The sequence below is a fragment of the Alcaligenes endophyticus genome, from assembly GCF_026344035.1.
Classification (GTDB): Bacteria; Pseudomonadota; Gammaproteobacteria; order Burkholderiales; family Burkholderiaceae_B; genus Alcaligenes; species Alcaligenes endophyticus.
Genome location: NZ_JAPKND010000003.1, coordinates 284616 through 399958, shown reverse-complemented (window position 1 = coordinate 399958; position 115343 = coordinate 284616). Strand labels below are relative to the sequence as shown.

Here is a 115343-nt window from a genome sequence, read left to right as displayed (position 1 = left end):
GGGCGGCGACAATCAGTAAAATACAGTCTGCCCCCAGCGCCCGCGCTTGAATGATTTGGTAGGGATCAATAATGAAATCTTTGCGTAGTACGGGCAAGGAACATGCAGCACGAGCTTGACGCAAGTGGTCGGATGAGCCCTGAAAGTATTGTACGTCGGTAAGTACCGATAAACAGGCTGCACCGTGCGCCGCGTAGCTACTGGCTATGCTGGCAGGCTCAAAGCTGGGGCGTATGATGCCTTTAGACGGTGATGCCTTTTTCACTTCGGCAATAATGGCGGGTTTGCCTTGAGCAATTTTCTCTTCAATGGCTTGGCTGAAACCGCGTAGGTCTTGGCGGTTTTTGGCCTCTCGTAGCAGGTCGGACTGGCTACGAAGTTGGCGAGCAGCATTGACTTCGGATTTTTTTGTCTCCAAGATTTGCGCGAGTATATCGTTCATGCTTTTAACTTCCGGGTATAAGCGCTGAATTGCTCCAGCTTGTCACGAGCGGCGCCGTTAGCCAGTGTTTCGAATGCAAGGGTTAGCCCTTCTTCGATGGTGGCCGTACGGTTGGCGGCATAGATGGCTAGGCCCGCGTTAAGACCAACGATATCGCGAGCGGTGCCGGGCTGATTGTTCAAGGCTGCCAGTATCATGTCAGCCGACTCTTGGCTGCTGTTGACACGGATGCAGCGATTCGATGCCATATTCAGACCGTAGTCTTCAGGGTGAATCAGGTATTCTTTGACGTGTCCGTCTTTGAGCTCGCCCACTAGGGTAGAGGCCCCTAATGAGGCTTCGTCCATGCCGTCTTTGCCGTGCACAATCAGTACATGTTTGGCGCCTAAACGTTGCATCACGCGCACTTGTATGCCGACGAGGTCTTCGTGGAAAACCCCCATGAGCTGGTTGGCCGCATTGGCAGGGTTGGTGAGTGGGCCCAAAATATTAAATAGCGTGCGTACCCCTAGCTCTTTACGTACTGCGGCCACATTGGCCATCGCCCCATGGTGAGCAGGCGCAAACATGAAGCCTATGTCGGTATCTTCGATGCTTTGGGAGACTTCCTCGGGTGTAAGGTCGAGCCGCACCCCTAGGGTTTCTAGGACATCGGCACTGCCTGACGAGGAAGAGGCACTGCGGTTGCCATGTTTGGCGACTTTGGCGCCTGTGGCCGCCACGACAAACATAGCAGCGGTGGAAATGTTGAAGGTGTTGGAGCCGTCACCGCCGGTGCCGCACATATCCAGTAACTGATCAGGGTAGGGCGTGACGACGGGAGTCGCAAACTCACGCATCACTTGTGCTGCCGCAGTGATTTCGCCTACGCTTTCTTTTTTTACTCGTAGGCCCATTAGGAGGGCGCTGGCGATTTGGGGTGACATTTCGCCCCGCATTAGCATGCGCATCAGGTGGAGCATTTCGTCATGAAATATCTCGCGGTGTTCAATACAGCGGACTAATGCTTCCGTGGGGGTGATAGTAGTCATGCGTGTACCGCCAAGGGTAGTTCAAGAAAGTTTTTCAGCAAGGCATGGCCATGCTCGCTAAGGATGGACTCAGGATGAAACTGTACGCCATAAATGGGTAAGGTTTTATGACGAATGCCCATAATCTCTCCATCGGCTGTTTCGGCAGTAATGGTTAAACACTCGGGCAAGCTCGCACGCTCGATAGCTAATGAGTGATAACGGGTTACTTGGAACGGGCTGGGTAAGGCGCTAAATAGATCGGTACCGCTGTGGGTAATAGGGGACACTTTACCGTGCATAATTTGCTGCGCACGGATAATGCGGCCGCCAAATGCCTGTCCGATAGCCTGATGGCCTAGACACACGCCCAGTATAGGTTTTTTACCTGCAAAATGCTGTATCACGTCGAGCGACAAGCCCGCTTCGGAAGGGGACTTAGGCCCAGGAGAGATACAAATATGAGTGGGATTAAGCGCTTCAATCTCAGCAATACTGACTTGGTCATTACGACGAACAATGACTTCAGTGCCCAATTCTCCAAAATACTGAACCAGGTTGTAGGTGAAAGAGTCGTAATTATCGAGCATGAATACTTTATGCATGGCTACCTCGAAAGGGAAAGGCGACGTTTGACGTGAAGGTCGAAGAAACTGTTGTTAGCTAGGCCGGCTGTGATAGGCCGGCTAGGCTACCGGTTAAGCGTTGATTTAAATGGGCTCATCCAAACCCGCTTGTACCTGTTCGGCAGCACGCAGTACGGCGCGTGCTTTGGCTTCGGTTTCTTGCCATTCCATTTCAGGGTCTGAGTCGGCGACAACACCCGCGGCTGCTTGTACATAAAGCATGCCGTCTTTGACCACGCCTGTACGAATGGCGATGGCCAGATCCATTTCACCGCTGTAACTGATGTAGCCGGCCGCCCCTCCGTAAATACCGCGGCGCACCGGCTCAAGCTCATCAATCAATTCCATGGCCCGTACCTTTGGGGCGCCGGTGAGTGTGCCGGCAGGAAAGCTGGCGCGCAGTACGTCCATATTGGTGAGCCCCTCTTGGAGTTCGCCGCATACATTAGAGACAAGGTGCTGAACGTGGGAGTAACGCTCTACGCTCATGGTGTCAGTGACTTGGACTGTGCTTGTTTTGGCGATGCGGCCGATGTCGTTGCGTGCCAAGTCGATGAGCATCAGGTGTTCGGCGCGCTCTTTGGGGTCGGCCTGCAACTCGGCGGCCAACGCTGCGTCTTCCTCGGGTGTGGCACCACGTTTACGTGTACCGGCTAGAGGACGAATCGTGACGATTTGCTGCGGCTCGCCTTCAACGCTTTGCTCTTCTTGGCGGACTAGAATTTCGGGGGATGAGCCTACCACTTTGATATCGTCGAAATTCCAGTAGTACATGTAGGGCGAAGGGTTGAGCGAACGCAGTGCGCGATAGAGCGATAAGGGTGAGTCGCGAAAGGGTTTGCTAATCACTTGGCCCACTTGCACTTGCATCAGATCGCCCGCCGCAATGTACTCTTTGGCTTTGAGCACTGCTTCTAGGTAGTCTTGCTTGTCAAAGTCGCGCTGAATCTCGGTTTGTACGCTGGCGTAAGCGTAAGGGATGACCACCGGAGCGCGTAGCTTTTCGCGCAACTCTTTGAGTCGACGCTTGGCTTGGGTGTAGGCCTCGGGTTTGGTTGGGTCGGCATACACCAACAGGTAGGTGCGACCGGCCAAGTTGTCGACGATGACCAGCTCATCCACATGCAGCAGCATGATGTCGGGCACACCACCTTCTTGGCCGTCGGGATAAGGCTTTGGGGCTGCGCCTAAGCTAGGCTCGATATGACGGACCACGTCGTAGCCGAAGTATCCTGCCAAGCCACCAGCAAAGCGGGGCATGCCGGGGCGCAAGGCTACTTTGTAACGCGCCATGTATGACTCGATAAAGCTTAAGGGGTCGCCTTGGTGGGATTCTATGACTTCGCCTTGATGCACGACTTCAGTGAGCTGATCTTGGCTACGTAGGATGGTTTTGGCGGGTAGGCCAATAAATGAGTAACGTCCGAATTGCTCGCCACCGACCACGGACTCCAGCAAACAAGAGTAACGTCCGCCTTCGGGTCCGTTGTGAGCAAGTTTCAGATAAATGGACAGCGGGGTGTCCAGGTCTGCGTAAGTCTCAGCAATTAAGGGAATGCGGTTGAAGCCTTGCGAACTTAGCGCGTTAAATTCTATTTCGGTCATGAGAGTCTCGGTGAGTCTGAGGGTACGACAAGCCGGGACAATAAAAAAATAGCCCGGCACTTTCGGTTTCCGGGCTACTTCCTGATAAAGACCGCTAGATAGTAAGCGGTAGATACAACGACAGGTTTACACAGTCCCGGAACACGAACGCCACCAGCGCCAATAAGCGCCGTAAGTGGGATAGTGATTAAGGGCAGTAAACATGTTGTGGTGTAAAACTGAATAAGTTAATTTGGCCAATGCGCTTTGTGAACAGAGCGACGTTAAGTATTCTTGAACTATACCACTGCTTTTGTGGCTTTGTATATCCTTAGCGTAGGCAAAGTACCCAAGGTTTACGCAAGATAGTGAAGAGAATGCCTTTCAAATAGGCGAAAAGAGGGGAGAATTAGGGAGTTTATAGGCTATCGAAAAACGCCAATTGCCTATATATTGTAGCAGTGGAGGAATGTTCAGGCCTTGTCTTGTAATACGGCTGCCAGTGTAGCCAGGCAAGATCTAGACGGTTGAGTAGGCAATGCGGCAACTGAGCAGTTTTTTATATGAATTAACGCTTCTTCAGTGCCGCTTGCTGCTTACAGAGTCCACTCTCCCTAGGATGCAGCAGTAGTGTTTATTATGTCTTGCTTAGTAACAGTCAGGCGGTGTAGTGAGCACCTTGAGCATCAGGCTCTGATGCTCCACATAAAAACACCATCATATTGTGCGTGTCCTGAGGCGTACGCGTGATGCATGACATTTTTCATCAAATACTCAAAGAAAAAAAGATTACTTCGGTATTTCAGCCTATTGTTGATTTGCGCAGTGGTGAGTTCGTGGGCTACGAAGGTTTGGTTCGAGTGCCTCACCTATCCAATGACTTCGTGCCGGCCACTTTATTTCAAACCGCGCGTGAACTGGGCCGATTAAAAGAACTAGAAGAACTATGCTGTCGCCTGCATGTGCTGGGTTTTTTGCAACAAGGCTTGCAGGGTAAGCTGTTTTTGAACTCTAGCCCTGATGTCGTGCTGATGCTTTTTAGCGATTTGACTGAAACTCCCAATTTCGGCTTGAATTACTGCACCCATCTAGCAGGTTTAGATCCTCAACGTATTGTGATGGAACTGACCGAAACCGAACGCGCTGATAACTATCATGATTTAAACCGCGCGATTGCGCAGTTGCGTAGCAGCGGGTTGGAGTTTGCGATTGATGACCTAGGCGAGGGGTACTCATGCTTGCGCTTGTGGTCTGAGCTACAGCCCGAATACGTGAAAATAGACAGGCATTTTGTTTCTAGTATTGATACCGATGTGCTCAAGCAGCAGCTCGTGCGGTCTATCTGTGATATTGCTGAGCATGCCAACTCTATTGTGGTGGCAGAGGGCATAGAAACTGCTGCCGAGCTGCAGATGTTGCAGCATATAGGGGTACGCTGTGGGCAGGGTTATTTCTTAGCTCGTCCTGCTTATCAGCCCCACAAAGAGATTGCCGCAGAAATTAAACCTCTGTTTGGGCATTGGCCTAGGGCCAGTCGTTGGCGGCGGCCTTTATTGACCCGAGAGCGTAATTTGACTGCAGCCCAGTTATTGCAAGATGCGCCTGCTGTAGAGCACACCGTTCCCACGAATCAGGTCTATGAGCTTTTTCAGCGTCAGGCATCTTTGCAATCGGTGGTGGTCTTGAAGGCGGGGGTACCCTTAGGCATACTGCGGCGCGCGCAGTTATATGACCAATGGGCACGTCTTTATCACCGCGAGCTTTACGGTAATAAGCCGTGCTCTAAATTTATCCAAGATCAGCCTCTGATTGTCGATATTGCTACCAATTTGTTGGATTTGGGTGAGATCGTTGCCCAAGGCCCGCAACACTATATGTCTGATGGGTTTATTATCACTCAGCAAGGGGTGTATGCGGGGGTGGGATCTAGCGCTGAACTCATGCGAGAAATCACGCGTTTGCAAATGCATACGGCGCGCTATGCCAATCCGTTAACGCAGCTACCCGGTAATGTGCCTATTAACGAGCATCTGGATTTTTTGTTAAGGCAAGGTACGGCGTGTGCGGTTTGCTACGTTGATTTAGACAATTTTAAACCTTATAACGACTTATACGGCTATCGCAAAGGCGATGATGTTTTGCAGGTGGTGGCCACTCTGTTGCAACGTCATGCGTGTGAGGATCAAGATTTTGTTGGTCATGTGGGGGGCGATGATTTTATTATTATTTTCCGCAGTCCAGACTGGCGTCAGCGCTGTCAGCAAATATTAGATGCGGTGCCGCAAGTCTTACGCCATTTGTATCGTGATGAACATGTTTTGGCGGGAGGCTATATAGCCGAAGACAGAAAAGGAATGGCTGTATTCCATACGCTTATCCATGTGTCGTTAGGCATAGTAGTGATTGATCAGCCTGCTTTATATACGGCTTCGTTGGTGGCTGACTTAGCAAGTGCCGCAAAGGCTAAGGCGAAAAAAATGACGGGTAACGCTATGCACATAGAGCAGCGACACCCCTTAGCACTAAGGCAGGCTTTGGAGTAAGCCTGCGGTATGCTTTTAGCGTTGGTTTAGCGGGTTTCTCCTTTGTGAATTTCAGCCCGCATGGCTTGTATCACTTGGGCGTAGTCAGGCTGGTTGAATATCGCCGAGCCTGCTACAAAGGTGTCCGCTCCGGCCGCCCGGATTTCAGCGATGTTGTCTACGTTCACGCCGCCGTCCACTTGAAGCAAAATTTCGTGCCCGCCTTGCTCGTGCCAGCGATCAATTTTTTGACGTGCCAAGCGAATTTTTTCTAGGGTATGAGGAATGAAGGATTGGCCGCCAAAGCCGGGGTTGACTGACATGAGTAGCACCATATCAATTTTATCCATCACATGGTCCATCCAGTCTAGCGGGGTAGCAGGGTTAAAAACTAAACCGCTTTTACAACCTAGGTCGCGGATCATCGCTAGGCTGCGATCGACGTGCCGGGATGCTTCGGGGTGGAAGGTGATGTAGTTGGCTCCGGCCTTAGCAAAAGCGGGGATGATGGCATCGACGGGCTCTACCATGAGGTGCACGTCGATGACAGCGGAGCTTAAGGGACGAATAGCGGCGCAAATCATGGGGCCAAAACTTAAGTTGGGTACAAAGTGATTGTCCATGACATCAAAGTGTATCCAGTCGGCGCCAGCAGCTAAAACACTGTTAACTTCTTCTCCGAGGCGAGTGAAGTCAGCCGCGAGAATGCTGGGGGCGATGCGTGTGGTGGTAGGTGATGACATAAGGCGGTGCAAGGTGTGGCTACATTAAAGTTGGGGTCTATGTCATTATTGTAGTTTTAAGCAGCGCAAAGTACAGTGCTGACATGATAACTGTAGTTTATGGATAAACAATATGAAACCAGAGCACATTGAAGTGCAGGTTATGCCTAGGTATTTGCCCGAGCAGTCGGAGCCAGATCAACAACAATATGTGTTCGCTTATACCGTTAGAATTACTAATCATGGCCCAGAGTTAGCGCAAATTATTAGTCGCCACTGGGTCATCACCGATGCCGATCAGCAAGTACAAGAGGTACGCGGTTTAGGGGTGGTGGGGCAACAGCCTGTGATTCGGCCAGGTGAGTCGTTCGAGTACACCAGTGGCTGCCCGTTACGTACGCCCATGGGTACGATGCGTGGCGTCTACCATTGCGTGGGGGAAAACGGCGTGCCCTTTGAGGTTCCCATCCATGAAGTCTCTTTGCATTTTCCGCGTACTCTGCATTGAGTCCTGTTTTTTTGCTCATTTTCTTTTGCCTGCTACCGCCGTATGAAAGTTATTTATGTAGTCGCTACGCTTAGCTTGTTGCTCAGCGCGTGTTCTAGTGTGGTCCTAGAGCCCTCTACTGGTTCGTCCACAACTACGCCGAGCGCGGGCACAGATCCCGAGCTAGCCTTGCAGCCGTTACGAGTCCCCAGTCTAGATGCACTGCCCGAGACACCGGCCCGAGCCTTAAAAGGCAAATATGTGGCCGTTGAGTGGTCGGTGTTACCCGGTTGGCAGACCGATCAACTGGATCATGTTTGGAAAGGCTTTGTGAACAATTGCAAAGGCTTGATGCGGCCAGTGAGCGGCTCTTTAGTGACGCCGGCGCGAGCCAGCCCACGTGCCTGGCAGCCAGTTTGTGCGGCTGCGAAAAGCTCTGGCTTGGGTGAAAACAGTCAGGATACCCAGGCGATACGTCAGTTTTTACAAACTCATTTGCGTCCTTGGCGTTTGCTCAATGCAAATGGGCAGGCCGCCAGTGGTACGGTGACCGGCTACTATGAGCCCCTACTCAAGGCGTCACGCCAGCGTAGCGGCCAGTATCAGTGGCCCTTATTTGCCGCGCCTGATGATTTGTTGACGATAGACCTAGGGGGGCTGTACCCCGAGCTGGCAGGCAAGCGGGTGCGTGGTAAACAGGTGGGTAATCGTGTCGTGCCTTACGATGCGCGTGCTGATATTGTAGCCAAAGCAGACAGGCAGCCGCCCGTGATTGTGTGGGCAGAAGATCCTATTGAAGGTTTTTTCTTGCAAATTCAAGGTTCAGGGCGTGCTGTGTTACCCGATGGCTCGGCAGTACGGTTAGCGTATGCAGATCATAATGGCCGCCCCTATGCCTCGATAGGGCAATGGCTAGCTAAGCAAGGCGAGTTACCGTTAGCGCAAACTTCCATGCAAAATATTAAAGCTTGGGCCAAGCGCAATCCACATCGAGCCCAAGAATTGATGAACGTTAATACGGCAATGGTGTTTTTCCGCGAGGAGCCTATTGTTGATCCTGAGCTTGGGCCCAAAGGGGCCTATGGTATTCCGCTGATTGCCGAGCGCGCGATTGCGGTGGACCCCACGTTTGTACCGTTAGGAACCCCCGTGTTTCTGTCTACTACTTATCCCGCTAGTCAGCAGCCCTTACAACGCTTGGTGTTTGCACAAGATACCGGCGCTGCCATCACAGGGGCGGCAAGAGCTGACTTTTATTGGGGCACAGGTGATGAGGCTGGCAATAAAGCGGGGCGGATGAAACAAACGGGTGGAATGTGGTTGTTATGGCCGCGACAGGCCGGGGCACCGGGGGCACGATGAAAGCAGAACAGGTAGTGGTATGTGGGGCGGGCATTGTGGGTATGGCGACAGCCCTGAGTTTGAAAAAAGCAGGCTTTACGGTCAGTATCCTGGCGCCGGCTTGGCAGGGGTTTGAACCGGCGGAAGGGTTTTATCATCCGCGCGTCTATGCCTTATCCGCAGCGAGTCAGGCTTACCTAGAAAAATTAGGTGTTTGGCGTCTGATGAATGCAAAACGTCTGACGGCAGTGCAGTCTATGCAAGTGTACGGAGATAGTGGGGCTTGCCTGCATTTGCATGCCTGGCAGGCAGCACAAGAGCACTTAGCTTGGATTGTGGAGTCAGGTGAAATCGAGCGCGCCTTACATCAGGCCTTGTCGGTGTTTGGTGTGGATTGGCATGATGATACGCTGGTGGCCCTAGAAAATAATGTCCTCCATACCGCCAAAGGGCAGCAGCTATCTGCTCAATTGGTGGTGGGAGCCGATGGCGCGCGTTCTCGGCTGCGCGAGCTCGCCGGCATTACGCATCAAGCTAAACCTTATGGTGATGCCGGCATGGTGGCGCACTTACAGGCCGAGCGCCCCCATCAGCACACCGCTTTACAATGGTTTACGGGCGATTCTATCCTGGCCTTATTGCCCATGCCCGACGTACAGGGGCAGGCCCAGGTTTCTATGGTGTGGTCGGTGTCGCAGCAAGTGGCTGATCACTACTTGGCCATGGAACCCGCGCAAAGACAGGCTAAGTTAGCACGGGAAATTTATGCGATTAGCGGCGGGCAACTGGGGCAGTTAACGCTGCGTAGCCAGTTATTCGCGTTTCCTTTGACCCTTGAAAGCAGCGGTATGGTGGCCCCGGGTGTGGCCTTGGTGGGTGATGCTGCCCATCGAGTGCACCCCTTGGCAGGTCAAGGTTTGAATTTAGGCCTCGGTGACGTGGAGGCGCTAGTGACCGTACTAACGCAAAAAGAAGCCATGCGTTCAGTGGGTGATTTACGTGTCTTGCACCGCTATCGCCGCTTACGCGCCGAGCCTATCGCCGCCATGCGCTTGGCCACCGATGGCCTATATCGTTTGTTTGCCGTGCCCGGCTTACCGGTGTCTTGGGCTAGAAACACCGCCATGCGAGTATGTGACCGTATTCCTTTTATTAAGCGCAGCTTAATTGGGCATGCAGCAGGCCAAGGGAACGGAACCGGCTTATAGCCTGTCATAATAAGCTTATGCAAATTTGTAAGAGTGGAGTTCATATGAAGCAGTTATGGGGCAAAGCCTTATTTGGTGTCGCCTTACTGGTGGCCATGGTAGGGCAAGCACAGGGCCAGGCGAGTGAAGAGTCCAAGCAAGAGCAGTCGGTGCGTACGGCGTTTGAGCAGTTTTTTCCGGAAATTGAGTTACAGGCCGTGAAAGCCACGGTGTTTCCCGATCTGTATGAACTACGGGTGGGCAGAGAGCTTCTGTACACCAATGGCAAAGCAGAGTTTGTGCTGCAAGGGGCCTTGCTTGAGAGTAAAACTCGCAAGGACTTGACGGAAGAAAGCCTGCAAGAAATGAATAAAATGGCGATCGATGAGTTCCCGCTTGATAAGGCGATTAAGCTGGTTAAAGGCGATGGAAGTCGTCAAGTGGTAGTGTTCGAGGACCCCAATTGCCCTTTCTGTAAGCGTATGCATAAAACCCTAGACGAAGTGAGCAATGTAACCATCTACAGTATGATGATGCCTATCTTGTCAGCAGACAGTCGTGTCAAGGCAGAGAGCCTGTGGTGCGCGGATGACCCTGCTGCAGCCCTTAATGATTGGATGTTGCGTGATAAGGCGCCCGCGGCAAAAACTTGTGATCACCCTTTGGATGAGCTATTGGCGTTAGGGCAGCAGTTGGGTATACGGGGTACGCCCGCCACTTATTTTGCGAATGGGCAAATGATTAGCGGTTGGTTACCTGCGGATAAATTGAATCCCCTGCTTGATCAGCAATAGCAGGCGAACGAAACTTTATTTGTATTGTTTCAACAAGAAAAATGCAACGCTAGTAAGGCAAATATTACTTTTGATAATATTTGCCTTTTTTATAGTGGCTTCATAGTTAATTGATAAATAACAGAAAAATTTGTAATTTTGACGCTTAACCTAACTTAACTTTTTGCTTTGCGTTTAAAAGGGCACAATTTAAGTCCTAATGTAATGTTTTTCGACGTTATTTGTCATCAACGTCGAAATGTATAGTGAAAAGTTGAGTGATATGAGGCAAGCAAACAATGTATTGCTGGTGATTGAGCGGACAGAAAGCTTACTTCTTTTACAAGAGAAGTTAGAGCAGTATGGCGCAACGATTACCATGCTGCGTGGCGCGGCCGAGTTGCCCCAGGCATGTAATGATGCAGTGGATTTACTGGTGCTGCCGGTAGAGCCAGGCTTTTTGTCTCTTTTAGTTGCGCGTCTGCACAGTGAGCTGCCGTCCTTGGGGATTATTGCGTTGCCAGGCGTGCAAAGTACGGATCAGCGGGTGCAGCTACTTTTGACGGGCGCCGATGCTTGTTTGTTCTCGGATGTAGAAGTCCCAGAAATTTTAGCTTGGAGCCACGCCCTACGACGTCGCGTGAACGTTAGCCAAACTGCTGAGGTTGGGGTCGAGCCTAACATAGGGCAGGTTAAAGGCGCTGAGCTTCCTGCTACGTGGCAGTTACAAGAAAAAGGCTGGACGCTGTTAGCGCCTAACGGCCTAACTTTGGAGCTGACTCACAGTGAGAGACAGTTAATGGATGCCTTTTTAAGCGCACCTGATGCACGCATCAGTCGTGACGACCTGATGCGCGATAAAGGTATGAATGTGGCCGATAGCCGTGCAGTGGACTCGTTAATTAGTCGCCTGCGCCGTAAGGCCAGCCAGCGAGGTATAGCGTTACCCATTAAGTCTGTTCACGGTTGGGGATATACCTTTGCAGGGCCACTACAATCGCTTACCGACCACCGTGAGCGGGGGGCGGCCGTAGAGCCTGATGCACAAGATTTACCGACAGAGGAGGCCCTATCAGAGCAAAAGTTAGCCCTGCTAGTAGCGGAGTTGATGGCCAACCCCGCCGAGTTCAATCGAGCCCAGTCGTTTAGCTACCAGGTGCAAGTTGCTATTAATACCGGCCAAATCAGTGGGGTGGACGCGGAGCCTTATTGGACCTTAGCAAACGGACAGCGCTATGACAGTGAGCAGTTGCTGGCCAGAGTGCCTAGTGCACTGATGCGTAAGCAAACGGAGGATGGGGTCGTTGAGGCTTTGTTAGATGATATTAACTGTTGGTGGCAAGAGTACGGTTTGCGATCGCAGCAGGTGTCTCTGCGAGTCAGTGCTGATTATCTTCGGCAAACATACAAAAGTCTGTGTGAATTATCGTTGCAGCGCAAACTTGGCTTTGAAGTCTTAAGTTTGGATGTGGTGTTTAAGGCTCATCATGAGTTAGACGCAAGCTATATTTCAATATTAAATTATTTACGTTCACACAAGATAAAGGTGTATTTGAGTGTGCAGAGCTTGGCTGCTGAACAAATTAATACCTTAGAGAATTTGCCGATTGTGGGTGTGAAGTTCGAAGCACCGATACTCCAACAAGCCATGGGCGATGCGGTGTTTAAAATGAGCCTAGAACTGGCTTTACATCGGATACATGAACTGGGCTTAGAGGCGGTACTAAAAGGCGTCGATAGCGTTGAGTTGCGCGAATTGGCGCTAGGCATGGAAATATCCCATTATCAAGGTCTATTAACCTCAGACTGGATGTCTAGGGATGCCTTGTTATTGACCTTAGCCTGCACACACGCGAATTAGCGTTATTTACTACTTATTTGTATAAAGGTTCTCGTGGTAAAGCCCATGCAATTTTAGTCTTATACTGTGTGTGTCGTAACCAGCAATTAAGACGGGGGCAGTGATGCGAAGTGTAGCCTGGGTAGTGAAGGTAGTAGTAACAAGCATGTGTTTTTGGTTAGCGGGCGCTCAAGCAGCTAACTTAGGGGCACAAGGGCACCTAGAGGCGAATGAGCAACACGAACGCTTACTGCTGTTAAATCAGGGCGACTATGTAGAGGGTAGCTGGCAGCAAGACGATGCTGTGAGCGTACGCTTGTTTGATGCACAGGGTGTGTTGTGGCGTGATTTAAGCTTACCCTCAGAGCGCGAAGGTGAGTTTGCCTTTGTGGTACCGGCTGATGGCGAATATCGTCTACGACTGACGGGGCAAGGCAACTATATGTGGACGATTTCTCAGGTTGTGCCATTAAGTGCCCAACAGGAGCAGCTCGACGAGCCTTTACAAAGCGATTTAATTCGTCAGTGGCAGCGACGCTTGCAAACAGGGGAAAGCACGGCGGCATTTTGGGCGCATGTGGCTCAGGTGGGTACCCCGTTAATTGAACGCTTAAGTAATACGCATGATAGGGTCACGTTTGTATGGCGCGGTGCTAGACAAAGAGTGCAAATGCGAGGCGGGCCCAGCTTGATGGATGGTGGGCAGATGCAGCAGTTAGGGGACTCCGATATTTGGTATATTACCTACGACCTCCCGCGGGATGCGGTATTTAGTTATCAATTTGCCCCCGATGTGCCTCAAGGGGTTGATAGCCGGATGGCATGGCGTGCTGCCTTGCAGGCTGACCCGCACAATAGCCACCGTTTGTATCCTCAGGTGCGAGATAACTTTCGCAATCGTTCCGTGCTTTCCTTGGATCGTGCTGCTCAACCTTTATTAGGGGATGAGCCATCGGCTATCCTGCCGCAGGGCACGCTGGAGGCGTTCGACTTCAATAGCGTTATCCTAGAGAACCAGCGTAAGGTACGCATCTACACGCCCAAGTTGGCAGATGGCCAGCAGGTTGAGCATGTCATGGTATTGCTCGATGGCGAGGACTACTTAAATATCGTGAATGTCCCAGCTGTGGTCGATCATTTAATTCAAGCCGGAAAAATAGCGCCCGTTAAACTTGTGCTGGTGGGCAATCCTAGTGTGCAAGTCAGAGGTCAGGAGCTGCCCCCTCATAATGGCGACTTTGTCGATTTTATTGACCAAGAGCTTTTACCCTGGATGGCTGAGCATGGTGTAAAAGCCAGCCCCGAGAACACCATTATTGCAGGCTCAAGCTACGGAGGCTTAGCCGCTTTAAATCTTGGCCTGCAATTGCCGCAGCATTTCGGCAAGGTGTTAAGTATGTCGGGCTCATTCTGGTGGGGACGGCCCCACGAGCAAGCGCAGTGGTTAGTGCGGCAGTTTGTCGAACAAGATAAGGTCCCTCTGGATATCTTCATGAGTGCAGGCCTGTACGAGGATAATCGGGGCAGTCAGGGGGTGACGCTGCTGCGTGCGAACCGCCATATGTATGATGTGCTGCGTGCCAAGGACTATTCAGTGAAGTATGTTGAGTCTCCTACCGCACATGGCTATATCAGTTGGGAGCGCCTATTGCCGCAAGCCCTAGAGCACTTTCTAGCACCCAAAAAAACGGCTGATGATCAAGAGGCGCCCGCGGAGATCAGCAGAAACTGATTAGCTTATTGATCTAGGGTTGCGCCACCGTCGACGCGTAAATCATGCAGGGTAATATGGCGCGCCCGCTCAGATAATAAATACAGTATGGCCTGAGCAATATCGTCTGGTTTGGCTATCCGTGCCAGTGGAATGCCGAGGCGAAATTGCTCTGGTGCGCCCGCTATCACCGTCTCTCTGGAGCTGCCTTGTTGCCACATGGCTTGCTGCATGGCCGTATCGGTAGAGCCCGGAGACACAATATTGACGCGTATGCCGTACTGAGCCACTTCTAAGCCTAGGCAGCGGCTCAGTTGGGTTACGGCGGCCTTAGAGGCGGCGTAAGCGCTCATGTTGGCGCGCGGTGTGGTGGCAGCATTCGAGCTAACGTTCACAATAGCGCCGTGCCGGCGTTCAATCATGCCGGGCAGTACTGCTTGGCAAACATGAAAGACACCGTCAGTGTTGACCGCAAACGCGCGCTGCCATTGAGCCGCACTCAGCTCCCAGAGCTGACCCATTTGCAGAACGCCTGCGACACAGGCAACTTTAGCGATAGGGCCCATTTTTTCCTGGCCTTGCTCGACCGCATCACGAACGGCTTGGGCTTGGCTAACATCTACCTGAATGGCGCTAAGTTGTTCGGGATATTGCTGCGTGAGCACGTTGAGTTGGTCGGTGTGCAGATCAAGCGCGATCAACCTTGCTCCTTGTTCCAAGAGCTGTTGGCTAAGTGCCGCACCAATGCCGCTATTTGCACCGCTTACCAGTACACATTGTTGAGAAAATTCGGAAGATTGCATAAGTTTTTATTGGGCGGCGGGCTGAGTTAAGGCGGAGGTAATCTGTTCACAGGTCAGGCTAACACCGCAGCGTTGGGATACGTATTTGATGGCCATAAGGTGCTCTTCTAGGGAGAAGTCTGCCGTAGCGTCAATGGTAAAAAACGCTTGTATATCTTGCATGAAGGCTTCCAACGCTGTGCTCATGCAGCCTATATGAGCATAAATGCCCGTGATAATGAGTTGATCGCGACCCACGGCTTGTAAGCGTGCACGTAAGTCTGAACGTTGAAAGGCGCTGTAGCGCCATTTGCATAACACGGTATCGTCCGGCTCCGGGGCAAGTGCGGCCGTTGTTGCCTGTAAGTGATGCTGGCTTTCGGCGGTCAGCCCAGGGCCCCAAAAGTCATTTAATAGTGCACGGTCGGCAGGGTTTTGTTTTATAGGTTGAGCGGTATAAAAAACTGGGATGCCTAGGCTTTTGCATACCTGACGTAGTTGGGAAATATGCTGAATAAGTTCGGGTACGGGCGAGCGAGTGACGTCATACTTACTGAGAAAGTAATCCTGCATATCGTGGATCAGTAGCGCGCAGCGATTGGCGTTGGGTAGCCAGTTCACTTTGTTTTTGACGGGGGCGTTGGGCAGGATGTAGCTGGGTAAAGCGTGGATGGTCATGGAGGAGGCTCACAAAGTATCAATAGTGGTTGTTAGGCCCAATGCGCTTAGGAGCGTCATGAGTTTATTGCCGGTTTCTAAGCGCTCTAAAGCAGGCTCTGAGCCTGGTACGATGCCTGCCCCTGCAGACAAAGTGAGCGTGCGTTCGCGGTAGTGGGCACAACGTATGGCCACGGCCCATTCGCCGTTGCCGGCTGCGTCGCTCCAGCCTATAGCGCCTGCAAACAGTTGCCGATCGACGGGTTCGAGTTGCTCGATGGCTTGCATGGCGAGGTGAGTGGGTGTGCCGCACACGGCAGGTGTGGGGTGCATGGCCAGGGCAAGCTCTAAGGAGCTCACATGCGGCTGCCGTAAGCGGCCACTAATGTGGGTGGACAAATGCCATAAGTTGCGTGTGTGGGTCAGACTAGGGCCAGTGGGAATCTGCAAATCAGTGCAGTACAACTGGAGAATGCGTACGACTTCGTCGATCACGAAAGCATGTTCGCGCCTATCTTTGTCCGATTGTAGTAGCTGTTGTGCTTGAGCTTGGTCTACGTCGGGCCGGGGGTCGCGGGCGCATGTGCCAGCAAGCGGATTGACCATCACTTGATCTCCTATGCGCTTGATAAGCAGTTCCGGGCTGGCGCCCAAGAAGGTCTCGGGGTCCGGATGGTGCTCGTCGCGCTCTAGGGGCAGGCAATAGGTATAACCGGCCGGATTGCTCTGTAGCATATTGCTCAGTACGGTATGCCGGTCTAGGGCCTGCTCTAAATCTATTTGTAGGCCGCGGGCTAAGACTAACTTGCTAATATGCTGCTCTGCCATGGTGCGTAGGCCCGAACTAACAATCTGTTCGTAATGTGCGCCGCTGGGAATGAGGCGATGCTGCTGCACGGTATTGCTGGATAGTAAGCGGCCGGCCGAGCTTGAGCGATGGAGCGGCCCTGCCAGTTCATAAGAGCGCGGTACACGAAAGAAACCATTTTTATGGGGATTAAATGGTATAGCTCCTAGGATGATGGGCTGTTTTAGGCCGTCTCGCTCAGCTTGGTGGAGTAGTTGGCGTATGCGCGCTAGTAACTGGCCATCGCGGTTATTGGTTCGGCAGGAGAGGGCCGCGCCCTGGGCCAGAATACTCGTAGAAGGTGAAGCAAAAAGGCTGCTACTTGCTTGGTAGGAGGCCAAGTAGTCAGCAACGCTTAACGGTTCAATAGACGTAGTAGAGATAGGCATAAGGTGGCAGTCAACTTAGTGGCTGAACCACCCGGAGGTGGCTCAGCAGACGTTTACTTCTTCAGTTGGATACGGCTAATACGGTCGCCGCCTAGTGAGTCATCTTTGCCCTGTGCTTTAGTGACTGCATAGACGTTGCCCTGACCATCCAGGCTGACATGGTTAGGCATGCTGCCTAAGTTCAAATTAGCTAGAATATTGCCGTCAGGCTGAATCACGGTTAGCGTGCCGGCCCCTCGGCTGACGGCATAGGCGACATCTGTGGTGGGATCGAACACGACGTTTAACGCCCCTGCGCCGATTTCTATATCGTGCAGAACTTTGCCTTGCTTGGTGTCAACAATGAGGATGTTGTCACTGCCTTGGCTCGCCACATAGGCATGCCCACGCTTGGCATCAATGGCCACGCCTGAAGCGCTTAGTGCGCCGGGTAACGCAAAAACGGCAGTTTCGTTTTTATTGAGATCCACCGCAAATAATTCATTGGTATTCATCGATACGGTGTACAGCTTGCCTCCCTCTGCATCCAAGGCCAGACTTAAGGGGCTAGGGCGCTCATAACCAGCAGATAGAAGCTCAATGGCAGGAAGTGCTTTGAGGGTTTTAGTGTCAAATACGGCCACAGTGGGAGCCCCTGGTGTAGAGACATACGCACGTTGCTTGTTGCTGTCTATGACTACGTCGCGGGCGTGTGGTGCGGCACCATTTTCAAATTGTTTGACCAGTGACAGATCAGCCTGCTTGTAGACAGCCACCGTATTGCTGCGTGTGTTGGTGACCCACACTGTGCCGTGCTCATCGTCTACCCCGACGCCGTACACGGCTTGTACCTGGCCGTCGTCACGGTCTTGCTGAGCGGCTGGTTTGGCACTAGCGGTAATTTTTAGGGTGTTAGGATCAACTTTGAGCAGTTGGGATTCGCGCACGGGGGGGCGCCCCACCGCCGAGGTCACAAAAATGGCATTGCTTTTAGGGCTATAGGCACTTTGGTAGACGCCGGGCACGAGCGACTCTGTGGTGATGTCAAACTTGTCTTGGCCGCTTTGCGGGAACTTTGTTGAAACTTTAAGTTTAAACACCGCAGCGGTGGAAGGCTCAGCCGCTTGTACCACAATCGCATGTTGCCCTGACTTAGCGTCAGCGGGTAAGGTGATAGTGGTGCTAAAGTTTCCTTTGTCATCCGCTTTTAGTGCTTTTTCAGTGAGTACGTGGCCATTTTGAAGCAAGATAATTTCTTGGCCTGGGGTGAAGGCGCGGCCATTGATGTTCACTTGATCGCCTGCGTAGTGCACGCCCATAGCATTCACCGTGCCATTGAAGTGGGAGTCGGGCTGATCAAAAGTGGCAGCCGCGTACGCGGCGTTAATGCTAAGGCTGAGAGCTGCCAGCGCTAAGCCGGTTTGTTTCAGCCACGTTGTTTTTTTAGAGTTTCTGCAATTGACATTGATTTGCATCATTGTTCCTTATTTGGGAGGCAGTACAGCGTGATTACTGTACTGCGGGGAAACATGTTTCTTGATTAGGACCCGGGCGTTTGCTCGCTTTGGTCTTGATGGTCAAGTGTGCGTAGGCTGGTATTGGACATTCCAAACAGGCCAGCCATGGTGCTACAGGCTAGGCCGCCAATTAAGAACGCTAAAGCAGGGTTAAAAAGGCGTGCCACGAGACCCATCTGCACATTCCCTAGGGCTTGGCCCATAGAGTATTGAGTCATCCATAAGCTGGAGACCCGTCCCAATAAGTGGTCGGGTGTATGACGCTGTACCAGTGCCATCCGTAAAATTTTTGATACGGTGTCGGCCGCGCCCATGAGGGTTAGGCACGCGAGGGACCAATAAAGGGTTTGATAAGCAGGAAGGGCTGCTACGGAGGCGCCCCATAATAAAACGGCGATCACAATGACTCGTCCTGGCTTGGCTGTGTTACGGCACCAACCGCTTAGTAAGGCTGCTGCCGTGGCGCCTACTGCTGGGGCAGCATACAGAAAGCCAGTTGCTTCGGAGCCTAGTGACAGCACTTGCTCGCCCCATTGAGGCATCAAGGCCATAGGAGTCGCCAAGAATAAAGCCCCCAAATCAATGAGTAATAAAGTGCGCAGCAAAGGATGCTGGCGTACGAAATGCAGGCCATCAAGCAGTGATTGCAAAGGAGCTTGGGCGGGGCGATGTTGATTTTGTGGGGGTAGGGAGGGCAGAGCTCGTAACAAGAAGGGGGTGATTAACACGCCACACAGTACGATGAGATAGCAAAAAATGAGGCCAGGCCCAGAGATCAATATTCCAGCCAGAGCGGGCCCGATAATGCCTCCCACTTGCATGGCTAATCCTGATAAGGCAGCCGCGGCGGCCAGTTTTTCACGGCCTACCAATGCCGGCACAGCGGCCATCATGGCGGGAACGCTAATGCCACCTGCGGCACCCCCTATCGCAGCAGCGACATAAATGGGCCAGACCAGTGGTTGGGGCACGAGTGCGTTGGCGACAAAAATTAAGACGCTAATGACATATACGCTGCGTGACCACAGCATCAGCAAGCGGCGGTCCATGCGATCTGACAGTACCCCTCCCACAATGAGTGCACTGACCATAGGAACGGCCATGGCAACGTTGAGCATGGAAACGGCGAAACTCGATTGTGTGAGATCAAAAATTTGGATGCTAGCCGCTACCATGAGCATACCGGTGACTAATACCGTCGCAGCACGCGCTGCATAGGCGTAACGAAAACCGCGGCTCACTTGCAGTGGCGATATATCAATGAAAAAGCGCTGTAAAGACATCGTTATTCCCCAGTCGTAAGCAGCGTAGCCTCGGCCGCGAGCATATGCGCTTGCATGAGAGGCGCAATGGTTTGCGTGGCAAGAGGGCCAGTAAGGTGGGCATGTAGGGAGTCGATGGGGTGCACGTCTATGGCTTGAATATAGGGACGCCACATGGAGGGGTGTAAGTGGGTGCCCTGATGATCTAGGGCTGCCTGTATATACAGAGCCTTGCCCGCATAGTGGGCATGCTGGTGGCGCCGAACTAAGGCGTTGTTTTGGGCGACGACTTGGAAGATGGCGTTGAGCCTGTCGTCAGCAAGAGCCGCCAAGGGGTGAGATTGGCTGCGCAAAAAGTCAATAACCCCGGTGCGTGTGAGGGCGACATGGGGCAGGGTGTCTGGGTCGTGTCCGGCAATGTGAAGCAGAGCTTTGTAGACGGCATCCTCGGCCGGCTCAGGCTGATCGCGCCAAGCATCGCTGGGGTAGGCATCTAGCATGGCCAATAGGCCTACTGGTTCACCGCGCGCTTGTAATTCTACTGCCATGGCATGAGCAATTATGCCGCCTACCGACCAGCCAGCAAGGTGGTAAGGTCCGTGAGCCTGTAGAGCTTGTATCTGATCCACATAGTCGCTTGCCATAGCGTGCAAACTTTGGTTCAAGTGGCGCGTTTGCCCATCTAGGCTGCGCGCTTGTAAACCATAGATTGCCCGGCCTTGCGGCAGCTCGCGTGCCAGTTGACCATAGCACCAGCCTAGGCCACCCGCGGGGTGTATCGTAAATAAGGCAGGTAAAGAGGGCTCATCTGCAGGGCGCAGGTGCAAAATAGGGCCAAAGCCATCTTCGTGGGCTGTGCCAGTTTGTGTAGAGCGTGTGTGCAGATGCTGTGCTAAGCGACGTACACTGGGGTATTCAAAAATCGTACCAATCGAGACGTCTAGGGCTAAGCGCTGACGTAAGAGAAGTGCGAGCCGCGCGGCCAGCAAAGAGTGCCCGCCCAAGGCAAAAAAATCGTCATCGGCATAGACGGGGCTGCCGTCGCGTGACAGCACCTCGTTAAAGGCGGCAGCAATGGTTTGTTGCAGGGCGCCTTGTAGGGCAGCGCCCCTTTGACGTGCGCGGATAAAGGGTGCTGGTAGCGCTTTGCGATCAAGCTTGCCATTCGGGGTGACAGGTAGTTGCTCGAGCCACATGACGGCGGCAGGCAGCATATAGTCTGGCAGTTTTTGCGCCGCAAAGTCGAGTAAAGTTTGGCTGTCGGTTGCTTGACCAGGGTGAGCGACGACATAAGCCACAATGGCCTGCTGATTGGCTTGATCTTGGCGGGCAATGACCGCTAATTGAGCCACTGCTGGGTGTGTCGCTAATACGGCTTCAATTTCGCCCAGCTCTATACGTTGCCCGCGCAATTTAACTTGATGATCGGAGCGTCCTAAAAAAAGGAGAGCCCCATCAGGACGCCAGCGAGCGATGTCTCCGGTGGCATACATGCGCGTGCCATGAACCGGGTAGGGATCGGGAACAAAACGTTCTTGGGTAAGAGCCTCTTGGCCCCAGTAGCCTTGGGCGAGTTGACGCCCTGCTAAATACAGGTCGCCGTTGACACCGGGAGGCACGGGGCGCAGATATTCATCTAGCACATATAAAGCGGTGTTCCACACTGGGTAGCCGATGGGAATAGGCTGGGAGGTGTCTTGCGCACTAGCTGGCCAGTAGGAAACATCGACGGCGGCCTCGGTGGGGCCATAGAGGTTATGCAGTTCGGCCTGAACGGTGCGATGAAAGCGGTCACGCAAAGCTGCGGGGAGCTCTTCACCGCTGCAAAATACTAAACGTGTTTGCAGGTCTTGGGCGCTAGGCTCGTCTAGGAAAGCGGCCAGCATGGAGGGCACAAAGTGCAAGACGCTGATATGACGCTCGCGTATCAGGTGGGCGATGTGTCTAGGGTCTCGATGCGCATCGGGCGGGGCTACTACTAAGCAGCCACCCGCGATAAAGGCGAGGAAGAACTCCCATACCGATACATCAAATGTCGCGGGGGTTTTTTGCAAAATCCGATCGTGAGTATTGATTTGGTAATGGGTTTGCATCCACAGCAAGCGATTTACAATGGCGCTATGGTTAATCAGCACCCCTTTTGGTGTCCCTGTAGAGCCCGAGGTATAAAGCAGATAAGCGGGGTCTTGCGGGGTGGCGGGGCAGTCGTCGCAGTATCGACGGGGGTAGCGCAGGTCTACTTGTACTGTTGGTAGCGCAAACGATTCCTGACCAGTTTGGATGATGGCACGCGCTTGGGCAGAGGCTAATATAGCGGCTAGGCGATCGTGGGGTTGTTGTATATCTAACGGCAAATAGGCCGCTCCTAAACGGCATATGGCCAGAATACTGACGATTAGTTCAACCGAGCGCGGTAAGGCTACGGCAACAATGTCGCCCTTGATCACACCTTGATCCTGTAACTGAGCGGCTACGCGTTGGCTGCATTCATCGAGCTGCGCATAGGACAATAGTTGTCCTTCAAACTCTAGTGCGGGAGCCTGAGCGCGTGCCTGTAGTTGGGGCGCAATCAGTTGCCATAGTGTGACGTCTGGCACGGGATGCTGCGTTTGGTTAATGGTGTAAATCCAGTGCTGGTGCTCTGCCTGAGTCAACGTGGGAACCTTAACCAAGCTTTCGCTATGTAGGGCTTGGAGCAAGAAATCGTGTAAGCGCACTTGATGCGTATGCAGTGCTTCTTGGGTGTACAGTTTGGGGTTGGCCTCTAGCTCTATGCGCATGCCTGCGCCATCGGCAGCCGCTCTGAAGGTAAAGTTTATATCCTCGACCGGGCCAGCGCACAATACGGTTTGGCTGGCCTGCAAGCCGGCCTGTTCATAAGCGGCATCAAAGGGCAGCATATTGATGATGGGGCCATGCAGACGTTGCAAGCCTCCCAGCAGCCCCAAGTCGCGCCGTAGTTGCTCACTGCGATAACGACCGTGGCGGCGCGCTTGACGTAAAAGTTTGCTCACAGCAATCAGGTAGTCATTCAGCGGCAGTTGTTCATCGACATGAATGACCACAGGCATCACGTTCATGACAGTGGCGACAGCGCGTGCGCTGGCACTGCCTAAGCGCCCCATGTAAGGAACGCCCACGGTGCATGGGTTTTGGCGGGTATGGCGCTTAACATAGGCACTGCATAAAGCGGTGAGAATATCAGGCCAACTGATTTGGGTTTCGTGGACTTTGGCTTGTAATACCTGTACCAACTGCGCACTTGCTGTACGCCGATCAAGTAAAAAGTGATGCGCACTTAAGGCGGTTTGTTCAGTCAGACTGAGGGCTGGCTCGGCTTGCGCCAGATGATCGCGCCAAAACTGACGATCTTGTTGTGCTTGTTCTGACTGCCTATAGTGGGCGTCTTCCGCGAGCACGAGATCAAAACTGGCTAAGGGTGTGCCCAAGTCGCGGTTCTCGAGTAGCGCATGGTAGAGCCTGACTACGCGTGACTCGATGAGCGCCATGCCGTAACCATCAGCCGCCAAATGATGCACTCGCTGATACCACTGTACGTGATCATCGGCCAAGATAAACAGAATCTGTCTGGATAGTGCCTGCGTATCGGTGTGCGTTGGGCGGTGCAAGTCGTCCTGCATGATTTGCTGGGCTTGTGCCAGCGCATCCGCTTGATCGCTTAAGGTCATCACTTCGACTTGTGGGCAGGCGTGAGCCTGCAATTGTTGCTCTGGTCCCTGAGCGCTCTGACGAGTACGTAGGCTTAACGAGTCGGCCTCTTGTAGGGTCAGATTAATAGCACGGATAAACAGAGCTAGATTTAGCGGACTGCGAATGTCGGTGCAGTGCCCGGTATTAAAAATAGGGTTCTGTGGATCTAAGCTTTGGGCGTACCAAAGGCCTTCTTGTGCCTGAGTGAGGGGGCGCCAAGAGGAGCTAGTATGCATAGACGCAGGGGATGGAGCGTGATTCATGGCTGGCTGATTTATGCTTGCTGGCCGTTATTGACAAGCGCCCACCATTGGCCCAGGGTGAGTACGGCCGCCATTTCCGAGAATTCCAACTGCGCACCCGATTCGCGCCAGCGCGTGGCTAAAGTCATGATGCGCATGGAGTCGAGCCCTAGGTCTAGTAGGTTGTCATCATCGTGAATATCGCTAGGGTCTTCGTGCAGCATGGCGGCAATGTCGCCACGCATACTTTCTAACGTGATAGGGAAAGAAGGAGTAGACATGGTGTATTAGTGTTCAGAGTTATTTTGTAGCTGCGCGCGTAATTGGGCCCGTAGTTCTTTGCGGCTAATTTTGAGTGCTGCTGTTTCTACAAACTGGTCAACAAAGACCACTTGGTCAGGCACTTTAAAATCGGCTAAACCACGTTCACGTATCCAGCGCTTAATTTCTACGGGGCGGGGTTTTTCCGCTTTAGGAATAATGAAGGCGCAACTGCGTTCACCTAAAAATTCATCGGGTATGGAGACAACGGCAGCGTCAAACACTTGTGGGTGTGCGAGTAAATGATCTTCAATTTCTTCGGCAGAGATTTTCTCTCCGGCGCGGTTGATATGATCATTAGCCCGTCCTTGCACGACCAGATAGCCTTCGGCGGTGCGCCGTACGATATCTCCAGTGCGATAAAAACCGTCGTTAGTGAATGAGCGTGCATTGGCGCTTGGATTGTTGTGATAAGCGCGAATGGTGTAAGGGCCGCGGGTGAGCAAGTAGCCCGGTTCGCCTTCAGGTACAGCTCGGCCTTGATCATCAACGATAAGGATTTCGTCGTCAGGGCTAATAGGGCGGCCTTGGGTGTGAACGATAAGGTCGTCACTGTCGTCTAGGCGCGTGTAGTTGATTAAGCCTTCGGCCATGCCAAAAACTTGTTGCAAGGTCACACCCAGCACGGGGCGCACGCGTTTGGCTACCTCGGCCGCTAGCTTTGCGCCACCCACCTGTATGACTTTTAAGCTATGGAGCTGAGCCTTGTTATGGCTGGCTGCTTCTAACCACAGCAACAGTAGGGGAGGGACTAGACTGGTGTCCGTCACGCCTTCTCGTTCAATTAAGGTGAAACATTGTTCTGGGCTAGGCACTGTGCTGAGCACCACTTTGCCACCCACGTAGAGCGTGCCTAAAAAGCCCGGAGAGCTCATGGGGAAATTATGAGCTATGGGCAAAGCGCCTAAGTACACGCTGCGTGCGTCTAGGCCGGCAATTTTGGCGCTTTCGCGCAGGGTGTAAATATAGTCATCGTGGGTGCGCGGAATGAGCTTTGACAGACCCGTGCTGCCCCCGGAAATCTGTAGGAAGGCCACATCCGAGGCTTGTGCAGCATTGATAGGGACAGCTTTTCCTTGCCCTTTTGCTTGCACAGAGTGCAAAGCGGTGAATTCTTCTGATTGGCCGACGATATAGATTTTTTCGACGTGTGGACAGCGCTTTTGTAGCTCGCGGGCGAGCGGCAAATAGTTAAAGCCGGCGTGTTGGTCGACACCAATATAGGCAACGGCCTGCGCGTCGTTAGCGAAGTGCTCAGCTTCAGCGATGCGGTGAGCCGGAAGGACATAAACGGGGATCAGACCAATACGGAACAGGGCAAAGATCACGCTGATGAATTCAGGGATATTCGGCAGATGCACAAGTACGCGCTGGCCTTTTTCTAAGCCGTGTTGCAGCAGGCCGGCAGCAAGCTCATTTGCGTACTGGTTCAGTTGGTGGTAGCTCCAGCGTTGCTCACCGCCGACGATGGCTTCGCGGTCGGGATGCTGTTGGGCGCGATCATGTAACCATTGGCCAAAGGTTTCGCCTTGCCAATAGCCTTTTTCACGGTAGCGCTGCGCAAATTCAGCAGGCCATGTTTGTTGAGGGATAATGTTATTGCTCATGATAATGAGAACTATTGCATATATTGGTAAAGTTGTCAGCGATGACGTGACGTTTTATGTGTTTTTGCAGGTCACTCAAGCCGTAGCTGACATATTTTGGCTGGCCCTGCGGGGGCTGACTGCACCACGCCAAGGAATAGCTTTGGTGCCAAAGGCGGCTACCTACGTGTAAGCCGTTGAGAATGGGGTGAGGCGAATGCACTTGAGCTTGTGCGGCACTAGTTGGGACTAGCTCTAACTCAAGCGGGGAGATGGCAAAGCCTGTTCCGGCGGCTTTTAGGGCAGCTTCTTTGGCACACCAGGCGCGATAGAAGTCCTCGGTGCTGTGTATGCTTTGCTGTTCTTGCGGGGTAAAGCAACTGCGAATTAGCTCAACTTCTGGTGCCCCGGCGTGCTGTTCTATGTCTACGCCCACAGCAAAGGGCGCCAGGGCGACCACCACCCATTGGCCACTATGAGAAATATTCATGTGCCATGCGCTGTCTGGGTAAGAAATTACCGGTTTACCTTGAGGCTCTAGTTGAAAGCGAATTGCTAAGGGGGAGCAGTGCAGCTTATCTGCGAGCAATAAACGAGTGGCGGCATGGGCCAAAATGCTGCGTAGTTGATCTGCGTGTTGGCGTCGTCGCTGCCAATGTTGCAGTTGCAAAGCGGGGATGAGCTGGCGCAAATAGCGTTCTTGTTGATAGGCTAGGCTTAAGGGGAATAGGTGCAGTTCTATCACAGGCCTATTCCTAGGTATTGTTGCTGTTGCGCGATATTATCTTGCCAAGCGAGCACGTCACCATCAAATACCAGCCTGCCGTTAAATAGTACCAATGCCCGTTGAGCAACGCTTAGGGCCAGCGCAGCATTTTGTTCAGCCAAAATGAAGGTATAGCCTTTAGCTTGGAGACGTTGCAACTGGGGCTGTAGCACTTCGGTGATGGTCATAGGGGCGAGACCTTCACTGGGTTCATCTAAAACAAGGATACGCGCCTGGGTGAGTAGGGCTCGGGCAAGCGCTAATAGCTGCCGCTCGCCCCCGCTTAAGGCCGAGCAGCTTTGCCGCCTACGTTCATAGAGGCGGGGCATTTCAGCGTAAATTTCTTCTAGGCTAATGAATGAGGGCTGGTCTGCTTTCTTGTGCAGTTGCGCCAGGCCTAAGCTTTCTGCCACGCTTAGTGTGGGGAACACACCGCGCCCTTGGGGAACTAAGGCAATACCTAATCGGGCTACTTGATGGGTAGCAAGGCCTGCGATTGAGCGTTGTTGAATGTTGATGCTACCTTGCCAGCGCGGCCCTATATTGAACAGACAATGTAATAGGCTGGTTTTGCCCGCGCCGTTGCGCCCTAGTAAGGCAATGCTCTGTCCTGCAAGCAACTGCAAATCAATATGATGCAGTACGTGGGCTTGTTGGTAGTAGGCATCGAGTGCTTGAATCTGTATGAGCGGGTTCATGGGCTGACTCCAGGTAAACCGGCAGCCCCTAAATAGGCCTGTTGTGCAAGAGGGTGTCGCTTGATGCGATCAGGGGTGTCGCAGGCAAGTAGATTTCCTTGGCTCAGCACGGCAACACGCTGGCAATGCTGCATGACAATGTCGATATCATGGCTAATCAGGAGAATGCTGCATTGGTGTCTATGGGTGTGCACAAGTGTCATGACGGCACGAGATTCTGCTTGTGACAGCCCCGCGGTGGGCTCGTCGAGTAATAGCAACTGGGGTTGTTGGGCCAGGCAAAGCAGTACGTCCAAGATGCGTTGTTCGCCATACGAGAGGGTGGCAGCCATCTGTTCCTGTTTGGTGGCCAGTGGAGTACCTTGTAGTAGCTCACTGGCTAAGGCTTGGCTGCTTACCAACGATTGCTTAGAGCGCCACCAGCGATACGCACTACCTAGGCGAATTCGTATGGCCATGGCCAGATTGTCGAGCAAGCTGAGTTCGGGAAAGATACGGCTAGTTTGAAAGCTGCGGGCCATCCCTAAGCGTGCGCGCTGGCTAACGGAGAGCGTGGTAATGACTTGTTCAGCCATATATAACTGGCCGCTATCGGCCGCAGTTTGACCACTAATGATATTAAATAAGCTGGTTTTGCCTGCTCCATTGGGGCCAATGAGACCGAGTATTTCAGCAGGCTCTACGCGTAAGTTGATGTCATTGAGTATACGTAGGCCGCCGATTTGGCGGTTGACGTGCTCTAGGCGCAGTAAAGGCGGGTTCATGAGCCTTTCCTACGAATCAAACCGTGCGGCATAAAGAGCACGGTGGCGACAAAAATTAGACCGATAACGAGCTGCCAACGTTCGGTGTATGAGCTGATGTAGGTTTGAATAAACAGGTAAATTAGGGCACCTAGAAAGGCGCCTTGGAGGCTGCGTATGCCGCCAATCACACCCATAATAATCAGCGTGGCCGAGAAGCTCCAGTGCACTTGGGTAGGGCTGATGTATTGATTGATAAACGGATAAAGGCTGCCGGCGGCACCGCACACCACGCCGGTTAATAAGGCCGCGTGCAGGCGTATGCGCCACAACTGATAGCCGAGCGCTTGCATGCGCAAGGGTTGATCTCGAAGTCCAGTTAGCGCCAGCCCAGCAGGGCTATGTAGATAGCTGCGCAGGCAATACCAAGCCCCTATGGCGAGCAGGCTGGCCAGTACAAAAAGGTGTGCAGCGTGATTGATCTCCCAGCCCCCTACGCTTAGTTTAGGAAAGCCTCTTAAACCATCTGCACCGCCACTGACATCTCGCCAGCGAAACACGACTTCCCACACCAACTGTCCGCAGACTAGGGTTAATATCATAAAAAACAAGCCACTTGAGCGTAGGCTTAGCAGGCTAATTAGGGCGGCGAGCAAGGCGCCGCTAAGCATTCCTAGCAAAAGCATGACAAATAGGTTGGCGCCTAGAAACTGACTGCTCCAGGCGGCGACATACGCCGCGCTACCAAACACGGCGCCTTGCGCCAGGGTAACCAGCCCCCCGTGGCCAATTAAGACATTGACGCACATGACGGCACACGCAATCAGCATGGCTTCGGCCAGAAAGCGCCACAGAAAGCCATCGCCCAAAATAAGGACTACCACGATGCTTAAGGTATAGAAGCTGACCAAGCCTAGCGGAGCGGGCAAGCGGCACTTGAGCGTCATACTTGTCTGCCTAGACGAGACTGTAAACCCTGTGGCCAGAGTAAAAGTAAGCCCAGCATGACTGCTAAACTCAGTGCGTTGGCAAAGGAGGGCAGCAGTACGCGACTGAAGGTGGTGACAAAGCCTAGGATTAGCGCACACAATAAGGTGCCCCGTATGTTGTTGAGCCCGCCTATCACTACCACTAGCAAAGCCAAGACAAGAATTTCTTCATCCAGCCCTGGATAGACTGATAGCATCCCAGCGCCTAAGGCTCCGCCTAGACCACTTAGGCCGGCGGCTAGCACCATGCCTAGGGTAAATAAACGTTTAGTATTGATGCCTAGTGTTTCGACGATTTGTGCGTCCAGCACGGCGGCACGGATGGCCGCTCCCCATAGGGTGTGATCCAGACAATACCAACACAGCAAGGCAAGTAGCAAACCGGTCACAATAATAAACAGACGATAGATGGGGAAGGGTAGCCCTAGTATCCAGACGCCGCCACGTAGCATGTCAGGCAGTAGTGGCGAAAGGGTGTCGGCACTAAATCCCCACCGCATGAGGTCAGCAAAAATAATGGCAATGCCGTAGGTGAGTAACACCTGCATTAGGTGAGGGCGTTGATAAAAGCGGGCAAAGGGGAAGCGATCCAGAAGTAAACCGACTAAGCCGGTGAGCACAAACGCAGCCGGAAATGCCAGCCACCATGGTGCGCCACTGGCGAGCCATTGCACGGCGATATAACCGCCCAACAGAAAAAATGAGCCATGTGCTAAGTTAATAAAATTCATTAGGCTTAGCACTAAAGACAAGCCTAAGCCTGCCAACATGAGCAGGACTGAAAACGACAGGGCGTTTAAGGTTTGGAGCAGGTAGTAAGACACGGTATGCAAGGCTACGATTGAGGTCCGGGGTCCTGAATCCCTTGATAGGTATGGATAACGGTATTAAAAGCTGTGCCCTGTGGATCTTGCTGAACTTCGTTGACGTAGATATCCAAGATGGCTTGGTTATTACGTGGATCAAACGCCAAAGGGCCAAAGGCGGTTTGTATAGGCTTGGCCAGCAAATGTTCTTTAAAGGCATCAAGCTGGCTGATGTCGCCTTGTACCGCATCAACGCCAGCGTGTATCACTTGACCCATGACGTAGCCCGATGTACTGGCTTCGCCAGGTAAGCGTTGGCGAGTTTTTTGATAGGCCTGCACGAACTCTTGGGCAGCGGGTGCGCCCGGCGACTGATGGAAGGTGTTGACTCCCCCCATCGCAGCGTTCCCTACAGCGGGGATGACATCCTCTTGGTCGAAAATGGCTCCTGGGCCAATGACTTGAATGTTATCGTGCAGTTTGTAGTCTTGCATTTGTTGCAAGAAGCGGACTGCATCGGCACCAGCTAAAAAGGTGTAAAGGAAACGAGGTTGTTCGGCGGCGATATTCATGATCAGCGGCGCGAAGTCCGAGGTGCCTAAAGGGGTCCAGATACGCTTGCCGAGTTGTCCGCCTTGTTCTTGGTAGGTGTTGGCGAAGTCTTCGATATATTCGCGCCCTGCTGTGTAATCGGAGCCTAGCGTCATGCCACCGGACTTTTCTACTTGATTGTAGGTCCATAGGGCGCCCGTATGGCCTAGCATCCAACTGGTTTTGGTGGTGCGGAATACGTAAGGGCTGGCGGCATCACGGGCCAAAGCATTGGCTGCAGCGTTGGCAATAAAGGTAGGTAAGCGTGCGTCGTGAACAATATCACGTATGGCCAGGGCAATATTGGCTGCAATGACGCCACCTAATATATCCACTTGGTCGCGTGCGATCAGCTTGCGTACTTTGCGTATGGCTTCATCAGGCTTGCCGTGGTCGTCCTCAATAATTAGCTCGACTTTTCTGCCGCCCATTTGGTAATTAGATTGCTCCAGATACAGCTCTAAGCCCGCACGCATACTGGCCCCTAAAGAGGCAAAAGGCCCCGACAAGGAGGTAAGTAGCGCAATTTTTAGTGGCTTTTCTTGTGCATGCGATAGTTGTGGCACCATGCTTAGCCAAGGAGCTAACGAGGCAGCAGCAAGTAATTGACGGCGGGTAATAGACATCTGGGACATAGGTTTTTGCAGCACGTTGAGCGGATAGGCGACGGTAAGCACTACTACGAAGTGGTAATGTTAATCGTTATCATTTTAGGTTCTTGTTCAGCTTAACGCTAGCGCTTTATCGGGTCAAGCGTCGCTAAGGCTTTTCTGGGCTAATGCGAGTGCGGCTAATGTAGCCTGAGCCAAGACTTGGCCATGCCCCGCCTGTTCGAGTGTGATGAAGCGGCTGTGTTCCACTTTGGGTTGCACGGTGCTTTGCAAGCGTTGCATCAGGGCTAGTGTGGCTATACCGCCTTGCCTAGGGGCGGAGCCTTGTTGGGCATGGGGATACCATTTTTCGTCGCAGCCTGCTATGAGGGTGAAAGCAGAATCAGACTTGCCTGACCAGGAGTCGAGTTGGTGCCAAATATATGGGGCGCGCCACCACAAGGAAGGGCTGGCGCAGATAAAGTGTTGCACGGGGGCGAGGTCGCGCATTAAGGCATACAACACAAAAAGACCAGCGTAAGAGTGCCCGAAGAGGCTGATACGTCGCCTGTCTAGCTGGGGATAGGTATGCGTAAGGGTGGTGAGTTCAGCCCGCAGCACAGCTAAGAAAGTATCCGCCCCCCCGCATTGCCACTCCGGCACCCTCGGGTCAGGCCATGCTTGTCCTTGTGTGTTACTGGGGGTGTAGTCCCAGGCGCGACATAGGCGGATGTGTGCTGGTGTTCCACCATAGTAGGGGTACAGCACAGCACATTGAGACAAAGCAGGGTGGTCTGATGCGAGGGCAATAGGCCAGGTCCAATCACCATCTAGCAGGCATAACAACGGCCACCCTTTTTCAGGCGCCGGGGTAGCGGGCAGGCTCAGACCAAAGTGTAATGCTGGTTTGTCTTGGGCCTGCGGTAGGCTCCACAGGTGTTCCAGGCGCTGCATTAGGGTTGCGCAGGCTGAGCGTTTAGGTCAGTGATAAACGTACCGCGTAAAGGCACCGTCAGAAATCGCTGATTGACTTCGTCTATGGTGGCTTGTGGGGAGACGTCATGGAATAGCTCGGGGTGGATCCAGCTGGCCAGTGCCTCAATGAAGATCATATGCAAGGGGGAGTCATTGAAGGCATGCCAAATGCCGTGGCTGTTGCCGTTGAGTACAGCGGGCAAGGCTTGAAGGCGATTGGCTTGAATTATAGACATTAAACTTGCTCTGGCTTGCTCTGGGGTGGTGTCGGTACCGATATGTAAGCCTGCCTGAGTGCGCTTGCCTGACCCCGTGCCCGTAGCGACATACACGTGGGGGCGCTGTGCATGGATGTATTCGAAATTCAATTTTCCGGTTGCGTTTTTAATGACCTTGGCACCAATGTTTTGTCCGCCAGCAAAGCTGATCATGTCATTAAATGTGCCGGTGCCGGGTGAGTTGCAGCAATCTGTGCTGCCCGCATGGGCGTGGATAAAAACAGGTGGTCGTTGGGCGGGGTCTGTGTCGGCTAAACGCTGGGCCACCCGGTCCATATGCTCTTGGTAAAACTGAATAAATTCGTCCGTACGTTCAGTTTGGCCTAAGGCATAGCCTAAAGCCTTGATACTGGGTACGGTGTTTTTCATTGGTTCAACAAAGAAATCAATGACAATGACAGGTACGTTGGCCGCTTTCAAACGCTGGAGTAAGGCCGAGTCCTCTGGGTTCTGGCCTGGCGTGAGGCCGGCGAAACTGGCGGTGAGTACAACCAGGTCTGGGCGTAGCGCTAGGGTTTGTTCGATAGAAAAAGAGTCAGCAGTGTGACGGGCGACGACCGCTACGTCAGCCAGTGCGGGAAACTGCTGCACATATTGCTGGTATTCGTTTGAGAACGATGTGCGAAATTCGTCAGACCAACCTATTAGTATGTCAGCCGGGTTGGGGTGTAGCAGTGCCATGACGGGAAAATGTCGTGCCTGGGTGATCACCACTCGTTTGGCGGGTTCGGGTAGGGTGACTTCGCGCCCTAGGGCATCTTGGATATGTATGGCTTGAGCTTGGGCGAATGGGCTGGCAAAGGCTAAGCAAAGCATACTCAGGAAAAGTCGAAATATTTTCATTTTTGACCTATAAGATGGGGCTACGCAAACCATCAATAACAATATGAGAGGTGCCTAACGAGCAGTGTTCTACGCGTGCTTGAACGCCGTAAGCCTGAGCAAGGGCAGTAGGAGTAATCACATCGCCGGGTTTGCCTTGTGCAAGCAAGCCGCCATCATGAATGAGCAAGGCATAGTCGCAATGACGTAAAGCGATGTTCAAGTCATGGAGAACGATCAAAGTGGTTATTCGATGGTTATGGGTTTCTTGGGCCAGCAGATCCATCACATGGAACTGATAGTTAAGGTCTAGGGCTGACAACGGCTCATCCAACAACAATAGGCGTGGCTTGCGAATGAGGGCTTGCGCTAAACCCACAAGTTGTTTTTGCCCACCAGAGAGCTGGTCTAAGTAATGCATAGCAAGGTGCTCTATACCTAGACGTTGCAGCATTTGCATGATGCGCTCGTGTTCTTGTGTCGTTGCCGGGCTAGGGTGCCCCGAGGCATTAGCCGCCACGAGGACTGATTCGAATACGCGTAGATGCACGGAGGCCGGCAAGGATTGCGGCAAGTACACGACGTGTTGGGCACGCTCTTCAAAGCTCAAACGGGTAAGGTTTTGCCCATCTAGGGACACCTGCCCTTGCTGAGCTTTGTGCAAACCCGCGATAGCTTTAAGTAACGTTGATTTGCCGCAGCCGTTGGGCCCTAGTAGGGCTACCAGTTGCCCTGCCTGAAGCACAGGTTCAAGCGACAAGGAGGAGATGACAGTACGCTTGCCATAGGCAAGGCTTAGGTTTTGGATGTCAAGCATACTTATTTCATTTGGCGACGCAACACGACACCCAGGAAAAAAGGCACGCCTACCAATGAGGTGACAATGCCTACCGGCACAATAATTCCGGGGACGATGTTTTTAGAAGCAATGGAGGCGAGTGAAAGAATAACGCCACCCACCAAAGCACTGCCAGGTAAGTAAAAACGGTGATCTTCGCCAAACATACGGCGAGCAATATGCGGGGCGATGAGGCCAATAAAGCCTATAGTGCCTACAAAAGACACCGCTAAGGCCGAGAGCAAACTAATGCGTATGAGGGCGGTTAAACGCAAGCGCGGTACGTTAATACCGAAGCTGGCCGCACGGTCTTCGCCAAGGCGTAAAGCGGTGAGCTTCCAGGTGTCACGCAGTGAAAGCGGCAAAATAATGCAAAACAAGGCCAGCATAGTACCGACTTTGGCCCAAGAAGCCCGGGTCAAACTGCCTAGAGTCCAGAATACAAGCCCTTGTAAGGCTTCGGCGCTGGCCACGAACTGCACCAGAGAGACCATGGCGTTAAAGGAGAACACCAAGGCAATGCCAAAGAGGACTAAGTTGGCTGTGCTCATTGCCCCCCAGCGGGCCACGGCATCTAGCAGTAAGGCCGAAATGAGGGCAAACCCAAAGGCATTGGTGGCAATCGTCCAAGATTGTGGCACTCCGGGTAAGCTTAGGTCCAACACAATAGCCAGCGAGGCGCCAAATGCCGCAGCAGAGGAAATACCTAAGGTAAACGGGCTGGCTAAGGGGTTATTTAAAATGGTTTGCATTTCCGCCCCAGCTAGCCCCAAACTTAAGCCTATAGCCATGGCCATCAGGGCGTAAGGTAAGCGAATTTCCCAGACAATGACACGGGTGGTTGGGTCTGCAGCATCGGGTTGGAACAGAGCGTGCAGAAGCTCACTTAAGCCTAGGCCCGAGGGGCCCAGCATGAAATCGGCGAGAATGGATAAAACGATAATGCACGATAAGCTACCCACTAGCAGCCAGCGGCGTTTTATGATTCGTTGATAGTCAGTAATAGGGGTAGCGTGACCGGGCATCTGAAGTTAAATGAGAACTGTTTACCTAGAAAGGCAGTATAGTTGATATTGACTTGATTTGTACTTAACGACGACAGAGTTTCATGCAGCAAGCGCATTTTTTTATCAATGGCCCGCAGGGGCGCGAGTACAGAGTGTCTTTGGCTTGGCCTTCTATGTCGGCTCCAGCACAGGGTTGGCCTGCCGCCTTGGTGCTAGATACCCCACAGTTTGAACGGCTTGTGGGGCATACTTTGGCGCTTGAGCCAGATTGGCCTGCCGCGTTAATTGGCGTGGGTTACGTAGACACCGTTGAGCGGGAAGCCGATTATCCCCCCTGCGATGCCGTGGGTCGGGCGGGTGGCGCCGCACATTTTTTAGCATTTTTGCAGCAGTTGGTACTGCCTGCCGTTCAGGCAAGGCTTGCGGTGGATCATCGTCAGCTATGCTTATTTGGTCATTCTCTGGCGGGTTTATTTGCCTTGTATGCAGCAACGCATAGCCGTCGGGTATTTCAGGCGTTTGTCGTCTCTAGCCCCTCTGTATGGTGGGCCCAGGGGCAGGCGGTTCAAGCGTGTTTACGCGCTATTGTCTCTGCTCCACCAGCAGAGCCTAAAAGACAGTTATTGATCAGCGTGGGTGAATATGAGCAGTCTTTGAGCCCACAAGAGCAGGAGTTGGAATTGACTGAGAGACAGCGCCGTTACCAGCGTCGCAGCGAGCGCCGCATGGTTGATGGAGCACGTGAATTGGCACAGCGCCTGCAACGTCACGCCGATTTTCAGGTCAGCTTTAGATTGATCCAAGCATGTGGGCACGGGGAGGCTGCTATCCAAGCGTTTGTTCAGGGGTGGCGTTTTATTTTAAATAGGTCTGATCTGTAAAAGGGCTTGCACCTATAGGGCTGCCTCAGTGGCCAATCTTGTTATAGAGTGGGCGGTCAGCACCACTTACCATAAAGACGGTAAAATCAGCGGAGTGCTCTGTAAGCACGAGCCGGTTAAGCTGCTCGTGCCTTTTTATTTGAGCTTTGTACGTCTCTCGCTTTGAGCCAGATAAAGCTTTTGGCACTCGCTGACTTCCCTATTTTTTGAGCATATATGGCTGCTTCTGGCCCGGACTTATCTGTGACCGACTCTTTTTCTCCGTTGCAAGACGATTTATTGGCATACCCTGCTTGGCTTGATTATCCTCGTTTAGAGGCCACGGCGCGCCGTATCCTAAAAAAGGGGCGTTTTGACGAGCGGGCGGCCATATCGAGTCTATTATTTAAAGTGTGGCGGCTGCCCGAGCAAGCGCCTTTACTAAGTGTGGTGCTTGAGTACGAGTTAAACCAAGCAGGGTTTGTGGCACATTTACAAAGCCGCGGTGCTCCACAAGCCGTATGTGAGTGTCTGCAGCTACTAATCACCATGAGTCGCGCTGCCTGTACCGAGGCTGAGTTTGTTCAGGCGCACGTTGGCTTAGAGCACTGGCGTAAGGCGTTGGCCGCCGGTATAGGGTCACAGGAAATCATGCCCAGTGCGCCTTGGACAGTCTCTGAGCAGCGCGAACGCTTAATGGCCATTGCGATTGCGTGGCAGGCTCATCCTTTAGTAGGTGCTTATCGTTGGCAATGGCAAGAAGAGTTTGAACGCGAGCGACGACGCGAGCAGGAGCAGGCTCAGGCGCGCCGCGAACGCGAGCAGGCCCTAGAGCGTGAGCGCGCACAACAAGCGGATCAACTGGCGCAGGCGCGCGCTCGGTTAGAACAGATGTTTGTGCAGGCGGGGGTGGGCGAGGATCACTTTCCTGAAACGTTATTTACCGCCCTGCAGTCAGGAGCAGGAGCCCGCGACTTTATGACGGTGCACGGGCGCGGCGCCAGTGCTGCCGTATTGCGTGACCTGTATTGCTTGACTGACACGGCTTATCGTCAATTACAACGCTTGCAGTCCGAGCGTGAAGCTCAGTTGAAAGCCGAGCGTGCTGAACGCTGGGAGTGGGAACAAGCCTGCATAGGATCTGAGGCAACAATGGCTTTGCTGGGCATAACGCGCAGTGAGTATGAGGCCTGGATAGCGGATAAACGTCTGCCCGTGGTTCGTGTAGAGCGTGGCCGAGCCAAAAAGGGAGGGGCTGCCCTGATGCATCATCCTTCACAGCTAGCCGCCCTAACTCCGGAGTTGATTGACTCGTGGCGCACGAAGGATATGGCGGGCATGAATGCTCGTCAGCGTAATGCTTATCAGCGTAGTGTAGATCGAGCGCGTGCCCAATGGCTGCAAGCGCAGGTGCTCGAGCGCATGGAGCAGCAGTTCAGTTGCCACCACGAGCCAGATCCCGATGACCCCACGCGCTTGCGCTGGTTAAAAGATGTGTTCTTACCTATTTATATTGCTGATATAGATAGGCCAGAATGGCGGGCAAATGTACAAATGTCTGTAGCCCTACCCTTGCCGCGTACCTTGGCTGATCAAGAACGTTTGCCTGGGCGTTTGGAGGTGGCGTTTGGTGCTGCTGCGCAAACACGCTTGATCAGCTTGTTGCAAGATACCGTGGAAGGTTTTTTAAGTACTCAGCGGCCCATGGTATCGGCCCAGGCCTACCGCGATTTGCAGCAGGCCTTACGCCAGGTGCTAGAAGACGGTATCAGCCAAGACGCTATTCAGGCGGGCAATTTGGAGGCTTACTTGCGCCATGGGCCGGTACGCCGTATTTTGGATCAAGTGGAGCAGCAGCGCGCGCAAGATATGCTGCGTTTGGGCGATTATCCTCAAACATTCACCTTAGCTAGGGCTATACGACGACATGTCGTATTCCGCTTAGGCCCCACCAACTCGGGTAAAACGTATGAAGCTTTACAGGCCTTGATGGAGGCGCGCTCGGGCGTGTACCTGGCGCCTTTACGTTTATTGGCGATGGAAGTGCGCGACAGGCTGACCGAGGCGGGAATTCCTTGCAACCTGTTAACGGGCGAGGAACGAGTCATGGTGCCCGGAGCGCAGCACACGGCGTGCACAGTAGAAATGATGGACCCCACCATGGAAGTGCGGGTGGCTGTGTTAGATGAAGTGCAGATGCTTGCCGATGAACAGCGTGGTTGGGCATGGACGGCAGCCTTAGTGGGTATGCCTGCGCGTACTTTATTTGTTTGCGGCGACCAGTCAGTTCTGGACCCTTGCCTACGAGTGGTTAAGGGCTTGGAGGAAAGCTATGAGCTTGAGTATACCCAGCGCAAAACGCCGCTGGAGGTGATGTCGCAGGTGGTGCAGGCTCCGCGGTTAAAGCGGGATGCGCCTGTGGCTCAAGGTGGCCGTCGACAACGTCAGAAAGAAGCAGCAGGTGTGGCTAAAGGCGATGCGGTGATTGCTTTTACGCGCAAGGATGTTTTAACGCTCAGTGCCCGTTACCGTGCACAAGGCTTAAGTGTGGCTAGTATTTATGGCGCCTTAGCGCCCGAAGTACGGCGCACCGAGTCCGAGCGTTTTGCTAGTGGTGAGGCAGATGTCCTCGTAGCAACCGATGCTATTGGTATGGGGTTGAATTTGCCTATACGGCGAGTTGTGTTTTCTACTGCATGGAAATTCGACGGGCGTCGAATGCGGCCTTTGAATGCGACCGAAGTGCGCCAAATAGCCGGGCGCGCGGGGCGTTACGGGCTTTATCCTAAAGGTTATGTTGGGGCAATGGATCAAGCCGATTTAAATCATATACGGCAGATGCTAGATGAGCCTTTGCAGGAAGTGAGTTTACGTTTGCCCATTGCCCCTGCGCAAGCTCATATTTTGGCCTTGGCCGACTTGTTAAACACCCAGAGTATCGGCGTGTTATTGCAGTATTTTGCCAATAAGGTGGCTTCGGATAACCCCTTGTTCCAAACTGCAGGCTTGAAAGACACGATAGAGTTGGGTTTTTGGGTGGACAGATTAGCTGGGCAATTATCGTTAACCGAGAAGTTTAGTTTTGCTTGCGCTCCCGTCTCGGTAGATAAAGACCATGAGCTGGATTATTACAAGCGTTGTCTACGTGCCTATGTAGAGCGTCATGAGATGCCGATGCCAGCAGTGCCATCCTGGATGAAAGCGTCCAGCCCTGCACGCTTGGAAGATGCGGAAATGCTGAGCAAGCAAATTAGCTTGTATGCCTGGTTAAGCATGAAGTTTCCCGATGTGTATTATCAATTGCGGGAGCTCCTAGAGTTCCGCAGTCAATTGAGCCGCTTTATTGAGCGTAGCTTATTGCATCAAAGTGGCTTTGGTAAAACATCCAAGGAAGCATTTGGTGGGCCTTAATCAGGCGAAGCAAAAAAATAGGCTGAGCCCAAGGCTCAGCCTATTGATGGCAGTTAGGGTTTAGCTACCAATAACGCCACCATCGTTTTTAGTGATAACGACGGTAGCAGAGCGTGGAATCCCGCCATTCATATCAGGCCATTGGCTGTCGCCGGCCTCGCCCGGGTGTTGAATGTTGATAAACATGGTTTTGCTGTCAGGTGTGAAGGCAATACCGGTGACTTCACACGACTTTGGCCCTACCAAGAAGCGACGGATTTCTTTGGTGTTCGGGTCGGCACACAGCATCTGGTTATTACCTTGGCCTTCGTAATCCCCAGTGTTGCTGTAAGCACCATCCGATTGAATCCATAAACGACCAAACTTATCGAAACCCAAGCCGTCTGGGCTGTTAAAGGTGTTTTCCTTGGTGATGTTGGATGAGCCCGAGCGTGGGTCGTCCTTACCGTACACGTTAGGGTTGCCCGCCAATACAAACAGGTCCCACTCGAAGGTTGTGGCCGTGGCATCGCCGCCGGTTTCACGCCAGCTCACAATCTGACCATAACGGTTTTGTGGGCGTGGGTTCGGGCCTTCGTCGCCTTCCGTGCGGCTGCTGTTATTTGTCAGCGTGACGTAGACATCCCCGTTGGTGGGATGTACGGCTACCCACTCAGGGCGGTCCATTTTGGTAGCGCCTACTACGTCGGCCGCTAAGCGGGTATAAACCAATACCGATGCTTGATTAACAAAACGCGGATCGGCGGCTAGCAAGGGGTTGGCATCGCGGTCTAGCAAGAGCCATTCGCCTTTACCCAAAAAGCCTTCCGAGGCTTTATCGTTGTTGAACTTCGCTACATATAACTTGCCGCTATCGAGCAGTTTGCTGTTGTCGCCACCTTGAACAAATTTGCCATCGGAGACAAACTTATAGATGTAATCGTTGGCTTGATCATCTCCGCTGTAGACAACGATACGGCCATCTTCAGCGAGGCGATAGGCAGCGTTTTCGTGCTTGATGCGCCCTAAGGCCGTGCGCTTTTTGGGCATGGAGTCCGGATTGAAAGGATCAATTTCTACAATCCAGCCAAAACGGTTGGATTCGTTAGGCTCTTTGACATAGTCAAAGCGATCAATGACTTCTTCCCAGCGATAGCTGGTGCCCTTGGCTGAAAGACCATAGCGTTTTTGTTCGGCGGTGCGTTGATCGTCGTCTGCTTTGGTACCAAAATAGTTATTAAAGTTCTCTTCACAGGTGAGGTACGTGCCCCATGGGGTCCAACCATTGCCGCAGTTATTGATGGTGCCAAATACTTGACGGCCGCTGGGGTCAGCGTTTGTGCGCACGAGAACATCACCGGCTACGGGCCCTGTTAATTCCATTTCAGTTTGCGCCGTGATGCGGCGATTGAATTTGGAGTCTTTGACAATATCCCATTTGCCTTGAGCATTGCGTTTGATGTGCATGACTGATACACCATGCGCATTCATGGCTTTATGGGCTTTTTCTTCGCTCCAGGGGTTGGTGTTCGAGGCATCTGCACCGAATAGAAATTGGTATGCTGGGCTTTTGTCAGCCAGTTTTGTTGTGGTGCAGTATTCGTGGTTCATAACGAGCAGGCCTTCCTCGTTATTGCTTCCACCGCCTTTCTCGCCATCTAGGGGGAAAAAGTGAATGCCGTCGTGGTTCTCGCCCACTTGTTTTGCTTGATCGGCGGCGCTTTCAGAGCCATCGCCACGCCATGCTGGGGCTCCGCTTACTAGCGGTGTGCCCCATGGAGCCATGACGCTGGCAGTATAGCCGGCGGGAACTACGACAGAGTCTGCGGTACTGAACTTAATGCCCTCGAATCCTAGCAATGCTGCGGTAGGTTCTTTGTCCTTGCCTTTGTCGTCTTCTTTATCTTTGCCGTCCTGCTCTTTTTTTCCGCTTCCGGTGTCCGTGCCGCCGCTACAGGCAGCTAGCGGGCCGGCCAGAAACATGGCCGCAGACAGACCTAGGCCTTTTTTGATGAAGCCGCGACGCTTTTGGGCTTGCTCCACAATTTCTTGGAAATGTGTGTTCTGCGTCAGATTGCAGGGAATGTCTTCGCTGTCGATAAGGTCATGATTGGACATGCTTGCTCCTGGTTGAATGAAACTGGCTGAAGTATGAAGCTTCAAAATTACAGGAGTATGATGTTGCGTAAGCGATACTAGACGTTGGTACTTAGGAGGCTATTGGCTTATCTTGCTGAGAAGTTAGAGGCTGTTATCTGAAGTAGGCTGAGAATCAGTGAGCGCGCACGTAAGGTCAACAGACTGTTGTGCGCGCGCTTAAAAAAGCTGGATGGCTATGATTCGGTGTTTTCGTACTGCTCCGTATTGTTGTCTAAACGAGTGACACGTACCCAGGCTATGCGACGTTGTTCGACCTCGGTGATCTCAAACAATAAGCCATCAGCATGGACGGTGTCGCCCACTTTGGGCAAAGAGTCTAAGCGTTCCAATAGAAAACCCGCTACGGTGCTGAACGATTGGTCACGACTATCTAGGTCAGGTACCCCCAAGGCTTGGGCAAGCATAAGCAGGTCGGTACCACCGTCCACATTCCACACATGCGTATCGATTTGTTGAATAGTGGGTTGCTCATCCTCGTCGGGGAACTCGCCAGCAATCGCCTCTAGGATATCAATGGGAGTGAGCAGGCCTTCGATGGCTCCATACTCATCGGCTACCAGCACAAACTGACCGTTAGATTGCTTAAGGGTGGCGATGGTGTTGAGCACGTCGGTGTATTCGTGTACGAATATAGGGGCGCGCAGATCGGGCCAGTTGCGTATTCCGGGGTACTGCGGTAAATCGGCGAGCAGGTCCTTAGATCGGGCAACACCGACAATTTGGTCTAGCTGGCCATCACAGACGGGAAGGAAGCTATGCGGGGTATGGCGCAGCAAGAGTTGAATGTCACTGAGCTCATCGCGCAGGTTTATCCATGTAATTTCTTTGCGGGGCGTCATGAGTGAGCGTATAGGGCGCTCGGCCAAGCTCAGTACGCCACTGACCATATTACGCTCTTCGGCTCTAAAGCCTTGATCCTCGCCTAGCATTTCGGTTTCTAGGTTGTTGTCGTTGCTGGTATAGCCATTTTGTTTATGGCCTAACATACGCAATACGGCTTCTGCTGTTCGTTCGCGCATTGGTAAGCGCGCTTCGTTACGAGCCACGCTGCGTTTGGCAATTTGATTAAAAAACTCGATGAGTATGGAAAAACCAATGGCCGCGTACAAATAGCCTTTTGGAATCAAAAAGCCCAAGCCTTCCGCCGTGAGCGTAAGGCCGATCATGAGTAAAAAGCTTAGGCAAAGCACCACGACGGTGGGGTGTTCGTTAACGAAGTTGGTCAACGGTTTGGAGGCCCAGATCATCAAAGCAATTGAGATCACAACTGCCGCCATCATAACGGGCAATTGATCTACCATGCCCACCGCAGTGATCACAGCATCTAAGGAAAAAACAGCATCTAAGACGACGATTTGGGCAATGACCACCCCAAAGCTGGCATAGACACGTGAGCCGCCTGCGTGTTGAGGGCTGCCTTCTAGTCGCTCATGGAGCTCGGTGGTTGCTTTAAACAGGAGGAACAAGCCTCCTGACAGCAGGATGAGATCACGGCCAGAGAAAGGGTGTTCAAACAGATAGAACAGCGGTGCGGTTAACTGCACCAGCCAAGAAACCAAACTGAGCAATCCGAGGCGCATGATTAATGCTAAAGAAAGCCCGACCAAGCGCGCACGATCGCGCTGATGGGGCGGGAGCTTTTCAGCCAGGATTGCAATAAAAATGAGATTGTCTATCCCGAGTACGATCTCGAGTACAACCAAGGTAATCAGACCGATCCAGATGCCTGGATCCATTAGCCATTCCATGTTGTGTGCCTGTAAATAGAGACGCCTAAAGTGTAGTGGCGTTTAACTATAAAAGTAAGTTGTAGTTACATGTTGCGGGGTGGGGGCACGATTCTTGGGTGGTCGGCGCTCCGGCAGGTGCTGATAGGGTAGTACTTGGCTGGGGTGGGAGCTCGACAGCCGTTTGATCGCCTGACGGTAGTGTTGTAAACATACGCCCGGAGGCGCTTCGCAGTGATCGAGAAATTCGTTGAGGGCTTGCTGAATTAGCTTCTGTTCCGTATCGGCATAGGTATCGGTGGCGGAATCAACGGACAGCACAATTTGCACAGTAGGAGCGGGCAGCTGTGCTTGGGCGCTGAAACTTTGAAAAGGAAAAATAAACAACAAAAGCAGGGCGAGCCAGCGATGCATGGGGATACAGGAGAGTGGACAAGATTCAAGTATATATTGCGTAGCGCAGCCTGAATATGTCTATTTTCTGAGTGGGAGCGGCCTGTTAGAGCCTTTACCTAGCTGATATCTTGGGTGTTGAGGTCAGTGTTCGCTTGCTCGTGGAATAGATTTTTAAAAGATAGAAGATAAAAGTTTTGTTTGGTTTTGGGGTAAGTCCTAGTAGTACTTTAGTAGCATACCAAGTCAAAGTGTCAAGATTACATAGAAAAAGCAGGTGCGTGCTTGCACGTAAAAACTGCACATTAGCCTTACGCGAAGGAGGAGGGCATCATGAGGTTGGGGGTAATTGGTACCCAGACAGCGGGTGAGCGTCGTGTTTCGATGACGCCAGAAGTAGCGCAGCAATATATTCAAGCGGGCCATGTCTGCATTATTGAGCCGGGGGCGGGTGAGCGGGCTGACTACTCCGATGAGCAGTATGTCCAAGCGGGCGCTCAACTAGGAGACCCTTATCAGGCTGAGCTGTTATTGCCCATGGCTAGACAGGATGTAGATCTGGCGCGTCTCCAATCAGGTCACGTGGTGGTAGGTCTGTTAGATCCCTATGAGACGGACGCTCTTGAAACGCTAACACAAACCGGCGTGACGGCTTTTTCCTTGGAGTTGATTCCGCGTACCACGCGTGCGCAGAGCATGGATGTGCTGTCGTCGCAGGCCAACATTTCCGGTTATGCGGCGGTATTGCGTGCCGCCAGTTTATATCCGCGTTTCTTCCCCATGATGATGACGGCAGCTGGCACAGTCAAAGCGGCTCGGGTAGTGGTATTGGGTGCTGGGGTGGCGGGCTTACAAGCGATTGCTACGGCTAGACGTTTGGGTGCAGTCGTAGAAGCGTCTGATGTGCGTCCTGCTGCGCGGGAACAGATCGAGTCTTTGGGGGCTAAGTTCATTGACGTGCCTTACGAGACCGAAGAGGAGCGCGTAGCGGCTGAAGGCAAAGGAGGGTATGCGGGAGCAATGCCTGCCTCTTGGCTGGCACGTCAGGCCGAAGTGGTTGCCCAGCGTTGTGCACAAGCCGATGTGCTGATCAGCACGGCGCTGATACCAGGGCGACCGGCACCGAGCTTAATCGCTGCCGAGGTGGTGCAAAAAATGCGTGCCGGCTCTGTGGTGGTCGATCTTGCTGCGTCGCGAGGGGGGAATTGTGCCTTGACTGAACCGGGTCAAACGGTGGTGCGTCATGGTGTGACGATTGTGGGCGAATTGAACTTTGCGTCACAGGTGGCTGCCGATGCGTCGGCGTTATATGCGCGCAATGTACGCCAGTTCGTGGGTTTGTTGGTGGCCCAAGATGGACCGCAACTGCACATTCCTGAGGCAGATGACATCGTGCAGGCTAGTTTGGTGTGTCGGGATGCCAAGAGGCTATTCCCGGCTAGCCGTGGCGCTTAGGAGGAGTTGAGCATGGATATGGTATCTCCCTTAATCATTAATTTGATTATTTTTGTTTTGGCGATCTATGTGGGGTATCACGTGGTGTGGAATGTGACCCCCGCACTGCATACTCCGCTCATGGCGGTGACGAATGCCATTTCAGCCATTGTTATTGTAGGAGCCATGTTGGCTGCCGCCTTGACCGAAGGAACTTGGGCCCAGGCGATGGGGATTTTGGCAACCGCCTTGGCCGCGGTGAATGTATTTGGTGGCTTTTTAGTGACGCGCCGCATGCTGGAGATGTTTAAGAAAAAAACGCCTAAAGCCGGTACTGATAAGGGAGCACACTAATGTCCATGAATTTGGTCACGTTGTTGTATTTGCTGGCCTCAGTTTGCTTTATTCAGGCATTAAAAGGTCTGTCGCATCCTGCTAGCTCGCGTCAGGGGAATGCATTTGGCATGTTGGGTATGGCTCTGGCTGTCGGTACCACGCTAGCTTTGATTTGGAGCTTGGCGCAAGCGGAACAGGCGGCTTTGGGGGTAACGCGGGTGCTAGCCGGATTGGTTCTGGGGGGAGCGTTGGGTACTGTGATGGCCAAGCGCGTGCAGATGACCAAAATGCCAGAGCTGGTTGCGTTTATGCATAGCATGGTGGGTTTGGCTGCAGTGGCCATTGCGATTGCGATTGTGCTGGAGCCGCAAGCCTTTGGTCTGGGTGCGCTGGCAGGTCTTATTCCCACAGGTAACCGGTTGGAGTTAGCGTTAGGCACGCTGGTGGGTGCGGTGACATTTTCAGGCTCTGTGGTGGCTTTTGGTAAGCTCTCGGGCAAGTATAAATTCCGCTTGTTTCAAGGCGCTCCGGTTGTTTTCTCGGGTCAGCACATGCTGAACTTGTTGTTAGGCATATTGGCTTTGATCTGCGTGATTGCCTTTACGTTGAACCAGCATTATTGGGCGTTTGCCATTTTAATTATTTTGGCGTTTATATTAGGGGTGACCTTAATTATTCCCATCGGGGGCGCGGATATGCCCGTGGTGGTGTCCATGCTGAATAGCTACTCGGGTTGGGCGGCAGCGGGCATTGGATTCTCGTTGAATAATGCCATGCTGATTATTGCTGGCTCCTTGGTGGGGTCGTCAGGGGCTATCCTGTCTTACATTATGTGTAAGGCGATGAACCGTTCCTTCTTTAATGTGCTGCTAGGCGGTTTTGGTGCGAGCGCGACACAAGACGCGGGCGCAGCACAACAAGAAGCCCGCCCTGTTAAAGCAGGTAGTGCGGAAGATGCCGCGTTTATGATGAGCAATGCGGAGTCCGTGATTATTGTGCCGGGCTACGGTTTGGCCGTAGCACGCGCGCAGCATGCATTAAAAGAGCTAACGGATAAGCTTGATGCGCAGGGGGTACAGGTACGTTACGCCATTCATCCGGTGGCTGGGCGCATGCCGGGTCATATGAACGTGTTGCTCGCAGAGGCGGAAATGCCTTATGAGCAGGTGTTTGAGATGGATGACATTAATAGTGAGTTTGGTCAGACTGACGTGGTGCTGGTGTTAGGGGCCAATGATGTGGTGAACCCCGCCGCTAAGCAAGATCCCGCTTCTCCTATTGCAGGCATGCCAATCTTAGAGGCTTATAAGGCACGCACAGTGATTGTGAATAAGCGCTCTATGGCGGCAGGGTATGCAGGCTTGGATAATGAGCTTTTTTATATGGATAAGACCATGATGGTCTTTGGCGATGCAAAAAAAGTCATCGAAGATATGTTGAAAGCACTGTAAACAACGCAGTCTGTTGTTTTGGGGAATGCACACTACGCCCAGCCTTTTAGCTGGGCGTAGTGGTGTCGCCGCTTAGTGGTTGGAGTCAGTGTGCAGGCTTGCTTCAGCAAGCTCTACGCTTTCGGCGTACGGGTCCAAAACGCGATCGCCTTGGCTATCCCGTACACGCGTGACTAAGCCGATGCGGTTCATCAGTTCGATAAACGGTTTCGGGTCTAGCTCTTCCACGTTCTTCATCTCTTTGACATCCCATGCGCCATCGGCAATCAGCATGGCAGCAGCAACAGCGGGTATGCCTGCGGTGTAGGAAATGGCTTGGCTGCCTACCTCAGCATAGCTTTCTTCGTGGTCGCAGATGTTGTAGAGCAGAACCTCTTGTGGCTTACCGTCTTTAGTGCCTTTGACTAGGTCGCCGATGCATGTTTTGCCGGTGTAGGCGGGTGCCAACGAGGCTGGGTCGGGCAGCACTGCCTTGACCACTTTTAACGGCACAACCTCTAGGCCTTCTGCGGTACGTATTGGTTGTTCGGACAACAGGCCTAGGTTTTTTAAGACGGTAAAGACGTTGATATAGTGATCACCAAAGCCCATCCAAAAACGTATGTTGGGCACATTTAAGTTGGCTGACATAGAGTGCAGCTCATCATGTCCGGTGAGATAAGTGGGGCGTGTGCCAACCACAGGCATATCCCACTCTTTTTTATGCTCGAACATTTTATTGGCTTTCCACTGACTATCTTCCCAGGACCATACCGTGGAGGTAAATTCGCGGAAGTTAATCTCGGGGTCAAAGTTAGTGGCGAAATAGCGGTCGTGACTGCCCGCATTAATATCAATAATATCGATAGAGTCTACGGTGTCAAAATAGGTGTCGACGGCGTAACGGCCGTAAGCGTTGACCACACCGGGGTCAAAGCCTACTCCTAAAATAGCGGTGATGCCTGCCTTATGGCAGGCGTCGCGACGCTTCCATTCGTAGTTGTTGTACCACGGAGGCGCTTCACATACTTTGGCTGGGTCTTCGTGAATGGCCGTATCCAAGTAAGCAGCACCAGTTTCTATGCAAGCTTGCAGTACAGACATATTTAAGAATGGCGAGCCAAGATTGAGCACGATTTGACTGTTGGTGTCGTGGATAAGCTGCTTTGTAGCTTCCACGTCTAAGGCATCAAGTTGATGCGCAACGATACGGCCAGGGCCGCATTGATTATCTTTTTCTTTGATAGAGTCAATGATGGCTTGGCATTTTTCAATGGTACGTGAGGCGATGTGTATATCACCAAGCAAAATATTGTTTTGTGCACATTTGTGGGCGGCAACGTGAGCCACGCCACCAGCGCCAATGATCAGTACATTGCGTTTCATGAGAATATCCCCGGATTAAAAATAGAAAGGTGTGTGATCAAGACAAGCTGCTAACGTAATCGTCGTAGCTAAACTGGCGCACTACCTTAATAGTTCCATCAATTTCTTTAAGGACTATGGACGGCATGGGAACGCCGTTGAACCAGTTTTTCTTTACCATGGTGTAGGCGGCGGCTTCGCCAATGGATAAGCGACTGCCAATTTCTAAGGGTTGTTCAAAGCTAGCCTCGCCAAAAATGTCGCCTGCTAAGCAGGTTTTGCCACATATCTGGTAATGGTGTTCGCCCTTAGCATGGCCTACTATTGGAGCGGTTTCGCGGTAGATCAAAAGATCTAGCATATGCGCTTCTGTGGAGCTGTCTACAACAGCGAGATGTTTACCGTTAAAGCCGATATCCAGCACGCTGACCTCTAAGGTTGTGCTGTCGCGTACGGAGGCTTCGCCCGGCTCAAGATAAACCTGAATTTGGTATTTTTCGGAGAATTGGCGAATGCGATCGCAGAAGGCATCGACCGGATAGCCGGGAGAGGTGTAGCTGATGCCACCTCCTAGGCTCACCCATTTGACGTTATGCAAGATATCCGCATAACGCTCTTCTGTATTGGTCAACATTTCATCAAAACGCTCGAACGATTTGTTCTCGCAGTTATTATGGATCATGACGCCGTCGATTTTGTCGAGTACGCTGGCAATACGTTCTGCGCTACCTTCGCCTAGGCGACTATGCCTGCGAGCCGGATCAGCTAAGTCAAAGCTGGAGCTGCTAAAGCCAGGGTTTAAACGCAGCCCTACAGGTTTTCCTTGCGTATAAGATGCGTAGCGCTCGAGCTGGCTCACAGAGTTAAAAATGATTTTGTCGCAGTTAGCTACGACTTCTTCGATTTCATGATCGGCAAAAGCGACGCTATACGCTTGAGTTTCCCCCCCAAACTTTTGATACCCCAGCTTAACTTCATGCAGCGAAGAGGATGTGGTGCCATCCATGTATTCACGCATAAGGTCAAACACGGACCACGTCGCAAAACATTTCAAGGCCAATAACATTTTTGCGCCTGAACGTTTGCGTATGTAGTCGATTGTTTGCAGGTTCTTCAGTAGCGCTGCTTTATCGATGAGGTAGTAAGGGGTAGGTATATTGTGCATTGTTTCAGTGAGTATCTTAGCTGCTCGTGGATGAGGAGCTCAGTTGAGTTTCCTTGTTTTCCAAGGGGGGAGCCTTGCCACCTAAGCGTTCAATAACGAGTGGTGGGCGGTTAGGGAAAGACGCCACAATAGTCAGCTTTCCGCCTACGCTTTCAATGTAGTGCTGTAAGGTTGAAACCAGCATATCGTTTTGTTTTTCAATCCGGGACACGGTTCCTTGCCCTACACCAAGTGTTTCTGCTAGCTCCTCTTGGGTGTGTGCGGTGACTTTGCGTAAGTCGCGCAGGCTTGCTACCTTGCGAAAAGACGGGGTGGGCTTGCCTATTTGGGTAGGAGTTTGCTTGGTTTTGCTCTTGGGTGCCGCGATGGCTTTGGCGGGCTTTTTGGACATGTATTGGCCTTTGCTCAATTGCGCTGGGGCGGGTTAAATCCTGAAAGAAACGGGTCGGATAGATAATATGTGTGTAATGCTATATGTGTTCAAATGAATATGCAAGTAAAGCCATATTTACGCTGGGGTAAAGATCTTTTTTGAAGGTTAATGTTGTAGATAAGGCTCAATTTAAGAGATGTTGCTGTGTTTTAGTGCTTTTAAATTGAAAGTTTGGGCGGGCGTGAGTACAGGCTCAAGCAATGATGGCAGGGCGTGCTCAGGCATTTAGCGAAGTGGCGACAGAATGGCATGGCCTAGGTATAGTGTGGCTTTTTGGCTAGGTATTAAACTTATGGCGTTACGCGCAACCATTTATAAAGCTGAGCTGCATATTGCGGACAACGATCGGTCTTACTACGCCAGTCATGCGGTAACGGTAGCGCGTCACCCTTCGGAAACAGAAGAACGATTGATGGTACGTCTGCTTGCGTTTGCACTGCACGTGAACGGCGAGGGGGTTGATCAGTTGACCTTTACTCGTGGCTTAAGTGAGGCTGACGAGCCTGAGTTATGGCGCCAAGACTTAACAGGGGCGATTGAGCAGTGGATCGACTTGGGATTGCCCGACGAGCGTCGTTTGCTTAAAGCAAGCGGCCGTGCCTCCGAGGTGATTGTGATTGCCTATGGCCGCAGTGTCGATATTTGGTGGCAAGGCTTACGCAATAAAATGACACGCGTAAAAAACATCCGTGTGTATTATTTACCGGCTGAGTCTACCCAAGCTTTAGCTCAATTGTGCGAACGGGGTATGAGCCTAAGTATTAACGTGCAAGATGGACAAGCATGGATTAGCAGTACCAAAGGCGATGTGAATATAGAAGTGCTGCGTTTAGAACCCTAGTGCTTGTTGTCGATATTTTGGGTGTCGTGTGGCAGAGCCTGACGCAGTATATCTAATGCACCTTCCATTTTCCTGTCTTTGCGCCACATCAGGGAGATAGGTGGCAAGGGCATGTGCAGGGTGATAGCGACGATATGTACGGGGTGCATGCGAGCGTATTTTTCGGCGGCTGAGCTAGGGGCAATCGTTAAGAGCCGCCCCGCTTCGACTAAATTCAGATTAGATAAAAAATTAGCCGACACAATTACCGGCTCGGGTGGCAGCAGCCCCGCGTGTAAAAACTCATCAATCAACAGATTACGGGTAACAGAGCCTGGGGGCGGCAGGACCCAGTCCCAACCGAGCAAATCATCCAAGTTCACCGTAGTGTGGTGTCTTAGGGGGTGGTTGTGGCTGCAGACTACATGCATGCCTTCTTCATATACCGTCTCGATATGAAACTGACTTTGTGGCCAGCGCCCTGTGGCGGCCTCACGGGTAAAGCGGCCAAGAATACAGTCATAGTGATTGTTAACTAAGCCACGCAGCAATACATCCGAGGTTGCTTCGCTCAAGATAAAGCCTATGTGTTGGTGCTGTTGGAGAATCTGCGTTAATACGGCTGGCATGACGTTGTGCATGCTACGTGGCAAAACGCCCAGGCGCAGCATGTCACGGGGCTGTTTGGCCTGTTGAGTCGTGTCCGCAGCGATAGCTTGTAGCTCCCGGCGTATGATGCCGGCTCGGCGCAGTACATTAAGCAGAGCAGGGGTTGCACTCATCCCCCTGTGTGAGCGGGTGAATAAACATACGCCCAATGCCGCTTCTATTTCTTTCAGCATGGCGCTGGCCGCCGGTTGAGTAATGTACAGATGATCAGCTGCTTGACGCACCGATCCAAGCTGATGGATATATTCCAGCAATTGCAGATGTCGAAAGCGCAATGCATTAAGACGATTAGGAAGAGAAGTATTCAAGTGAAAAGCTCTGGTTATCACTGCATGAGTATTTCTGAATTCTAAGTTATATCCTTCATGGGCATACTGTTTCCATAATTTTATTTATTCAGGAGGAGGCCTATGTTTTCAAGAATATGTCATTGGTCGGCAGGTCTGGCACTGGCCGCGTTAACGTGTACGGCTGCGCAGGCAGGTCAGTGGCCCGAGAGATCAATTACTTTGATTGTGCCGTTTGCTGCAGGCGGCGCCACGGATATCGTCGCGCGTGTGGTGTCTGACAGCTTGAGTCGGGAGCTCAAGCAAACAGTGGTGGTAGAAAATAGGGCTGGGGCGGCAGGAGCGATTGGTATGGGCGAGTTGGCGCGCTCTAAGCCGGATGGTTATAGCTTTGCTTTAGTAACGGACTCTATTCCGATTCAGCCACTGCTTGTCAAGTCATTGCCCTGGAACATGGATAATTTTGAGCCTATAGGAAAAATAGCGACCTCACCAGAGGTGTTGGTGGTGTACGACCAATTAGCTGTGCAGTCGGTTCAAGATTTGGTAGATATGGCCAAGCAACGTCCCGGTGAGTTGACCTTTGCGGCGTCCAGCACAGGTTCAGTCCACCATTTAGCCGGAGAGGTTTTTAAGCAACAGACCGGTGTGGACCTCATCCATATTCCTTATAAAGGGGGCGGCCAATCTATCGTGGATATGATTTCAGGCCGAATTGATCTAGGGTTTATTGGTCTTGCCCCTGTGTTGCCGTATTTAAAAGCAGGTCAACTGCGTGCTTTGGCCCAAACGGGTGCCACTCGCAATCCTCATGCGGCGGATGTGCCTACTTTTGCTGAGGCTGGGTTCGCTGAGTTTGATGTGGAGTTGTGGGTGGGCCTAGTGGGCTTGCAGGGTATGCCTGAGGAGGCGAAGCAGGGTATGCGTCAGGCCTTAGATAAGGTGATGCAGTCTGCGCAACTACAACATAGCTTGCGAGAAATTGGTTTTGAGCCGGTAACCGACGAACAAAGTGGTTTTTCAGCCTGGATGGCCGAGCAGCAAGATGCTTGGCGCGCAGTGATTGAAAAATTGGACATGTAGGCGCTGTTATGGAATCTATTTTTGGCGAGCGCGCTACGGTTGCTACCATTATGCAGATTGAGGCGGCCCTCGCTCGGGCGCAGGCGCAGTTGGGTATTATTCCTGCACAGGCGGCCCACGAAATTACGCAAAAAGCCCAAGTGGAGTATGCCCCACGTGATCGCATCGATGCTTATATTGAACAGGTGGGCCATCCTCTTGTCGCCACGTTGAAAGCCTGGTCGGAGCAGTTAAGCGAGAGCAGTGCTGCTTTTCTGCACTTTGGTGCTACGACGCCTGATATACGACTGACGATGCAAATTTTGCAGATGCGCGCGGCTACACGGCATGTTTTGGCGGCTGCTCACGTTCTTGAAGATCACATGTTGCGTTTAGCGCAGGCCTACCAAATGACTCCTATGATGGGGCGTACGGTGGGGCGGCATGCATTGCCGATCAGCTTTGGCTTGAAAGTCTCGACCTGGATGCTGGAGAACCGACGCAATATAGCGAGATTATTTGCTTGGCTTGAGCGTACAGATAGTGGGGTGTTGGCCGGCGCGGTAGGAACCTATGCCGCGCTGGGAGAGCAGGGCTTTGAGGTGGAAGCGCTGACCATGCAGGAGTTAGGCTTGGGGCCTGCGGAGGCGGCAGACTGGAAGGGCACTCGAGACAAGCATGCTGAATGGGGGAGCCTATTGGCGATTATGTCTAAGAGCTTGGCTCGCATGGCCCAAGATATTTTTTTGCTACAAGGTGACGATTTTGCAGAGCTGGATGAAGCTAACCAAGAGGTCGGTTCCAGCACTATGCCGCACAAGTCAAACCCGCGTAAGGCTACCGCAATTATTGGCTTATCGCGACAAATTGCCCATGAGTCGGCGGTGCTACTGGACTGGATGGTCTCTATTTATGAAAGGGACCAAATTAGCAATGACAGCTCTCTAGCTAATCTAGCTAGAAATATGGATAAGTTGTTGCAGGCCGCAGAAGGCTTATTGGCGACGCTACGAGTCTATCCGCAGAATATGGAGCGCAACCTGCAGCGTACCGGTGGGTTGATTATGGCTGAGCGTGTGATGTTTGCACTTGGCCCTTACGTGGGAAAACATAAAGCTCATGGTTTGGTGCATGAGGCGGCCAAAAAAGTATTGCGACAAGAGACGGATTTTCGCAGCGCCCTGATGGAGCAGCACGAAGTGGCTGATTATTTGGGAGAGCAACAAATTGAGGCGTTGTTAGATCATAAAACGTATTTAGGCTTGGCTCCGCAAGCGGTGCAGCGTGCGATTGAGTACGTATATGCCTGCCGCGCTAAGCAAGCCCCCATGGAGGAGTGAAGATGAAAGAGTTGAGTTTGCCAAACCGAGAGCCAAAGCCTCGTCGTCGTGGTCTGACTTCGGTAATTGATTGGGGGCCAGATACTTTTGGTTGGGGGGGTAGTGCCTCGGGGATACGGGCTGCTTTGGAGTGTGCGGCAGACTATATTGATTTTGCCAAAATTTATGCACCTAACTTATTGCTTATCCCCGAGCAGACAATGAGGGGGGCGATAGGGTGTTATCGCGATTTCGGTGTCTCTGTCTATGCCGGCGGCATTATTTTTGAGTACGCACATCGTAAGGGGCAGATAGACGATTTGATTAGTTTATTGCAGCGGCTAGGTTTGGATGCTCTGGAAATATCTGAGAACTGCGTATTTATGCGACGCGATGAACGCTTGCGTGTGATCGAAAAATTTCAACGCGCGGGTTTTCAGGTGATTTATGAATATGGGGCTAAGGATCCACAGCAGGCGATGGAACTGGACGAGTTAAACGCCTTAGTCGCGGACTTGTCCTCGTTGGGCATAGATTATTTCACACTAGAGCAGTCTGAACTGGACTTACTGGCGGCTAGTCGGCCAGAGGCAATGCAAGAATTAATGGCGTGCTCGTGGTTCGAGCGCGTATTGATTGAGGCTGATCCCTATCAGTTTCCGCGCCAGCATGCGGAAATGTTAAGCCTTTTTGGTACAGAGGTGAATTTAGCCAATGTTACGCTAGGACAAGCGCTTCGCTTAGAGGGCTTGCGGCGTGGCATGGGGCGTGCTGTTGGGTATTCTGCTTTTAATGAGTAAGTGGCGGAAAGCAGCAGGAGTCGAACCTACCCAGGAACGTCTGACGCCCCCAACTGGGTTTGAAGCCCAGCCGTGCCACCGGACACGATTGCTTTCCTTCTTATAGTGCATCATACCGCATTCAGTTCTTGCCAGGGATCGCCTCGTAACACATGGCGATCCCGTAAGCGGCGTGTGTAACCGGTGCGATTAAAAAACTCTAGTATTTGGATTGCACGTTTACGTCCTAAACCTGTTGCGTCCCGGAAGCGAGCTGCATTCACACCTGTCTGGCCCACGGCAAGCTGGGCCAAAATTTGGGCAAGTTGCGCCATGTGCGTATGGTGATAAAACAAATCGTGCACAATTTGATAGAGGTCGCCACGGCGGGTTAAGTGTCGCATGAGTTGACGCACTAAGGCCTCATCGACCTCCAGCTGACGGGCAATGTCGCGGACCCACGGCGGGTCAAATGCTCCTGCTAGGCTGAGTGGCAAAATGCGTGCGGCTAAAGCTTGGTCGTGGGCATTGAGTGAAATGGTGTGCGCAGGTAGATGTAGCCAGTTACCCTGTTGGACGAGTTGATTTGTGCGTAATAAGTGTAGTACTAAGGCTTGCCACTGAGCGAGTGGCATAGCTGGAGCACTCATGCGCCGTAAGCGACTGCTGTTGACACCAGGCTCTTCGGGCGTCAGTGCGTGAAACTGTTGTAAGGTAGCAAGCACTGTTTGTTGGACGTGTTCTAGGCGCTTGGCAGTAAACAGCCAAGGGCCGACTTGCTTGCTTTCGCTGGCTAACCATACCGTGGCGTCAGGCGGTGTCCATGTGTCGGTCGTGCCGCCCAGCAGGCGTTGCAAGGCCGTATTGTCTAGCCCGTAGGGGGCTTGCTCCAGCAAAGGCTGTAGCTCGCCTAGATTGAGCCAGTGTTGAGTGGCGTGTAAAAGAGCTAGCCGCGCAGGGCTGCGACGTTTGCGATCGGGCGCTTCTGTGGCCAATACGCGGCCTCCCCCCACGGTTTGCTTGGCTTGCGCATTGCGCAAGATAAAACGGTCGCCGACACTGGCGCACACGGGTTGATCAAACACAAGCTGCACTAAACCTTGCTCACCGGCTTGCAGGCTTGCGGGCTCTAGGGGAACCGCATGGGCCAAATAATGTGCAGCCCCGATATGCACATGCCAAGGCGTCCATGTCCGTAGCTCAGCCTCTGATTGAGGAAGAAGTTGTAGCGTCACGTCAAGACGCAAGCTGGGCAGGAAACAGTCTGGGTGCGCGATCCAGTCGCCCCGTTGTATGTCGTTGACGTCAATGCCAGCGAGGTTAAGGGCACAGCGCTGCCCAGACTGAGCGAGTGTGCTGGCCTGATTTTGACTACGTATACTGCGCACGCGTACCGGGCGTTGGGCCGGCATCAGCATGAGCTCATTAGCTTTTTGTAGATCAAAGGTGCCACTATGTACGGTGCCCGTGACAACAGTGCCGTGCCCTTGAAGGGTAAAAACTCGGTCGATAGCAAGGCGGAAATAATGCTCAGTATGGGGAGCCACTTGCTGCAGTGCTTGTTGTTCCAAATACTGCCTTAGATGTCTAACTCCCTCAGTATTGGGGTTGGTGGCATCGACGGGAAAAATGGGCGCTTGGGCGAGGAAGCTGTTTTTGGTGAGCTCATGGACCTGTGCCTGTACCTGGGCAATACGCGCAGGGCTGGCTCGGTCTATTTTGCTAATCACCACCGCGCCTTGTTGTACACCTAATAGGCTCAAAACGGCTAGGTGCTCGTTAGTTTGGGGCATGACTCCATCGTCGGCAGCGATGACGAGCATTCCGAAGTCAATACCGCTGGCGCCCGATATCATGGTATGGACCAGTTTTTCATGTCCAGGAGCATCGACAAAACCTAAGATACCCGCTTGTTGAGTAGGGCTGTAGGCATAGCCCAGCTCAATGGTTATGCCGCGCTTTTGTTCTTCTTGGAGACGGTCCGTGGCGACACCGGTGAGCGCTTTCACTAAGGTGGTTTTGCCATGATCGATGTGCCCAGCTGTACCTATAATCATGACGTAATGGGATGGAGTTGTGCTACAAAGTCGGGCTCATGTTGCGGTTCTAAACACCGTAGATCTAGCCATAACGCATCATCGTGTAGGCGCCCTATCACTGGTCGGCTTAAGCAGCGCAGCCGCTCTTCTAAGGCGAGTAGATGACGGCCAGGGCGCCCTGAGCCTTGGTAGCATATATGTAGCCCATAGCTGGGCAGCACGCTCTCGGGCATCGAGCCGCTACCGATTTGGCTAAACATGGCTTGAGCTTGCACCTTGTAGGTGGCGCCTGCCCAAGACTGCAATAGGGGTTGTAAGGTTTCTGCCTGTAGCCGCATGGCGTGTGGCTGACGGGTAAATAGACGCAGTGTGGTGAGCCGTTGTGGCAACAGCTCGGGGGCACGATATAAAGCCAGCACCGGTTCTAGGGCCGCTAAGGTGAGTTTCCCTACCCGAAGGGCTCGCTTTAAGGGGTTTTTTTTGATGCGCTCAATGAGTTCTGCCTTACCAACAATGAGGCCTGCCTGGGGCCCGCCCAGTAGTTTGTCACCACTAAAAGTGACAATGTCAGCGCCCGCTTTAATGGTGTCTTTGACGGTAGGCTCCGGTGGCAGGCCCCATTGGCTGAGGTCTACTAAGGTGCCACTGCCTAGGTCTACAACGGCAGGCAGTTGGTGCTGCTGAGAAAGCTCGGCTAGTTGTGAGATAGATACATTTTTGGTGAAGCCCTTAATGGCATAGTTGCTGCAATGTACCTTCATGAGCAAAGCCGTACGGGCCTCGATGGCCTGCTCATAGTCATGCAGGTGAGTACGATTAGTGGTGCCGACCTCGCGCAGTTTTGCGCCCGCGCGGGACATAATATCGGGGATACGAAAAGCGCCGCCGATCTCTACCAGCTCGCCACGTGAAACAATGGTTTGCTTGCGTTGACTGAGGCTGTTGAGCATCAACAATACGGCCGCAGCGTTATTATTTACCACGGTAGCGGCTTCGGCACCTGTTAACTCACAGATCAGGTCGGCAATCAGGTCGTCGCGATCACCCCGACCACCGGTAGACAGGTCAAACTCTAGGTTGGCGGGAAACTGTAAAGCGTTTATCACCGCTTGAATGGCACTGTCGGGTAATAAAGCACGCCCTAAGTTGGTGTGTAATACCGTTCCTGTTAAGTTGTAAACAGGCTGAAGACGGGAGCGATTTTGCTGTTCTAGCTGTTGCCAGCTATGTTGCAAAATCTGCTCAGGAAGTACGGCGCTGAGTGGTAGTGATTGCTTTAATGCGAGCTGACGCAGCGACTGCAGGTGCTGGCGCAATGCCGCACTGACTTGACTGTGGCCGTACTCTTGCAACAGTGCTTTGCCCTGCGGGTGCTGGAGTAAGCGATCTAGCGAGGGCAGGTCTTTAGCTTGGGCTAAGGGTGCGGGCAAGTTGGTTTCTGTACTCATGAGCTAAAAGCTAGCACAATTTAAGGCTCTTGCCATAGTAATGGGTTACCGCTACTGCGCTCATACCCGGCTTCGCCCATCAACATATCTAAGGCTAAGCTGGCTAGGTCGTCAGCCACGGGGTCCACATGTAATTGATCTTTTTGATAGAAAATTTTTCTATAGGTATGGCAACTATCACAAGACTCGGCCTTGATGCCAGCGGGGCCATCTTCAATACCGTGGTAAAAAATACCATCGGTGCTTTCACAGTGTGTGCAGGTGACGCGTACCACATGCCACTCGACGGAGCAGCGTGGGCAGGATAAATATCGACATCCATCTGCGCTGCCCCCTACCCGTACTATGCTGGATACGGGCAAGCTGCCGCAACAGGGGCAAACGCCAAAGGGGGTGTTCAGAGGGATGTGCTCGTGGCTCAGTGCGCTGGCCAAGTGCGTCCAGTAGACTTGCAGCGCGGCCATGATAAAAGCCGCCTTACCACTGTCGCCGCGGGCTAACTGCTGGGTTAGTACGGCATCGGCCAGCGCTTCGATCACCTCAGGCTCATGCTTGAGTTGGTGCAGCAGTTGTGCTGCGATCTCTTGAGCCGCAGTGGGTACGGTGTTAGAACTAGCCAGTGTCTGCAGCAGAGTGGCCATTATTTTTTGCCAGTTAGGGTCGCGTTGCCAGGCGGAGCTAAGAAGTGGAGGCATGCCATGTTGCAAGGCATGAGCAATATGCTGCTCATCAATGACAGGGCTACTTAACGTTTGCAGGGTCTGGTGTTGAGCAGCACTGAGCTCGGCCATTAGTTGCAGATAGGTTTGAGCGGGGTGATCAGCAGCCAGGTGGAGCAAGCGCTGGCCACGCTCTTTAAAAATAGAATGAGGATTGGGTAGGCGTAGACGCGGAATACTGGTGTGGTCTAGGCCTTCGATTTCACCACGGGGCAGAATACGGGGCAACGGAGACTCCTGAAAAATAACGAGGCTTGTATGGAGTAAGTGGCGGCCCGTTAAGGGCCGCCCGTATCGATTTACTTAGGGGGTTGTGAGGGCTGTTTGCGCAGCCATTCACGATACCAAGTACGGTGGTGTTTCCATGCCCAACCTGGGCTGACCGTCCCGCGAGTCATGGCCTTAATAGAGCCTTTGGTCCAGATGCCCGCATAGATATGAACAATAATGGCACAAATCATCAGTAAGGCGAACAGGGCATGCAGCATCGACGCCAGCCGTAAAGCCCAAATGGGAAAGTAAGCCGAGAAGAACTCACGCCACATGACGATGCCGCTGGCCAGTAAACCCAGCATTAGCAGCAGTAGCCCCCAGAACAAGACTTTCTGCCCTGCGTTATAACGCCCAGCAGGGGGCAGGTGGTCGTCCCGACCAGCCAAGGTGTCTTTGAAACCGAGTAACCACGCCAGATCACCGCGAGCAAACATATTGTGTTTTAGCATGCGTGCGGCAAAGATGAAAAAGCAGACAAACATGATGACCCCGATAAACGGGTGCAAAATGCGCGTCCACGGGCCCCCTCCTAGTACGTGACTAAGAAAGAAAAATGCCGGATGGAATAATGCTAAGCCGGATAGCGTTAGCAAAATAAAGGTACCAGCAATGATCCAGTGGTTAATCCGCTGACTGGCGGTGTAACGCTGGATCATTTTTTCACGTTTCGTTTCACTCATGGTGTGCCTCCTCTTTTTTGCGAGCTTCCTCATCAGCAGCGCGCTCATCGTCGGCGTTAACTTCGTTTGGACCTGTGCGTATGTAGTGGAAAAAGCCAAATAAAGCTGTCATGGCCATGGCGGCAATACCCAGTGGTTTGGCTACGCCTTTCCACAAAGTTACCATCGGGCTGATAGTGGGATCTTTAGGCAGATCGCTATATAGCTCGGGTTTGTCAGCGTGATGCAGAACATACATGACATGTGTTCCCCCCACACCGGCTGGGTCATACAGCCCCGCATTTTCAAAACCTCGGGATTGCAAGTCGGCAATACGCTCGGAGGCGTGTTGCTTCATATCATCCTTGGTGCCGAAAACAATGGCACCAGTTGGACAGGTTTTGACGCAGGCAGGCTCTTGGCCTACTGCCACGCGATCAGAGCATAAGGTGCACTTGTAGGCTTTTTTGTCCTGATCGGAAATGCGTGGAACGTCGAAGGGGCAGCCCGTTATGCAGTATCCGCAACCAATACAGTTTTCTTCGTGAAAATCGACGATACCGTTGGTGTATTGAATAATGGCCCCTGGCGATGGACAGGCTTTTAAGCAACCTGGATCCTCGCAGTGCATACAGCCATCTTTACGGATTAACCATTCCAAGTCGCCAGCAGGGTTTTCATACTCCGCAAAGCGCATGACAGTCCATGATTTATCGGTCATGTCAGCGGGGTTGTCGTACACCCCGATGTTTTCACCGATTTCATCACGAGTGTCATTCCACTCCATACAAGCAACCTGACAGGCTTTGCAACCTATGCACTTGCTGGTATCGATCAGCTTGGCAACATCCCCACCCACAGGCATACGTACGCTGGGGGAGGGGGTAGTGGTAGCGGAGCGTCTTTTAATATCCAAAGATTGTAGTGCCATGACTTACTCCTGAACCTTTTCAACCTTAACCAGAAATGACTTGAACTCGGGCGTTTGAGAGTTTCCGTCACCCACCGGTGGGGTTAATGTGTTGGCTAAGAAGCCAGGCTTAGCAATGCCGACGAACCCCCAGTGAATAGGTATGCCCACGTGATGGACTGGTTTGCCGTCAATGTTGAGCTGTTTAAGCCGCTTAGTAACCACTGCCTTGGCTTTAATATACCCACGATTGGAGGACACTTTAACGGTGTCACCGCCCGCAATATTAAGCTCATCGGCCAAGTCGGCACCAATTTCCACAAACTGTTGAGGCTGCAAAATGGCATTGAGCCTGACGTTTTTGGTCCAGTAGTGAAAATGCTCGGTTAAGCGATACGTCGTGCCTACGTACGGGAATTCGCTGGGCTTACCCATGGAGGCTAAGTCATCAGGAAATACGCGTGCTGCAGGGTTGTTGAGCGCATGCTGATTGTCTGGGCTAAGCGGGTTGTAGGCCAGCGGAGTTTCAAAGGGCTCGTAATGCTCTGGGAATGGACCTTCTGCCATCCCTTTGCGCGCAAAGAAGCGAGCCACCCCTTCGGGGTTCATGATGAAAGGGCCCATCCCTAGGTTGGGGTCCTCATCCGCCTTGTAGTCAGGAATGTCCGCGCCCGTCCAACGTGCGCCATCCCAGGCAATCAATTGACGACGGGCATCAAAGGGTTTGCCTTGTACGTCACATGAGGCTCGGTTATACAGTACACGACGGTTGGCAGGCCAAGCCCAAGACCAGTTTAAGGATTGCCCAATGCCAGTGGGGTCGCTGTTATCACGACGGGCCATGAGGTTACCTTTTTCGGTCCAGGCCCCAGCGTAAATCCAGCATCCGCTTAGCGTACTGCCGTCATCACGTAATTCGGCAAAGCCATCCAGTTGCTCCCCCTTGCGGCGAGTGATATTACCGTTGGCGTCGCGTAGGTCGGAAAGAGCGCGGCCGGAATACTCTTTGGCCAACTCCATCGCGGTAGGATCGTTGGGGTTGGAGTAAGGCCAAGATAAGTTGACGATAGGATCTGGGAATGCGCCGCCTTCATCGCGATAAAGATCGCGCATGTGGGTAAACAGTGTCCCCATGATTTCAATATCACTTTTGGCTTCGCCCGGTGGTTCAGCTGCTTTCCAATGCCATTGCAACCAGCGTCCCGAGTTCACCAGGGCGCCTTCTTCTTCGGCAAAGCAGGTGGTGGGTAAGCGGAAGACCTCGGTCTGGATAGATGCGCTATCTACATCGTTATGCTCACCATAGTTACGCCAGAACTCCGAGGTATCGGTGACGAGTGGATCCATAATGACCATGTACTTCAACTTAGAGAAGCTATCGATCAGTTTCTTTTTGTAGGGCGCGGCAGCTAAGGGGTTAAAGCCTTGACAAATATAGCCGTTGACTTTGCCTTGGTGCATGAGCTCATACATTTGCAGCATGTCATAGGGCTTATCGAGCTTAGGCAGGTATTCAAATGCCCAGTTATTGTCTTCAGTGGCTGCGTCGCCCCACCATGCTTTCATGAAGCTGACGTGGAATTTTTTATAGTTGCGCCAGTAGCTTAGCTGATTGGGCCGCATAGGCTGAGGCGCACGGGCTTTGATGTAATTGTCAAAGTCTTGCTCAGCTTGATTGGGCAAGGTCATGTAGCCGGGCAGCAGGTTGGTCATTAGCCCAAGGTCGGTAAGACCTTGAATGTTCGAGTGCCCTCGTAAGGCGTTCATACCACCACCGGCAATACCTATATTGCCAAGTAGCAACTGCACCATGGCACCGGTGCGGATGATTTGCGAGCCAATACTATGCTGAGTCCAGCCCAGCGCGTACAGAATTGTTCCGGCACGATCAGGCGAGGCGGTAGAGGCTAGCATCTCGCAGACTTTCAGGAACTTGTCGGTAGGCGTGCCACAGACGCGTGTCACCATTTCTGGTGTGTAACGCTCGTAATGCTTGCGCAAGAGCTGATATACCGTACGGGGATGTTGCAGGCTGGGGTCAGTACGGACGTAACCGTCTTCACCTAGCTCGTAATCCCAGGATGTTTTGTCGTAGCTACGCTTTTCTTCGTTATAGCCTGAATATAAGCCTTCTTCGAAGTCGAAGTCGTCGCGCACGATGAATGACATGTCAGTATAGTTTCTGACATATTCGTGCTGAATTTTATCGTTGTCGAGCAGGTATTTAATGACCCCACCTAAAAAGGTGATGTCGGTACCCGTGCGTATAGGCGCGTAGAAGTCCGCCACGGACGCCGAGCGTGTAAAGCGTGGGTCTACAACGATAAGCTTGGCATTATTATGTGCCTTGGCTTCGGTTACCCATTTAAAGCCACAGGGGTGCGCTTCTGCTGCGTTACCGCCCATGATCAAGATAATGTCTGCGTTTTTAATGTCGACCCAATGGTTCGTCATCGCACCGCGGCCAAATGTTGGGGCAAGACCTGCCACCGTAGGGCCGTGTCAGACACGAGCTTGGTTGTCGAATCCTAGCATTCCAAAACTGCGTATTACTTTGTGAGTAACGTAGCCAACTTCGTTACTACTGGCTGAAGCAGCCAACATACCGGTTGTGAGCCACCGATTAACCGTGCTGCCATCGCTGGCGGTGGTTTCAAAGTTAGCGTCGCGGTCGTCTTTCATTAGGCGAGCAATACGTTTGAAAGCGTCGTCCCATGAAATACGCTGCCATTTGTCAGAGCCTGGCGCGCGGTACTCAGGAAAGTGTAGGCGGTTTGGGCTATGGATAAAATCGACTAAGCCAGCGCCTTTAGGGCAGAGCGTGCCGCGATTCACGGGGTGATCGGAATCCCCTTCGATGTGTACGACACTTGCTACGGCATTTTTACCGCCATCGCCGCGGGAGTACAGCAGTACGCCACAGGCGACTGAACAATAAGGACAGGTATTGCGCGTTTCTGTCATGCGGGTCAGCTTATATTGTCTGACTTCCGCCATGGCGGGGGTAGGCGCTGCGCCAAGCAACACCATGCTGGAGCTTGCTAGCGAAGCCCCCGTCACTTTGAAGAATTGGCGCCGATTCATGTTGACCATGAGGCTCTCCAATGGGTGAGTGATATTGGTAAATCAAGGGGTGGATACTGGCCGGATAGGCGAGGATCCGCTGTGTTTAAGAAAGAATACATTTTCCACCCATTATAGTGGCGGCTTTTTGTGCGCTGTATAAGGAACTTTGTCAGAGATTATTAACATTAACAATGCTTTTGCATGGGTAATGTTTAAGGAGTTTCCCCAAGTGCTCCTGATAAGTGCCGAGGTTAGGCAACAGCGCACTATCTTTAGTTACGTCAATTATAACGCAGCTGTGTAGCCATATTTTCTGTATACAAAATTGTTCGTTTTAGTCACTGCAGAGGATCTTGGTAGACCTTAAACGATCACAACGGCATGGGCTTCAGAGGGAACTAATTCCCCTATGGGCTGTAATGCTAAACCTAGTTTTTGGGTGGTTTGTAGAAACTCAGTCACGCCTTCGGGGGCGACGGCTACGAGCAAACCACCACTGGTTTGTGGGTCACACAAGATGTTTTTTTGTGTAGGGCTTAATGCGCCAATGCGCTCACCATAGCTGTCATAGTTGCGGTGCGTGCCGCCGGGTATACAGTCTTGCTCGACGTAGTGGGCGATGCCAGGCAGCAGGGGGACGTTGTCTGCGTGAAGGCGTGCCGTTAAGCCGCTGCCATCTGCCATTTCGACGAGGTGTCCCAATAAACCAAAACCGGTGACATCGGTCATGGCCGTGACCTCGGGTAGTTGCCCTAGGTGGGTGCCTATAGAGTTAAGGGTACACATCCAGTCGCGGGCTAGGTGAGCATCTTCCGGACGTAATTTGCCTTTCTTTTCTGCTGTGGTAAGTATGCCTATGCCTAATGGCTTGGTGAGAAACAACTGGCATCCTGGGGTTGCTGTGTCGTTGCGCTTCATATGCTGTTGACTGACCACGCCCGTGACCGCTAGGCCAAATATGGGTTCGGGCGCATCAATGGAGTGACCACCCGCTAAAGTGATGCCTGCGGCGTCACAAGCGGCGCGACCCCCTCGTACGACTTCGCGTGCCACTTCAGGTGGAAGTACGTTAATGGGCCAGCCCAAGATGGCAATGGCCATGATAGGCTTTCCGCCCATTGCGTAGATGTCGCTAATTGCATTGGTGGCAGCAATGCGGCCAAAGTCGTAGGGGTCATCGACGATGGGCATGAAAAAATCTGTCGTGGAGACGACACCTAACTCGTCACTCAAGCCATAAACTGCCGCATCATCTTTTGAGGTATTCCCCACCCAAAGATGGGGGTCAAGATTTTGCGCTCCGCTACCCGCCAGAATGATATCTAACACTTTTGGGGAAATTTTGCAGCCGCAACCTGCGCCGTGACTATATTGGGTAAGTCGTATAGGTGTCGTCATAGAATTTCTACTCAGTACGGGATGGAAAGGGGGCCCAGACCGCTCACGCCTACGGATGGCAGGCGTGCGCAGCTTGGTGGACCTCACTTAACAGTATAGCGGGGTTTAATGTTCATCAAACGGGCTCGGGCGGGACAGCACCTGCCCCATAAGCAAGACACAGCAGGGGGACTATAAAGTCCCCCTGCTGTGATCAGTCTAACTTAGACGGTACAACTTTAAGGCATTTCAATTTGGGCAGCCTCAATGACTTTGCCCCAACGGGAAAGTTCTGCTTTGGTGTACTCCCCTAATTCTGCTGGACCTTGGAAGCTGGGATAGGCGCCTAGAGACTGCGCTTTTTCTTGAAACTCAGCTGTTTGCGTAATTTTTTCGACTTCTGCTGCTATTTTATTCACTACATCAGCAGGAGTGCCCGCTGGTGCATACATGGCGAACCAGGAAGAGATCTCCAGCTCGGGATAGCCGGCCTCAGACGCCGTGGGGACATCAGGCAATGAGTCTAAGCGTTTAGGACCGGTGACGACCAAGGGGGTGAGGTTACCGTTTTGAATATGGGGCAACAGTGGTGGTGGCGTAGTCATGGTGAGATCTACAGCGCCCCCCATCAAGTCGTTCAGCGCAGGGCCTGTGCCGTTATAGGGAATGTGAAACAGCTGGGTTTCAGCCATTTGGTTAAAAAGTTCGGTGGCGACGTGCTGAAGCGAACCCACACCCGAGGAGGCGTAGTTGAGTTCTCCTTTCTTTGCCGCGTCCGAATTAACCAGTTCCTCTAGGGTTTTGTAAGGCAGCGTAGAGCGTACGACTAACAGTTGCGGGGCAGACAGTACATTAGCCACAGGGGAAAAGCTGCTTACTGGGTCCCAGTTTTGGTTTTTCAATAATAAAGGGCTAATAACTTGAAAGCCTGAATATTGAAACAACAAGGTATAGCCGTCGGCGGGCGCACGACTGACTTGTTGAGCGGCGACTCCACCTGATCCACCAGGACGATTGTCAACGATAACGCTGGTGCCTAGGGCGCGGGCGAGTGGTTCTGCAATCATGCGGGCTGCAATATCGGTGGTGCCGCCTGGCGCTGCCGACACGTACAGATTAATAGGTCGATTGGGGAAGTCATTGGCTTGGGCGGCCGTGCCCAGTAAGCCTAGGCAGCCCACTATGAGAGAGCTGGCGAATAGTCGTGCTGTTAAATTTTTAGGGGTGTACACAGCATATCTCCTTTTTTGTGTATGAATAGTGTGCTGAGTCGTCAGCGAAGAACGAAGTAAACAAACGCGTTGAAACGGGCGCGCCCTTGGGTTGAGCGTGTTATGACAAAACTGGCTTATGCAGCAAAATGCTCGGCTAACCAGGCAGGAGCCGGGTGTGTCTGTAAGCGAGTACCGGCAGTGAGCAAGGGGGAGCTTAAGGGGCGCTGTACTAAGGCGGGTAGATCTTTCACAATATCCAGCAATCGGTTTAGGTTCACGCCAGTGTTGATCCACATGCATTCGAACATGTGCACCAGCTCTTCGGTGCTGACGTTGCCGCTAGCGCCTGGAGCATAAGGGCAGCCGCCTAGTCCACCTGCCGCTGCGTCAAAGCGTGTGATGCCTTCGCCCCAGCCGGCTAAAGCGTTAGCCAGTGCCATCCCGCGCGTATTATGTAAGTGCAATGTCAGGGCGCTGGCGGGTATATGCGCTATATGCTGAGCGCATAATTGTGTGACTTGGGTGGGGTAGGCCATGCCGGTGGTGTCGCACAGTGTGATGCCCGTGGCCCCGGCAGCCATAAACTCTTGGCTAAGGGCTAAGACTTGTTCGGGCGCGATGTCGCCCTCAAAGGGGCAACCGAACGCCGTCGATAATGAGACATTGCAGGGCAGGTTGTGGGCTTGGGCCTGCTCGATAATATCGAGCAATTGCTGCTTAGATTGCGCACGGGTCATGCGCAAATTGGCACGGTTATGTGTTTCGCTGCAGGACATGACGATATTGCACTCGTCAATGCCTACCGCTAGTGCACGCTCTAAGCCCTTGAGATTCGGAATGAGCGCGGTATAGATGACATCAGGGTCGCGGCGTATGCCTTGCATAACCTCTTGGGCGTCTGCCAATGCGGGGATGGCGCGAGGCGAGGTAAAGCTGGTGACTTCAATACGGCGAAAGCCACAGGTGGAAAGCTGATCTATAAACGCAATTTTATCTGCCGTTGGCACAAGCTGCGGTTCAATTTGTAGCCCGTCGCGTGGAGCAACCTCGTTAATTTCTATGTTGTCGGCGCCGATTTTCATGCAATGATGCCCTTTTCTTGTAGTTGTTCAATGACGCTGGCATCGACGCCTGCGGCTTGCAGTGTGCTGATGGTGTGCTCACCTAATAATGGGGCACGCGACTGAATAGCGCCCGGGGTGTCGGATAACAAAGGCATGATATTGGGCATCTCCACTTCTAGGCCGCTGGCGGCGGTGACTGTGGCGATGGCTTGGCGCGCTCGATAGTGGGGGTCTTCAGCAATGTCGCGTACCGAGTAAATACGACCGGCAGGCACTTGCGCGGCGTGCATAGCGTGCAAAATTTCATCGGGATGACGAGCGCTGGTCCAGGCGCCAATGGCTTCGTCCAGCTCTGCTACGCGCAGCGCGCGGCCGTGATTGTGTGCTAGTTCCGGGTCGGCAGCTAGATCTGCTCTGCCGATGGCGTGCATTAAACGCTGAAAAATAGCATCACCATTGCCAGCAATTAAGATGTATTCACCTGTATTGCATTGGTAGGCATTGGACGGTGCGATCCCAGGTAGGGAAGCGCCTGCGGGCTCACGAATGGCTTTAAATACAGAGTATTCGGGCAGGAGGCTTTCGGTTAGATTAAAGATGCTTTCAAATAAAGACACATCAATCATTTGGCCCAAGCCGCCGCGTGCGTCGCGCTGATACAAGGCCAGCAATACTCCCAAGGCTCCGTGTAAGCCCGCTAGCGTATCGCCAAGGGATAAGCCAGCGCGTACCGGTGCTTGGCCTGGGTTCCCATTAAGATAACGTAATCCGCCCATGGCCTCCGCGATAGCGGCAAAGCCAGGTTCTTGGCTGCGTGGGCCTGTTTGGCCATAGCCTGATACGCGCAGCATGATCAGCTTAGGGTTGGCAGCGTGAAGCTTCTCCCAAGATAGGCCCCACTTTTCCATGGTGCCTGGACGGAAGTTCTCAATCAGTACATCGGCCTGGCTGGCGAGTTGGCGCACAATATCCTGGCCTTCTTTTTGGCGCAGGTCTATGCATACCGAGTGTTTGCCGCGTGATTGAGCTTCCCACCATACAGAGGTGCCTTCGTGCAGCAGGCGCCACTTACGCAAGGGATCGCCTAAGCCGGGTGGCTCTATTTTGATGATGGTGGCGCCAAAGTCAGCCAAGGTCTTGGCTGCAAACGGCCCAGCGATTAACTGACCTAGTTCTAGAACTTTAATGCCAGATAAAATCTGTTTGGACATATATGCCTCTTGCCAGCAAGTAACTGAGAAATCGAGATAATTCAGTGTGGCACAGCAAAGCACAGGCGAGGAATGACCAAGTTTTCATAACCGCTTTCGTATTTTACGAAAGCGCTAAGGAGAAAAAAGGGCTTTAACGGGGTTCTGAAACGCGCAAATGTTCTAGTAATAGTTTGCTTGCGGCCGAGAGTTGATCAGGGTCTCGGGCCCCAATGAGTAGATTTCGGTGGGCCCATTCGTCTTGCAAGGGGACGAGGGCTAACTGTAGGGTTTGGGAGAATGGCTGAACGGCTAGCCTAGGTAAAACCCCTATGCTGTTGGTGGCCAATGCAAGGCGGCAGATGGAGTCAAACCCGCGTACCTGTATGCGCAGCTTAAGCGGTTTGCCCTGGCGCTGGCTTTCTTCTTCTAGGCGCAAGGCTAAGGAAGTGCGTGAGCTGAGACCGACATAGTCAAAATCCAGGGTTTCGTTAAAAGAGATATGCTTGCGTTGATACAAGGGATGCCCGGGGGGCACGATAAGGACTAGGTTGTCGCTACGATAGTGGCAGGTATATAAGCCATCACAAGGGGTGCGGTCAGCAAATATGCCGATATCAGCCTGATTGTCTTGTACGGCTTTAACAATAGTGTGACTATTTTCCTCTTTAAGGTTCACTTGTATAGCGGGATGCTCGCGCATAAAGACAGCCAAGTCTTGGGATAAAAACTGGGTGATGGCGGAGGTGTTGGCGGCGAGCCTGATCTCCCCTCTGACTCCACGCGTATAGTCAGAAAGTGCTACTTCGAGTTGTTCGACCTCGTTCAGAATGCGCAAGGCATGTTGCAGGCATGTTTGTCCCGCTTCGGTCATCTCCACCCCGGCAGAGTGACGGTAAAACAGTTCCGTTCCTAAGGTGGTTTCTAAGTCTGAAATACGCTTGCTGGCAGCGCCAATTGCTAAATGCATGCTGCGGGCGCCAGCCGAAATACTGCCACCGCGAGCGACGGCGAGAAAGAGGGCGAGCGTAATAAGATCGAAGCGAGCGAGATTCATAGTAGAGGCGTGTGGTGTATTAGTTTTGGCGGTATTGGCTCGTGGTTTTGCCCGTCCAACGTTTAAAGGCGCGGCGAAAGTTGGTAGGCTCGGTAAAGCCAAGCAGTAGGCTTATGTCATCAGTGTTCATCTGAGTCGTTTTTAAATATTCTGAGGCTAAGGAAGAGCGGATATCGTCCAAGATAGCAGAAAATGAGGTGTTTTCAGCTTGTAGCCTGCGGCGTAAGGTGCGGGCGGTAATGCCTAACTGAGCGGCTATGTCGTCCATGTCGGGGAATACTCCAGGGCGTTTCAGTAAGCGTTGATAGACTTCTCCTGCCATGCCCTTATAGACCCTAGCTTGATCGACTAACAGGTCGCACGTTTGTTGCAGTACTGCCGCAGAAAGCTGATGAGCCAAATGTGGGCGTTGATTAAGAATGACGCCGTCATAATGGAGCTCGGACTGAGGGTGCTCGAATACGCAAGGGCAGCCCAAGTATTGCTGGTATAAGTCAGCATACAGCGGTGCCGGATGAGAAAAATAGGCAATAAGAGGGGGGCAAGGCCGTCCAAATACGTCTTGTAAGTGAGTGACGTGTTGGGTGAATTGTTGTTCCAGCAAAAAGCGACGAATTTCTCGTGAGTCGTGAAAAAGTAGCTCGTCAGGAAACGTCCACACGGCACGCCCATCACGCTCACTCCACTCAATCGTTAAGGTAGGGGTGGCCAAGGAGTGAAACTTAACGCCTAGTCGAAAGTAATCGCGCATGTACAGACAAGACATTAAGGCGTAGCCGTACATTCCATAGGCCGACAGATGCAGTCTTGAGCCTGTCTCAAAAGGAGTGGAAGGGAGGGCCCCCAAGTGCAAGGCGTTGTCGCATACGGTGACGTACTGCTGAACAGAGGTTAGGGCCGAGGCATCGTGAAGCTGGGTGGGGGAAATACCCGTGTTTTTGAGGCTCATATCCGGTGTAATACCTTGCTCTGCCAGCACTTCCACGAGCGCGGCTATTTTGTAGGGAGCATGGATGCGTTCGTTATATAAAGGAGTTTTACTGCGCATAAGGTCACTTCGCCTATATTGATCTTTATCTGTCCTATAAAGATCTTACCAGAGTGCTAAAATATCGGTAAGCTCTTATTTGTAAAGCAATAAATTCAACGCTTATGTTGCCAGGCCGCACGTTGGTCGCAGCACAAATGGAACGCACGAAAATCATGAGATTACAAAATAAAGTAGCGATTGTTACAGGAGCTGGCCAAGGCATCGGAGCCGCCACTGCAAAAAAATTCGCCCTAGAAGGGGCGGTGGTAATAGTTTGCGATCGCCGCGCTGACTCAGTGGAGCAAAGTTTACAGGCATGTAAACAGGCGGGAGCACAAGCCGCGGGCTACACCTTAGATGTGACCGATCGCGCCGCCGTCGAAAAGGTGGTTGCTGACGTTGTGGCCCGCTTTGGTCGTGTCGATGTACTGGTGAATAATGCGGGTATAACCCAAGATGCGCGTTTGGAAAAAATGACCCTGGAACAGTTTGACACGGTGATTGATGTCAACTTGCGCGGTGTTTTTCATGTGGCTCAGGCAGTGTTGCCCACGATGTTGTCGCAAGGAGCTGGCGTGATTTTGAATGCCAGCTCGGTAGTGGGAATTTATGGCAATTTTGGTCAAACCAACTACGCCGCCACTAAATTCGGCGTTATCGGTTTTACCAAAACGTGGAGTCGAGAGCTAGGGCCTAAGGGCATACGGGTTAATGCGGTGGCGCCCGGCTTTGTCGAGACGCCTATCTTGTCCACCATCCCAGATACCGTTATGGAAAAAATGCGTGCGCAAGTGCCGTTACGCCGTTTAGGCCAGCCAGAAGAAATTGCGAACACGTATGCATTTTTGGCCAGTGATGAGGCAAGTTATATTAATGGCGCCGTGATTGAAGTGACCGGCGGGCTCAGTTTATAAGCAAGGAATGATAATGAAAATTGCTGATCGTTTGTTACCGCCCGCTGGTTTACGGGTGCTGATTAGTGGTGGGGCGGCGGGCATAGGCCGTGTTATTGCGCAGGGCTTTCACGAAGTTGGTGCTCAGGTTTTTGTATGTGATATTGATGAATCTGCGTTGGCAAAAATTCGGCAAGAACTACCTGGCGTAGAGGGGATACGAGCCGATGTCAGCCAAGCTACGGAGGTCGATCAGGTCGTAGAGCAGGGGGTGGCCCGTCTAGGCGGACTGGATGTTTTGATTAATAATGCAGGGATTGCCGGCCCTACGGGAGCAGTAGAAAGTTTGACCGAGCAAGCGTGGGAACAAACTGTTAGCACCAACTTGAATAGTCAGTTCTACTTTTTGCGTAAAGCCGTTCCGCATTTAAAGCAATCCCGCCAGAATCCGCATGTGGTGGTGATGTCATCCGTGGCGGGGCGTTTAGCGTATCCGTTTCGCACCCCTTATGCTGCAACTAAATGGGCGGTTATTGGTTTGATGAAATCCCTAGCGAATGAGCTGGGGCCCGACAATGTACGGGTGAATGCGATTTTGCCCGGCGTGGTGGAAGGTGAGCGCATGAGTCGTGTGATTGCAGCGCGTGCTGATGCATTAGGCATTACCACCGAGCAAATGCAGGCCCAGTATGTAGAGAAAATTTCTTTGCGGCGTATGGTTACCGCTGAGGATGTGGCAGCAAGCGTGTTGTACTTGTCTTCACCTGCTGCGGTGAATGTTACCGGGCAAGCAATTAGCGTGGATGCGAACGTTGAGTATTTGTAGGCCCTGGACTTCATCGCCTTAGTATTCGATAAAAAATGCCCACCGTATTAAGGTGGGCATTTTAGTCTTTGGTCTTTGGGCTGATGCCTATTGTGCGCGTGTGTTAGATCGCGGTGGCGTCAGCCCCTTTCAGGCCAAGCATTGCGCGAGCTTCATCTGGGGTGGCGATATCCAAAGACAGCTCCTCCAGTATGTGGCGAATTTTAGTGACTTGCTCAGCGTTAGAGCAAGCAAGCTCCCCGCGATTCAGGAATAGACTGTCCTCTAAACCTACGCGTACGTTACCGCCCATAATCGCTGCCATGGTGGCTAAAGGCATTTGGTGACGACCAGCACCCAATACAGAGAAACGGTAGCCATCGCGCCCAAAGAGACGATCGGCTGTTTCACGCATGTGAATCAGGTTTTCGGGGTCGGCACCGACACCGCCTAAGACGCCCAGTACGCACTGAATAAAGAGCGGCCCTTCAATCACGCCCTCTTTGACGAAGTGCGCTAAGTTGTACAAATGACCTACGTCATAGCATTCAAATTCAAAACGGGTACCGTTGGCTCCTAAGGTTTGGATAACCTCTTTGATGTCGCGGAAGGTATTGCGGAAGATAAGATCTTCCATATTCTGGATATATGGCTTTTCCCACTCATACTTCCAGTCATCGATTTTCTCTGCCAAAGGGTGAATCGAGAAATTCATTGACCCCATATTGAGCGAGCACATTTCTGGCTGTGCCACTAATGGATAAGCCAGACGCTCAGCGAGCGACATGCGCGTGCTACCGCCGGTCGTGATATTAATGATGCTATCGCACGCCGCTTTGATGGTGGGTACGAATTGCTGGTAAATCGCTGGATCGGGAGTGGGGCTGCCGTCCTTAGGGTCGCGGGCGTGCAGGTGTAGAATGGCTGCCCCGGCTTGGCTGGCTGCAATCGCTTCAGAAGCGATTTGTTCTGGCGTTAAAGGCAGGTAGGGTGACATACTGGGGGTGTGTACCCCGCCAGTAATGGCGCAGGTAATAATGACTTTATCGCGACGTGATTTCATAGCGTTAACATTTTGGCCAGTAAAAGGGTTAGACGGCCAGCCAATCGGCTAGCAGTTGTTCGTTATTGACGATTTCATGGGGGCTGCCCTCATACACAATGCAGCCTTGTCCCATCACATACATACGACTGGATACTTTGAGAGCGATGGCTAGCTTTTGCTCTACTAAAATGACTGCCACACCTTTGCGATGGATGTCTTGGATGCATTCACCTACTGCCGCTACGATCATGGGTGCCAGGCCCTCAGTGGGCTCGTCAATCAAGATGAGTTGCGGATTGCCCAACAATGAGCGGCACATCGTGAGCATTTGTTGCTCGCCGCCCGATAAGCTGCCTGCGTAGGTATTGCGACGCTCCTTTAAGCGAGGAAAATAATCGAACATGTCTTGTAGCGACCACTTGTGAGTCCCGTCCACACCCGCTTGTTCGCCCATGCGCAAGTTTTCTTCCACCGTAAGGTTGGCAAACACCTCACGCTCTTCGGGTACATAAGCAATGCCAGCACGACAAATTTCGTACGCGGGCCGTCCAGCCAGTTCGCGTCCATTTAACTGCACGGAGCCGCTGCTAGGGGGTAGTAAGCCCATAATTGCTTTTAATGTGGTCGAGCGGCCTGAGCCGTTACGGCCAATCAAGCTAATGGTTTCGCCTTTAGCGACTTCTAACGACACCCCATGGAGTACATGGCTTTTGTCATAGTGGGCGTGAACATTATCGACTTTTAGTAAAATGTCCTGGCTCATGCTTGTACCTCTTCGCCCAGGTAGGCTTCTTTTACTGCCGCATTGGCACGAATTTCAGCGGGGGTGCCCGTGGCAATAAGTTGACCATATACCAACACGCTGACTCGATCGCTTAAGGAAAAAACCACTTCCATGTCATGTTCGACGATAAGTAAAGCGCGGCCTATGGTGACCTCTTTGATCAGCCCCATCGTGTATTCGGTTTCTTCTTTGGACATACCCGCCATAGGCTCGTCTAAAAGAATAATCTTAGGGTCGGAGGCGAGCGTCATGGCAATTTCCAGGGAACGCTGCTCGGAGTAAGACATTTCACCTGCGATAGTGCTAGCACGTTCGGATAAGCGGACGAGCTCGAGCAATTGTTCGCTTTGCAGCGTAACTTTTTTCTGCTTGTCCGCAAAACGCCAGAAGCAGAACTGCAAGCCGTAGCTACGCATGACCGCTAGACGAATATTTTCAAATACCGTGAGGCGGGGGAAAATATTCGTAATCTGAAAAGAACGAGCTAGGCCTAGGCGGTTAATAGCTTGGGGGGTTTTACCTAAAATCGATTGCTGGTTAAGCTGTACATCACCGGATGTGGCGGGGATGTTGCCGGAAATCAAGTGAAACAGCGTGGACTTCCCCGCGCCGTTCGGGCCAATGATGGCGTGCCTTTCTTGCGCGGCGATATCTAGGGTGACGCCACGGATAATCTCAGTCGGGCCAAATGATTTACGCAGATCCTTGAGGCTCAGAATGGCTTGGCTCATGACGCGCTCCTTGATTCTTGAAGCATTTGTGTACGGTCAGCTTGACGGGCACTGATGCCTTGGGCACAACGCCACAACACGATACCCAACACAATGGCCGCGGCTGGAATTAACCATGTGCTCCAGGCGCTGGGATGCCATTCATGTTGGAAGAGTTGAATGGGTGGAGCGCCCGCTGGGCCTGCCGCTTGGGCCAAGAACTTATAATCTTGAGAAAACACACGGCCAGTCAATTCAGTTAATAGGACGATGCCGGCGCTTAGCGAGGCGACAGCGATGGCGTAGACAACGAGCAATTTGCTGAAAGCCACTGCGCCATGTTGCTGGGTGTAGCGCACGCTATGAATGACTAAACCGCTTAAACCGGTGGGCATGAACATCATGACCAAGACAAAGAGTAAGCCTTGGTAGAGCAACCAAGATTGCGTCATGTCGGAGACGGCATAACCAAAGAATGTCATCAGTGCAGCGCCTAAGGCTGGGCCTAAGAAAGCATGCACGCCACCAATATAGGTGTTCAACACCACCGCTGCAGAAATGGCGGGGTCAAAGACGACATAGTTAGCTGCTTCGTTATTGATGACCTGCAAGCCGCCTGCGACGCCCGAAAACATCCCGGAGATCGCAAAGACGAGTACCCCAATATAGTGAACGTTGTAGCCTAAAAAGCGTAGGCGATGGCTGTTTTCACGTAGTCCCAGTGTGAGACGTCCTAATGGTGTGCGTGTGAATAGGAATAGTAAAAAAATGCACGCTGCTACCCACGCCAAGGTCAGGTAATAGACTTCGATCTGACTGCCAAAGTCAAAGCCCCATGCAGGCATACGCATGCTGGATAAGCCCGCTTCTCCCCCAAAGGTATCGCGTAAGTGGGGCGATAGGGAGTGTATAAGCTCGGCAATGGCCAAGGTAATCATGGCGAAATAGGCTCCGCTGCGCTGGGTGGCGAACCAACCTGCTAGCAGGCCCATTAATAAGCCGCCTACTGCGCCCGCCAAGGGCATGAGGGGAGTCGGTAATAGACCAGCTCCGGCAATAGCGTTCATGGCATGGATGGTGGCAAAGGCACCGATACCAAAATAGGCCGCATGACCAAAAGAGAGCATCCCAGCTTGACCGCACAACAGGTTGTAGGCGGTAGCAAAGAGAGCGGCGATCAGCATGCTGATGGCGGCGTTTATCAAGGTGGCTGATAGCAGCCATGGCGCAGCAGCGAGTGCGGCCAGTAAGACTAGACTGACTAAAACGGGAATTCTCATTTCTTATCCTTTACTACCCATCAGTCCACTGGGGCGAATCAGCAAAATCAGGAGCATCAGTGCAAAGGGCAGGGTACCGGCCAAGCTAGAGACTTTAAGCACGAAGATGCCGCCTAAGCTTTCTGCCACTTCGCGGGCTCCAAACAAGGCAAATAAGTCGGCCAGTGAGGCGTCGATGACCACTGCTACCGAGCTCACTATGCCGATCAGTAGGGAGGCCAACATGGCACCTCCTAGCGAGCCTAGGCCGCCCACGACCACCACGACAAACACCATAGCACCTAGTTCTAAGGCCATATTGGGGTTCGTGGTGTAGAACGCACCGGCAACGGCGCCAGCAAGTCCAGCTAGACCAGCGCCAACACCAAAAACGCCCATGAATACCAGAGGAACGTTGTGGCCTAAGGCTTGCGCCATCTGCGGGCGATACATGGCTGAGCGAACGACGATGCCGACGCGCGTGCGAGTCAACAGTTGATAGATCGCAATGAACATAAGGATGGCAATAGCACCCATCCACACGCGGTAGCTAGGGTAGCTCAACCCACCTAAGGTAAAGGCAGAGAAGTCCAAAGCTTCGGGAATGCGGTAGTTAACGGGGTAGTTACCAAAAAAGAGTTTGATTATTTCGGCGATGATAAAAGACAGACCAAAAGTAATCAGCAGTTCGTGTGCGTGCCCGTGATGATGTACGCGGCGCAATATATAGCGCTCAACCAGTACGCCGATGAGCCCGACTAAGATAGGAGCAAGCAGGATAGCGCCCCAGTAACCTAAGGAGTCTTGCAGGGTATAAGCAAAGTAAGCGCCCAGCATGTAAAACGAGGCATGGGCAAAGTTTAATATGCCCATCATGCCAAATATCAGGGTCAGCCCGGCTGACACCATGAATAGGAGCAGTCCATAGATGACGCCATTCAACAGGGATATGACAAGATGATCCATTTGTATTTCCTAAATGAATTGGCTGCTGGCCCCCGAACCAGTCGCTCAGGGGCGTGCTTGAATAAAACGCTAAGGCTTAGCTAGGGCGTTTCATCTTGCAGGTGCCAGTGGGGGGCGTGGCAGCCTCTACAGCAGACAAAACTTTGACGGGTTTGAAACCGATGTCGGTGCCATCAGCTTTGAAAGCAGCATCTTTCGAGGCCATAGATACGACCATAGGCATCAAGGCTTGATGATCCTCTGCACGCATGCTTGTTGTACCCATAGGTGTCTCAATGGTGGTGTTTTCTAGCTCGAAAGCCAGTGCGGGCACATTGAGCTTACCGTTCTCGTCAGGTTGTACGCGCTTCATCGCATCGGCCACCATCATTAGGCCAAACACAGTTTGGGGTTCGATGAATGTTGGCGCATGGCCTGTTTTGGCTTCGTAGTCTTTGATGAACTCTGTACCCGCGTCACCCGCTGCTTCTGGGTTAAAAGCCTGTACGACAAAGTGACCGAGTGCTAAATCGCCGGCGTTAGCGATATTGCCGGGCTGATCCAGATATGTGGTCCCAAAGCGCGTTTGTAAGCCCGCTGCGCGGGTGGCTTTCATCAATAGCAGCAGGTCGTTGCCCCAGTTGCCGGTCATCACTGTTTGTGCTTGGCTGGAGGCAATTTTGCTGACATAAGGAGAAAAGTCCTGAATTTTACCTACATCGTGCAAGGTTTTTTCAACGACCTCATAACCACCGTTGGCTGCATTATCAACAATGGCCTGTTCCATGTCTTGGCCCCAGGAGTAGTTCTGGTTGATGGCATAGACTTTGGTGCCTAGGGCATCGGCTTCTTTCATTCCCGCTACCATGGCTTGTACGCGTATGGGGGCGTTGCCAGCAACACGGAAGTGATAGAAATTACATTTGTCGCCAATGAGGTCTAATGCTTCGGCACCGACGTTTAGGTAAATCAGCTCTTTACCTGGATTGCGCAAATTGTGTTTGCGCACGTCTTCGGTAATTTGTCCGCCAATGGCCGAGGAGGCTCCTTGAACCACGATTTGTACGCCATCTGCAATGGCGGCTCTGAGTTTGTCAGCAGCGCCCGCAGGGCCGCCTTGATTGTCGTACTCAACGAGTTCTAAAGGTTCGCCATGCCAGCCGCCCTGCTCATTGATCTTGTCAATGGCATAACGCGTTGCTGCACGGTAAGTTAACCCCGTGGATGCTTGCGGACCAGACAGGGTTTCTAATATAGCCACCTTAACCGGTGCTGCTAGGGTAACGGGAGTAACAAATACTAGGCCTGTGAGTAAGGCGCTGAGCAAACTTGGTTGTAATTTCATTTTACGTCTCCTGACATAGTAACGACGCTGAACGACACGGTGTGCATGCGCGTTGAGTGATCTGGATGAGCTCAAGAGGTAGCAACTTTGCTGTCGTGGAAGGTGAATTTTATCGGTAGATTTGAAAATTCAGGAGATCATTTTCAGACCCTAGGAAATCATTTTAGGACAAACCGACTAGGGACTTTCCCGAGTAGTGAAATGGCTTTTCATACAGATGAGCTTTGGGGCGTGGGGCACGCGATGCATAATTGCCTGCTCTAGCGGATGGTTGCCCAAGGTATACTCGTTACGGCTGCCACACGAAAGGGTAGTAGTATTTTTAAAGAGTGTTTCCGGTAATGAGTGATATCGCCACAGCAAGTCCCGAATCGCAAGCCAATGGGCAAAATTTACTTGAAAAAGTACTTAATGTCTTGGCCATTGTCTTTTCCATCGTGCTCATTGTCTGTATTTCCTTAGAGTCGTTCCAGTACGGACGCCACATGAGCTCCTCCGTATACCTAGCGATACAGTTTTGGATCTGCGCCTATTTTTTAGTGGAATTTATTGTTCTACTGCTACGCTCAGAGAGTAAACGGCGGTTTTTTTGGCGTTATCTGGTGCTGGTTGTGCTCTCGGTGCCTTATCTGTTCATTATTGGTCATTTTGCGATTGATGTATCACCAGAAGCGGCTTATTTGCTGCGCTTCTTGCCTGTTGTACGTGGTGGGGTGGCCTTAGTGATTTTGGCCGGTATGCTAACGCATAATCGCATCAATAGTTTGTTCTTTTCTTACATTGTTTTGTTTTGTGCCTTAATTTATTTTCAAACTCTGATCTTTTACATCTTTGAGGTCGGTGTGAATCATCAGGTAAAAACGTATTACGATGTCCTGTGGTGGGCAGCCATGACCGTCACGACGGTGGGCTCTAATATTATTGCTGTGACCCCTATGGGTAAGGCTTCTGCCACCATTTTGGCCTGTATAGGGATGACCACCTTACCAATTTTTACTGCTTATATCAGCTCGGTGGTACAGCGCTTTAATCATCGCGCCCGCCTCGATTAACACAAAGAGATAGGCAGGGCTGAGGGCGTGTGGTATTACCACGCCTTCCTGAGCAAAAATGTATCAAGCGGCTTAGCGCTATTCTTTTTGGGCGCGCCATTGCTATGATTGCTGTTTTCTCTGTACATAGACCTCGGGCAACATGCCCTATACCTGATCTTTATGCCTACTAGTACTCCAGACTCCTCGCAAGAATTACGTCGCGAACTTAAACCGCGCCATCTATCCATGATTGCCATAGGTGGCTCTATAGGCACAGGGCTGTTCGTGGCCTCCGGTGCGACGATTGCCGAGGCCGGGCCGGGCGGTGCTTTATTAGCGTATATGCTTATTGGCGTCATGGTGTACTTTCTCATGACCAGCTTGGGCGAGTTGGCCGCCGCGATGCCCGTATCCGGTTCTTTTGCGACCTACGGCGCGCGTTATGTGGACGAAGGTTTTGGCTTCGCCATAGGTTGGAATTATTGGTACAACTGGGCAGTGACGATTGCGGTAGACCTAGTCGCTGCGCAATTGGTCATGAGCTATTGGTTCCCCGAGGTACCAGGCATTGTCTGGAGTGCGATTTTCTTGCTACTCATGTTTTTATTAAACATGATCTCTGTCAAAGGCTTTGGCGAGGCTGAGTATTGGTTTGCTTCTATTAAAGTAGTAACCGTACTTGTATTTATAGCCATCGGTTTGATGATGGTATTTGGGATTTTGCAGGGGCACGAGTCGCCAGGCTTGCAAAACTGGACAGTGGACGATGCTCCTTTCCCTGGGGGGTTTGCTAGCCTAATTGGGGTGGCCATGATAGTGGGATTTTCTTTCCAGGGAACCGAGCTCATTGGTATTGCAGCGGGTGAGTCTAAAGATCCAGCACGCAGTATCCCTAAAGCCGTGCGTCGCATTTTTTGGCGTATTCTTTTGTTCTATATCTTTGCGATTCTCATTATTGGATTATTGATTCCCTATAACGATCCACAACTACTACGCAATGATTTAGATGATATTAGCGTCAGCCCGTTTACCTTGGTGTTTGAAAAAGCGGGTCTGTTGTCTGCTGCGGCCATTATGAATGCGGTGGTATTGACCTCAGTGTTGTCGGCGGGAAACTCGGGCATGTACGCCTCCACACGAATGTTATTTAATCTTGCGCGGGAAGGGAAAGCCCCACGCATTTTTGGCCGTTTATCTGAAAATGGTGTTCCGCGTTATGCGCTGCTAGCTACCACCGTTGTGGCGGCGCTATGTTTTATTAGCGCTGTGTTTAGCCCTACGGCTGTTTATATTTGGTTGTTAAACACTTCGGGAATGACAGGGTTTATTGCTTGGTTAGGGATTGCCTTAAGCCATTACCGCTTCCGTCGAGGCTATGTGGCGCAAGGGCGTAGCGTAGATCGTTTACCTTACTTGTCGAAGTTTTTTCCGTTTGGCCCTGTCTTTGCGTTTGGCCTGTGTTTACTCATCACTCTGGGGCAAAACTATCAAGCGTTTTTAACCGACCGAATTGATTGGGCCGGCGCTTTAGCCACTTATATTGGCTTGCCGCTATTTTTGTTGATTTGGCTGGCGTATCGGCTTGTTAAGGGGGGCGGGATTGTAGCGTATCAAGACATGCGTTTCCCTGAATTAGATCAGCGGCAGTCAAGCCAATAATGTCTTGTCGGGTGGCGTCTTGGATATTTTCACCCTAACGATGTGTTCGTGCTAAGGTGAACCTTCACTTGATTTTCCTTTTTTGCTATGACGCCACCACGCTCTGAAACTGTTACGAAAGATATGGCCTTTTATGGCATTGCTTTATTGATCGGCTTTGCTACGGCTTTAGTGGGCACGGTTTTTCATCGCGTCGTGGGTTTTATGCAAATGCATTTGCCCCAAGTGCCCAGCTATTTAGGTGTAGAAGGTGTGGCTGCAGCCGTTTTTTTGGCGTTCTTGTGTGCATCCATGATGTGCCTAGCTGTCCTCTTGGTGCGTAAGTTTGCTCCTGAAGCTAGTGGCTCGGGCGTGCAAGAGGTTGAGGGGGCCATGGCAGGCTTACGTCAGGTGCGTTGGCAGCGCGTATTACCCGTCAAATTTTTCGGTGGTTTATTGTCACTAGGTTCTGGTTTGGTGGGCGGGCGTGAAGGGCCCACCATACACATGGGCGCCTCAATAGCCCAAGCCTTGTCTCAGCGCGTCACGATGGCGGTATCAGAGGCCCGTGCTTTATTAGGGGCAGGAGCAGCGGCGGGGTTAACCGCCGCCTTCAATGCCCCCGTAGCTTCGGTGTTATTTGTCATCGAGGAGGCTCGCGGTGTTTTTCCGTATAGCATGCGCACCTATTATGCGGTCATCTTAGCCAGTGGGGCCAGTGTGCTCACGACGGTGGCCTTGTTGGGGCCAACCCCATTCATGGCCATGTCCGCCACCGCCCCCGAATTAGTCGTTTTTCCTATCTTTGTGCTGTTAGGTGTCGTGCTGGGCGTGATGGGGGTGTTTTTTAACCGCCTTGTGCTAACTAGCTTAGATTATGCCCAACAGATCAGCGTCCGATACTCTGCCTATTTGTGGCCGTTACTGTTGGGCTTATGCATAGGCCCTATGGTGCTTTGGCTACCTGATGCCACGGGGGGAGGGGAGTCGCTGGTTGAGCGCTTGGTGCATCACCCTTTGTCTTTGGGGCTATTAGGCTTGTTGGCGATCGTGCGTTTGGTCATGACGGTAGCCAGTTATGCCGCCGGTACTCCAGCAGGTATTTTTGCACCCATTTTAGCTATTGCGGTCGTATTTAGTGTGTTTTTTGGCAAACTGCTGATGCTTTTCTTGCCCTTGTCGCCCGACCTTTTAGTCGCGCTAGCAGTGGCAGGTATGGCTGGGTTGTTTTCCAGCACCATACGCGCCCCTATGGTGGGCGTGGTGTTAATTGTAGAGCTAACAGGTGCCTACAGCTTGGCGGTGCCCAGTTTTTTATGTGCCATGACCGCCAGTGTGGTCGCTTCCTCATGCGGGGGGCGCCCCATCTATGAGTTGCTATTAGAACGTACGCTGCGCCTCGCAGGCCAATCCGTTCCCCAGGACGATAACCACGGCTAGCCACCTTTTGGGTTCTTTATGGCGCAGCAAGCTGAACGCTTTAGATGATAAAAAGGGGCCTAAAGCAATGCTGCTTTGGCCCCGCTTGGGCGACTACGTTGTAATTAGTCGACTTTCCCCATTTTTTGTATCACGTTGGCTAAGCGCTGGGCATCGGCCTGCCAATAAGCGTTAAATTCTTCGCCATCTAGGTAGTCCATTGGGCTGCCCGCCGCCTCTAGGGTCTTGCGTAGCTCTGTGTCTTGGCTTGCTTTACGGCTTGCATCCAGTAAGGCTTGAACCGCGTGCTCTGGTGTTTCAGCGGGTACAAACATGCCCGACCATTGGATGAACTCTGCATCATACCCCAGCTCTTTCAGGCTTTTTACTTCAGGCATGCTGCTGACGGGTTTGGTTCCCCAGTGGGCGAGTGGCTTTAGTGTGCCTGCTTTAATGTGCTGGATGACGGTAGCGGGTCCCGTGGCTAAGGCATCCACATGCTTACCTAATAATGCTGTTACCGCTGGGCCACCGCCCGTGAAGGGGATATGACTCAGTTGTATGTCGGCTTCTTGTGCGAGCATTTCCATTGGTACATGCATCGTGCCGTAGATTCCAGAGCTTCCGTAATTGATCGCACCGGGGTCTTTTTTGGCGGCAGCGATGAATTCTTCTAAGGTATTCCAAGGAGCGTCAGCACCTACCACGAGCACAGTAGGATCAGCTGTGATACGAGCGATGGGTTTAAATTGATCTAAGACATACGCGGGCTTGCGCTCTAGAACTTTATCAGCCTCGGGGATGATGGAGATAGAAGATAAGGTAAAAAGCGTGTTGTAGCCATCGGGTTTGGCGTTGGCTGATGCAGCCATACCGATAGCGCCACCCGCACCACCGCGGTTCTCGATCACTACCGGACGCCCTAGGGTCGAGCTTAGAGAGTGGGCGAAGGGTCGACCCACGCTATCTGCCACCCCTCCGGGGGGAAAGGGGACCAGCATTTGTATGTTTCTATCGGGATAAGTATTGGCCGATACGATTCCGCTAAGCAGAGTGCTGGCGCTGCAAAGTCCTACCAAGGTGAGTTTCTTGAGTGTTTTCGTCAACATTTGTCTCCTCCACGTTCTAACTAGTTAAAGTCGTTTTCTAGTGTGCCGATACCTTTGATTTCAATGCGCACTTGGTCGCCCGTTTTTAGGTATTGCGGAGGGTTCAAGCCCATACCTACGCCAGCGGGTGTGCCTGTGGCAATAATGTCGCCCGGATACAAAGTAATGCCGCGTGAGCAAGTTTCGATCAACGAGGCAATATCAAAAATAAGATCACGGGTGTTGCCAGACTGACGTAATTCACCGTTCACCCAGCAGTTCAGCTCGGTGTTCTCGGGGTCAATTTCATCCGCAGTAACTAACCACGGACCCATGGGGCAGAAAGTGTCGAAAGACTTGCCCAGGTCCCATTGTTGGTGGCGGATTTGTACGTCCCGAGCGGTCACATCGTTCACAATGGTGTAGCCGAAGATGTGTTGTAGTGCATCTTCTTTCTTGATGTTTTTGCCGCCCACCCCAATGATTACCGCAAGCTCTGCCTCGTAATCAATTTTTTCGGATACTCCGTGTGGCAGTTGTACCGTATCTTGGTGAGCAATAACGCTTTCAGGAACCTTAGTAAAAACAATAGGCCACTCGTCTGCTTTGGCAGAGTTGTCTTTAAAGACTGAGCTGGCCAGTTCTTTAGCGTGTGCATGGTAATTGCGTCCTACGCAAAATACGTTGCGTAGTGGGCGTGGAATAGGGGCCAGAATTTGAGCCTGTTGAAGGTCTTGTCCCTCACCCTCAATCGGTGGTAATTCTTTTTTTGGTCCAATTAGTTGTACTAACTGGTTCATGTTCTCGATGTTTACCCCATTAACGGCGGTAATTGGCCAGTAGCGCTGTTTTTCAGTATCTACAGCGGCTACAATGACCTTGTCTTGTATTTTAAGAGTTGCCAGCTTCAATGTAATCTCCTTGTTGAATATGGTTTAATAGTACCACTAAAATACAAAAATGAACCAATGCTTATTTTAAATGTACCATTTGGTCTATGATTGACGATAAACAACTATATTTAGGGTTACGTTCCCCTAGAGCGTTACTGTTAGTGCAAGATCTACTACAGCGTATGCGTAACGGGAGTCTAGTGGCCGCTATGCGTCTACCTGCTGAACGCGAGTTGTGTGAGCAGTTCAATATCTCACGTGGTACTGTGCGTAGGATCTTGTCTAACTTTAGTGAGCAAGGTTTATTGCACCAAATGCCGGGAAGCGGTACTTTTGTGACGGACAAAGCGACTCTGTTATTACAGGGGGCGGGTAGCCATCAGATCGCTTCCGCTGCCGATCCGGCCTATGTGAGCCCTGCAGACCTCATGGCGGCGCGCTTATTGATTGAGCCTTTGATGCCGCAATTGATCGTACAAAATGGTACCGTGCAAGACTTCGAACGTATGCAAGAGTGCTTGACCTACTCTGAGCAGGCCAGCAGCATTGAAGAGTTTGAGCATTGGGATGAACAACTACACGCGGCATTGGCCACGGCCACTCATAATGCTTTTTTTACGCAGCTGTTAGGTCTGGTGAATCAGGTGCGCGATCAAGGTGAGTGGGGTAACTTGAAGAAAAAATCCTTAACGCTCCAAAATAGGCGCGCCTACGAAAGACAGCATAGGGAATTGGTTGAAGCTTTACGTGCCCGTGATGCGAGGGCTGCTAAAAAAGTTCTCACCGAACACTTGGAGCAAATTCAAGTGAATTTATTTCAGATCAGCTAGGGCGACGAACTGTTTAGACAATGAGCAAGACAATAGTAGTGGCTGTCACAATTAGCAAAAAACAGCCTCTGTATTGCTGTCACCCTAGCGTAGCGACCCACAGATAGCTGCGCTTGGGTGACGGGTTCCGTTTTATTTGCCTTCCACTTCTTTGATCATTTTGTCGTAGTACTCGCACATTTTTTGTGGGTCGGTAGGCACGGCATCGGGCTGTTGCAGTTTTGGGGCAATTTCAGCCATTTTTTGTGGATTACTGGTAGCCAGTTGCTGAACCTTCGTATTGAGTTCGTTCGCTTTGGCAGTGGCCTGTTCAACGGTGCAGGCTAAAGTTGGTGTGGACAGTGCTGCTAGGATGACTAAGGCGCTCAGTTTTTTCATGACTAACTCCAAAAAACGTAAAGGTGGCTACACCATAAAAAAACTCTATTACCATCAGATGACATTCTTTTTTAGATGCTACTTTTACGTTTGGTAGTAGTGCGTAGAGCGATGAGTACAAAAAATCCCAAGCAGACCGTACATGCTGCTTGGGATTTTTATCGTATTAACCGTGTAGTTAGGCTGTGCTTTTAGCCAAGCTGCTATTTATTTCAATTTTGCTTTTACGCTGTCCAGAGCCGCCACTGCACACTCTTCATCTAGATGACCGCCGGGTGCGCCACCTACGCCGATAGCACCGATAACTTCGTCACCTACTTTAACTGGTACACCGCCAGCCAATAATAGAAAGCCGTTGATATCGCCTAAGTTCGCCGCGCCTGCATTGCTTTGTGACGCTTGCATCATAGCGCTAGACAAGTTTCGGCCAGATACAGAAGTAAAGGCTTTGTCTATGCTGGCTTGTACAGTGTGCGGACCAGCGTTATTAGCACGGGAAAACGAACGTAGGACACCAGCACGATCAACTACGGCAGCGGAAACGTTATAGCCTTTTTGCTGGCAGATATTGACGGTAGTAGTAGCCAATTCGTTAGCCAGGTCGAGCGAGATATTTTTTTCTGTTAAGACAGATTGAGCTTGGGCAGAGGCACCCATGGTAACTAAGGCTACTAAAGCAATTTTACGCAACATTGTTGATTCTCCTAAAGTGAGTCATTTCCGCATCGTTGCGGCCATGTGGTTACTATAAGAGGCGACTGCACCTTGTCACAATTCGTATGGCTACTCAACGTTCTCCGTAGTTTTACGTAGACCGGCGCAGCGTCAGAGCCGAGCAGAGCGTAAAACTAAGAGGTCAGTAGATCCGCGTACTGACGCACTAAAAGTGCTAAGTTATCAACATTAAGTTTATTGAAAATATTGGCCCTATGAGTTTCAACAGTACGCGGCGATACATCAAGTTGACGGGCGATTTCTTTATTGCTTAAGCCATCCACAATACCTTTTAAGACTTCTTTCTCCCGCTCGGTTAAGGTTTCGTAGAGACGCTTGGATTGCTCGTTTGCGGTTAGGCGCTCACGGCGCTGGATATGCATACGCACGGAAGTTTGTACTGTTTCCAACAATTGTTCATCGTCTATGGGCTTCTCTAAAAACTCCATTGCACCCGCTTTAAAGGCGCGTCGGCACATGTCTACGGTGCCGTGGCCTGTGAGCATAATAATGGGTATGTCTACGTGTTCTTCCTTAAGCTTATCGAGCAGGCTTAAGCCGCTCATTCCAGGCATGCGTACGTCCATCACAATGACGCCAATATCATCGCGATTGAACTGCTCATAAAATTGTTGTGGATCGTGCCAAGTGTGCACGCGTAAGCCTACGGTGCTAATTAATAGTGCCAAGCTTTCTAATACGGCCCGGTCATCATCTAGAATGTGCACCAGAGGTGAGAGTGAGTGTTCTTTTTTCACTTATTCCTCAGCAGCGAATCGGGGTAAGCGTAAATGGAAAACGGCTCCGCCAGAAGGTGAGTTAGCCGCACTTAGGCTGCCATCCATGGCCTGAGCTAACGACTCACAAAGGCTCAGACCCAAGCCTAAGCCTGAGCTACGAGTAGAGAAAAAAGGCTCAAATATACGGCTGAGATGGCTGGGCTCTATGCCTGAGCCGTTGTCTTGTACCCAGAAGTCTATATGTTTCTCATTCGCTTGCAAGCGAATAAGGATGCTCCTTGGTGGGTTCGAGGCGCTTAGCGAGTGCATGGCATTGCTGAGTAAGTTTTGAACTATTTGTCCCAAAGCGATGCTGTCCCCTTTGACATAAAGGGTGGCATTAGGTAAGTTGCTTTTGACTTTAATATGCAACTGATCAAGCTCTGGTCCGAGTAAATACAGTGTCTCATTAATCACTTGTTGCATCGCTACGGACTGCGTTTGTTGTAGCAGAGTTTTTTCTTCTAGGCTGTTGCGTAAGCGTTTGAGCACCTTGGCGGCACGCCGCACTTGCTCACTAGCTTGTTGCATAGCTTTGCGAGCGGCGTCTAACTCGGGCGGGTCTTCCGCAAGCAAGCGTATGGAGGCCTGGGTATTGGCCAATACCGACGTTAAGGGTTGGTTAAGTTCATGTGCGACACCTGCTGCCAACTCTCCCATGGAGTTTAATTTGGCAATTTGCCCCAGTCGTAATAATTCTTTGGAGCGTATGTTTTGCTCGCGTTGACTACGTATGTATATAAACAAGGCTATGAGGACTGCGTTTATTAACGCCATGCCTAGTATGAGTAACCAGGGTAAGGCTGAGTAAGGCAGACTGCGTGTCGTGCTCAGCTTAAAAGGTTGGCTTAAGGAAGCGATGGTCTTATTAAGGTGAAAAGTCTGCACTCCTTGTTGAGTCTCAAGAGGGGTGCTGATGTCCCAAGTTTGGCGCTGCCAACTAAGCCGTATAGAGGTTTCGCCATCTCGCGTTTCAAAAGGCCAGTCCTGTAGGGGAAGTAAGACAGATAAGTTGATTTTTAATGCGTAGCTGTAGGGTGTTGCCGCTAAAATCAGAATATATGTGGCGTGATCTAAATCCACATCAGCTAATACGGCGCGTTTGAGTTGCCGGGACTCAGCCTCATTATCTGCCCACGTATCAACAGGCCAAGCGTGAACGGCAGACTTATAGTAGATATCGATAATCTGCGGAAACATGGATTTCAAGAGGCCTAATTGCTCTGTATTAGTCAGGGGAGCCTGCAGGATGCTAAGCATATTTAGAATCACATCGTGCTGGGCTAAGCGCTGGCTGAGTAAGCGGTAAGCAATGTTTGACTGCGCAATAAACTGATTGGACTGTTGGTAAATAGTGTAGCTGCTGATCGCCAAGGCGCTGACTACGCTTAAGCACAGCCAGCATATACTTCCCCACATGGCGCTGCGAAGGTGGCGTTTTGTCATGGTTTTTTGATTTTAGTGTATAAGTAAGGCCCAAGCAGCCTTACAAGATGATTGTTAGCGTGCCCGTTGCGCACACACTAGAACTATTTTTTATGAGTGAGTAGTTCAGGTTATCTGCTACGTGTGCTTACGATACACGTAAATGAGATATCTGCTTTGGTATATTTTTTAAAAGAGATAGGGTGCTAGAGCTGCCGAGGTTGGACGGATGGAGGCTCGACCTCATGCGAGTTTATGGTTCGAAAAACAAAAAGCCCAGTCGTTTGACTGGGCTAAGTGTTTGAATCTTTGGTGGCCTTGGGCGGAATCGAACCACCGACACAAGGATTTTCAATCCTCTGCTCTACCGACTGAGCTACAAGGCCACGTTTTTGCGCTTGGCAAAGAAAGAACTATAACACGGTTTTTGAAATGTGTGTGCATAACAACAAATTTTTTGTTTTTTACATGAGATGTTCATGTAACTTTGTTAGTTATGCCCGCAAACCGAGAAATTTGCCAGAGCACGGATTATAATCATAAAAATGGATTTTTCGCGTTACTTTTATACAGACGTTGTCTGACAGTAACAACATAGCTTATTTTTGCGAGTTGATGAACCTCCATGTCTGTTGACGTACTTACTTTCGGTTTGAATCATGAGTCTGCACCGGTATCAGTGCGGGAGCGTGTGGCATTCCCGATGGATGTACTTAAGCCTGCGCTTGAGGGGTTGCGCTATGCTTTTGGTAGCGGGGTGCGGGAAGCCGCCATTTTGTCTACCTGTAATCGCACAGAAATTTACTGTGCTGCCGAGCGCGATGTTGCTAGCCGCCTGCCCGACTGGATGGCCGATTACAATAAGCTTGAGTCCGTAGAGTTAGTTCCCCATTTGTATCGCTATGACCAAAACGCAGCGGTCCGTCATGCTTTTCGTGTTGCTAGTGGTTTAGATTCCATGGTGTTGGGTGAACCCCAAATCCTAGGACAAATGAAAGATGCGGTGCGAGTAGCCGGCGAGGCAGGCTCGTTGGGGACCTTGCTGCATCAGCTTTTTCAGCGCACATTTTCAGTGGCCAAAGAAGTCCGTACGCAAACGGCTATCGGTGCCCATTCGGTTTCTATGGCGGCGGCAGCAGTGAAGCTGGCGGAGCGAATCTTTGGCGATCTAGGCGATACCAAAGTGTTGTTCATTGGTGCCGGTGAAATGATTGAGCTCTGTGCGACGCATTTCGCCGCTGCTAATCCAGGTAGCATCACGGTCGCAAACCGCACGCGTGAGCGCGCTGAAACGCTGGCTGGTCGTTTTATGGCCAGTACGATGCGCCTAAGTGATCTATCCGATCATTTGGCTGAATTTGATATCGTGGTTTCCTGTACGGCCTCCTCCTTGCCCATATTGGGCCTGGGTATGGTTGAGCGTGCTGTGCGAGCGCGCCGTCACCGCCCTGTCGTAATGGTTGATTTGGCGGTGCCGCGTGATATCGAATCCGAAGTAGGCCGTTTAGACGATGTGTACCTTTATACCGTCGATGATCTCGGGCACCTGGTGCAGCGCGGCTCTGATGCGCGTCGTGCTGCTGTCGTTCAGGCCGAAGGTATTATTGATACCCAGGTACAAAGCTATATGCACTGGCTGCAGAACCGAGCCATTGTGCCCACTATCGTCGATTTTCAGCAGACGGCCGAGCAAATACGGCAGCATGAGCTTGAGCGTGCCCGACGCATGTTGGCGCGTGGGGATGACCCCGAGCAAGTCATGGAAATGCTTGCGTACGGGCTGACGCAAAAATATTTACACGGCCCTATGTCCGAGCTTAACCGCAGCGAAGGTGATGAGCGTGAGCAGTTGCTCCAGCTATTACCTCGTTTGCTGCCGTCTCTTAGCCGTCGCCGTTAGCGAGGCTCTCTGTTTATGGCCGCCTGATGCGGCCTGTCTTGTTTTCACAGGCTGTTCACAGTCTGATCTATTTCCCTTTTTAGCAGTACCGCTTTTATGAAAGACTCAATGCGCAGTCGGCTGGAGCAACTGGCTCGCCGAATGATAGAAGTAGATGCTTTATTATCAGAACCTGAAATTGCGTCGGACATGGATAGTTTCCGTAAAATGTCTCGCGAGCGCTCAGAGCTGGAACCTGTAGTAACCGCTTTTAAGGCCTATGAGGCAGCCGAACAGGATTTATTAACGGCCCAAGAAATGCTTAGTGATCCCGAGTTAAAAGAAATGGGTGAGGAGGAGTACAAACTGGGTAAAGAGCGCATACAGGTGCTTGAGGACGAGCTCCAAATTCTGTTGTTGCCGCGCGATCCCGATGACACGCGTAACGTCTTTATAGAGATACGCGCCGGGGCCGGCGGGGACGAAAGCGCCTTGTTTGCGGGTGATTTGTTGCGTATGTACACGCGCTATGCCGAGCATAATGGATGGCGCACCGAATTGATCTCCGCTCATGATGCCGATTTGGGTGGTTACAAAGAGGTCGTCATTCGTATTGAAGGTGAAGATGTCTATGGGCGGCTGAAGTTTGAGTCGGGAGCGCATCGAGTGCAGCGTGTGCCGGAAACGGAGTCGCAGGGTCGTATTCATACGTCTACGTGTACCGTAGCCGTGTTGCCTGAAGCCGATGGGTTGACCGAAATTACGATAAATCCCGCTGACTTGCGTGTAGATACCTTTCGCGCCAGTGGCGCGGGTGGTCAGCACGTGAATAAAACAGACTCAGCGGTACGCTTAACCCATTTACCTACAGGTTTAGTGGTGGAGTGTCAGGACGATCGATCGCAACACCGTAACCGCGATAAGGCGATGCAAGTATTGGCCGCCAGACTCAAAGACATGCAGCAGCGTGAACAGCAGAACAAAGAGGCGGCACAGCGTAAAAGTTTGGTCGGGACAGGGGATAGGTCGGAGCGTATTCGTACTTATAACTTCCCTCAGGTGCGTATGACGGATCACCGTATTAACCTGACTTTGTATAAGCTGGCCGATATTATGGACGGTAACCTAAACGAACTGACCAATGCTCTCTTGGCTGAGCATCAAGCGGAATTGCTGGCTTCGTTGGCGGATGCCTAATGCAGTCTATCCGAGATTGTATGGGCCGGAGCACCTTACCGCGACTTGAGCAGCAAATGCTCTGGCAGCATGTGTTGAAAGTGACGCGAGTATGGCTGATCGCGCACGACACGGATGTTCTGGAGCCTCATCAAGTGGCTCAGTATTGGGCCTTAGATGAACGGCGCCAGCAAGGTGAGCCAATGGCTTACTTAATTGGCGAGCGCGAGTTCATGGGACATACTTTTCAGGTGAGTCCGGCGGTATTGATTCCTCGTCCCGATACAGAAACTTTGGTGAATGTTGCGTTAGAACAGCTACAGCATATTAAGCAGCCGCGTATTGTGGATTTAGGCACCGGCAGCGGAGCCATTGCTATTTCTCTGGCCTTGGCGCGCCCTGATGCACAGGTTTGCGCGACAGATGTCAGCGAGCAAGCGTTGCACGTGGCACGCCTAAATGCCCAACGCTTATGTGGGAAAGTCGAGTTTTACGCAGGGAATTGGTACGATGCCATAATGGGTCAGGCTGCTTTTGACATGATTGTTTCAAACCCGCCCTATATAGCGATGAGTGACCATCATTTAACGCAGGGCGACATCCGTTTCGAGCCACGTTCGGCACTTACCGATGAGGCCGATGGTCTGAGCGATTTGCATGCCATAATTACACAAGCAGCCTTACATTTGAAGGTGGGTGGCTATTTACTGCTGGAGCATGGCTGGGACCAAGGGCAGGCTGTACGGCATTTATTGCAACAGACTAATTATTCCACTATACATACTTACCAGGATTTGTCCGGCAATGACCGGGTCACTGGTGGGCAACTTTTAACTTCCTAGATTACGAGTGCATCATGAGCGACGTTCAAGACTTCATCCGTGAAACGGTTACCGATAATACCGTTGTCCTATTTATGAAAGGTACTGCGCAAATGCCGCAGTGCGGTTTCTCCGCGCGAGTTATTCAAATTCTACGTGCAGTGGGCTTGCAGCAAGTCGTCACTGTTAACGTATTGGATGATGAGGAAGTGCGCCAAGGCATTAAAGACTTTTCTAATTGGCCCACCATTCCCCAGTTATACGTAAAAGGCGAATTCTTAGGTGGGTCGGATATCGTCACCGAAATGTATGAAAACGGTGAGCTAGAAACTATGCTGCGTGAGGCTGGGGCGCTAGAGTGATTGCTCGTCAGCGGCTAGTCATAGGCATGACTGGCGCTACCGGCGCGGTGTATACAGTGCGTATGCTAGAGCTGTTGCGCCAGCATACAGACATAGAAACGCACTTGGTTATCTCTCCCTCAGGTGTCTTGAATATTAAGTACGAGCTAGACTTAACGCGTCAGTATATTCAAGGCTTGGCAGATCATGTGCATAACTTCCGCGATGTAGGGGCCACACTGGCTAGTGGTAGCTTTCCTACATTAGGGATGATGGTTGTGCCGTGTTCTATGCGCACGCTGGCAGCAGTGGCGCATGGCTTATCAGATAACCTAATTACCCGCGCCGCTGACGTCACGCTGAAAGAGCGTCGACGTTTGCTGATGATGGTGCGTGAAACCCCCTTCAATTTAGCGCACTTACGCAATATGACCGCGGTCACAGAAATGGGCGGTATTATTTTTCCGCCCATGCCTGCTTTTTACTTGCGACCGCAGTCCATGCAAGACATGGTAGACCATACCGTCATGCGTGCCCTAGACATGTTTGGCATTACCATCCCCGGCGAACGCTGGGACGGTAGCCAAACGGGGCAGATAAGCGAATAAGGCTTTTATTGGCTTAGATTTATATCTACGGCAGTGGCGTTGTCTGACGCCATTGTCTTCAAAACTTCTGCACTACCCCGCTTGCCTGTGTGTACGTGGCCTTCTTGCTGCACGTGGCACAGCTATACCAGCTATAGCCACGATCAAATATAAGTTATCTGTTTTCCTTAATGCCTGTGGAAGGCGTACCTGTCGTTAAATCACTTAGGTGGGAACGAACGTGGTCAATCTTTCTATGGAGAAAGGGGCGCCGTGCTTAAGCGCAACGTGTTGTGTACAGCCAGGCGAGACGACGGAATTTTCGACGGCTGAGAGGGCTTGAGGGTAAATGCTAGGTGCGCGCTTTATTCATAGGTATAAAATTAAATTCATAAGTGTGAATTATGGAGAGTAAGATGTCACAGCCTAAATGGATAGTTAGAGAGCAAGATGTTCCCGGTTATTCCCCGGCGAATCACACCGGCACATTAAATAGACGATTGATTTCGCCCGAAACGGTCGGCTCTAAGCATGTGGAAGTCTTGTTGGGCACGATAGAGCGTGGGCAAGGTGCTTTACCTCATGCGCATCCAGGGATAGAGCAGGTGTGTTATTTGCTGGAGGGACAAGCCCAAGTACAGGTGGGCGATGAGCAAGGTACTTTATATCCAGGGGACTGCTGTTTCTTTCCCGCGGATGTACCGCACATCTTTACGGTAACCAGTGAGCAAGCGGCGCGCGTGCTAGTGATTTATACGCCTCCCTACGAAGAGCATCCAGATCGAGTGCTGCGCTAACCATCATAGTAATAAGTTTGCCTGAGCAAACGAGGAGGAAGTTTGATGAGAAATCGATTTTTTCGTGACCTGTTATCCATGGTTGCAACAGTTGGGTTCGTTGCCGCCTTACCCATACAAGCGGCTATGGCAGCTTACCCCGATCGCCCCATTACCTTGGTTGTTCCGTTCCCTGCGGGGTCGGGGACTGATTCGGTAGGGAGAGTTTTTGCGGAGAGCTTGAGTAAAGACTTAGGTAAGCCCGTCATAGTAGAAAACCGTCCTGGTGGCAACGCCACCATCGCAGCCAGCTATGTGATGCGTGCTAAGCCGGACGGCTATACGCTGTTTGTGACCACAAATACCTCGCATTCTGCAGCTCCTTGGTTGATGAAGAATGTATCTTATGATCCGGTGAAGGACTTCACGCCTATTGCACGTGGAGGTAACTTGCCGTTTATTCTGGTCACTAGTCCTGAGCGACCTTATAACTCGGTTCAAGAATTGATTACTTACGCAAAAGCTCATCCGGGTGATGTGACCTACGCGAGCGGTAACAGCACGGGTATTGTGGCAGGGGGTACGCTAGGGCATGTTATGGATGTGGATATGTTGCATGTGCCTTACAAGGGAACTCCAGAAGCATTGACCGACGTGATCTCGGGTCGGGTTGATTTCATGTTTACTGACTTGACCTCAGGCATGCCCTTTGTGAGCAATAATCGCCTGAAAGCTTTGGCGGTCTCTACGGCAGAGCGCAGTAGCTTGTTACCTGACCTACCTGCTATGGAAGAGCTTGGTGTAGATAACTTTGACCTGAATTCTTGGAATGGGTTTTTTGGCCCGGCCAATATGCCTGAGGATATTACCTTAACGCTTAATGCGGCGATCAATCGTGTGGTTCAAGACCCCGAGATCAAGGCCAAGTTGGCTCAGTTGGGTTTTGATGCCTTCAGCGGTACCCCTGAAGATTTTGCTCAGTTTGTGGCACAGCAGTACCAGCAATGGGGTAAGTGGATTCAGGATGCTAATTTGGCGCCGCAGTAAGTAAAAGGGTGCATTATGCAGAAAAAAACTATGGGGCCTCTAGCTGGGATACGTATTCTAGATCTTAGCAGTGTAGTGATGGGGCCTTATGCGACTCAAATTTTGGGCGACTTAGGGGCTGACATCATCAAGGTGGAGTCCCCAACAGGCGATAGTATGCGTGCCGTCGGCCCCATGAAAAACAAAGATATGGGGGCTTTGTTTTTGCATTTGAATCGCAATAAGCGTTCAGTGGTGCTTGATTTGAAACAAGAGCAAGCTAGGCAAGCTTGTTTACACTTAGCTCAAGATGCTGATGTTTTTTTGTTCAACACCAGACCGGAAGCAATGGCTAGACTGAGGCTGGACTATGAAACATTGCAGGCGGTTAATCCAGCAATTGTGTATGTAGGTGCTTACGGATTTGGTAATCAAGGTCCATATGCTGGTCGCCCTGCTTATGATGATTTGATTCAGGGGATGACTGGGTTGCCTGCTTTGTATCAGCAGCAAACTGGGCGTGAGCCCAGTTATGTACCGTTGACATTAGCGGATCGGGCGGTAGGCTTGCACGTCGCTATAGCCATATTGGCTGCTGTGATTGAGGCTAGGCAGTCTGGTTGTGGGCAACAGGTTGAAATTCCCATGTTCGAAGCGATGTCGCAAATGGTGTTTGGTGACCATTTGGGAGGACGCAGCTTTGAGCCCGCCTTAGGGCAAAGTGGTTATGCGCGTTTATTGGTACCCTATCGGCGGCCTTATGCCACGCGTGATGGGTACATTACGGCTCTTATATATAACGATAAACATTGGGAGCGGTTTTTTGCGCTCATAGGCCGCTCAGAGCTCTGGTTAGATGCTAGGTTTAATACGCATAGTCAGCGGGCTAAGCACATAGCGCAAGCTTATGAGTTAGTGGCTCAAACTATGCTGGGACACGATACTGCTTATTGGTTAGAGCAACTTAATGCAGCGGATATTCCCGCCGCAGCTTTGCACACGGTAGACAGCCTGATGGATGATCCGCACATACAGGCTGTGCAAGCCTTACAAACTCAGCATCATCCTAGTGAAGGGATGCTGCGTACGCCCGCACCCGTGGGGAAGTATTCGCGCACACCAGCTCATATTCATACAGGGGCGCCTCGTTTGGGGCAGGACACAAGTACTGTTCTACGCTCAGCGGGTTTAAGTGAGTCGTACGTGAACAGTTTGCTGGCCTCTGGGGCTGCACAACAGGCTGCGAAGGAGGATTAAATGAATCTTTATGATGAAGTGGATGAGCATGGTTTGGTGGGGGGTATCACCCAGTTGTGCGCAGATTTCGATGATGATTATTGGTTGCGTTGTGAACGAGAAGGGCACTTTCCGCACGAGTTTCATCAGGCATTGGCGAAGGCTGGGTGGTTGGGTATTGCTATTCCAGAGGAATATGGCGGCTCTGGTTTAGGTATCCAAGAAGCGGCGCTGATGATGCAGTTGATTGCGCGCTCGGGTGCGGGCTTTTCAGGTGCATCTGCTGTGCATATGAATATTTTTGGCTTAAACCCTGTGGTTGTGTTTGGGACACCAGAACAAAAGCGAAAAGCTTTGCCGCCTCTTATCGCTGGCGAGCATAAAGCATGTTTTGCTGTGACTGAGCCCGATGCTGGTTTGGATACAACCCGTTTACAGACACGTGCTACGCGTAAAGGGGATCATTACGTTGTAGAAGGTAGAAAAATTTGGATTTCTACCGCACAGGTAGCTAATAAAATGTTGTTGTTAGCTCGCACCAAGCCTTTGGAACAAGTAAAAAAACCGACCGAAGGCCTTTCTTTGTTCTATACCGATTTGAATCGTGATTTTATTGAAGTACGCGAAATCGAGAAAATGGGGCGTAAAGCGGTAGACTCCAATATGTTATTTATTGATGGCTTGCGCATACCTGTAAGCGACCGTATTGGTGAGGAGGGGCGTGGCTTCGAGTATATTTTGCACGGATTGAATCCGGAGCGCATATTGATTGCTGCCGAAGCGGTTGGTTTGGGCCAAGTCGCCTTGCAAAAAGCGGTTGCTTATGCCGGAGAGCGGACGGTTTTTGGGCGTCCCATAGGGCAAAATCAAGGAGTGCAGCATCCTTTGGCGCAGGCTTGGATGCAGTTGGAGGCAGCACATTTAATGGTGTGTAAGGCGGCCCATCATTATGATAATGGGCTGGAGTGTGCGCCCTTTGCGAACAGTGCCAAGTACTTAGCGGCCGAGGCAGCTTTCTTTGCGTGTCAGACAGCTGTACAGACCTTAGGGGGTATGGGTTATGCCTGTGAGTATCACGTCGAGCGTTATTTGCGCGAGAGCTTTATTCCGCGTTTGGCTCCTGTCAGCCCACAGTTGATCATGTGCTACATTGCGGAAAAAGTTCTGGGCTTACCCAAGTCATATTAAAGCAATACCGAGTTTTACAAGGTTGTCGGGTTGGCAAGCTGCTTTAGGGGCGTTGGCTTAAGCTTTGACACGCTACCCGCAATTGCTGCGCTAAGTTTTGTAGTTGAGGTTGTATGCGGTACAAGGGGCCGGCGATCGAAATGGCGTATTGTCCCCCTAGCAAACTTACAGGCCAGGCAATCCCGCCTACATCGGGCATTGATTCCCCTAGATTTTGAAACCAACCTTGCTGGTTTGAACGTTGTATATCTTGCTCTAGTGCCTCAAAGGTGGTGAGTGTATGCTCGTTAAACTGTTTGAAGGGCTCCTTACCTAATAGCTTTGCTCGTTCGCTAGGACTATGCATGGATAACAAGGCTTTGCCTAAAGAATTGCAATGTAAGTGGCGCTGTGCGCCTGGGTCCGCCACGTAACAAATAGGGTGTACAGAAGGCAGCACTTCCAGATAAACCACAAAGTCTTTAGATCCGAGCTTACCGAGCACGACGGTTTCAGAGCTTGAGTGACGTAAGGCTTCTAGGGTGGGAGCTACCTTGTCGAGTATAGGATCGTTGCGGGCGATACGCTGGCTCATGGCTTGTAGGCGACCCGTGGGGTAATAACCTTGGCGTGGGGCGGTTTCGTACAGATAGCCTAACTGGCTCAGTGTTCTTACTAACGCTAAACAGCTGGATACGGGAGCATTCAGCTCGCGAGCCAGTTCGGTTAAGGAGAGGGGTTTTCCTGCACGGGCGAAAACCTCAATAATTTCTATAACACGCAGTGCGGTTTTGACGCTGGAGTTGGCAGATGGTGCAGACATAGGATGAGAGAGTGGTGCAGTTAACGAGTCAGCTGCATGTTGCAGCTGATCCTTTCCCATTGATCATAGCGGATTTTAAAGTCTTAGGAGCGCTAGTAAGCTCACTGCCCCGACCTACGCTTATTGACGAAGATCATTTTTTGCTCCCCTGTGTCGCTGGCTGTAGCGGGCGTATAGGCATCGGCAGGCAGGGTTGAGGCGATGGGGGGCATAAGGGGTTCCTCAACCTGGGGCAAATGGTCGTCAAAATAGTCTTGATCAAAGCCTTTGTCACCATCGGGGTTGGGGACGTTATTGGCTTTTAAATCCGCAAAGTTGAAGATGCTCGGATCCATTAGATGCGAAGGGACTACACGGGTGAGCGCGCCAAAGACGTTCCACGAGCGGCTGGGGAATTTTTTATCCCATTCAGCAATCATGCGATTGATCTCTTGGCGCTTGAGATTTTCTTGTGAACCGCATAAATTGCACGGAATAATAGGAAACTCTTTGAGTTGGGCGTAAGCGATCAGGTCTTTTTCTGGTACATATGCGAGCGGGCGAATGACGATATGTTCACCGTTATCCGACATCAGCTTGGGCGGCATGCCTTTCATGCGGCCACCATAAAACAGGTTTAAAAAGAAGGTAGCTAAAATGTCGTCGCGATGATGCCCCAGAGCAATTTTGGTGGCTCCCAGTTCTTTTGCAACACGGTAAAGTATGCCGCGCCGTAAGCGAGAGCACAGCGAGCAGGTGGTCTTGCCCTCTGGAATTACGCGAGTCACGATGGAATAGGTGTCTTGGGTTTCTATGTGGTAGGGCACACCTCGTTTTTCTAGGTACTCGGGCAAAACATGGGCGGGAAAACCAGGCTGCTTTTGGTCTAGATTGACGGCGATTAAATCAAAATGGATAGGCGCGCGTTGCTTGAGCTTTATAAGCACATCTAGCAGCCCGTAGGAGTCTTTGCCGCCCGAGAGGCAAACCATTATTTTGTCGCCCTCTTCAATCATATTGAAGTCGCTAACAGCACGGCCTACTTCACGCATAATGCGCTTGCTAAGTTTGTTGTCTTCATTGCGCTGTTTGCGCTCGGCTTGAGAAAAGAAAGCGGCGTCAATGGGGGCGGTGTGGTGGGGCGAATCTTGGTCGTTGGCCATGTGAAGGAGCGAAAAGAGAGTCAATAGGGTGTTAAGCGTTGCCAGTGCGCTGGCGTTCAATGGCAATGCCTACAGCATCGCAATCATCAAAGGCGGCAGGCTTGCTGAGTCGTATTTTAACGCGTTGAACCGTGGGGAAGTCTTGGTAGATTCGGGCTGCTAAACGTTCTATCAGGGTTTCCAGTAAATGCGTGTGCGCGCGAGTAATTTCATCAATGATAGCTTCGCGCAAGAGCCGATAATCCAGCACGCTGGTAATGTCTTGATCATCGGGCAGGACAGAAAACTGGGTGTCAAACTCAGCATCCACGTGTAGGGATTGGACGGCAGCTATTTCGTGCTCCAGTATGCCGATATAAGCGGGTACCACTAGGTTTTTAATAAAAATTTGACGTGTTAGCATGCCTGCTGCTCTCAGTAAAGGACAGAGCCCGCCAGAGGCGGGCTGGAAAAGCAAAGTTAAGTGCGCGTGTTAAGGGCGACGTTGCAGTGTACATTCATCCGCGGCTGGCTTGGACAGTTGTACGGTATAAGCCCGTAGCTCATCACGTCTAAAGACGTGCACTTGCACAACTTGATCGGCTTGATAAGCGCCCAGTAAGCGGGTCAGGCTGGCGGCGTCGGTGACACGTAGACCATCTATAGCAACCAGTATGTCACCGGCAGATAGCCCTGCTGCGTGAGCGGCTCCATGTTCATATACCGTCGCTAGTTCACATTGCTGGCCCACTTGGCGCACTTTAAGGTCTAGGCTAGGTGTGGTTTGGCTACTGCGCCACGTCAAGTCTATGCCTTGTGTAGCGAACAGGGCTTGCAGTGGAATATCTTCAGTGCCAAATACGTACCGTTGGAGATACTCTGTGGCGTCATAACCTGTAGCCTGCAAGATAATGGCTTGCATAGCGTCTTCTTGCACGCCGACTGGATCCAGGCGGGTATAGAAGTCTTTGCCGTAGTCACGCCATAACGCAAGCATGACATCGTCTAGGCTTTTGTTCTGCTGACTGTGCGCGCGTATGCTTAGATCCAGCCCCAAAGCGGCCAGAGCGCCTTTGCTGTAATAGCTAACCAAAGCATTGGGCGAGTTTTCATCTTGTTTGTAAAAGCGAGTCCATGTGTCGAACGAGCTTTCTGCAATGGATTGCTTAAAGCGTCCTGGTGTGCGGTGCACAGCGCTGATGTTTTTGCTTAAAAGGTTTAGGTACTCAGCCTCATTGACGCAGCCTGAACGCAAGAGCATTAGGTCGTCATAATAGGAGGTAAAGCCTTCGAATACCCAGAGTAGACGGGTGTAGTTCTCTTGGCTGAGATCATAAGGGGCAAAGGCGGCAGGCTTAATTCGCTTGACGTTCCAAGTGTGGAAGTATTCGTGGCTGACTAAACCCAAAAAAGTTTGGTAGCCAGCGCTTTTTACGCTTCGGTCGCTGCTATGGGTAGGCAGGTCACGCCTTGCCGCCATCAGTGCGGTGGAGGCCCGGTGTTCAAGCCCGCCATAGCCATCATCGGTAAGCATAGTCATGAATACATAGCGATGACCGCTTTCTAGAAATGGCGCCCGTTTGCTTTCAGGCTCGAAAAAAGCAATTTGTGTAGCACAAATTTTTTGTACATCCGCCGCAATGCGTGAAAGATCTAAGTTTGGCGCTACGCCCGTGAACACAAGCTCGTGTTCCGCGCCATGCGCTTCAAAGCTAATGACTTGTGGGGTGCCCATTTCTACGGGGTGATCAATCAGCTCGTCGTAGTTACGCGCTTCGTACAAACCAAAGCCATAACGTTTTGCGGGCTTGATTTTTCCTAGCTTTTTGCGTGCTTCAGGTAAGCTGGTGTACACGCCCCAGTTGGGACATTGTCCGTTTTCGACCAGTTCTACGAAGCAGGGTTGTTTATCCTGTCCTTCAGGCTTGAGAAATACGCTGGTACCATTGAAAAAAGCATGGCTTTCATCTACATGTGCACCCCGTACTGACAAGTCCCATGCATATACCGTATAACGTATGTGAAGGCTGCCAGAGCATGGCGCGCATTGCCAACGATGTTTATCCAGTTTGCGGATGGCAACCGGAGCATCATCACAAAAGCCGGCTATGCTTTCTATCTGACGTGAAAAATCGCGTATTAGGTAGCTGCCTGGAATCCAGGCGGGTAGACTGAGCACTTGACCTTCAGAGTCAGGCTGGGAGATATGCAGATCAAGCTGCAAGCGGTGCCCTGGTAAGTCAGCCAGAGTAACGCGATACAGTAGTGGTAATTTATCCATCCCTCTATTCTATTTAATTTTTGCACGGAGACAGTATGAATGAGCCATTAGTAAAAACCGAGGTACAAGGACGTGTTGCTTTATTGACATTAAATCGTCCTAAGGCCCTTAATGCCCTGAGTAACGAGGTGGCCTCAGCGCTGTATGCAGCATTAAAAAAATTCGACGAAGATGAGCAGATTGGTGCGATCGTGCTTACTGGTAACGAACGAGCCTTTGCGGCAGGTGCAGATATTGCCGCAATGAAAGACTGGACATTTCAAGACGTCTATAAAGATAATTACTTGGCTGGCGATTGGGAAAACATTACCCGTATACGCAAGCCCATTATTGCTGCTGTGGCTGGTTACGCGCTAGGGGGTGGTTGCGAGCTGGCCATGGCGTGCGATATGATTTTTGCCGCCGATACCGCTAAGTTCGGCCAACCAGAAATCAAGCTGGGCGTGATTCCAGGTTATGGCGGCACGCAGCGCTTACCGCGCGCCATTGGTAAAGCGAAAGCTATGGACTTAGTGTTAACTGGTCGCATGATGGATGCAGAAGAGGCTGAGAGAGCAGGCTTGGTCGCCCGTATCGTGCCCGCAGAACAACTCTTGTCAGAGGCTATGGAGGCGGCGGCAGCCATCGCTAGCATGTCGTTACCTTCGGTGATGATGGCTAAAGAATGCGTCAATCGTGCGTATGAAAGCACGCTAGATGAAGGGCTAATGTTTGAGCGCCGTAATTTTCATGCGTTATTTGCCACCGAGGACCAGAAAGAAGGCATGAACGCATTTGTTGAAAAACGCAAACCAAACTTTAAGCATCAATAAATAAAAAAAGGCAAGTGCACCTTAGTGTTGTTGTAATAATGCTGCGCTGCGGGATGTGATGCCAAGGCATAAGTCCATGCCTAGCAGTGTTACAGGTCACTTGCCCCTTTGAACCTTAAGAAACTTAGGGTAAAGTTTGCGTGCTGCAAAAAAAAGACGTTATACTTTACGAGTTTGACAGCCAGCGGCTTTCTTAGGATTGCCTGGTTTAGGTCTTTCAGACTATTGGCGCTACTTTTTAGTGTTATGCGGCCACAAGCCTAATTTACTTAAATCGACGTTTTCCTATATATGGTTCAGCACATCGAGACGGGCATGAATACCGATCCGTTTGAAAAACAACAGTTAGACGGCTACCAGCCGCTAGTACTGAGTGCCGAACAAAAAGCTACTATGGCTAAAAAAGCCAGCAAAGGCATAGTGCATGCCTTAAGCGCACAGGCACTGATGGGTGTTCTGGCAGTATTGCTGGCTTTTTTGGTGTCGGGTACCAATGCAGCAGCTTCAGCCCTTATTGGCGCAGCTGCTTATTTTGTGCCTAATGCTTTGTTTGCACTGCGTTTGCTACTGGGTTTGCTCGGTGGCGGGGATGCTAGCCCAATGGCTTTTTTTTGGGGCGAAGCATTTAAGTTATTGGCGGCATTGCTTATTTTAGGCTTGGCGGTAGTAACAGATACAGGTTGGTTAAGTTGGCCTGCGTTGCTCTTTGGCCTGATCTGCGTCTTAAAAGGTTATGTGCTACTGCTGGCTTTGCGCAAAATGCCATGACGAAATTTTGGCTTTCACGGGCTTAGGCCCTTAACGTATTAACAGGGTAAATACAGATGGCTGCTGCTAGTGATATTTCGCCTCAGTCAAGTTACATTCAACACCATTTGGTGCACCTAAATAACGTCGGTAGCAAACAAAATGTTATTGCCGATTTTAGTGTTTTTAACTATGACTCCGCCTTCTGGTCTTTGTTGATGGGCTTGGTGGTGATTTTTGTGTTACGCCGTGCCGCGGTGCATGCTACATCGGGTGTGCCAAATCGCTTTCAGATGGCAGTTGAAATACTGGTGGATTGGGTACAGGATCAGGCTAAGTCTGTGGTGCCAAACGCGCAATCACTCAAGTTTATTGCGCCACTAGGTTTAACGGTATTCCTTTGGATTTTGCTCATGAACGTCCTGGATTTATTGCCAGTAGACGGATTGGGCTGGATTTTCATGCAAACCGGCTTGGGTGCCCAAGAAGGTGATCAACTGTATTACCATCGTATTTTGCCCACTGCAGATATTAATATCCCTATGGGCATGTCTTTGGGTGTGTTGTTGTTGATGTTCTATTACGGCATCAAAATTAAGCATCCGGGTGGATTTGTTAAAGAATTGTTCACTGCTCCATTTGTTTCTAATGGCGCTGTTGCGGTGATTTTATTGGCCCCCGTCAATTTCTTGTTGAACTTGATCGAGTATGCGGCTAAATCAGTTTCTTTGGGTATGCGGTTATTCGGCAATATGTTTGCCGGAGAGCTGGTATTCATGTTGATTGCTTTGCTTGGCGGAGCATGGACAGGGTTTAATGGAGCAAGCATAGGCTTGGGTATAGGCCATGTATTAGCCGGTTCGGTATGGGCAATATTCCATATCCTGATTGTGCTGTTGCAGGCGTTTATTTTCATGATGCTTACCCTTGTGTATTTGGGTCAGGCTCACGAAGGCCATTAATCAATAACCGGGCTCGGTATGGTACCGGGCTTCGGTGTGCAGAGCATGTTTCTGCTATGCCGTTTTCTTTGAATTTTTGAACACAGAGTTTTTAACCAAGGAGTTGTCATGACCAACGTAGCTTTCGTTGCCCTTGCTTGCGGTCTTATCGTCGGTCTGGGTGCGTTCGGCGCCAGTATCGGTATTGCCCTAATGGGTGGAAAATATCTGGAAGCATCTGCTCGTCAGCCTGAGCTGATGAACGCTCTACAAACCAAGATGTTCTTGCTGGCAGGTCTGATTGACGCTGCTTTCCTGATCGGTGTCGGTATTGCCATGTTGTTTGCTTTTGCCAATCCTTTTATTGGATAAGTGCAGAAAAACCAAGGTTTTACTGGCTGGCAGGCAGTCGCTAGCGGCACTAAGTATCACTATGTACTAAGTAGTGCCGCCGGTGACTTGAAAAATACAGCGTCACAGCATGTTGCTGTTGATGCATGGGGTATTGAAGGGATACGACCGTGAACTTAAACGCGACTCTCTTTTTTCAGATGATCGTGTTTTTCGTTTTGGCATGGTTTACGATGAAATTCGTATGGCCACCCATAACGAAAGCAATTGAAGATCGTCGACAAAAAATTGCTGATGGCTTAGCCGCCGCTGATAAAGGCAAGGCTGATCTGGCCCAAGCGCAAGCGCGTATCAGCCTGATGGATGCAGCTGCCAAGTCTGAAAATCACACACGTGTAGCTGACGCTGAAAAGCAGGCTGCCGCGATTATCGACGCTGCTCGTGGCGAAGCTGAAGTTGAAAAGGCCCGTATCGTGGCCCAAGCCCATCAGGACGCGGCTCAAGAAGCTCAGCGTGTACGTGATGGACTGCGCAACGATGTCGCCGCTTTGGCGGTGAAAGGTGCTGAGCAGATCTTGCGACGCGAAATCGATGCACAGGCACACGCTGAGCTGTTAAATCAGCTCAAGGCTGAACTTTAAACTCAAGGCAGGCCATGGCTGAACTATCGACTATTGCCAGACCTTACGCCGAGGCGCTGTTCGCTGCTGCAAGCAACGATAAAACAGCCCTCGAATCGTGGTCGGCCCTGTTGTCCGAAATGGCTCAGGTGGCCGGTCTACACGATGTGCGCGAGGCACTGAATGATCCGCGCCTAGAAAATAGGCAACGGGTAGAGCTGTTTTCCAGTTTGTTAAAAACCTCACTGGATGACAAAGCTCGCAACTTTATTGAACTGTTAGTGGAAAATCAGCGCATATTGTTGTTGCCGCAGATTGCCGAACAGTTCGACTTATTAAAACACCAACTCGAAGGCACAGCCGAAGCGTTGATTTTCAGTGCATTTCCTTTGGATGATGCGCAAGTCAATGAACTGCTGGTAGGCCTCGAGAAAAAGTTTGGCCTGAAACTCAAGCCGAACGTTACCGTAGACCCCAGTTTAATTGGTGGTGTACGTGTAGTGGTAGGTGATCAGGTGCTCGACACTTCCGTGCAGGCTAGGCTGGCCAGCATGCGCGATACGCTGACTGCATGATGGCAGCTCAGTAAACAGGATTTCAGGAGTCTGAACATGCAACTTAATCCGTCTGAGATCAGCGAACTGCTCAAGAGCCGCATTGAAGGCTTGGGCGCATCGTCTGACGTTCGCACGCAAGGCACGGTAGTATCCGTGGCTGACGGTATTACCCGTATTCACGGTCTGTCCGACGTGATGCAAGGCGAAATGCTTGAATTCCCGAACAATGTGTTCGGTTTGGCGCTCAACCTTGAGCGTGATTCTGTAGGTGCGGTGATTCTAGGTGAGTACACCAGCGTTTCCGAAGGCGATCCAGTTAAAACCACTGGTCGTATTCTGGAAGTACCCGTAGGCCCCGAACTATGTGGTCGCGTGGTAGATACACTGGGTAACCCTATTGATGGCAAAGGCCCCATCAACGCCAAACTAACAGACGTTATCGAAAAAGTAGCGCCTGGCGTTATTGCTCGTCAATCCGTATCGCAGCCTCTGCAAACGGGTACGAAAGCAATTGACTCCATGGTGCCGGTTGGCCGTGGTCAGCGTGAGTTGATTATTGGTGACCGTCAAACAGGTAAAACTGCAGTAGCCGTTGACACCATCTTGGCTCAAAAGGGTACAGGAGTTAAGTGTATTTACGTGGCTGTTGGTCAAAAAGCATCGACCATTAACAACGTAGTACGCAAACTTGAAGAGCACGGTGCTCTTGAGTACACCATCATTGTGGCAGCCTCAGCCTCTGAGTCAGCCGCGATGCAGTACTTGGCGCCTTACTCCGGTTGTACCATGGGTGAGTATTTCCGCGATCGCGGCGAAGATGCCCTGATTATTTATGATGACTTGACCAAGCAAGCTTGGGCATATCGTCAAGTATCGTTGCTGTTGCGTCGTCCTCCAGGTCGCGAGGCCTACCCAGGTGACGTATTCTACCTGCACTCCCGCTTGCTAGAGCGCGCTGCTCGTGTGAATGCTGAGTACGTAGAGAAATTCACTAACGGTGAAGTAAAAGGCAAAACGGGTTCTTTAACCGCGCTGCCCATTATTGAAACCCAGGCTGGTGACGTTTCCGCTTTCGTTCCCACTAACGTGATTTCCATTACTGATGGTCAGATTTTCTTGGAATCTGATCTGTTTAACGCGGGTATTCGTCCTGCGATTAACGCCGGTGTATCGGTATCTCGCGTAGGTAGTGCGGCGCAGACTAAGTTAATTAAGAAAGTTTCCGGTGGTATTCGTACCGACTTGGCGCAGTACCGTGAGCTGGCCGCTTTCTCGCAGTTTGCTTCCGATCTAGACGAAGCAACACGCCGTCAGCTAGAGCGTGGTAAACGCGTAGTGGAACTGCTTAAACAGCCTCAGTACCAGCCGGTAGCGGTCTGGGAAATGGGTGTCAGCTTGTACGCCATTAACAATGGCTACTTTGATGACCTCGAGGTTGAGCAAGTACTGCCTTTCGAAAAAGGCTTGAAGGATCACTTGCGTAATAAGTACGCCAGCTTGGTTGAGAGTATTCAGAGCAAGCTTGAACTGGTTAAAGACGATGAAGCTGCATTGGTCGCAGCCATTCAGGACTTTAAAAAGAACGGCGTATTCTAAGCTCTCTGCTGGCCCCACATTTGGGGTCACGGTTAAAGGGGTTGATGCTTGAGCATGAACCCCGAACATGCCCTTACAGGAAAGTGTGATGGCCGGAATTAAGGAAATTCGTACAAAGATCAAGAGCGTGCAAAACACGCGCAAGATCACCAAAGCCATGGAGATGGTCGCGGCTTCTAAAATGCGTAAAGCGCAAGATAGAATGCGTGCTGGTCGTCCCTACGCGATGAAAGTGCGCGCTATTGCGGCGCACTTGATGCAGGCTCACCCCGACTACACTCATCCTTATATGGTTGAGTCTAGCGAAACCAAAGCGGTTGGTATTATTGTTGTCAGTACAGATAAAGGTCTGTGCGGCGGCTTAAATACTAATATTTTGCGTTTGGTTTTGGGCAGTCTGCGTGACTTTGATGAAAAAGGCGTCTCCACTCAGTTGACCGCTCTTGGCAGTAAAGCGGCCGGTACCATTGCGCGTATTGGTGGCAAACTGGTATCCCAAGAAATTGGACTGGGCGATGAGCCTAATCTAGAGCGTTTGATTGGCGCGGTTAAAGTACAGCTGGATGACTATATGGCAGGTAAAGTCAACGCTGTATACCTCGCTAGCACACGCTTTATCAACACCATGAAGCAAGAGCCTACGTTTATTCGTTTGCTGCCTTTGCCTACTGGATTGAAAGACCCGTTTCAGGTTGGTGACGAGGGAATTGAAAATAACGAAGCATCGACGTCGCAATATGGTTGGGATTACATCTACGAACCCGATGCAAAATCTGTCATTGACGATTTGTTGCATCGCTATGTAGAGGGTTTGATCTACCAAGCCGTTGCTGAAAACATGGCTTCTGAGCAGTCTGCTCGGATGGTCGCCATGAAGGCAGCATCGGATAACGCGAAGTCGGTGATTGGTGAGTTGGAATTGGTCTACAACAAGACCCGTCAGGCCGCTATTACCGAAGAAATCTCTGAAATCGTGGGGGGTGCCGCTGCAGTGTAAGTGACGCTGCCAGGCATACCATTTAAGTTATTATGCAAGGACTAAACATGAGCAACGGTACCATCGTTCAGTGCATCGGCGCCGTGGTGGATATTCAGTTCCCCCGCGACAGCATTCCAAAAATCTATGACGCGCTTAAGCTCGTTGAAGATCATTCGTTTGCGGAAAAAGGCCTGACCTTTGAAGTACAACAACAGTTGGGTGATGGTGTAGTACGCACTATCGCCATGGGTTCCAGCGATGGTTTGCGTCGCGGTATGGAAGTGGCCAGTACTGGCGGACCAATCTCGGTACCTGTTGGTAAAGGTACATTGGGTCGCATCATGGACGTACTGGGTCGCCCGATTGACGAAGGCGGTCCTATTGAGTCCGACGAGCTACGCTCCATTCACCAAGATGCTCCTAAGTTCGACGAATTGTCGCCTTCAGTAGAGTTGCTGGAAACAGGTATTAAAGTTATTGACTTGGTTTGCCCCTTTGCAAAAGGCGGTAAAGTAGGTCTGTTCGGTGGTGCCGGTGTCGGTAAAACCGTTAACATGCTGGAATTGATTAACAACATTGCTAAACAGCACAGCGGTTTGTCCGTATTTGCTGGTGTAGGTGAGCGTACCCGTGAAGGTAACGACTTCTACTACGAAATGAGCGATGCTGGTGTTATTCAGAAAGATAACCTGAGCGAGTCCAAAGTGGCCATGGTTTTTGGTCAGATGAACGAACCTCCAGGTAACCGTCTGCGTGTAGCGTTGTCCGGTCTGACGATGGCGGAAAAATTCCGTGACGAAGGTCGCGATATTCTCTTCTTCGTTGATAATATTTACCGCTACACCCTAGCTGGTACTGAAGTATCTGCGCTGTTGGGTCGTATGCCTTCCGCCGTGGGTTATCAGCCTACATTGGCTGAGGAAATGGGTAAACTGCAAGAGCGTATTACTTCCACAAAAACAGGTTCTATTACGTCCATTCAGGCCGTTTACGTTCCTGCGGATGACTTGACTGACCCATCGCCAGCAACTACTTTCTTGCACTTGGACTCCACAGTTGTGTTGTCTCGTGACATTGCTTCTTTGGGTATTTACCCCGCTGTGGATCCTCTAGATTCCAGTAGCCGTCAGCTAGATCCACAAATTGTGGGCGAAGAGCACTACACAGTAGCTCGTGCTGTACAGCAGACATTGCAGCGCTACAAAGAACTGCGTGACATTATTGCTATTTTGGGTATGGACGAATTGTCCACCGAAGATAAGCAAGCCGTTGCTCGTGCACGTAAAATTCAACGTTTCTTGTCACAGCCTTTCCACGTAGCCGAAGTGTTTACTGGTGCCCCTGGTAAGTATGTTTCATTGGCCGATACCATCCGTGGCTTCAAGATGATTGTTGAAGGTCAGTGTGATGAGCTGCCAGAGCAAGCCTTCTACATGGTTGGCTCCATCGACGAGGCTTTCGAGAAAGCCAAGACCATTCAGTAAGGATTAAGCATGGCTACTCTTCATGTTGACGTGGTAAGTGCAGAAGAATCGATTTTTGCTGGTACAGCAACATTCGTGGCGCTGCCCGGTGAATCAGGCGAGCTGGGTATTTTACCCGGACACACGCCCTTGATTTCCCGGATTCGTCCCGGCACGCTGAAGATCGTTATGGATGATGGCCGTGAGGAGCTAATCTTCGTGGCCGGCGGCATACTCGAAGTTCAGCCCGGAACAGTCACCGTTTTATCGGATACGGCTATTCGTGCTGCAGATTTGGATGAAGCTAAGGCCTTGGCGGCGCGTGAGCGTGCAGAGCAAGCCTTGGTAGATACCAAAGACAAGGCAAGTGTTGCGGCAGTGGAAGCCGAGCTGGCGATGTTGGCAGCTCAGGTAGCGGCGGCTCGTCGCATCAGGGAAATGGCCAGACGCTAAGCTGTTAGATCCATGATAGTTAAAAGGCACTCATCTATTGATGAGTGCCTTTTTATTTGTATTATCGTTCTACAGTGAAGGGGCCCCTCTATGATACGAGTAAAGCCCTTCTTAGTAGTTGGCATGCAGTGCATTTAAGCTGCGGTATCCATCCTTTATTCAATAGCTTTAGGATAAGCTCCAGTCGTACTCTATGGTCAGTGGTGCGTGGTCGCTGAAACGTTCTGTTTTATAAACCGCTGCACGTAATGCTTTGGCAGCGATGCCCGGTGTTGCGATTTGGTAATCAATCCGCCACCCAACATTGTTGGCCCAAGCTTGGCCTCGATTACTCCACCACGTATAGCACTCCGAGGTGGTGTCTGGATGGAGTTTGCGGTACACGTCTACCCAGCCCATTTCGGACAAGACCTTGGTCATCCAAGCTCTTTCTTCAGGTAAAAAGCCGCTGTTTTTAAGATTACCTTTCCAGTTTTTTAGGTCAGCCTCGTGATGTGCGATATTCCAGTCACCACACAGGATGAACTCGCGCCCTGTGTCGTTGTGCTCTTGCATCAGAGCGTCTATCCATCGTTCGTAATGGTCAAGAAAACGATATTTGGCTTGCTGTCGTTCATCACCACTAGAGCCCGACGGCAAGTAAGCACTGACTACGCTTAATCCCTGCCAGTCGGCGCGTAAGATACGACCTTCAGCATCAAATTCGGGGCAGTCCATACCCATGGCAACCGACTCGGCCTGCGGGTTCAGGTATAAGCCAACGCCGCTATAACCTTTTTTCTCAGCATGGTGAAAGTGGCCTTGATACGGGCCGGGGTGGCGCATTTCATCGGTTAAATCAGGGGCACTAATTTTAATTTCTTGCATACAGATAATATGCGGTTGCTCCTGTTCTAACCAAGCGGGCAGCCCCTTGCGAAAGGCCGCCCGTATACCATTAACATTTAGTGAGGTCACTTTTAGCAAATCAGATCTCCATTAAGTGCCTCAAACTGTAGCCTATTTGTCCTAGTTTTGCAGCTAAAAGCACGTCATGTAGAGCTTGCTCGGCCCAAGACGAATAAATGCTGCTAGAGACTGATGCTAGTTGTCAAAACGATAGCTAGAGACAGTGAGCCCACCAAAAGCTTGAGTTTCATGGTGGAATCTATGGGCGACGGCCTCTTGTGCGGCGCCAATGGCCACCATCAGAGGAATGAGATGGTCTTCGCGCGGGTGCGCGATACGTGCTGAAGGAGCTTGCTCCCATTGCCGTAAAGCCTCCAAGCGTTGTTCTGGGTGCTCATGATTGCCTAGGGTTTCATGTAGCCAACGGTCAAACTGGGCCGAAGGCTGCACCCCGCCAGGGCCCATATTGCGTAGATTATGGTAGCTTAGGCCGCTACCAATAATAAGCACCCCTTGCTCACGCAAAGGACGTAATGCTTGGCCAATGTTTATATGCTTTTGTGGATCATAGTCGCTATGAATGGACAATTGCAGCATGGGAATTTGTGCTTCGGGGTACATGCAGTAGGCCGGTACAAAGGCACCGTGGTCAAAATCACGCTCATAGTCTAGTACAGCAGGTATACCTGCTGTAGTTAATAGCGCTTGTACTTCTTGGGCCAATACAGGCAGACCGGTAGCAGGGTAAGACAACTGATAGGTATGCGGTGGAAAACCGTAGTAGTCATACAGCATGCTAGGTTGATCAGCAGCCATCACCAGCAAAGGTTCTTGTTCCGCCTCCCAGTGGGCCGACACCATCAGTATGGCCTTTGGAGGCGTGCTAAGTTGCTCGGGGATGCTCGCCAAGGCCGCCCGTAGCGGGGCATACATTGCTTGAGCCTCGGCTATCCAAGGCCACGGCCCGCCGCCGTGTGAGATAAAGTAAGTAGGGAGTAGCACGGTGGAGCTCATATCGCTAACACTCTTGTCTGTTTAATAAGGGAATTATTTTTGCAGTAAGGCATCAATGCTAAAACGGCCAGGGCCAAACACGCTGAGCCCTAAAAACATAAAGCAAAACAATACTGCCGCCTCGCCACCGTTGGTTAAAGGTAGGAGTATGCTTGTGCTGTCTGCGTGACCGATGAAGTAGGCGGCCGCACACAGACCCGAGGCAATAAAGCACGCACTACGGCTAAATAAACCTACAAGAATCAGTGCGCCTAGTATGAGCTCTAGGATGCCCGCCGCACCATATAACGATAGCACTGGCAGGTTGGTAAACATTTCAAGTTTAGGTACACCTAGGATTTTGGCTGTACCGTGCACCAAGAGTAAGTACCCAGATACCACTCTGAGTAAGGATAAGGTGGCGCTTTGTGTTGTACTGTTAAGCTGAGTCATAACTCTTCCTAATTAAAAGAATAACGAAGGAGGGCACAGCTATATATAGCCTGGCATAGCTCGAAGTTACTGTATCTTTGTAGCGCAAAAATCTTATTTTAGGTAAAAAATACTAGGTAAAGAGGGTTGAGTGAGTCATTGCAACATAGCTGTAGACGAAAAAGCCGCTCAATTGAGCGGCTGATTTCAAGTAGATGAGACGTTATGAACGTAATTTTTTGAGCTCTTCTAGAGCGATATCTACGCGCACTTTACCTAGTGCGACCAAACGATCAGCGACCGTAGCGATTTCTTCGCCTAGGGCGCCAGCCATCATGGCGATGTTCTGTGCATGCAGTGACATATGCCCTTTCTGTATCCCTGTAGTAGCAAGCGCTTTGAGGGCCGAGAAATTCTGCGCTAACCCTACAGCGGCAATAATACGTGCTAACCGCTCAGCGGTCTGGACGTGAAGGATTTGTAAACATGCGCGTGCGGTGGGGTGCAGTTTGGTGGCTCCGCCCACTAGGCCCACCGCCATGGGTATTTCGATACTGCCTGCTAGATCACCTTCCGAGGTGATTTCCCATTGTGTTAATGAACCGTAATGACCGTGACGCGCGGCATAGGCGTGTGCACCTGCTTCGACAGCACGGGTGTCGTTACCCGTGGCTAAGACGACGGCAGAGATCCCGTTCATAATGCCTTTGTTGTGGGTAGCGGCGCGGTAAGGGTCGGCGGCAGCAAACTGATAAGCAGCAATAATGCCATCGCGCACCGCTGCACCACCAATAGCAGCACAAGGCCAAACGGCGCGTGCGCGGGCCAAACGCTGGTCTGCCAAATTAGACAGAATGCGTAAATACACCTTGCCGCCCGTCCATTGCTCAAGATGAGGGGCCAGAGTTTCAGCCATGGTATTTACCGCATTCGCACCCATGGCATCTTTGGTGTCCACAATAAGGTGGGTGATGACCATGGGGCCGCCTTCGGTTTGTAGCACACGCACCTGTAGGTCATGGAAGCCCCCTCCCATTTTCACCAAGATAGGGTCGCACTCATTGCACAATTGACGAATTTCTTCTTTACGCTCAAGAATACGCAGGCGACTATCATGGGGATTGGGCGATTGTACGAGTTGAATCTGCGCAATCATGTGAGTGCCAGACATGGAAGTGATAAAGCCTTGGTGGTCGTAGCATTGACGTGCTGCGTTAGATACTGCCGCCACTACCGAAGACTCTTCGGTGGCCATGGGAATAATGTGATCTTGGCCATCCACTTTCATGCTGGTGGCAATCCCTAGTGGGATGTTCATGGTGCCGATCACGTTTTCTATCAGACGGTCCGCTAACTGTGGGTCAATATTGCCCATGTTACGCAAATGAGCTTGCGTGTCGGCGTCCAACTGAGCAAAGTCAGCCGTTTGTTGTAGTCGTTCTTCTGGGCTGAGTTTATGGAAACCCGAAAGACGGGAGCTAGGTGTAGTGTTGCTCATTGAAGAGTCCTTGATGTGGTGAAGCTTAAGCGCCGCTCATGAGCCGTGGTAACCATGTCACCATACCTGGGAAGGCGGCGATCAGGATTAGCGCAACGACTTGTAAGAGCATGAAGGGAAACACACCGCGATAAACGGTAGTCATATTGATTGACGGTGGTAAGGCCCCCTTCATGTAAAACAGGGTGTAGCCAAACGGAGGGCTGATATAACCAGTTTGGATGGTGATTGCATACAGCACACCAAACCAAATCTCATCAAAGCCCAATGCCCGCACAATGGGTAGGAATACGGGGACGGTCAGTAAAATGATGCCAATCTCGTCCAGTACCGTGCCAAGAAAAATCAAAATTAACATCATGCACGCCAAGATCATGTACGGATGTACATTCAGGTCACGAATGAAGTTCATTAAGGTGTCGGCACCGCCTAGTCCTGTAAAGATAGCGACATAAGCTTTGGCGCCTACAGTGATCCAAAGAATCATGGCGGTAGCTTTTAATGCCTGTAGACCTGACTCCTGTAAGTTGGCAAAGTTTAATTGTCCACGTAGAAAACTAGCGATGACCGCACCTGCCACTCCTACAGCTGCCGCTTCGGTAGGCGTAGCAATACCGAAAAAGATGGAGCCCAATATGGCTACGATAAGCATAATCGGCAGGATTAACTGCTTAAGGCTTGCCAGCTTAGTACGCAGTGATACCGCATCGCCACTGCCTTTAGGCACTAGGTGGGGACGGGTGTAGGCCAAGGTAAGGATGTACAAAATGTACAGAACAGCAAGAATAATGCCAGGCACCAATCCTGCGATCAGCATTTTTCCTATTGAGACCTGAGCGGTAATCGCGTAGACGATAGTCAGGACTGACGGAGGAATTAATATACCTAAAGTGCCCGATGCGCAAATCGTACCTGTCGCCAAGGCGGGGTCATATTTGCGTTTCAGCATTTCGGGCAAGGCTAGCACGCCCATCGCGGTAACCGCGGCACCCACGACGCCAGTCATGGCCGCCATCACGACACAAATTAGTACCGTGCCTATGGCCAAGCCACCACGCAAGCGACCAAACCAAAGCTCCATCGTGCGATACAGGTCTTCAATAACGCCTGATCGTTGCAAGATTCCTGCCATGAGTATGTACAAGGGAATGGCAAGTAGTGCTTCAGAGCGCATGGTGTCAAACACTTGCAGCACAATAATAATGACAGACTCGGGGTTCCACAGAGTGACAGTCAATAATAGCGAGAGGCCGCCTAATACGAAGGCAATGGGTAGGCCAGTCAGCATGAACAGCGTTAGCCCGCCGAACATGAGTAATAAGATCATGTTAGGGGTCATGCTATTTCTTCCTTGTAGCGGGCAGTGGGATCGAGCCAAATATGGATGAATTCGGCCAGGGTTTGTAGGCCAAGTAAGGCGGCAGCGACAGGCACAGTAAATTTATAGGGCCACAAAGGTGGGTTCCAGGCCGAGAATGT

The 115343-nt window shown here is 51.5% G+C and carries 105 protein-coding genes and 2 tRNA genes (2 of these 107 cut by a window edge); 41 read left to right on the top strand and 66 right to left on the bottom strand.

Translation table 11 applies throughout. The annotated features are described in order from the left end of the window. The 4 genes from trpC to trpE form a co-directional block, all read right to left on the bottom strand. On the bottom strand, positions 1–442 hold the 5' portion of the coding sequence (gene trpC, locus OSH01_RS08385; RefSeq protein ID WP_266123629.1) for an indole-3-glycerol phosphate synthase TrpC. It extends 353 nt beyond the left edge of the window; 442 of the gene's 795 nt are visible here — the first part of the coding sequence; the start codon lies at positions 440–442; its stop codon lies off the left edge, out of view. Further along, entirely contained in the window at positions 439–1473 is a 1035-nt protein-coding gene (trpD, locus tag OSH01_RS08380; protein WP_266123628.1) for an anthranilate phosphoribosyltransferase, read from the bottom strand. The genes trpC and trpD overlap by 4 nt, the downstream gene beginning before the upstream one ends. Next, on the bottom strand, positions 1470–2057 hold the full coding sequence (locus OSH01_RS08375; RefSeq protein ID WP_266123627.1) for an anthranilate synthase component II: 588 nt from the start codon (positions 2055–2057) through the stop codon (positions 1470–1472). The genes trpD and OSH01_RS08375 overlap by 4 nt, the downstream gene beginning before the upstream one ends. Positions 2058–2162: 105 nt before the next feature. Next, complete coding sequence (trpE, locus tag OSH01_RS08370) at positions 2163–3683, bottom strand: anthranilate synthase component I (RefSeq protein ID WP_266123626.1); 1521 nt, start codon at positions 3681–3683, stop codon at positions 2163–2165. 728 nt (positions 3684–4411) lie between these two features. Here trpE and OSH01_RS08365 point away from each other — a divergent pair. After that, on the top strand, positions 4412–6205 hold the full coding sequence (locus OSH01_RS08365; RefSeq protein ID WP_266123625.1) for a GGDEF domain-containing protein: 1794 nt from the start codon (positions 4412–4414) through the stop codon (positions 6203–6205). Between the two features lie 26 nt (positions 6206–6231). Here the strand turns inward: OSH01_RS08365 and rpe are convergent, their stop codons facing one another. After that, on the bottom strand, positions 6232–6927 hold the full coding sequence (rpe, locus tag OSH01_RS08360; RefSeq protein WP_266123624.1) for a ribulose-phosphate 3-epimerase: 696 nt from the start codon (positions 6925–6927) through the stop codon (positions 6232–6234). A gap of 112 nt (positions 6928–7039) precedes the next feature. On the opposite strand from rpe, the gene apaG reads away from it, so the two are divergent. The 6 genes from apaG to OSH01_RS08330 all read left to right on the top strand — a co-directional run bounded on the left by apaG (position 7040) and on the right by OSH01_RS08330 (position 14266). Next, positions 7040–7414: a Co2+/Mg2+ efflux protein ApaG gene (gene apaG / locus OSH01_RS08355; protein ID WP_266123623.1), complete on the top strand. Its 375-nt coding sequence runs from the start codon at positions 7040–7042 to the stop codon at positions 7412–7414. Positions 7415–7456: 42 nt separating this feature from the next. Next, positions 7457–8755, top strand: coding sequence for a murein transglycosylase A (gene mltA, locus OSH01_RS08350; RefSeq protein WP_266123622.1), 1299 nt, complete (start codon positions 7457–7459; stop codon positions 8753–8755). After that, entirely contained in the window at positions 8719–9942 is a 1224-nt protein-coding gene (locus tag OSH01_RS08345; protein WP_376918068.1) for an FAD-dependent monooxygenase, read from the top strand. The genes mltA and OSH01_RS08345 overlap by 37 nt, the downstream gene beginning before the upstream one ends. A gap of 44 nt (positions 9943–9986) precedes the next feature. Further along, positions 9987–10715, top strand: coding sequence for a DsbC family protein (locus OSH01_RS08340; protein WP_266123621.1), 729 nt, complete (start codon positions 9987–9989; stop codon positions 10713–10715). A gap of 262 nt (positions 10716–10977) precedes the next feature. Next, positions 10978–12555: an EAL domain-containing protein gene (locus OSH01_RS08335; protein ID WP_266123620.1), complete on the top strand. Its 1578-nt coding sequence runs from the start codon at positions 10978–10980 to the stop codon at positions 12553–12555. A gap of 103 nt (positions 12556–12658) precedes the next feature. Next, positions 12659–14266, top strand: a complete 1608-nt coding sequence (locus tag OSH01_RS08330) for an alpha/beta hydrolase-fold protein (protein ID WP_266123619.1) — start codon at positions 12659–12661, stop codon at positions 14264–14266. Positions 14267–14271: 5 nt separating this feature from the next. Here OSH01_RS08330 and dhbA read toward each other — a convergent pair whose 3' ends face one another. From dhbA to OSH01_RS08240, 18 genes are all read right to left on the bottom strand, one after another. After that, positions 14272–15048: a 2,3-dihydro-2,3-dihydroxybenzoate dehydrogenase gene (gene dhbA / locus OSH01_RS08325; protein WP_266123618.1), complete on the bottom strand. Its 777-nt coding sequence runs from the start codon at positions 15046–15048 to the stop codon at positions 14272–14274. Between the two features lie 6 nt (positions 15049–15054). Beyond that, positions 15055–15705 carry an isochorismatase family protein gene (locus OSH01_RS08320; protein WP_266123617.1) on the bottom strand — a complete coding sequence of 217 codons (651 nt, stop codon included), beginning with the start codon at positions 15703–15705 and terminating at the stop codon, positions 15055–15057. Between the two features lie 9 nt (positions 15706–15714). After that, positions 15715–16920 carry an isochorismate synthase gene (locus OSH01_RS08315; protein ID WP_266123616.1) on the bottom strand — a complete coding sequence of 402 codons (1206 nt, stop codon included), beginning with the start codon at positions 16918–16920 and terminating at the stop codon, positions 15715–15717. A 53-nt stretch (positions 16921–16973) separates the two neighbouring features. After that, on the bottom strand, positions 16974–18377 hold the full coding sequence (locus tag OSH01_RS08310; protein ID WP_266123615.1) for a YncE family protein: 1404 nt from the start codon (positions 18375–18377) through the stop codon (positions 16974–16976). A gap of 62 nt (positions 18378–18439) precedes the next feature. After that, positions 18440–19699 carry an enterobactin transporter EntS gene (gene entS, locus OSH01_RS08305; protein ID WP_266123614.1) on the bottom strand — a complete coding sequence of 420 codons (1260 nt, stop codon included), beginning with the start codon at positions 19697–19699 and terminating at the stop codon, positions 18440–18442. Between the two features lie 2 nt (positions 19700–19701). Continuing rightward, the gene (locus tag OSH01_RS08300) at positions 19702–23652 is read right to left on the bottom strand and encodes an amino acid adenylation domain-containing protein (protein ID WP_266123613.1); all 3951 of its coding nucleotides are present in this window, start codon (positions 23650–23652) and stop codon (positions 19702–19704) included. 11 nt (positions 23653–23663) lie between these two features. Then, a complete protein-coding gene (locus OSH01_RS08295) occupies positions 23664–23912 on the bottom strand; it encodes a phosphopantetheine-binding protein (protein WP_266123612.1) in 249 nt (82 codons plus the stop codon). 6 nt (positions 23913–23918) lie between these two features. Next, positions 23919–25559 carry a (2,3-dihydroxybenzoyl)adenylate synthase gene (locus tag OSH01_RS08290; protein ID WP_266123611.1) on the bottom strand — a complete coding sequence of 547 codons (1641 nt, stop codon included), beginning with the start codon at positions 25557–25559 and terminating at the stop codon, positions 23919–23921. Further along, positions 25549–26283 carry a 4'-phosphopantetheinyl transferase family protein gene (locus tag OSH01_RS08285; protein WP_266123610.1) on the bottom strand — a complete coding sequence of 245 codons (735 nt, stop codon included), beginning with the start codon at positions 26281–26283 and terminating at the stop codon, positions 25549–25551. The genes OSH01_RS08290 and OSH01_RS08285 overlap by 11 nt, the downstream gene beginning before the upstream one ends. After that, positions 26280–27002: an ABC transporter ATP-binding protein gene (locus OSH01_RS08280; protein ID WP_266123609.1), complete on the bottom strand. Its 723-nt coding sequence runs from the start codon at positions 27000–27002 to the stop codon at positions 26280–26282. The genes OSH01_RS08285 and OSH01_RS08280 overlap by 4 nt, the downstream gene beginning before the upstream one ends. Further along, the gene (locus tag OSH01_RS08275) at positions 26999–27766 is read right to left on the bottom strand and encodes an ABC transporter ATP-binding protein (RefSeq protein WP_266123608.1); all 768 of its coding nucleotides are present in this window, start codon (positions 27764–27766) and stop codon (positions 26999–27001) included. Before OSH01_RS08275 ends, OSH01_RS08280 begins: the two co-directional genes overlap by 4 nt. Beyond that, positions 27763–28692 (bottom strand): branched-chain amino acid ABC transporter permease, encoded by a 930-nt coding sequence (locus OSH01_RS08270; RefSeq protein ID WP_266123607.1) that lies wholly within the window; start codon positions 28690–28692, stop codon positions 27763–27765. The genes OSH01_RS08275 and OSH01_RS08270 overlap by 4 nt, the downstream gene beginning before the upstream one ends. After that, on the bottom strand, positions 28689–29558 hold the full coding sequence (locus OSH01_RS08265) for a branched-chain amino acid ABC transporter permease (RefSeq protein WP_266123651.1): 870 nt from the start codon (positions 29556–29558) through the stop codon (positions 28689–28691). The genes OSH01_RS08270 and OSH01_RS08265 overlap by 4 nt, the downstream gene beginning before the upstream one ends. An 11-nt stretch (positions 29559–29569) precedes the next feature. Further along, positions 29570–30766, bottom strand: coding sequence for an ABC transporter substrate-binding protein (locus tag OSH01_RS08260; RefSeq protein WP_266123606.1), 1197 nt, complete (start codon positions 30764–30766; stop codon positions 29570–29572). Positions 30767–30880: 114 nt separating this feature from the next. Beyond that, a complete protein-coding gene (locus OSH01_RS08255) occupies positions 30881–31675 on the bottom strand; it encodes an alpha/beta hydrolase (protein WP_266123605.1) in 795 nt (264 codons plus the stop codon). Continuing rightward, a complete protein-coding gene (locus OSH01_RS08250; RefSeq protein ID WP_266123604.1) occupies positions 31675–32817 on the bottom strand; it encodes an ABC transporter substrate-binding protein in 1143 nt (380 codons plus the stop codon). Before OSH01_RS08250 ends, OSH01_RS08255 begins: the two co-directional genes overlap by 1 nt. A 7-nt stretch (positions 32818–32824) precedes the next feature. Further along, positions 32825–33613 (bottom strand): ABC transporter ATP-binding protein, encoded by a 789-nt coding sequence (locus tag OSH01_RS08245; protein ID WP_266123603.1) that lies wholly within the window; start codon positions 33611–33613, stop codon positions 32825–32827. A 2-nt stretch (positions 33614–33615) separates the two neighbouring features. Beyond that, a complete protein-coding gene (locus tag OSH01_RS08240) occupies positions 33616–34659 on the bottom strand; it encodes a FecCD family ABC transporter permease (protein ID WP_266123602.1) in 1044 nt (347 codons plus the stop codon). An 83-nt stretch (positions 34660–34742) separates the two neighbouring features. Here OSH01_RS08240 and OSH01_RS08235 point away from each other — a divergent pair, with 83 nt between their 5' ends. Continuing rightward, positions 34743–35522: an alpha/beta hydrolase gene (locus tag OSH01_RS08235; RefSeq protein WP_266123601.1), complete on the top strand. Its 780-nt coding sequence runs from the start codon at positions 34743–34745 to the stop codon at positions 35520–35522. A 216-nt stretch (positions 35523–35738) separates the two neighbouring features. Then, positions 35739–38912 carry an SUV3 family DEAD/DEAH box RNA helicase gene (locus OSH01_RS08230; RefSeq protein ID WP_266123600.1) on the top strand — a complete coding sequence of 1058 codons (3174 nt, stop codon included), beginning with the start codon at positions 35739–35741 and terminating at the stop codon, positions 38910–38912. Between the two features lie 60 nt (positions 38913–38972). Here OSH01_RS08230 and OSH01_RS08225 read toward each other — a convergent pair whose 3' ends face one another. The 3 genes from OSH01_RS08225 to OSH01_RS08215 all read right to left on the bottom strand — a co-directional run bounded on the left by OSH01_RS08225 (position 38973) and on the right by OSH01_RS08215 (position 43192). Further along, positions 38973–41009: a PhoX family protein gene (locus OSH01_RS08225; RefSeq protein ID WP_266123599.1), complete on the bottom strand. Its 2037-nt coding sequence runs from the start codon at positions 41007–41009 to the stop codon at positions 38973–38975. A 215-nt stretch (positions 41010–41224) separates the two neighbouring features. Beyond that, a complete protein-coding gene (locus OSH01_RS08220) occupies positions 41225–42799 on the bottom strand; it encodes a TerC family protein (RefSeq protein WP_266123598.1) in 1575 nt (524 codons plus the stop codon). A 42-nt stretch (positions 42800–42841) separates the two neighbouring features. Then, complete coding sequence (locus tag OSH01_RS08215) at positions 42842–43192, bottom strand: hypothetical protein (protein ID WP_266123597.1); 351 nt, start codon at positions 43190–43192, stop codon at positions 42842–42844. Positions 43193–43504: 312 nt separating this feature from the next. Between OSH01_RS08215 and OSH01_RS08210 the strand changes: the two genes are divergently transcribed. Genes OSH01_RS08210 through OSH01_RS08200 form a run of 3 tightly spaced genes read left to right on the top strand, consistent with a single transcriptional unit; the run spans position 43505 to position 46392 of the window. Next, positions 43505–44626: an NAD(P) transhydrogenase subunit alpha gene (locus tag OSH01_RS08210; RefSeq protein ID WP_266123596.1), complete on the top strand. Its 1122-nt coding sequence runs from the start codon at positions 43505–43507 to the stop codon at positions 44624–44626. A gap of 12 nt (positions 44627–44638) precedes the next feature. Beyond that, the gene (locus OSH01_RS08205) at positions 44639–44959 is read left to right on the top strand and encodes an NAD(P) transhydrogenase subunit alpha (protein WP_266123595.1); all 321 of its coding nucleotides are present in this window, start codon (positions 44639–44641) and stop codon (positions 44957–44959) included. Positions 44960–44964: 5 nt separating this feature from the next. Next, complete coding sequence (locus OSH01_RS08200) at positions 44965–46392, top strand: NAD(P)(+) transhydrogenase (Re/Si-specific) subunit beta (RefSeq protein ID WP_266123650.1); 1428 nt, start codon at positions 44965–44967, stop codon at positions 46390–46392. A gap of 72 nt (positions 46393–46464) precedes the next feature. Here OSH01_RS08200 and OSH01_RS08195 read toward each other — a convergent pair whose 3' ends face one another. The 3 genes from OSH01_RS08195 to OSH01_RS08185 are packed head-to-tail and all read right to left on the bottom strand — an operon-like array spanning position 46465 to position 49292. Beyond that, entirely contained in the window at positions 46465–47757 is a 1293-nt protein-coding gene (locus OSH01_RS08195) for a saccharopine dehydrogenase family protein (RefSeq protein ID WP_266123594.1), read from the bottom strand. A 37-nt stretch (positions 47758–47794) separates the two neighbouring features. Next, the gene (locus OSH01_RS08190) at positions 47795–48901 is read right to left on the bottom strand and encodes a carboxynorspermidine decarboxylase (RefSeq protein WP_266123593.1); all 1107 of its coding nucleotides are present in this window, start codon (positions 48899–48901) and stop codon (positions 47795–47797) included. A 16-nt stretch (positions 48902–48917) separates the two neighbouring features. Then, complete coding sequence (locus OSH01_RS08185) at positions 48918–49292, bottom strand: helix-turn-helix domain-containing protein (RefSeq protein WP_266123592.1); 375 nt, start codon at positions 49290–49292, stop codon at positions 48918–48920. A 334-nt stretch (positions 49293–49626) separates the two neighbouring features. Between OSH01_RS08185 and OSH01_RS08180 the strand changes: the two genes are divergently transcribed. Next, complete coding sequence (locus OSH01_RS08180) at positions 49627–50175, top strand: YaeQ family protein (protein WP_266123591.1); 549 nt, start codon at positions 49627–49629, stop codon at positions 50173–50175. Here the strand turns inward: OSH01_RS08180 and OSH01_RS08175 are convergent. After that, positions 50172–51131, bottom strand: a complete 960-nt coding sequence (locus OSH01_RS08175) for a LysR family transcriptional regulator (protein WP_266123590.1) — start codon at positions 51129–51131, stop codon at positions 50172–50174. The genes OSH01_RS08180 and OSH01_RS08175 overlap by 4 nt on opposite strands. Positions 51132–51233: 102 nt before the next feature. Between OSH01_RS08175 and OSH01_RS08170 the strand changes: the two genes are divergently transcribed. From OSH01_RS08170 to OSH01_RS08160, 3 genes are read left to right on the top strand one after another with little or no spacing between them, the layout of a single operon-like run. Further along, positions 51234–52193, top strand: a complete 960-nt coding sequence (locus OSH01_RS08170; protein ID WP_266123589.1) for a Bug family tripartite tricarboxylate transporter substrate binding protein — start codon at positions 51234–51236, stop codon at positions 52191–52193. Between the two features lie 8 nt (positions 52194–52201). Continuing rightward, entirely contained in the window at positions 52202–53512 is a 1311-nt protein-coding gene (locus OSH01_RS08165) for a lyase family protein (protein ID WP_266123588.1), read from the top strand. Positions 53513–53514: 2 nt separating this feature from the next. After that, the gene (locus tag OSH01_RS08160) at positions 53515–54291 is read left to right on the top strand and encodes a phosphosulfolactate synthase (RefSeq protein WP_266123587.1); all 777 of its coding nucleotides are present in this window, start codon (positions 53515–53517) and stop codon (positions 54289–54291) included. A 1-nt stretch (position 54292) separates the two neighbouring features. On the opposite strand, the gene OSH01_RS08155 is transcribed toward OSH01_RS08160, so the two are convergent. The 13 genes from OSH01_RS08155 to OSH01_RS08095 all read right to left on the bottom strand — a co-directional run bounded on the left by OSH01_RS08155 (position 54293) and on the right by OSH01_RS08095 (position 70334). Further along, positions 54293–54388, bottom strand: a tRNA-Sec gene (locus tag OSH01_RS08155). A 13-nt stretch (positions 54389–54401) separates the two neighbouring features. Next, the gene (gene selB, locus OSH01_RS08150; protein WP_266123586.1) at positions 54402–56327 is read right to left on the bottom strand and encodes a selenocysteine-specific translation elongation factor; all 1926 of its coding nucleotides are present in this window, start codon (positions 56325–56327) and stop codon (positions 54402–54404) included. Continuing rightward, complete coding sequence (gene selA / locus OSH01_RS08145) at positions 56324–57757, bottom strand: L-seryl-tRNA(Sec) selenium transferase (RefSeq protein WP_266123585.1); 1434 nt, start codon at positions 57755–57757, stop codon at positions 56324–56326. Before selA ends, selB begins: the two co-directional genes overlap by 4 nt. A 20-nt stretch (positions 57758–57777) precedes the next feature. Further along, the gene (gene fdhE / locus OSH01_RS08140; protein ID WP_266123584.1) at positions 57778–58704 is read right to left on the bottom strand and encodes a formate dehydrogenase accessory protein FdhE; all 927 of its coding nucleotides are present in this window, start codon (positions 58702–58704) and stop codon (positions 57778–57780) included. Positions 58705–58775: 71 nt separating this feature from the next. After that, positions 58776–59429 (bottom strand): formate dehydrogenase subunit gamma, encoded by a 654-nt coding sequence (locus tag OSH01_RS08135; RefSeq protein WP_266123583.1) that lies wholly within the window; start codon positions 59427–59429, stop codon positions 58776–58778. Next, positions 59422–60339: a formate dehydrogenase subunit beta gene (gene fdxH / locus OSH01_RS08130; RefSeq protein ID WP_266123582.1), complete on the bottom strand. Its 918-nt coding sequence runs from the start codon at positions 60337–60339 to the stop codon at positions 59422–59424. The genes OSH01_RS08135 and fdxH overlap by 8 nt, the downstream gene beginning before the upstream one ends. Before the next feature lie 3 nt (positions 60340–60342). Continuing rightward, positions 60343–63411 (bottom strand): formate dehydrogenase-N subunit alpha, encoded by a 3069-nt coding sequence (fdnG, locus tag OSH01_RS08125; RefSeq protein WP_266123581.1) that lies wholly within the window; start codon positions 63409–63411, stop codon positions 60343–60345. A gap of 336 nt (positions 63412–63747) precedes the next feature. Continuing rightward, positions 63748–64782, bottom strand: coding sequence for a selenide, water dikinase SelD (selD, locus tag OSH01_RS08120; protein ID WP_266123580.1), 1035 nt, complete (start codon positions 64780–64782; stop codon positions 63748–63750). A 218-nt stretch (positions 64783–65000) separates the two neighbouring features. After that, positions 65001–65993, bottom strand: a complete 993-nt coding sequence (locus OSH01_RS08115; RefSeq protein ID WP_376918067.1) for a Bug family tripartite tricarboxylate transporter substrate binding protein — start codon at positions 65991–65993, stop codon at positions 65001–65003. Between the two features lie 116 nt (positions 65994–66109). Then, a complete protein-coding gene (locus OSH01_RS08110) occupies positions 66110–67057 on the bottom strand; it encodes a hydroxymethylglutaryl-CoA lyase (protein ID WP_266123579.1) in 948 nt (315 codons plus the stop codon). Then, positions 67054–68250: a CaiB/BaiF CoA transferase family protein gene (locus OSH01_RS08105; RefSeq protein ID WP_266123578.1), complete on the bottom strand. Its 1197-nt coding sequence runs from the start codon at positions 68248–68250 to the stop codon at positions 67054–67056. Before OSH01_RS08105 ends, OSH01_RS08110 begins: the two co-directional genes overlap by 4 nt. A gap of 133 nt (positions 68251–68383) precedes the next feature. After that, positions 68384–69286, bottom strand: coding sequence for a LysR substrate-binding domain-containing protein (locus OSH01_RS08100; RefSeq protein ID WP_266123577.1), 903 nt, complete (start codon positions 69284–69286; stop codon positions 68384–68386). Between the two features lie 19 nt (positions 69287–69305). Beyond that, a complete protein-coding gene (locus OSH01_RS08095) occupies positions 69306–70334 on the bottom strand; it encodes an AraC family transcriptional regulator (RefSeq protein ID WP_266123576.1) in 1029 nt (342 codons plus the stop codon). Between the two features lie 155 nt (positions 70335–70489). Between OSH01_RS08095 and fabG the strand changes: the two genes are divergently transcribed. Continuing rightward, entirely contained in the window at positions 70490–71230 is a 741-nt protein-coding gene (gene fabG, locus OSH01_RS08090; protein ID WP_266123575.1) for a 3-oxoacyl-ACP reductase FabG, read from the top strand. Positions 71231–71243: 13 nt separating this feature from the next. Then, positions 71244–72035, top strand: coding sequence for an SDR family oxidoreductase (locus OSH01_RS08085; protein ID WP_266123574.1), 792 nt, complete (start codon positions 71244–71246; stop codon positions 72033–72035). A 103-nt stretch (positions 72036–72138) separates the two neighbouring features. Here OSH01_RS08085 and OSH01_RS08080 read toward each other — a convergent pair whose 3' ends face one another. The 6 genes from OSH01_RS08080 to OSH01_RS08055 form a co-directional block, all read right to left on the bottom strand. Continuing rightward, a complete protein-coding gene (locus tag OSH01_RS08080; protein WP_266123573.1) occupies positions 72139–73077 on the bottom strand; it encodes a BKACE family enzyme in 939 nt (312 codons plus the stop codon). Between the two features lie 28 nt (positions 73078–73105). Further along, the gene (locus tag OSH01_RS08075; RefSeq protein WP_266123572.1) at positions 73106–73822 is read right to left on the bottom strand and encodes an ABC transporter ATP-binding protein; all 717 of its coding nucleotides are present in this window, start codon (positions 73820–73822) and stop codon (positions 73106–73108) included. Next, positions 73819–74574, bottom strand: coding sequence for an ABC transporter ATP-binding protein (locus OSH01_RS08070; protein WP_266123571.1), 756 nt, complete (start codon positions 74572–74574; stop codon positions 73819–73821). The genes OSH01_RS08075 and OSH01_RS08070 overlap by 4 nt, the downstream gene beginning before the upstream one ends. Next, positions 74571–75833 (bottom strand): branched-chain amino acid ABC transporter permease, encoded by a 1263-nt coding sequence (locus OSH01_RS08065; protein ID WP_266123570.1) that lies wholly within the window; start codon positions 75831–75833, stop codon positions 74571–74573. Before OSH01_RS08065 ends, OSH01_RS08070 begins: the two co-directional genes overlap by 4 nt. A 3-nt stretch (positions 75834–75836) precedes the next feature. After that, on the bottom strand, positions 75837–76778 hold the full coding sequence (locus tag OSH01_RS08060; RefSeq protein WP_266123569.1) for a branched-chain amino acid ABC transporter permease: 942 nt from the start codon (positions 76776–76778) through the stop codon (positions 75837–75839). 76 nt (positions 76779–76854) lie between these two features. After that, positions 76855–78102 carry a branched-chain amino acid ABC transporter substrate-binding protein gene (locus tag OSH01_RS08055; RefSeq protein ID WP_266123568.1) on the bottom strand — a complete coding sequence of 416 codons (1248 nt, stop codon included), beginning with the start codon at positions 78100–78102 and terminating at the stop codon, positions 76855–76857. A gap of 341 nt (positions 78103–78443) precedes the next feature. Between OSH01_RS08055 and OSH01_RS08050 the strand changes: the two genes are divergently transcribed. The 3 genes from OSH01_RS08050 to clcA all read left to right on the top strand — a co-directional run bounded on the left by OSH01_RS08050 (position 78444) and on the right by clcA (position 82214). Further along, positions 78444–79154, top strand: a complete 711-nt coding sequence (locus tag OSH01_RS08050; protein ID WP_266123567.1) for an ion channel — start codon at positions 78444–78446, stop codon at positions 79152–79154. 162 nt (positions 79155–79316) lie between these two features. Next, positions 79317–80795, top strand: a complete 1479-nt coding sequence (locus tag OSH01_RS08045; RefSeq protein ID WP_266123566.1) for an amino acid permease — start codon at positions 79317–79319, stop codon at positions 80793–80795. Between the two features lie 87 nt (positions 80796–80882). Beyond that, positions 80883–82214 (top strand): H(+)/Cl(-) exchange transporter ClcA, encoded by a 1332-nt coding sequence (clcA, locus tag OSH01_RS08040; protein WP_266123565.1) that lies wholly within the window; start codon positions 80883–80885, stop codon positions 82212–82214. A gap of 104 nt (positions 82215–82318) precedes the next feature. Here the strand turns inward: clcA and OSH01_RS08035 are convergent, their stop codons facing one another. Next, a complete protein-coding gene (locus OSH01_RS08035) occupies positions 82319–83302 on the bottom strand; it encodes a tripartite tricarboxylate transporter substrate binding protein (RefSeq protein WP_266123564.1) in 984 nt (327 codons plus the stop codon). Between the two features lie 20 nt (positions 83303–83322). After that, positions 83323–84192, bottom strand: coding sequence for a fumarylacetoacetate hydrolase family protein (locus tag OSH01_RS08030; protein ID WP_266123563.1), 870 nt, complete (start codon positions 84190–84192; stop codon positions 83323–83325). An 86-nt stretch (positions 84193–84278) separates the two neighbouring features. Between OSH01_RS08030 and OSH01_RS08025 the strand changes: the two genes are divergently transcribed. After that, positions 84279–85004 carry a FadR/GntR family transcriptional regulator gene (locus OSH01_RS08025; RefSeq protein ID WP_266123562.1) on the top strand — a complete coding sequence of 242 codons (726 nt, stop codon included), beginning with the start codon at positions 84279–84281 and terminating at the stop codon, positions 85002–85004. Between the two features lie 132 nt (positions 85005–85136). On the opposite strand, the gene OSH01_RS08020 is transcribed toward OSH01_RS08025, so the two are convergent. The 5 genes from OSH01_RS08020 to OSH01_RS08000 form a co-directional block, all read right to left on the bottom strand. Beyond that, on the bottom strand, positions 85137–85382 hold the full coding sequence (locus OSH01_RS08020; protein WP_266123561.1) for a hypothetical protein: 246 nt from the start codon (positions 85380–85382) through the stop codon (positions 85137–85139). A 207-nt stretch (positions 85383–85589) separates the two neighbouring features. After that, positions 85590–86075 (bottom strand): GlcG/HbpS family heme-binding protein, encoded by a 486-nt coding sequence (locus tag OSH01_RS08015; RefSeq protein WP_266123560.1) that lies wholly within the window; start codon positions 86073–86075, stop codon positions 85590–85592. 155 nt (positions 86076–86230) lie between these two features. After that, positions 86231–86854: a response regulator transcription factor gene (locus OSH01_RS08010; RefSeq protein ID WP_266123559.1), complete on the bottom strand. Its 624-nt coding sequence runs from the start codon at positions 86852–86854 to the stop codon at positions 86231–86233. Then, positions 86855–88321: a sensor histidine kinase gene (locus OSH01_RS08005; RefSeq protein ID WP_266123558.1), complete on the bottom strand. Its 1467-nt coding sequence runs from the start codon at positions 88319–88321 to the stop codon at positions 86855–86857. A gap of 289 nt (positions 88322–88610) precedes the next feature. Next, a tRNA-Phe gene (locus tag OSH01_RS08000) sits at positions 88611–88686 on the bottom strand. A 239-nt stretch (positions 88687–88925) separates the two neighbouring features. Between OSH01_RS08000 and hemA the strand changes: the two genes are divergently transcribed. The 9 genes from hemA (at position 88926) to OSH01_RS07955 (ending at position 97330) form a co-directional block, all read left to right on the top strand. After that, on the top strand, positions 88926–90200 hold the full coding sequence (gene hemA / locus OSH01_RS07995) for a glutamyl-tRNA reductase (protein WP_266123557.1): 1275 nt from the start codon (positions 88926–88928) through the stop codon (positions 90198–90200). Between the two features lie 96 nt (positions 90201–90296). Continuing rightward, positions 90297–91376 (top strand): peptide chain release factor 1, encoded by a 1080-nt coding sequence (gene prfA, locus OSH01_RS07990; RefSeq protein ID WP_266123556.1) that lies wholly within the window; start codon positions 90297–90299, stop codon positions 91374–91376. Beyond that, a complete protein-coding gene (gene prmC, locus OSH01_RS07985; RefSeq protein ID WP_266123555.1) occupies positions 91376–92197 on the top strand; it encodes a peptide chain release factor N(5)-glutamine methyltransferase in 822 nt (273 codons plus the stop codon). The genes prfA and prmC overlap by 1 nt, the downstream gene beginning before the upstream one ends. Before the next feature lie 14 nt (positions 92198–92211). Next, positions 92212–92538, top strand: a complete 327-nt coding sequence (gene grxD / locus OSH01_RS07980; protein WP_266123554.1) for a Grx4 family monothiol glutaredoxin — start codon at positions 92212–92214, stop codon at positions 92536–92538. Continuing rightward, entirely contained in the window at positions 92535–93125 is a 591-nt protein-coding gene (locus tag OSH01_RS07975) for a UbiX family flavin prenyltransferase (protein WP_266123553.1), read from the top strand. The genes grxD and OSH01_RS07975 overlap by 4 nt, the downstream gene beginning before the upstream one ends. A 395-nt stretch (positions 93126–93520) precedes the next feature. Then, on the top strand, positions 93521–93901 hold the full coding sequence (locus OSH01_RS07970) for a cupin domain-containing protein (protein WP_266123552.1): 381 nt from the start codon (positions 93521–93523) through the stop codon (positions 93899–93901). A gap of 45 nt (positions 93902–93946) precedes the next feature. Beyond that, a complete protein-coding gene (locus OSH01_RS07965) occupies positions 93947–94927 on the top strand; it encodes a Bug family tripartite tricarboxylate transporter substrate binding protein (RefSeq protein ID WP_266123551.1) in 981 nt (326 codons plus the stop codon). A gap of 15 nt (positions 94928–94942) precedes the next feature. After that, the gene (locus tag OSH01_RS07960) at positions 94943–96163 is read left to right on the top strand and encodes a CaiB/BaiF CoA transferase family protein (RefSeq protein ID WP_266123550.1); all 1221 of its coding nucleotides are present in this window, start codon (positions 94943–94945) and stop codon (positions 96161–96163) included. After that, entirely contained in the window at positions 96164–97330 is a 1167-nt protein-coding gene (locus OSH01_RS07955; protein ID WP_266123549.1) for an acyl-CoA dehydrogenase family protein, read from the top strand. Positions 97331–97373: 43 nt separating this feature from the next. On the opposite strand, the gene OSH01_RS07950 is transcribed toward OSH01_RS07955, so the two are convergent. The 4 genes from OSH01_RS07950 to OSH01_RS07935 all read right to left on the bottom strand — a co-directional run bounded on the left by OSH01_RS07950 (position 97374) and on the right by OSH01_RS07935 (position 101534). Beyond that, on the bottom strand, positions 97374–98132 hold the full coding sequence (locus OSH01_RS07950; RefSeq protein ID WP_266123548.1) for an IclR family transcriptional regulator: 759 nt from the start codon (positions 98130–98132) through the stop codon (positions 97374–97376). Positions 98133–98233: 101 nt separating this feature from the next. After that, entirely contained in the window at positions 98234–99274 is a 1041-nt protein-coding gene (gene ttcA / locus OSH01_RS07945; protein WP_266123547.1) for a tRNA 2-thiocytidine(32) synthetase TtcA, read from the bottom strand. Positions 99275–99305: 31 nt separating this feature from the next. Beyond that, positions 99306–99677, bottom strand: a complete 372-nt coding sequence (gene folB / locus OSH01_RS07940) for a dihydroneopterin aldolase (RefSeq protein ID WP_266123546.1) — start codon at positions 99675–99677, stop codon at positions 99306–99308. 69 nt (positions 99678–99746) lie between these two features. Then, the gene (locus OSH01_RS07935) at positions 99747–101534 is read right to left on the bottom strand and encodes a M61 family metallopeptidase (protein WP_266123545.1); all 1788 of its coding nucleotides are present in this window, start codon (positions 101532–101534) and stop codon (positions 99747–99749) included. Between the two features lie 35 nt (positions 101535–101569). Between OSH01_RS07935 and OSH01_RS07930 the strand changes: the two genes are divergently transcribed. The 10 genes from OSH01_RS07930 to OSH01_RS07885 all read left to right on the top strand — a co-directional run bounded on the left by OSH01_RS07930 (position 101570) and on the right by OSH01_RS07885 (position 110053). Then, a complete protein-coding gene (locus OSH01_RS07930) occupies positions 101570–102346 on the top strand; it encodes an enoyl-CoA hydratase (RefSeq protein ID WP_266123544.1) in 777 nt (258 codons plus the stop codon). A 315-nt stretch (positions 102347–102661) separates the two neighbouring features. Next, positions 102662–103114: an ATP synthase subunit I gene (locus tag OSH01_RS07925; protein ID WP_266123543.1), complete on the top strand. Its 453-nt coding sequence runs from the start codon at positions 102662–102664 to the stop codon at positions 103112–103114. A 56-nt stretch (positions 103115–103170) separates the two neighbouring features. Next, positions 103171–104055, top strand: coding sequence for a F0F1 ATP synthase subunit A (gene atpB / locus OSH01_RS07920; RefSeq protein ID WP_266123542.1), 885 nt, complete (start codon positions 103171–103173; stop codon positions 104053–104055). Between the two features lie 108 nt (positions 104056–104163). Beyond that, positions 104164–104406 carry a F0F1 ATP synthase subunit C gene (atpE, locus tag OSH01_RS07915; RefSeq protein WP_266123541.1) on the top strand — a complete coding sequence of 81 codons (243 nt, stop codon included), beginning with the start codon at positions 104164–104166 and terminating at the stop codon, positions 104404–104406. A 149-nt stretch (positions 104407–104555) separates the two neighbouring features. Beyond that, complete coding sequence (locus OSH01_RS07910; protein ID WP_266123540.1) at positions 104556–105026, top strand: F0F1 ATP synthase subunit B; 471 nt, start codon at positions 104556–104558, stop codon at positions 105024–105026. A gap of 14 nt (positions 105027–105040) precedes the next feature. After that, complete coding sequence (locus OSH01_RS07905) at positions 105041–105580, top strand: F0F1 ATP synthase subunit delta (protein ID WP_266123539.1); 540 nt, start codon at positions 105041–105043, stop codon at positions 105578–105580. 36 nt (positions 105581–105616) lie between these two features. Further along, positions 105617–107158, top strand: a complete 1542-nt coding sequence (gene atpA, locus OSH01_RS07900; RefSeq protein WP_266123538.1) for a F0F1 ATP synthase subunit alpha — start codon at positions 105617–105619, stop codon at positions 107156–107158. 88 nt (positions 107159–107246) lie between these two features. Next, a complete protein-coding gene (atpG, locus tag OSH01_RS07895; protein WP_266123648.1) occupies positions 107247–108155 on the top strand; it encodes a F0F1 ATP synthase subunit gamma in 909 nt (302 codons plus the stop codon). Between the two features lie 47 nt (positions 108156–108202). Next, on the top strand, positions 108203–109621 hold the full coding sequence (atpD, locus tag OSH01_RS07890) for a F0F1 ATP synthase subunit beta (protein ID WP_266123537.1): 1419 nt from the start codon (positions 108203–108205) through the stop codon (positions 109619–109621). A 9-nt stretch (positions 109622–109630) separates the two neighbouring features. Further along, positions 109631–110053: a F0F1 ATP synthase subunit epsilon gene (locus OSH01_RS07885; protein WP_266123536.1), complete on the top strand. Its 423-nt coding sequence runs from the start codon at positions 109631–109633 to the stop codon at positions 110051–110053. A gap of 168 nt (positions 110054–110221) precedes the next feature. Here the strand turns inward: OSH01_RS07885 and OSH01_RS07880 are convergent, their stop codons facing one another. The 6 genes from OSH01_RS07880 to OSH01_RS07855 all read right to left on the bottom strand — a co-directional run. Further along, positions 110222–111019, bottom strand: a complete 798-nt coding sequence (locus OSH01_RS07880; RefSeq protein ID WP_266123535.1) for an exodeoxyribonuclease III — start codon at positions 111017–111019, stop codon at positions 110222–110224. Between the two features lie 117 nt (positions 111020–111136). Then, a complete protein-coding gene (locus OSH01_RS07875; RefSeq protein WP_266123534.1) occupies positions 111137–111955 on the bottom strand; it encodes a DODA-type extradiol aromatic ring-opening family dioxygenase in 819 nt (272 codons plus the stop codon). 33 nt (positions 111956–111988) lie between these two features. Further along, positions 111989–112387 (bottom strand): DoxX family protein, encoded by a 399-nt coding sequence (locus OSH01_RS07870; RefSeq protein ID WP_266123533.1) that lies wholly within the window; start codon positions 112385–112387, stop codon positions 111989–111991. Positions 112388–112589: 202 nt separating this feature from the next. After that, on the bottom strand, positions 112590–113864 hold the full coding sequence (locus OSH01_RS07865; RefSeq protein ID WP_266123532.1) for a hydroxymethylglutaryl-CoA reductase, degradative: 1275 nt from the start codon (positions 113862–113864) through the stop codon (positions 112590–112592). Positions 113865–113889: 25 nt separating this feature from the next. Continuing rightward, positions 113890–115203 carry a TRAP transporter large permease gene (locus OSH01_RS07860; protein ID WP_266123531.1) on the bottom strand — a complete coding sequence of 438 codons (1314 nt, stop codon included), beginning with the start codon at positions 115201–115203 and terminating at the stop codon, positions 113890–113892. Beyond that, positions 115200–115343, bottom strand: the end of a protein-coding gene (locus tag OSH01_RS07855; RefSeq protein WP_266123530.1) for a TRAP transporter small permease subunit. The gene runs 378 nt beyond the window's last position; the window shows 144 of its 522 coding nt (coding positions 379–522); its start codon lies off the right edge, out of view — the gene reads right to left on this strand; its stop codon occupies positions 115200–115202. The genes OSH01_RS07860 and OSH01_RS07855 overlap by 4 nt, the downstream gene beginning before the upstream one ends.

What these genes read in the sequence shown, in the direction of transcription:
- OSH01_RS08375 (WP_266123627.1), bottom strand. Translation starts at nt 2,057, where the DNA reads ATGCATAAAGTATTCATGCTCGATAATTACGACTCTTTCACCTACAAC.
- clcA (WP_266123565.1), top strand. Translation starts at nt 80,883, where the DNA reads ATGACGCCACCACGCTCTGAAACTGTTACGAAAGATATGGCCTTTTAT.
- OSH01_RS08135 (WP_266123583.1), bottom strand. Translation starts at nt 59,429, where the DNA reads ATGAGTGAAACGAAACGTGAAAAAATGATCCAGCGTTACACCGCCAGT.
- trpD (WP_266123628.1), bottom strand. Translation starts at nt 1,473, where the DNA reads ATGACTACTATCACCCCCACGGAAGCATTAGTCCGCTGTATTGAACAC.
- grxD (WP_266123554.1), top strand. Translation starts at nt 92,212, where the DNA reads ATGAGCGACGTTCAAGACTTCATCCGTGAAACGGTTACCGATAATACC.
- OSH01_RS07885 (WP_266123536.1), top strand. Translation starts at nt 109,631, where the DNA reads ATGGCTACTCTTCATGTTGACGTGGTAAGTGCAGAAGAATCGATTTTT.
- OSH01_RS08215 (WP_266123597.1), bottom strand. Translation starts at nt 43,192, where the DNA reads ATGCATCGCTGGCTCGCCCTGCTTTTGTTGTTTATTTTTCCTTTTCAA.
- OSH01_RS08210 (WP_266123596.1), top strand. Translation starts at nt 43,505, where the DNA reads ATGAGGTTGGGGGTAATTGGTACCCAGACAGCGGGTGAGCGTCGTGTT.
- OSH01_RS08310 (WP_266123615.1), bottom strand. Translation starts at nt 18,377, where the DNA reads ATGATGCAAATCAATGTCAATTGCAGAAACTCTAAAAAAACAACGTGG.
- OSH01_RS08105 (WP_266123578.1), bottom strand. Translation starts at nt 68,250, where the DNA reads ATGTCCAAACAGATTTTATCTGGCATTAAAGTTCTAGAACTAGGTCAG.
- OSH01_RS07935 (WP_266123545.1), bottom strand. Translation starts at nt 101,534, where the DNA reads ATGGATAAATTACCACTACTGTATCGCGTTACTCTGGCTGACTTACCA.
- OSH01_RS08095 (WP_266123576.1), bottom strand. Translation starts at nt 70,334, where the DNA reads ATGCGCAGTAAAACTCCTTTATATAACGAACGCATCCATGCTCCCTAC.
- selD (WP_266123580.1), bottom strand. Translation starts at nt 64,782, where the DNA reads ATGACGACACCTATACGACTTACCCAATATAGTCACGGCGCAGGTTGC.
- OSH01_RS08045 (WP_266123566.1), top strand. Translation starts at nt 79,317, where the DNA reads ATGCCTACTAGTACTCCAGACTCCTCGCAAGAATTACGTCGCGAACTT.
- atpD (WP_266123537.1), top strand. Translation starts at nt 108,203, where the DNA reads ATGAGCAACGGTACCATCGTTCAGTGCATCGGCGCCGTGGTGGATATT.
- OSH01_RS08170 (WP_266123589.1), top strand. Translation starts at nt 51,234, where the DNA reads ATGTTTTCAAGAATATGTCATTGGTCGGCAGGTCTGGCACTGGCCGCG.
- OSH01_RS07860 (WP_266123531.1), bottom strand. Translation starts at nt 115,203, where the DNA reads ATGACCCCTAACATGATCTTATTACTCATGTTCGGCGGGCTAACGCTG.
- atpB (WP_266123542.1), top strand. Translation starts at nt 103,171, where the DNA reads ATGGCTGCTGCTAGTGATATTTCGCCTCAGTCAAGTTACATTCAACAC.
- OSH01_RS08005 (WP_266123558.1), bottom strand. Translation starts at nt 88,321, where the DNA reads ATGACAAAACGCCACCTTCGCAGCGCCATGTGGGGAAGTATATGCTGG.
- OSH01_RS08245 (WP_266123603.1), bottom strand. Translation starts at nt 33,613, where the DNA reads ATGCTTGACATCCAAAACCTAAGCCTTGCCTATGGCAAGCGTACTGTC.
- OSH01_RS08205 (WP_266123595.1), top strand. Translation starts at nt 44,639, where the DNA reads ATGGATATGGTATCTCCCTTAATCATTAATTTGATTATTTTTGTTTTG.
- OSH01_RS08335 (WP_266123620.1), top strand. Translation starts at nt 10,978, where the DNA reads ATGAGGCAAGCAAACAATGTATTGCTGGTGATTGAGCGGACAGAAAGC.
- OSH01_RS08100 (WP_266123577.1), bottom strand. Translation starts at nt 69,286, where the DNA reads ATGAATCTCGCTCGCTTCGATCTTATTACGCTCGCCCTCTTTCTCGCC.
- OSH01_RS08050 (WP_266123567.1), top strand. Translation starts at nt 78,444, where the DNA reads ATGAGTGATATCGCCACAGCAAGTCCCGAATCGCAAGCCAATGGGCAA.
- hemA (WP_266123557.1), top strand. Translation starts at nt 88,926, where the DNA reads ATGTCTGTTGACGTACTTACTTTCGGTTTGAATCATGAGTCTGCACCG.
- OSH01_RS08160 (WP_266123587.1), top strand. Translation starts at nt 53,515, where the DNA reads ATGAAAGAGTTGAGTTTGCCAAACCGAGAGCCAAAGCCTCGTCGTCGT.
- OSH01_RS08165 (WP_266123588.1), top strand. Translation starts at nt 52,202, where the DNA reads ATGGAATCTATTTTTGGCGAGCGCGCTACGGTTGCTACCATTATGCAG.
- OSH01_RS08345 (WP_376918068.1), top strand. Translation starts at nt 8,719, where the DNA reads ATGGCCGCGACAGGCCGGGGCACCGGGGGCACGATGAAAGCAGAACAG.
- OSH01_RS08300 (WP_266123613.1), bottom strand. Translation starts at nt 23,652, where the DNA reads ATGAATCACGCTCCATCCCCTGCGTCTATGCATACTAGCTCCTCTTGG.
- OSH01_RS08240 (WP_266123602.1), bottom strand. Translation starts at nt 34,659, where the DNA reads ATGCCCGGTCACGCTACCCCTATTACTGACTATCAACGAATCATAAAA.
- OSH01_RS07930 (WP_266123544.1), top strand. Translation starts at nt 101,570, where the DNA reads ATGAATGAGCCATTAGTAAAAACCGAGGTACAAGGACGTGTTGCTTTA.
- OSH01_RS08075 (WP_266123572.1), bottom strand. Translation starts at nt 73,822, where the DNA reads ATGAGCCAGGACATTTTACTAAAAGTCGATAATGTTCACGCCCACTAT.
- OSH01_RS08365 (WP_266123625.1), top strand. Translation starts at nt 4,412, where the DNA reads ATGCATGACATTTTTCATCAAATACTCAAAGAAAAAAAGATTACTTCG.
- rpe (WP_266123624.1), bottom strand. Translation starts at nt 6,927, where the DNA reads ATGTCATCACCTACCACCACACGCATCGCCCCCAGCATTCTCGCGGCT.
- OSH01_RS08260 (WP_266123606.1), bottom strand. Translation starts at nt 30,766, where the DNA reads ATGTCCCAGATGTCTATTACCCGCCGTCAATTACTTGCTGCTGCCTCG.
- prmC (WP_266123555.1), top strand. Translation starts at nt 91,376, where the DNA reads ATGCAGTCTATCCGAGATTGTATGGGCCGGAGCACCTTACCGCGACTT.
- OSH01_RS08315 (WP_266123616.1), bottom strand. Translation starts at nt 16,920, where the DNA reads ATGCCTATCTCTACTACGTCTATTGAACCGTTAAGCGTTGCTGACTAC.
- dhbA (WP_266123618.1), bottom strand. Translation starts at nt 15,048, where the DNA reads ATGCAATCTTCCGAATTTTCTCAACAATGTGTACTGGTAAGCGGTGCA.
- OSH01_RS08065 (WP_266123570.1), bottom strand. Translation starts at nt 75,833, where the DNA reads ATGAGAATTCCCGTTTTAGTCAGTCTAGTCTTACTGGCCGCACTCGCT.
- apaG (WP_266123623.1), top strand. Translation starts at nt 7,040, where the DNA reads ATGAAACCAGAGCACATTGAAGTGCAGGTTATGCCTAGGTATTTGCCC.
- atpG (WP_266123648.1), top strand. Translation starts at nt 107,247, where the DNA reads ATGGCCGGAATTAAGGAAATTCGTACAAAGATCAAGAGCGTGCAAAAC.
- folB (WP_266123546.1), bottom strand. Translation starts at nt 99,677, where the DNA reads ATGCTAACACGTCAAATTTTTATTAAAAACCTAGTGGTACCCGCTTAT.
- trpE (WP_266123626.1), bottom strand. Translation starts at nt 3,683, where the DNA reads ATGACCGAAATAGAATTTAACGCGCTAAGTTCGCAAGGCTTCAACCGC.
- ttcA (WP_266123547.1), bottom strand. Translation starts at nt 99,274, where the DNA reads ATGGCCAACGACCAAGATTCGCCCCACCACACCGCCCCCATTGACGCC.
- OSH01_RS08015 (WP_266123560.1), bottom strand. Translation starts at nt 86,075, where the DNA reads ATGTTGCGTAAAATTGCTTTAGTAGCCTTAGTTACCATGGGTGCCTCT.
- OSH01_RS08295 (WP_266123612.1), bottom strand. Translation starts at nt 23,912, where the DNA reads ATGTCTACTCCTTCTTTCCCTATCACGTTAGAAAGTATGCGTGGCGAC.
- OSH01_RS08270 (WP_266123607.1), bottom strand. Translation starts at nt 28,692, where the DNA reads ATGACGCTCAAGTGCCGCTTGCCCGCTCCGCTAGGCTTGGTCAGCTTC.
- OSH01_RS08230 (WP_266123600.1), top strand. Translation starts at nt 35,739, where the DNA reads ATGGCTGCTTCTGGCCCGGACTTATCTGTGACCGACTCTTTTTCTCCG.
- OSH01_RS08035 (WP_266123564.1), bottom strand. Translation starts at nt 83,302, where the DNA reads ATGTTGACGAAAACACTCAAGAAACTCACCTTGGTAGGACTTTGCAGC.
- OSH01_RS08330 (WP_266123619.1), top strand. Translation starts at nt 12,659, where the DNA reads ATGCGAAGTGTAGCCTGGGTAGTGAAGGTAGTAGTAACAAGCATGTGT.
- OSH01_RS08290 (WP_266123611.1), bottom strand. Translation starts at nt 25,559, where the DNA reads ATGAGCAATAACATTATCCCTCAACAAACATGGCCTGCTGAATTTGCG.
- OSH01_RS07950 (WP_266123548.1), bottom strand. Translation starts at nt 98,132, where the DNA reads ATGTCTGCACCATCTGCCAACTCCAGCGTCAAAACCGCACTGCGTGTT.
- OSH01_RS08025 (WP_266123562.1), top strand. Translation starts at nt 84,279, where the DNA reads ATGATTGACGATAAACAACTATATTTAGGGTTACGTTCCCCTAGAGCG.
- entS (WP_266123614.1), bottom strand. Translation starts at nt 19,699, where the DNA reads ATGTCTTTACAGCGCTTTTTCATTGATATATCGCCACTGCAAGTGAGC.
- selA (WP_266123585.1), bottom strand. Translation starts at nt 57,757, where the DNA reads ATGAGTACAGAAACCAACTTGCCCGCACCCTTAGCCCAAGCTAAAGAC.
- fabG (WP_266123575.1), top strand. Translation starts at nt 70,490, where the DNA reads ATGAGATTACAAAATAAAGTAGCGATTGTTACAGGAGCTGGCCAAGGC.
- OSH01_RS08255 (WP_266123605.1), bottom strand. Translation starts at nt 31,675, where the DNA reads ATGCAGCGCCTGGAACACCTGTGGAGCCTACCGCAGGCCCAAGACAAA.
- OSH01_RS08280 (WP_266123609.1), bottom strand. Translation starts at nt 27,002, where the DNA reads ATGAACCCGCTCATACAGATTCAAGCACTCGATGCCTACTACCAACAA.
- OSH01_RS08275 (WP_266123608.1), bottom strand. Translation starts at nt 27,766, where the DNA reads ATGAACCCGCCTTTACTGCGCCTAGAGCACGTCAACCGCCAAATCGGC.
- OSH01_RS08080 (WP_266123573.1), bottom strand. Translation starts at nt 73,077, where the DNA reads ATGAAATCACGTCGCGATAAAGTCATTATTACCTGCGCCATTACTGGC.
- OSH01_RS08235 (WP_266123601.1), top strand. Translation starts at nt 34,743, where the DNA reads ATGCAGCAAGCGCATTTTTTTATCAATGGCCCGCAGGGGCGCGAGTAC.
- OSH01_RS07970 (WP_266123552.1), top strand. Translation starts at nt 93,521, where the DNA reads ATGTCACAGCCTAAATGGATAGTTAGAGAGCAAGATGTTCCCGGTTAT.
- OSH01_RS08185 (WP_266123592.1), bottom strand. Translation starts at nt 49,292, where the DNA reads ATGTCCAAAAAGCCCGCCAAAGCCATCGCGGCACCCAAGAGCAAAACC.
- OSH01_RS07865 (WP_266123532.1), bottom strand. Translation starts at nt 113,864, where the DNA reads ATGAGCAACACTACACCTAGCTCCCGTCTTTCGGGTTTCCATAAACTC.
- OSH01_RS08225 (WP_266123599.1), bottom strand. Translation starts at nt 41,009, where the DNA reads ATGTCCAATCATGACCTTATCGACAGCGAAGACATTCCCTGCAATCTG.
- OSH01_RS08250 (WP_266123604.1), bottom strand. Translation starts at nt 32,817, where the DNA reads ATGAAAATATTTCGACTTTTCCTGAGTATGCTTTGCTTAGCCTTTGCC.
- prfA (WP_266123556.1), top strand. Translation starts at nt 90,297, where the DNA reads ATGAAAGACTCAATGCGCAGTCGGCTGGAGCAACTGGCTCGCCGAATG.
- OSH01_RS08320 (WP_266123617.1), bottom strand. Translation starts at nt 15,705, where the DNA reads ATGACCATCCACGCTTTACCCAGCTACATCCTGCCCAACGCCCCCGTC.
- OSH01_RS08020 (WP_266123561.1), bottom strand. Translation starts at nt 85,382, where the DNA reads ATGAAAAAACTGAGCGCCTTAGTCATCCTAGCAGCACTGTCCACACCA.
- OSH01_RS08110 (WP_266123579.1), bottom strand. Translation starts at nt 67,057, where the DNA reads ATGAAAATCGGCGCCGACAACATAGAAATTAACGAGGTTGCTCCACGC.
- atpA (WP_266123538.1), top strand. Translation starts at nt 105,617, where the DNA reads ATGCAACTTAATCCGTCTGAGATCAGCGAACTGCTCAAGAGCCGCATT.
- OSH01_RS07960 (WP_266123550.1), top strand. Translation starts at nt 94,943, where the DNA reads ATGCAGAAAAAAACTATGGGGCCTCTAGCTGGGATACGTATTCTAGAT.
- selB (WP_266123586.1), bottom strand. Translation starts at nt 56,327, where the DNA reads ATGATTATAGGTACAGCTGGGCACATCGATCATGGCAAAACCACCTTA.
- OSH01_RS08220 (WP_266123598.1), bottom strand. Translation starts at nt 42,799, where the DNA reads ATGGAATGGCTAATGGATCCAGGCATCTGGATCGGTCTGATTACCTTG.
- OSH01_RS08190 (WP_266123593.1), bottom strand. Translation starts at nt 48,901, where the DNA reads ATGCACAATATACCTACCCCTTACTACCTCATCGATAAAGCAGCGCTA.
- OSH01_RS07965 (WP_266123551.1), top strand. Translation starts at nt 93,947, where the DNA reads ATGAGAAATCGATTTTTTCGTGACCTGTTATCCATGGTTGCAACAGTT.
- OSH01_RS07905 (WP_266123539.1), top strand. Translation starts at nt 105,041, where the DNA reads ATGGCTGAACTATCGACTATTGCCAGACCTTACGCCGAGGCGCTGTTC.
- OSH01_RS08085 (WP_266123574.1), top strand. Translation starts at nt 71,244, where the DNA reads ATGAAAATTGCTGATCGTTTGTTACCGCCCGCTGGTTTACGGGTGCTG.
- OSH01_RS08180 (WP_266123591.1), top strand. Translation starts at nt 49,627, where the DNA reads ATGGCGTTACGCGCAACCATTTATAAAGCTGAGCTGCATATTGCGGAC.
- atpE (WP_266123541.1), top strand. Translation starts at nt 104,164, where the DNA reads ATGACCAACGTAGCTTTCGTTGCCCTTGCTTGCGGTCTTATCGTCGGT.
- mltA (WP_266123622.1), top strand. Translation starts at nt 7,457, where the DNA reads ATGAAAGTTATTTATGTAGTCGCTACGCTTAGCTTGTTGCTCAGCGCG.
- OSH01_RS08340 (WP_266123621.1), top strand. Translation starts at nt 9,987, where the DNA reads ATGAAGCAGTTATGGGGCAAAGCCTTATTTGGTGTCGCCTTACTGGTG.
- OSH01_RS07955 (WP_266123549.1), top strand. Translation starts at nt 96,164, where the DNA reads ATGAATCTTTATGATGAAGTGGATGAGCATGGTTTGGTGGGGGGTATC.
- OSH01_RS08195 (WP_266123594.1), bottom strand. Translation starts at nt 47,757, where the DNA reads ATGAAACGCAATGTACTGATCATTGGCGCTGGTGGCGTGGCTCACGTT.
- OSH01_RS07875 (WP_266123534.1), bottom strand. Translation starts at nt 111,955, where the DNA reads ATGAGCTCCACCGTGCTACTCCCTACTTACTTTATCTCACACGGCGGC.
- OSH01_RS07870 (WP_266123533.1), bottom strand. Translation starts at nt 112,387, where the DNA reads ATGACTCAGCTTAACAGTACAACACAAAGCGCCACCTTATCCTTACTC.
- fdxH (WP_266123582.1), bottom strand. Translation starts at nt 60,339, where the DNA reads ATGGCACTACAATCTTTGGATATTAAAAGACGCTCCGCTACCACTACC.
- OSH01_RS08055 (WP_266123568.1), bottom strand. Translation starts at nt 78,102, where the DNA reads ATGAAATTACAACCAAGTTTGCTCAGCGCCTTACTCACAGGCCTAGTA.
- OSH01_RS08200 (WP_266123650.1), top strand. Translation starts at nt 44,965, where the DNA reads ATGAATTTGGTCACGTTGTTGTATTTGCTGGCCTCAGTTTGCTTTATT.
- OSH01_RS08060 (WP_266123569.1), bottom strand. Translation starts at nt 76,778, where the DNA reads ATGGATCATCTTGTCATATCCCTGTTGAATGGCGTCATCTATGGACTG.
- OSH01_RS08070 (WP_266123571.1), bottom strand. Translation starts at nt 74,574, where the DNA reads ATGAGCCAAGCCATTCTGAGCCTCAAGGATCTGCGTAAATCATTTGGC.
- OSH01_RS07925 (WP_266123543.1), top strand. Translation starts at nt 102,662, where the DNA reads ATGAATACCGATCCGTTTGAAAAACAACAGTTAGACGGCTACCAGCCG.